This is a genomic window from Rhodococcus sp. NPDC056743 (genome assembly GCF_042790355.1).
Classification (GTDB): Bacteria; Actinomycetota; Actinomycetes; order Mycobacteriales; family Mycobacteriaceae; genus Rhodococcus_F.
Map to the genome: position 1 here is coordinate 281,869 of NZ_JBHTZI010000010.1, position 91,706 is coordinate 373,574.

Below are 91,706 nucleotides of genomic sequence, written 5' to 3' on the forward strand. Positions count from 1 at the left end.
ATTCCGAATTGATCGGTACTGCTGTTTTCGACGCCACGGGTGAGAAGTCGGCGATGCCGTCGTGGGACGAACTTGTCCGCCAACACGGCGACCGCGTATATCGGCTTGCCTACCGCCTGTCCGGCGACGCGCAGGACGCTGAAGATCTGACCCAGGACACGTTCATCCGCGTGTTCCGTTCTCTCTCCGACTACCAGCCCGGCACGTTCGAAGGCTGGCTGCACCGCATCACGACCAACCTGTTCCTCGACATGGTTCGCCGACGCAACCGCATCCGCATGGAAGCGCTTCCGGAGGACTACGACCGCGTACCGTCGGCCGGTCCGGACCCCGAGCAGATCTACCACGACGCCCGTCTCGACGCCGATCTTCAGGCCGCATTGGACTCTTTGGCACCGGATTTCCGTGCCGCTGTTGTGTTGTGTGACATCGAAGGTCTGTCGTACGAGGAAATCGGTGCCACACTGGGAGTCAAGCTCGGAACGGTTCGGAGCCGTATCCACCGTGGACGACAAGCGATTCGCGATCATCTGGCAGCAGCACAGCGCGCCGGTGATTCCGAACGTGTCGGCGTCTGACGGGGGAACGTTGGTCAATCATCTGGAGGGACGAATGACGGAGGCGCGGGCACCCCGCCAGTTCGGTTCGACCGAACACCTGGCAAGTGAGGCAATTGCCGCCTACGTCGACGGAGAACTTCGCATGCAGGCCTATCTCCGGGCCTCACACCACATCTCCCTGTGTGTTGAATGCACCGCTGCTGTCGATGCGCAGCAGCAGGCCCGTGGTGCGCTCCGACGGAGCGGTGAGATGACGATGCCGCTCTCGCTAGTCGGCCTGCTCAGCGCAATTCCGACCTGCACCACCAACACAGCCGACAACACGCCGGGATCCGACGCCGGGATCGGCGCGATCGGCAAACGTCTTTCACGCCGCTGGCGCAAATGACCTGTCCTTTCGGCCCAGTCAGCGACACCGTGTGTCCACCGATCAGTGATACTGGACGGCGTGACTGACGGACAGAGGGGGCACTCCGGCGTGGATACCGATACTTCGGCAAGCGGTTCGGTTGATCGACCGGCAGATGCGCCCGTTCTCGAACCGCGCCCGGTGTACCGGCCGCAGATCGATCCCGCGTCGCAGCGGGCGTTCAGTAGGCCGAGCGGCGTCGACGGTTCCTTCTCCCAGGCAGCGGCGCGCAGCGTCCCGACGCCCGGTGTTGTGGTCGGTTCGCCCGACCCGGTTCTCGCAGAAGCGTTCGGCCGCCCCGACGGTGCCACGGAATCCATCGGACGTGATCCCGAAGCCGCCGCGGAAGCCGAGCCCGAGGACGAAGTACCCGACGACCCGTGGCGTGATCCGGCGTCGTCGGTGGCTCTAGGCTCACCCGCACAGGAAACCGAACTCGAAACACTGCCTCCCGCACCGAAACTCGATGTCCGCGACGTGCTGTTCGGGCGTAAGGTCGCGCCGTCCGCGTTGGCTGCGCTTGCGGGAATGGCACTCGTGATCGCCCTGGTAGGTGGACTGCTGGCGACGGTCATCACCGCTGACCGAAGTTCACTCACCAGTTCACATGTCACGTTGGTTCAATCCGGCAGTGGTGAGCAGCCGCAATCCGACGTCGCGAAGGTCGCCGACGCGGTGCTGCCGTCCGTTGTCTCCATTCAGGTTGCCGTCGGCGATCAGGGAAGCACCGGTTCGGGCGTCGTCGTCGACGACCGCGGATACATCGTCACCAACAACCATGTGATCTCCTCGGCGGCACCGCCTGCCCAGAATGCCCGAATTCAGGTCATCTTTTCCGACGGAACCAAGACCGATGCTCAAATCGTCGGCCGTGACGTGAAGACGGACCTCGCGGTGCTGAAGGTGTCGGCGAGCAATCTGACGGTTGCACAACTCGGGAAATCCGAAGACGTCCAGGTGGGGGACGACGTCGTGGCTGTCGGTTCCCCCTTGGGGCTGAGCAAAACGGTGACCCGCGGAATCGTCAGCGCTCTGAATCGCCCGTTGCGGTTGTCCGGAGAGGGCACCGACACCAACGCGGTGATCGACGCCGTCCAGACGGACGCGGCCATCAACCACGGCAACTCCGGCGGCGCCTTGGTGGATGCGGAAGCCCGCGTGATCGGAATCAACACCGCGATGCTCAGCGAATCGGGCGGTTCGGTCGGTCTGGGTTTTGCGATCCCGATCGACACGGTCACCCAGGTTGCGCAGGCCATCATTCGTGACGGTTCGGTTCGTCACCCCGATATCGGCGTCAACGTTCGCACCGTCGTCAACGACGCCACCAGTGGTGCTGCGGTTGCCAATGTGCGCGACGGAAGCCCGGCACAACAGGCTGGAATCGTCGAGGGCGACGTCATCGTCAAGGTCGGCGACAGGCAAGTGACAAGCGCCGACGAATTTGTTGTTGCCGTCAATGCCGCGGCGATAGGTCAGCCGGTCGACGTCGCGTTGATCCGCGACGGACGCCAGGTAGACATATCGGTCACGCCGGTTTCGGACTGAGAGAACCTACGAGGTTGCTGTGAGGTTGATCCGGACCTGCGCGCAACAACCGGACACACAGTAGGCTTGCCCTGTGTTTGGCAACATCGGTTGGGGCGAGTTCATGATCCTCCTCGTAGCAGCTCTGGTCATTTTGGGACCTGAGCGGCTTCCTGGCGCGGTCTCCTGGGTTACACGATCACTGAGGCAGGTACGTGAATACGCTTCCGGAGCCCAGAATCAGCTCAAGGAAGAACTGGGCACCGACTTCGAGGATCTGCGTAAACCACTCGCAGATCTGAACAAGCTGCGCGGGATGACTCCGCGCGCGGTGATCACCCAGCACCTTCTCGACGGCGACGATTCCCTCTTCACCGGAGACTTCGACAAGAAGTCGCAGAGCAACGTGAAGCCGCAGAGCGGCAGCAGTGTGAAGCCGCAGAGCGGCGCTCAGGAACCGATGTCACTCACGAAGGACAAGCCCCTCGCAGCCGGTGAGCGTCCGCCGGTCGACTTCGACGCAACCTGAGCGCAGCCCGCTACATATTGCGCACGGTGTTGATACCGAGCGACATTCCGGCCAGTCCGCGCTGACGTACCGCCAACTTGTCCGCGATCTCCGTCAATGCCTTCGCGGCGGCGCTCTCGGGTGCACTCAACACGATCGGTGTGCCGGCGTCGCCAGCTTCACGAACCGACGGATCAAGTGGAATCTGGCCGAGCAGTGGAACTTTCGCGCCGACGGCCTTGGTGAGGCGATCGGATACCGTCTGGCCGCCGCCCGCTCCGAAGACGTCCATGCGGGTGCCGTCGGGGAGTTCGAGCCACGACATGTTCTCGACGACGCCGGCAACACGCTGACGGGTCTGTAGTGCGATGGCACCGGCGCGCTCGGCAACCTCGGCGGCGGCTTGCTGCGGCGTCGTGACCACCAGAATCTCGGCACTCGGGATCAGCTGGGCTACCGAGATGGCGATGTCACCCGTTCCGGGCGGCAGATCCAGCAGAAGGATGTCCAGATCGCCCCAGAAGACGTCGGCGAGGAACTGCTGCAGCGCGCGGTGCAGCATGGGGCCACGCCACACGACCGGGGTGTTGCCCTGAGTGAACTGGGCGATGGAAATCATCTTCACGTCATGCGCGACGGGCGGCATGATCATCTTCTCGACCTGCGTGGGCTTGGCGTCGGTGCCGAGCATACGAGGGATGGAATGACCGTAGATATCGGCGTCGAGAACGCCGACGGACAATCCGCGTGCTGCAAGCGCGGCCGCGAGATTGACTGTCACACTGGACTTTCCGACGCCACCCTTGCCGGAGGCGACAGCGTACACACGTGTGAGGGAGCCGGGCTGAGCGAAGGGGATCACCGGTTCGGCGGAGTCGCCGCGCAGTGACTTGCGAAGTTCGGTGCGCTGCGCGTCGTCCATCACGTCGAGTTCGACTCGAATGGCACCAACGCCGGCGACGTCGGCAACTGCCTTGGTGACGCGCTCGGTGATCTCGGTGCGCATCGGGCAGCCCGCGGTGGTGAGGTAGATCCCGATGTCGACGCTGTTGTCTTGCGCAAGCGTGATGTTTCTGACCATCCCCAATTCGGTGATGGGTTTGCGGATCTCAGGGTCGAGAACTCGCGCGAGCGCGGAGCGAACGTCGGACTCGGTCAGTGCGGACATGGCTCCATGGTAAGTGTCGGCGGGTCAGTGAATGCGAGGCAGGTCCGATGCGGCGGGAATGATGCCGGTGGAGTACCCGGCAGTCCAGGCCAGGACGTTGGCGACGTAGGCAGCCGAGTTGTTGTAGCGGTGGATTGCTTTGGCGGCCTGCGTGAGGTCCTGCATGTTCAGTCCGCCGTCGCACAGGTACTTTCCGGTGGTCAGTGCGGAGTCGAAGAGGTTCTGCGGATCGGAGATGCCGTCGCCGTTGCCGTCGCCGGCGTACTGCGTCCACGTGGACGGGATGAACTGCATCGGGCCGACTGCGCGGTCGTAGACGGTGTCGCCGTCGAGTGCGCCGCCGTCGGTGTCCATGATCACGGCCTGGCCGGGGAGGCTGCCGTTGAGGGGCAGTCCGATGACCGGCTCGAAGAGGTTGCCGAGTGCGTCGGCGTCCTTGCCGTCGTGAGCGTGGCCGGATTCGACGCGGCCGATACCGGCCAACATTGTCCACTGCATGTTGCAGGTGGGGTTCTCGACAGCGAGGATGCGCTCGGCGTTCTGATACGCCGCGACGCTCACGCTGGGAATGCCAAGGGCGCCTTCGGCCATCGATGCGGGCAGCGGCGGCGTGGCTTGGACCGGTGCGAGCGGAGCGGGCTCGGCTACTGCGGAGGCCAGGTCGGCGACGGGAAGGATCTGAGCTTGGGGTTCCTGCGTGGCCGGTGTCTCGAGCGGTGCCGCGGCGGTTTCGGCGCTGGCGGCGTTCACGAAAGTCATATCGGATACCGCTCCGGCGGAGTTCGCTGCTGTTACCAAACCGATAGGAATGAGGCCGGAGAGCGCGATGACCGAGTTGCGACGAATGTGCGAATCTGTCTTCTTGTTGTGCCGACCCACTGTTACTGCCTCCTGGACCCCGAAATCGGGGTTTTCCGTTCACTGACGGAATCGAGGCTACCTGATTTGTTGCATTTCCGTTACTCAACCGTGATCTAAGCGGGCAGAACTGTGCCGTCGGCGCAGTTCAATCGTGATTTTTCGGGCGTCGGCGTTATCGCTACGTGACCGTTATGCGACGGGCATAAACGGCAAACCGGGCAAAAGCGGAGCGGGTGCGGGCGGCGGTGCGGAAGCGGGTGTGGGCGCGACGGCTGCGGGTGCGGCGTCGGAAGTGGTCGCGGGGACGGAGGACGGAGTTGCGGTCGTGGCGTCCATGGTGGGGGCCGGTGCCCCAGCGGTCGGAATGGCGCAAGGCAGGAAGATTCCCGGTTGCAACTGTGCGAGCGCTACGGGATCGGGGAGGATCACGCACATGTCGTCGGGCCACGTCCAGCCGGTTGGCGTCAGAATCGGCCACACGAGGCCGCGCGACGTGAGCACGGGCAGGGGAATGATCGGTCCTGTCGGGGGTTGTGGTGCCGTGGCGGGCCCTGGTATCGACTGACCTGGAGTTGACTGGTTCGGCGTCGTGGGGAGGACTCCGGGTGGGATCAGAGCTTGCAGATCAGGTGAGAGTGCCGGCATGTCGGGCAGGCCGGGGAGTAGGGGCGCAGGGGTAGCTGCCGTCGTCGTCTGATCTGCGTCCTTCTTCTCGGCTGCCGGATCGACTGCCGCCGCCGCGGCGAGAATGGCTGCAGTGGACGTGGCGTCGGAGTTTCCGGCGTTGATGCTTCCGGTATTGATTCCGCCGGTGTAGGGCAGCGATCCGGACGGGAGGACGCCACTCTTGTACGCCGTCGACCACATGATGACGTTTGCAGCGTATGCCGCAGAATTGTTGTACCGGAGAACGGCTTTGGTCTCCTGATCGAGGTTGCGGAGATCGAGACCGCCGCTGCAGAGGTATTTGGCGGCCGACAGTGCCGCGTCGAACACGTTGTTGGGATCGGTAACGCCGTCGCCGTTGCCGTCGCTCGCGTAGTGCGCCCACGTCGACGGAATGAACTGCATGGGGCCGACAGCGCGGTCGTGTGTCGGGTCGCCGTCGATCAGGCCCTTGTCGGTGTCGGTGATGATCTGGTTTCCGGCGAGGCGGCCGTCGAGCACCGGACCGAAGATCGGTGTGACGGTGGTGCCGACGGAGGTGGTGCGCCCGCCGTTGGCATGCCCCGATTCGATTCGACCGATGCCGGCCAGGAGATGCCAGGGGACGCCGCAGCCGGGTGCCTCCGTCATCATGACCAGCTCTGCGGAGCGATAGGCGTTGAGGACGATCTCGGGTATGCCCAGCGAGGTCAGGACAACTGTTGCGGCTGCAGGGTCCAGCGCGGTGGTTGTGGCGGTAGTGCTCGGTGGTGCTGATCGTTGTGTTCGCACCGAGCGAGGTGTCGGAAGGAAATCGGGGTTCTCTGCTGCGTTCACAGCGTTACCTGCGAGCGCAATGGGTATCGGCGATCCCGTTGCAGGGGCACTACCTGCGGTGAGGGCTGCCGGTCCGGTGGCCGCGAGCAGGCCCCCCAGTAGCGTGGACGCTGCGATCAATCCTCGTACGCGCACGATTCCCCTTTGCTGGTAGCCCGGGTTCGGAGTACCCACCGATATATATAAGAGTCTGTGACTTACGTTACATATCGGTCTCGGGCTACGCAGCAAAACTCAGTAAACCCTCAGCTAAGAATCTCGGCTGTCGTGACTCTTTTTTGCCGAACCTGATTCACGCTGCTTCTTCTTGGGAGGTGGTTCGTGATCGGCAGCGAGCAGCACTTTGATCTCGTCGAGTTCGCGCCGCAGGTAGTCACGAGTGGCGACTTCGCCGAGGGAGATACGTAGAGCAGCGAGTTCCCGGGCGAGGAATTCCGTGTCGGCCTTGGTCTGTTCGGCGCGAATCCGGTCCTCTTCGAGCGAGACCTTGTCGCGGTTCTCCTGCCGATTCTGGGCCAGGAGAATCAACGGTGCCGCGTATGCAGCCTGCGTCGAGAATGCGAGATTGAGCAGGATGAACGGATAGGGATCCCACTGCAAGCTGACCGCAAAGACATTCAGTGCGATCCAGACGATGACGATGATCGTCTGAATCGCCAGGTAGCGGCCCGTACCCAGAAAACGGGCAATACGCTCGCTGACCCGGCCCACTGCCTCGACGTCGAAGTCGAAGTGGAACCGCCGACTCCCACGAGGAGTCTCGAGGCGCTGACGGGCGCTGGAAGACCGATCACTCATCGGACCAACCCCTCGTCGTCGGAATCGTCTTCGCGCCAGTCCTCGGGCAGAAGGTGATCGAGAACGTCGTCGACGGTGACCGCGCCGATCAGATGGTTCTCGTCGTCCACCACCGGTCCGCACACCAGGTTGTAAGTCGCGAAGTATCGCGTCACGACAGCGAGCGAATCGTCGGCGCCGAGGCTGGGGAGATCGCTGTCCAGGATTCCGCCGACCAGACTTGCCGGCGGTTCACGTAACAACTTCTGCAAATGAACGCACCCGAGGTAGCGTCCGGTCGGCGTGGCCGTCGGCGGGCGGACGACAAAAACCATGCTGGACAGCGCAGGCGTGACGTCGTAGTTGCGGGCCCGGGCGAGGGCCTCCGCCACCGTGGTCGACGCTGTCAGCACCACCGGTTCCGGCGTCATCAGACCACCAGCCGTATCGGGGGAGTGTTCGAGGAGTCGGCGCACCGGTTCCGAGTCCTGCGGATCCATCAACTGCAGCAGCGATTCCGCTTCGGTTTCGGGTAGCTCGCCCAAGAGGTCGGCGGCGTCGTCCGGGTCCATCGCCTCGAGGAGATCGGCCGCCCGTTCCACTTCGAGGTGCATGAGAAGGTCGGTCTGATCGTCGGCAGGCAGTTCCTGCACGACGTCGGCGAGACGCTCGTCGTCGAGAGCAACAGCTAGCTCGTGTCGACGCTTTTCCGGGAGTTCACGCATCGCATTGGCGACGTCGGCCGGTCGCATCCCCTCGTACTGCAGCAGCAGATGGGCGACGCCCTGCCCCGGAAGTGACAGATCGCTCTGGGTAAGTCCGGCAACGTGCTGCCAGTCGACAATGTGAATTGCGGCGCGACGTCCCAGGCGTCCGCGATGGCCACGGACCGCTACCTTCGAGACCACCCAGTCCCGGGTGCGTCGCGATTCGATACCGAGATCGACGACAACGGCGTCGACGCCGTGGAGTTCGGTCAACTCCGGGTCGTCTACTCGCACATGTGAATCGAGTACCTGCGCAAGAGCGAGAACTTCGCCGGGGCGCTGGGTGAATCGCCGGATACTGACGTTGCCCGTTGTCAGGGTGACGGCACTCGGTTCGATTGCGGTCACACGCAACATCGGTACGAAAATGCGTTTGCGCGTGAACATTTCGATCACCAAACCGAGCACCCGAGGTTGCTGGCGTCCGATGCGGACAGTGATCACGACATCGCGCACTCGCCCGATCGACTCACCGTCGGGTCCGAGGACAACCAGGCCGGCCAGCCTGGCTGCAAATACCTTGCCTGCTGCTGCCATGATTGCAAGGCTAATTCCTTGCGCGTCATTATCTGCAACTCGAGACACCGAAAACGTACGAGTCGATATCTGTGAAGGGCCCTCAAAGAGATGACATCACGTAACCGATCCCGCCGATCAGTCCTTGCCGTTCCCGGTAGCAGTCGCAAGATGATCGACAAGGCAAAGGGACTGCCCGCCGACGAGATCTTCCTCGACCTCGAAGACGCGGTCGCGCCGTTGGCGAAACAGGCCGCCCGCGAAGCCGTCGGCGACGCACTGGCCGAAGACGGGTGGGGCAAGCAGGTCAAGGTGGTTCGGGTGAACGACTGGACCACGGAATGGACGTACGCCGACGTCGTAGAGGTTGTCGGCCGGGCGGGCGCCCACCTCGACGCGATTCTGCTGCCGAAGGTTCCCGACGCGAGCCACGTGCAGGCGCTTGATCTGTTGTTGACCCAGGTGGAAAAGGCCAACGGCCTCGAGGTAGGACGAATCGGCATCGAACCCCAGATCGAGAACGCGATCGGCCTGACCAACATCGACGCGATTGCCACGGCCAGCCCGCGCGTCGAGGCGTTGGTCTTCGGACCGGCGGATTTCATGGCGAGTTTGAACATGCGCACCCTGGTGGTCGGAGAGCAGCCGGACGGCTACGACCGTGGTGACGCCTATCACCACATCCTGATGACCATTCTGATGGCTGCGCGGGCGCACGGGGTCCAGGCCATCGACGGTCCATACCTCCAGATCCGTGACGTGGAGGCGTTCACCCGCAGCGCTGCCCGCACCGCAGCACTGGGATTCGACGGCAAATGGGTGCTGCATCCGACCCAGATCGAGGCGGCCAACGAGGTGTTCAGCCCCAGACAATCCGATTACGATCGCGCGGAATTGATCTTGGACGCTTACGCATTCCACACCTCCGCGGCCGGCGGTGGGCGAGGAGCAGTGATGCTCGGTGACGAGATGATCGACGAGGCGAGCCGCAAAATGGCTCTGGTGATTTCTGCGAAGGGCCGGGCGGCTGGGATGGCCCGGACAACGGAATTCACTCCGCCAGAACACGCCTGATCAGCTGCGGTCGAAACAAATCGGGTAGGTAAAGGGCACAATAGGTCTGTAGGTCTCGCGTCGTTCGGCTACGGATGACGCGCCCGAAACGAGGAGCACGATCACCCATGTCCAATCCGCTCGCACAATCGCCGAATGGGTCGCGCCGTGGAGCGTTGCCGACACCACCTTCGGGCTGGCCGATCGGGTCATACCCCACCTATGCCGAGGCGCAGCGCGCCGTCGATTACCTGTCTGATCAGGAATTCTCGGTCCAGGACGTCACCATCGTCGGTGTCAATCTGATGCAGGTCGAACGTGTTCTCGGCCGGCTCACGTGGCCGAAGGTGATCGGTGGCGGCCTCGTGTCCGGTGCGTGGCTCGGCGTATTCTTCGGCCTTCTCCTGGGGCTGTTCACGACCAGCTTCATCGGGCCACTGATCACGGGCATCGTCGGTGGCATCATCTTCGGCGTGATCACCACAACCATCCCGTACGCGGCAACGCGTGGCCAGCGTGACTTCGCGTCGACCATGCAGTTGGTGGCCGGTCGTTACGACGTGTTGTGTGAGCCGAAGACCGCCGAGACTGCCCGCGATCTCCTCGCGAAGCTCGCAATCTGATCGGTTCAGTGCACACAGTGAGCGTTGCGGTGAGGGAATTGTGACGCGTGTCATGACTGATCGCGACCTCGGTCGAGCGACCCTCGCGCGTCAGCTCTTGCTCGAACGAGCTGACATCACTGCCCTCGAAGCCGTCGAGCATCTGGCCGGTCTACAGGCACAGGCGCAGACCCCGCCGTATCTCGCTCTGTGGGCACGTGTGAAAAACTTTGCGGCAGAAGAATTGTCGACTCTGATCGAGAGTCGGCAGGTGGTGCGGCTGGTTGCGATGCGGGGCACGGTGTTTGTGATGTCGGCCGCTGACGCCGCATCCTTCCGTGGCACGGTTCAATCGATCATGGATCGCGATCTCCACACCAACACCGCGCACCGCACGGCGCTGACCGGAATTGATCTGGGCGCTCTCGCGCAGGCCGGGCGCGAACTTGTTTCCGCGGGTCCACTTACTCAGATGCAGATGAGGCCGCTTCTGGCCGAACGCTTTCCAGGGCGCGACCCAGAAGGGCTCGCGCACGGGATCCGGGGGCTATTGCACATGGTGCAGGTTCCGCCGCGCGGGCTGTGGGGTAAATCGGGACCGCCGGCGTTGACCACGCTGGAAAGTTGGTTGGGGGCAGAACTGGATTCGACTCCGGTGCCGGACGCGATGGTGATGCGTTACCTAGCGGCCTTCGGTCCGGCGAGTGTGAAGGACGCCCAAGCGTGGTCGGGATTAACCAGGCTGGCTGAGGTTTTCGAGCGACTGCGTCCGCGCCTGATTACCTTCGTGAACCAGAAGGGAACGGAACTGTTCGACCTACCAGGTGCCCCACGCCCGGACGAGGGTACGCCGCCGGTTCGTATCCTGGCTCCCTTCGACAACATTCTGCTCTCCCACGCGGATCGCTCGCGAATCATGGATGAGCAGTACCGAACTCGAGTCTTCACGGTGAACGGAATCATCAAACCCGCCGTACTGGTGCGAGGGAAGGTCGTCGGATTCACAGCGGAATCCACGAAGGGTGATACGGCGCGGTTGACGGTCTCGCTGTTTTCACAGCAGTCGAAAACCGTCCTGTCGTCGATCGAGAGGGAAGCGCGTTCTTTGCTGCGATTCGTGCGTCCGGCGATCGCCCACCACGAGATATCCGTCGAAATTCTCACCTAACGGGCACTGGCGTTGTGAGGTGCTGAGCCTCTGCGCTGCGATCAGGGACGTGATGGTGCTTAGATGGACGCGTGTCTGACAGTGTTGTGTCCTCCGTCCGCGCGCACCTCGTTGCCAATATCGAGGGGCCGGAGCCGGCTGCCGCCTCGGTGACGTTCCTGGGTGTCGAGCCGCTGGACGTGCTCAGATTCGAATCTCCGGACGGAGTGGTGCACTACGCAACACTGGGGTGCTCGCGGCACCCCATGGGTGATCCGGGTGACTTGGTAGCCGATCCCACCCGCGGACCACGGGCAGAACTCGTGCTGTCGCTGCGCGGCGGCACCGGTGTGGCGTCGGGAATCGCGCGCACGTTGGCTGTTCTGGCGGCCGCCCCGTCGGTCGAGGGCATCGTGCTGCTCGGTGATGCGCTGCTCGACCTCGGGGAGCCCCTGTGGAAGGGCGCAGCCTTTACAGCAGTCCTGCTCAGTGACAGTGGGATTGACGATTTGGCGTTACCCGAGCCGATGGATCCGGTTCGGTTCCTCGCCGTGGTCCCGATTACCGGCACCGAAGCCGCCTGGGTCCGCTTGCGCGGCGCCGATGCACTGCGTGAAGCGTGGACCGAGGCGGGGATCGATGTCCGAGATCCGCACCGAGCGGCTGCGTCGCTCTGAATTTATTGTGCCGCTTCGTTGTCGAGAAGGTCGGCTAGATTCTCCAGGCTGGCCTGCTGCGATCGGCCGAATGCCTTGGTGACGAGCGGGTCTGCCATCCTGCCGAACACCCCGCCCAGGCCACTTTCGCTGTCGAGTCGGTAGGTGACGCGGGTACCCTTCTCGACTTCCTCGCATGTCGTGGTCAGAGTGAAAGCGACGGGGCTTTTTACGGACTTTGCCGAAGATCTCTTGGGCGCATCGTATTCCGTGAACTCGGCAGTCCAATCGATGCGCTTGCCGAGTATCCGGCTGGCTCCCTGCCAACGGGATCCCACTCCTGTCGGCCCATCCGTGATCTGCCGGGATTCGACAATCGAGTTGTCCCAGTTCGGCCAATTCTCAGCGGTGCTGAGGTACTGGAAGACTTCTGGAACCGGCCGCGAAACGATAACTGACTGCTCAACTGTAGGCATCGTAGCTCCTCCGAATTTGCTTGTGGCAAGTTATTTTTCGGGTGCGGTGATTTCGATGCGAGAGGCCCGCGGGTACACGTGATACGTGTTTGTACCCACAATCCATTGTCCACGTGCGCTGTGGCTAAGTACAGCTTCAGAGCCAGTTGTTTCGGCGGAACAGAAAGAACAGCCCGACACAGACCGACGCGATGAACACCATCACCATCGGATACCCGTACTGCGAGCCCAACTCCGGCATGTTCTCGAAATTCATGCCGTAGATACCGGCGATTCCGGTCGGTACCGCCGCGATAGCCACCCACGCCGAAATCTTGCGCATGTCGGTATTCTGTTGCACTGCGATCTTTGCCAGAGCGGCGTCCACCAGTGAACTCAGAACTTCGTCGTACTCGGAAATGCGTTCGGAGACGATGGTGTGATGGTCTCGGACGTCACGGAAATAGCGTCTGATTTCCTTGGGGACCAATCCACCTGCGGGTTGTGTCAGTTGCAGGAGCGGCATGCCGAGCGGGGTGACCGATCGTCGAAGTTCGACGATTTCTCGTTTCAGCAGGTAGATGTGCTCAACTGCCACGGTGTTGCGTGGGTTGAACACCAACTCTTCCATGCTGTCGACGTCCTGCTCCACCAGTTGGGTCACGGACAGGTACGTGTCGACGACGTGGTCGGTGATGGCATGGAGAACGGACCACGGTCCCATGGCGAGACGCTCGGGTAGCTGCTCGAGAGCTTTGCGGACACTCGCCAGTTCCGAATGGTCACCGTGTCGAACCGTGACGACAAAATCGGGACCGACGAACACCATGATCTCGCCGGTCTCCACGATTTCGTTTGCCGTCTCCACGGATTCGTGCGGAACGTAGACAACGGTTCGAAGGACGAGAAACATGACGTCGTCGTAGCGTTCGAGTTTGGGGCGCTCGTGGGCGTGGACCGCGTCCTCGACCATCAATTCGTGCAGACCGAAAGTCTGTGCCACGTACTGCATTTGGGATTCGTCCGGCGCGTGGATTCCGACCCAGACGAATCCGTTTCCGCGGCGGCGCACTTCGGCGAGCGCAGCGTTGTGAGTGAACTTTCCCGGGAGCCGCTTGCCGTCGACGTACACCGCGCAATCGACGATGGCACGAGCAGTGGGGACGGGAATCCGGGGTGCGGGCGTGGTTGCCGGAGCCGATTTGCCGTTCGACCAGTTCGGTAGTGACGGCACTGTTCAACTCCCTCCGCAGATAGGCGAAGCGCACTATTGCTGCTGCGTAATCGTACGTCAGGATCTCGGGCTTTCGACCGGAGCGAGATGGTGTTGCGGATTGCTGACAGACTGGAGAGGTGCGAATAGACCTTCACACCCACTCCAACGCATCCGACGGCACGGACACCCCTGCCGCCTTGGTGCGTGCCGCTGCTCACTCCGGACTCGACGTTGTCGCGCTCACCGATCACGACACCACCGCAGGCTGGGCGGAGGCGGAGCAAGCACTGCCGGCCGGACTCGGACTGGTCCGGGGCATGGAAATGTCGTGTGAAGGCCAAGGTGAGGACGGGTGGCCGGTCGCGGTGCACCTTCTGGCGTACCTGTTCGACCCGGACCACCCCGAGTTCGCGAAGGAACGCGAGCGGCTGCGCGGCGAGCGGGTCGAGAGAATCCGCACGATGGCGACTCTGATGGCCCGCGACGGGCTGCCGATCGATCCGGACGAGATCCTCGCTTCGGCCGGTCCTTCTGTGGGGCGCCCACACATCGCAGCGGCTCTTCTGCGGGCCGGAGTGGTCTCGAGCATCGGTGAGGCCTTCACAGACCTGCTGGCAACCCGAGGACGGTACGACGTCCCGAAATACGACACACCGATCGACTACGCAGTCGAACTGGTCGCAGCAGCCGGGGGAGTGACGGTGCTCGCTCACGGTCGTGCACGCACCCGTGGTCGTGTCCTTGCGCTGGGCCACATTCGCGATCTGGCCGCGTCCGGACTCGGCGGCCTCGAAGTCGACCACCCCGATCACGTAGCCGCAGACCGGACGTTACTTCGCAACCTTGCCGACGACCTCGGCCTTGCCGTCACCGGATCATCGGATTACCACGGAGACAACAAGACGATCGGCCTCGGCGACGAGCTCACCGACCCGAGCGACTTCGACGAGCTGATGTCCGCGGCAACCGGCGTCGAGGTGCTGAAACACTGATGCTGGATACGACGCTCTACCTCACGGTTTTCATCACACTTTTTGTCATCATGGACCCACCCGGAGTCATTCCGGTGTTCCTGTCCCTGGTCGGCCGCAAGGACCGTGCCGACCGTAACCGCGCGGCGTGGCAAGCCCCGGCAGTGTCGTTGGCCGTTATTTCCGTCTTCGCGGTCGGCGGGCAGGCAATCCTCAACTACCTGCACATCGGCATCCCCGCATTGCAAGGCGCCGGCGGTTTACTTCTCCTGCTGATCGCCCTCGAACTACTCACCGGCAAGACGTCCAATCGCCCTCAGGGCGCCGACGACGTCAACGTGGCCCTCGTGCCGCTGGGAACGCCCATGATGGCGGGCCCGGGCGCGATCGCCGCGGTCATCGTCTTTGTCGCCCAGGCCGACGGCGACGCGTCGTCGTACTTCGCGATTGCCTTGGCAATCATCTCGATTCACCTCGTACTGTTCATAGTGCTGCGATTCTCGACCGTTCTTATCCGTGTGCTCGGTGTCGGCGGAATTTCGCTGCTGGCCCGCATCGCAGGTTTGCTGCTTGCTGCCATCGCCGTTCAACTCATCGCGGAGTCCGTCCGCGGATTCATCACGGGAGCGTAGATCGTGACTTACGACAACAGCGGCTACGAAAACAGCGGCTACGACAACAACAGTTATGACGCGTACGACTCGTACCAGGACGACGATGCGTACGACTACGACGACCGGTACGACGATTACTACGACGCTCCAGTTGCCAAGCAGTGGGCATTGATTCGTGGTCTGCGCGCCCTCAGCGGAACCGTCGCTGCCGGAATTGTTGTGCTGACCGTCGTGGTGGTCGCGTCGGCCTATCTGGGCGGCAACCGAGGTTTCCCCGGACCGGGCACCACATCGATCACCGCGCATATCGTGGCGTCGGTGGTGGCGCTGGCCGCGCAGATCTTCTGCGACCGTCGGCGGGGCATAGCCGCCGTTGCCGCATCGGTGGTTGTGCTCGCGACCGCGGGCGTGCTGCTGGTGACGCAGTGGTGGGGGTAGAAGTCAAGGATTTGATTGTCGTCGCGATTTGGTGGCAAACTGGAGTTGCTTCGTAGGCGGCGCCACAGCCCGGCCACGAACAATTTGCATGGATCTGCCAGGGCTCACCCGCCCAACACCATGACGCTTCGGATGTATTGCGGCCAACTTCTCGCGCACGCCGAATGCTCTTCTTCTCTGTTGTTGTTCACGGAAGAAAAGACTCTGACCTTTGCTAACGTTCTTCTTCGGCGGTCAGATCACTACTTCCCAGTAACCCAGCCCCGAGTGCGGCTGGTCATATCAGGAGTGTCATTGTGTCCCTTGTGACTGAAGCCATCAACGTATCCAAGGTCGAGCTGACCGACGAAGAAATCTTTGCCGCTCACGTCGGTGGCAAACTGTCGGTCGAGACCACCGCGCCGCTCGATACGCAGCGCGCCCTGTCGATCGCGTACACGCCGGGTGTGGCTCAGGTGAGCCGCGCTATCGCTGCGGACGAGACTCTTGCCGACCGTTACACGTGGACCAACCGACTTGTTGTCGTTGTCAGTGACGGCACAGCGGTTCTCGGTCTGGGCGATATCGGACCCCGCGCGTCGCTGCCCGTCATGGAGGGCAAGTCCGCACTGTTCAAGAACTTCGCCGGACTCAATTCCATCCCGCTGGTGCTCGACACCACCGATCCCGACGAGATCGTCGAGACCTTGATCCGCCTGCGTCCGAGCTTCGGCGCGGTCAACCTCGAGGACATCTCGGCGCCGCGTTGCTTCGAGATCGAAAAGCGTGTCATCGAGGCACTGGACTGCCCGGTCATGCACGACGATCAGCACGGCACCGCGATCGTGGTTCTCGCTGCACTCAAGGGCGCTGTGAAGGTGCAGAGCCGCGACATCACCACGCTCAAGGTCGTCATCTCCGGCGCCGGCGCTGCGGGTGTCGCGTGCGCGAACATCCTGCTCGCCGCTGGTATCAGTGACGTCATCGTGCTGGACTCGAAGGGCATCATTTCCAGCGAGCGCGGCGATCTCAACGACATCAAGGCCGAGTTGGCGGCGCGCACCAACCCGCGCAGCATTCACGGTGGTGCTGTCGAGGCGCTGGCCGGGGCGGACGTCTTCCTCGGTGTCTCGGCCGGCAAGATCCCCGAGGAGCTCATCGCGTCGATGGCTCCGGAGTCGATCGTGTTTGCGCTCTCGAACCCGGACCCGGAGATTCACCCCGATACCGCGTCGAAGTACGCGGCGATCGTGGCTACGGGTCGTAGTGATTTTCCGAACCAGATCAACAATGTGCTTGCCTTCCCCGGTGTGTTCAAGGGTGCGCTCGACGCCGGTGCCCGTCGGATCACCGAAGGTATGAAGCTCGCTGCTGCCGAGGCAATCCTGTCGGTGGTCGGCGACGAGTTGGCCGCGGACAAGATCGTCCCCAGTCCACTCGACCCTCGCGTGGCGACCGCTGTTGCGGAAGCCGTCGCGGCCGCAGCGCATGCTGAGGGCGTGACCAGCTAAGAGGGACTCCTCGAAAGCCCCGATCGACACCCGCACACAAGGTTTCGGTCGGGGCTTTTGCATGGGGCAGCTACAAGCGTGCGAGGTTCGGTGTGCGTCGCAGTCTGCCGGTTCCCGGGACAGACGCCCAGACCACCAGTGCCAGTAGACCGTCCACGACAAGGGCGACCACCGCGACCAAGATTGCGCCGACAACAACGCGGTCGTACTTGTACAGCGCGATCCCGTCGAAGATGTACCGTCCGATGCCGCCCAGGTTGACGTAGGCGGCGACGGTCGCAGTCGCGATGACTTGCAGTGTGGCGTTTCGGAGTCCACCCAGAACGAGCGGAAGCGCATTGGGTACCTCGACGCGCAGCAGCACCTGGGTCTCGGTCATCCCCATTGCCCGCGCCGCGTCGACGACGTCACGATCGACACTGGCGATGCCGGCATACGTTCCCGCCAGTAACGGCGGGATACCGAGGATCACCAACGCGAGAATCGGGGGCATCACTCCCAGCCCCATCAGCAGGACGAGGAACGTCAGCAAACCGAGCGTGGGTAGCGAGCGCAGTGCGTTGACCAGACTGACGACCACGATCTGCCCGCGGCGCAGATGCCCGATGATCAGCCCGATCGGGACCGCGATGACCGCGGCCAGCGCGACTGCCAGCAGGCTGTACCAGAGGTGTTGCAGGATTCGGGTGCCAATTCCGGTGTCGCCGCCCCAGTTGTCGGGATTGGTGATGTACTCCCACGCGCCGGTGAAGATACTCATACCGGTTCACCTTCGGCCACGACGATCGCGGGCACCTTCGACGCGGACGGCGTTCTCGTCCACGGGGTCAGGAATCTACCCAGGAGGTACAGGATCAAGTCGAGGGCCAGCGCCAGGACCACGATGGCGATGATGCCGGCCACGATTTGATCGGGGTAGTTGCGGTCGTAGCCCTGTTTGAACAGAACTCCCAGACCCCCGATTCCGATCAGCGAACCCACGGACACCAGCGAAATATTGGTCACCGCAATCACTCTGACATTGGCGATCAGAACCGGAAGTGCCAGGGGCAGTTCGACGGTCAACGCCCGGCGCAGTGCGGTGAACCCGATGGCAGTGGAGGCGTCGATGACGTTGGCGGGCACCGAGTCCAACGCTTCGGGAACCGCTCGGATGAGCAGTGCGGTGGAGTACACACTGAGAGCGATGATGACATTGAGCGGATCGAGTGTCTTGAGTCCGAAGACCTGCGGGATGGTGACGAACAGCGCCAATGACGGAATCGTGAACGCAATGCTGGCCAGTGTCAACGTGATTCGGCGCAGCCATCGAATGTTCCGAATTGCCGTGCCGACGGGAAGGGCGATGACCAGACCCACCGCCAACGGCACCAGCGCGAGATACAGGTGTGTCCGCGTGTAGTCCAGAACCGTCGAGAAATTGTCGATCAGCCAGCGCACGTCGTTACACCCCGAATCCCTCGGTGAAGGCAAGTCGATTGCGCTCCTGGTCCTCGCGTCGGCGTTGCTCCGCCAATTTGGCCACGACCTCGGAGCCCAGAATGCCACCGATCACGGCGCCGTCGGCGCCGATGGCAACCCCGATTCCCGACGGCGACGAGATAGCCGCGTCGAGCGCCTGCCGGAGGTCACCGCCCGGACCGAAGAGGGAGCCGCCGGCCGACGTCGACTGTGCCAGAGTGTGTCCCGCTCGAATTCCCTCGACCCCGGCGACGTCGATCCAGCCTTGCGGTGCACCGGACTCGGTGACCACGAGTACCCATTCACCCAGTTCGAGTCGCAGGGATGTCAGTTCCAGTTCGGTGGCCGTGCGGATGGGGTGCATCGGCACCTCGTCTGCGCTGCGGAAGGACAGTCCTCGATATCCGCGATCACGGCCGACAAACCCGGCCACGAAATCCGTAGCCGGCGCTGCCAATACGTCGCGCGGCGCGGCCACCTGCTGCAGACGGCCACCCGGACCGAACACGGCGATGTGATCGCCCAGTTTGACGGCCTCGTCGATGTCGTGGGTAACAAAGACGATGGTCTTCTTCAATTCGCTTTGCAGTCGCAGCATTTCGGTTTGCAGGTCCTCGCGAACCACCGGATCGACGGCGCTGAAGGGTTCGTCCATCAACAGAATCGGCGGATCGGCCGCCAACGCGCGCGCCACGCCCACTCGCTGTTGCTGACCGCCGGACAACTGCGCGGGGTAACGCGTGGCCAACGACGGATCGAGACCCACGCGTTCGAGAACTCCCAAGGCGGCTTTACGTGCGGCGCGGCGGGATTCGCCCCGCAGCACCGGAACCGTGGCGACGTTGTCGACGACGGTCCGGTGCGGCAACAGCCCGGCATTCTGGATGACGTACCCGATGCCGAGGCGCAATGTCACCGCGTCGGTCTGGGAGATGTCACGACCGTCGACCCGGATTGTGCCGGACGTCGGTGTGATCATGCGGTTGATCATCCGCATCGAAGTGGTTTTGCCACACCCGGACGGACCGACAAACACTGTGAACGACTCGGCCTCGATGGTGAGATCGAGTCGATCGACAGCGGTGGTGCCGTCCGGGTACTGCTTGGTAACGCCCTCGAACGTGATCACGTGAGTTACGAGACCGGCTTGTCGAGGCCCTGCGCCGAGATCCACGCCTTGGCTGCTGCGGCCGGTTCTGTCTTGGCATCACCCGAAACGGCGACGTTGAGTTCGAGCAGTTCTTCGGTGGTCAGTTTTGCCGAGACCGCGTCGAGAACAGCGGCGAGCTTGTCGGACGATGCCGAGGCGCGTAGTACGGGTACGACGTTCTGGGCCGGGAAATTGTTCTTCGGGTCTTCGAGAACAACAAAGTTGTTGGCCGGAATCGACGCCGACGTCGTGAAAATGTTTGCGGCGGTGATGTCACCGGACGCCAGAGCCTTGACCGTAGCGGGGCCGCCGCCGTCCGCAATCGGGACGAAATTGGACGCCGAGATGTCGAGTCCGTAGTTAGCCTTCAACCCGGGCAGGCCAACCGGACGCTCCTGGAATTCGGCAGGCGCGCCGAATTTGACCTCGGCGGAATGCGGCGCCAGGTCGGCGATGGTCTTCAGGTTCCACTTGTCCGCGGTTTCCTTGGTGACGACAACGGCATCTTTGTCCTCCGCCGACGCGGGAGTGGTGATGGCCAGTTCGCTACCCAACGCGGCCGGCAGAGCGGCCAGGACGTCTTCGGAGCTTGTCGCGGTGGCAGCGGGGTCGAGATACTGCAGAAGATTGCCCGTGTAATCGGGAATGAGGGTGATCGAGCCGTCCTTCAGCGCCGGAATGTAGGCCTCACGGCTACCGATGTTGAACGACGTGGACACGTCGAAACCGTTGACACGGAGTGCTTCGGCGTAGATGTTGGCAATGATCTCCGACTCGGTGAAGTTTGCCGAACCCACCACGACGGTGTTGGGGTCCGAACTGCTGTCACTGCTACCGCACGCAGTGAGCGCGGCGAGTGAGAGGACTGTCGCCGCTGCTACGAGCAGACGGCTGGAACGAAATCGTGAGGTGCGCATGTGCGTCCTTCCGTGTTTCGGGCGTCGACAACCATTCCCGTCACCTGAGTGACACTCGAGCAGGACTGGTTACCGCGCATCGCCAGGCAAGTGTAACGATAGGTACCGACAAGGCACGGTATTCGATCAGTGAGAACGGAATGTGAGGGTTCGGTGGCAACTGCACGCGCAAGGTATTCGACAGTTGTTGCAGCAGTGCTGGTCCTGCCCGTTCTGGCCGGATGCACCAACAGTGATTCCGTGATAGGTAGCGACACCTCTGGCACAGCGGAACAGGTGGTCGTGGCGTCGGGGGAGTCGGTAGAGGGTTCGGTTCTGGCCGAAGTGTATGCAACCGTGCTGGCGTCGTCAGGCGTGCCCAGTCGCGTCGAGGAGCTCATCGGCGGACGGACGGACGCACTTGCTGCGCTCGACGCCGCGCGTGTGACGTTGGTGCCCGAGTTCACCGGTTCCCTACTTACCTACTACGAACCGGCGAATCCCGCCCGTACCGCCGACGACGTCTTCGAAGCGCTGAGTCGTTCTCTGCCCGAGGGTCTTTCGGTTGCGGACTACGCAACGGCAGAAGATCGGTCCGTCGTGGCGTTGGGACGCGATTCCGCGCAGGCGCGTACCCTCGAGGCGTTTGCACCCCGGTGCGCCGAGACTGTTGCCGTCGTATCACCACGATTCGTAGAAGACGGTGCGCTGGAACAGTTGGCGGCAGGCGCCGACTGCACGTTTGCGCGCGTCGAACAATCAGCAGTAGACATCTCGGATACTGCCGCGACGCAGCCCAGTGCAGTTGCAACTGCGACGGCCTTCGGAACTACGACGCTCTCGCCCCTGGCTCAATCCACCGCCGTTACAGTGCTGGCCGATCCCGATCACATCCTGGCCGCGCAGAACGTCGTTCCCCTGTTTCGGACCGGCGCGCTCAGTGATCCCGCTGTGAAAGCGCTCAGTGTTGTTGCGGGTGAACTGTCCACGACGGACCTGGCCGAAATGATCGACCAGGTCCGACGCGGGCAGGCAACACCGTCAGAGGTTGCGCGATCCTGGTGGGACACACGTCAATGACGGACCACATCGGCTGAATTGTCCGCGGCGCGGGCATCGTGCGATGTCAGGAATTGTCCCAGATCGGCCACGGCGTCGGCAGCTTCGGAGACAAGCGACGCCTGGGCGTGCGCGACATGCCACAACCGTGCGTATTCGATCAGCGACACGTCGACGCCGGCCGCGGTGAGTTTGTCCGCGAATTCCACGACCTGAGGGTAGAGGACTTCATCCGATCCGATGTGAATCCTTGTGGGCGGCAGAGTTTCGAGATTTCCGTGTATGGGGGCGTAGCCGGGATCTGTGCGATTGCCGTGTCCGAGGTAGGCGTCGGCGGCGTCGAACGACCAGCCGGTGTTGACGACCAGATCGGCTTTCTTCCCCGCACTGCGATCACCGGGGTCCACCCAGGGGGAGATCAGTGCCAGGGCCCCGGGTTGTACGCCGTGACGTTCGATGAGGCGAAGTGCCGTTGCGACCGCCAAACCGCCGCCGGCACTGTCGCCGGCAATCGCAACCTGCTCGGGTCTGTAGCCGAATTCGGTGATCAGTTGCATATAGGCTGCTGCGGCGTCGTCGAGCGCTGTGGGATAGGGGTTTTCCGGAGCGAGTCGGTAGTCCAATGTGAAGACAGCTCGGGAAGATTCGCGTGCCAGATGTGCGGCCAGGCTGCGGTGTGTGTTCAGCGACCCCAGTGTGTAGGCACCGCCGTGCAAGTACAGCACTGCCGTCGGGCGTTCGGTGGCTCCCACCGTGATTCGCTCGGCGGGTCGGCAGGCGAGTTCCAGCGGGCGCACTACGGCGCCCGCTGGAATCTGCTGCAAGGGGGCTCCTGCCTCGAGCAGCAAACGTTGAACCCGATACGGCAGCCGTGAGTTGAAGGCCAGACGGAAGTACGGCTTCAACAGAAAGGCGACCACGGGTAGTGGAAGGGTGAACGTGCTCACTTGGGCATCACACGGCCGGCGATGGTGGCCACGACGCGTTGGTACCCCGAACCGACAAGGCGAACCCACGCGTCGAGCGCGATGGCGTCCATTCCGATCAGGACGCGCGGCTTGCCTTTGCGAACCCCGTTCACGATGGTCTTGGCCGCATCCTCCGGAGTGGTGCGAGCCAACTTGCGATCGAAGAACTCGGAGAACGAGGCGAGGTCCTCACCCGGTCCGGCAGTGGCATTGCGCGCGATGGCCGTCTTGATGCCGCCAGGGTGCACGCACGTCACCTTCACCGGGTTCTTGGCGATCAGCATTTCCTGACGCAGCGACTCGGTGAAGCCGCGAACGGCGAACTTCGCCGAGTTGTATGCACTCTGACCGGGCATCGACAGTAACCCGAACAGGCTCGAGATGTTGATGATGTGACCGTCACCGGATGCGATGACGTGCGGCAGGAATGCCTTGGTGCCGTTGACAACACCCCAGAAATCGACATCCATGACACGTTCGAAGTCTTTGAATTCGGACTTCTCGAAACTGCCGTGGTACGCGATACCCGCATTGTTGTAGATCTGGTTGATCTTGCCGAAGTGAGCGGCCACCGCGTCGGCGTACTCGAGAACCGCTTCCCGCTGTGTGACGTCGAGGTGGTCCGATTTCACCTGGGCACCAAGAGCTTCCGCGAGGCGGGTGGTCTCGGCGAGACCGACTGTGTCGACGTCGGAGATCGCCAACTTCGCGCCCTGTCCGGCGAGGTTCAGTGCGAGCGCGCGGCCGATACCTGATCCCGCTCCGGTGATGACAACGACCTTGCCTGCAAAATCACTCATTGTGCTACTGCCTTCTCATCGTCGAGGTCGATCTGTGAAGTGGTCGCGGTGCCGACGGCGCCGAGATCCGACGTGGCGACGCTGCGGTACGCCGCGAGGTCGAAATGCTTGGTGGCATTGCGGAACTGGAAGGTGAAGCCCGGCCACAGGGTGGTGTTGTTGCCGTGCTTGTCCATGTACCAGCTGGCGCAGCCGCCGTTGTTCCAGACGCTCTTGGACATCGCTGACTGCAGGTCCTTGTTGTACTTCTCCTGCTTGTCGCTGCGCACCTCGATGGTGCCGATGTCGTACTTGTCGATGGTGGCGATCGCGTCGACCAGATAGTTGAGCTGAGATTCGATCATGAACACCATGGACGAGTGGCCGAGGCCGGTGTTGGGGCCGACGAGAAAGAACATATTGGGGAAGTTGGCAACTGCCGCACCCTTGTAGCCCTGCATGCCGGTCTCGTCGAAGACCTCGGCGAGCGAGCGTCCGTCCTTGCCGAAAATGCCTGCGAAGGTGGGGGAGTCGGTGACATGGAATCCGGTGGCGACAACTATCGCGTCGATCTCACGCGTGGTCCCGGTCTTCGACACGACGGCGGTGGCAGTGACTTCCTCGATACCTTCGGTCACCAGATCGACGTTGTCCTGAGCGAGGGTGGGGAAGTAGTTGTTGGAGATCAGCATGCGCTTGCAGCCGATCTGGAAGTTGGGTGTGACCTTCTTGCGAAGAGCCTTGTCCTTGATCTGAGCCTTGAGGTGCCGCTCGGCGGCAAACTGCAGGGGCTTCATGAAGATCGGTGCCTTGGCGAGGCCGACAACCTGGGTCTCACGCATCCAGTAGATACCGGTGCGGCACAGCTTCTGGAAGCCGGGGAGGTACTTGAACGCGAGGTGCTCGATTTTGGTGTATTCGCGATCTGCGCGGGGCAGGATCCACGGCGCGGTGCGCTGGTACACGTCCAGTTGTGACACCTTCTTGCCGATGGCGGGGACGATCTGAATGGCCGACGCTCCGGTGCCGATGACGGCGACGCGCTTGCCGGTCAGATCGGCGTCGTGGTTCCAGCGCGAGGAGTGGAAGATCTCGCCCTTGAAACCGTCGATGCCCTTGATGTCGGGGAGCGCGGGTTCGCACAGGGCGCCCACTGCCGACACGACGATCTTGGCAACGAACTCGCCCTTGGTGGTGGAGACCTTCCAATGAGCGCGGCTGTTGTCCCAGTGGGCGGAGAGGACGTCGCAGCCGAAGATGTGCTTGTCCAGTACCTTGTGGCGGTTTGCCACCGACTGGATGTACTTGTAGATCTCGGGCTGGGTGGAGAAGGAGCGCGTCCACTCGGGGTTGAGTGCAAACGAGTACGAGTACAAATGCGACGGCACGTCGCACGCGGCGCCGGGGTAGCTGTTGTCACGCCAGGTTCCGCCGACGTCGTTGCCTCGCTCGACAACTACGTAGTCGGTGATCCCGGCCTGCGCCAGTTTGATTGCAGCGCCGAGACCGGCAAAACCGCTGCCGATGATCAGCGTGTTCACGTAGCGCGTATCCGCGGCAGATGCTGAAGTATCTGTAACTGGGAGACTCATGTATGGAACGATATGCCGTTGTTGACGAACGGTCAATAGCTTATTGACGAATATTCAGTAGTCTGTCGATTATGGACGGAGCCAAGCGCACGCGACTGAGCCCGGACGAACGCCGTGCTCAACTGATCGACCTCGGCGCTCGCATGCTCGCCGAACGGCCACTCGAACAGATCTCGGTCGAAGACATTGCCGATCAAGCCGGTGTCTCCCGGGGCTTGCTGTTCCACTACTTCGCGTCGAAAAGCGAGTTTCACCTGGCGATCGTGCGGCACACCAGCCAACAGATGCTCGCCCGAACCGAACCCGACGACACCGACGATCCGATCGCGACATTACGGTCGGTTCTTGTATCGTACGTCGATTACGTCACCGATAACCGCACGACATATGTCTCGTTGCTGCGTGGAACCGCCAGTGGGGACCCCCAAATGCGAGAGGTGTTCGAACAGACCCGCGACATCATGGCGGCACGAACTCTGGATCAACTGCCCACAATCGGATTGCCGAGAACACCGCAGGTGGAGTTGGCCGTCCGTGGCTGGATCGCGTTTGTCGAGGAAGCGACCATCAGCTGGCTTCGAGCCCCGGCCATCACGCGCGAAGAACTCATCGAACTCACGGTCCACGCTCTGCCTGCCCTCGCATCGGCTGCCGCCGGGCTGACCGTCCTGCCGGGACTACTGCGATAACACCAGCGAACAGAGAAAAGGCCGGGCCTCACACTCCGTACGGAATGTGAGGCCCGGCCTCTACTTCAAGAGACTCAGTTGGTCGGCAGGAATGCCTCGTCGAGGATTTCCTGCTGTTCGACGGCGTGAACCTTGCTCGAACCCGAGGAAGGAGCAGACATCGAACGACGCGAAATGCGACGGATACCGCTCAACGTGTCCGGCAGGAGCTCCGGCAGAGCCAGGCCGAGGAACGGCCATGCGCCCTGGTTGGCCGGCTCTTCCTGGACCCAGCGGTACTCGGTTGCATTCGGGTACCGATCCAAGGTTTCCTGCAGGCGACGCTTCGGCACCGGGTACAGCTGCTCGACGCGCACGATGGCGACGTCGTTGCGGTTGTCCTTGTGCTTCTTGGCCAGCAGTTCCCAGTACAGCTTGCCGCTGACCAGCAGAACTCGCTTGACCTGATCGCGCGACTCTTCGCCGCTCTCGATGTTCGGCTCTTCGAAGACCGACCGGAACTTGCCGGTGGTGAAGTCTTCGATGTTGCTGACTGCAGCCTTGTTACGCAGCATCGACTTGGGCGTGAACACCACCAGCGGGCGGCGGATGCCGTCGAGGTGATGGCGACGCAGCAAGTGGAAGTAGCTTGCCGGCGTGGACGGAACGGCAACCGTCATCGAACCCTCGGCGCACAGCTGGAGGAAACGCTCGATCCGGCCGGACGTGTGGTCCGGGCCCTGGCCTTCGTGGCCGTGCGGCAGAAGCAGCACGACGTCGGAGAGCTGACCCCACTTGGCTTCACCCGAGCTGATGAACTCGTCGATGATGGTCTGCGCGCCGTTGACGAAGTCACCGAACTGCGCTTCCCAGAGCACGAGAGCGTCCGGGTTGCCCACCGAGTAGCCGTACTCGAAGCCCAGACCCGCGTACTCGGTGAGTGCGGAGTCGTAGACCATGAACTTGCCACCGTTGCCGGCATTGGCAGCGATCTCGGCGATCGGGCTGTACTCGTTGCCGGTCTTACGGTCGATGAGCACGGAGTGACGCTGCGTGAACGTTCCACGCTTGGAGTCCTGACCCGCAAGGCGAATCAGTGCGCCCTGCTCGGCCAGCGAACCGAATGCGAGCAACTCGGCGAATGCCCAGTCGACGTGACCCTCGCGGGCCATTTCGCGTCGCTTCTCCGCGACCGGCTTGACACGCGGGTGAGTGGTGAAGCCCTCCGGGACGTTGACAAACGCGTCGCCGATGCGCTCGAGAACATCGGGAGCAACAGCCGTCGTGAGGCGAGCCGGGGGAGTCTGGTCGAGTTCGACGGACTCCGACGGTTCGGGCTGGAACTTCTCGAGCTCACGGACTTCGTTGAAGACCCGTTCGAGCTGGCCCTGGTAGTCGCGAAGTGCGTCTTCGGCTTCCTTGAGCGAGATGTCACCGCGACCGATGAGGGACTCGGTGTAGCTCTTACGAACGCTGCGCTTGGTGTCGATGACGTCGTACATCGCCGGCTGGGTCATCGACGGGTCGTCGCCCTCGTTGTGACCGCGACGGCGGTAGCAGATGAGGTCGATGACAACGTCCTTGCCGAACTTCTCACGGAAGTCGACAGCGAGCTGAGCAACCCAGACACAGGCCTCGGGGTCGTCGCCGTTGACGTGGAAGACCGGTGCGGCGATCATCTTCGCGACGTCCGTGCAGTACTCGGACGAACGTGAATGTTCCGGTGCGGTGGTGAAACCGACCTGGTTGTTCACGACGATGTGGACGGTACCGCCGGTGCGGTATCCACGCAGCAGCGACAGGTTCAGCGTTTCCGCGACAACACCCTGACCGGCAAATGCCGCGTCACCGTGAAGCATGAGCGGGAGAACGGTGAAGCCCTCTTCGCCCTTGTCGAGGATGTCCTGCTTGGCGCGAACGAGGCCTTCGAGGACCGGGTCGACGGCTTCGAGGTGCGACGGGTTGGCTGTCAGGGACACGGCGATGTCGTTGTCACCGAACATCTGGATGTAGGTGCCCGAAGCACCGAGGTGGTACTTCACGTCGCCGGAGCCGTGAGCGGCTGCCGGGTTCATGTTGCCCTCGAACTCGGTGAAGATCTTCGAGTACGGCTTACCGACGATATTCGCCAGAACATTGAGGCGACCGCGGTGCGGCATGCCGATGACAACCTCGTCGAGCTGATGCTCAGCGGCCTGGTCGATGACGGCGTCCATCATCGGGATGACGGTCTCGGCGCCCTCGAGCGAGAAGCGCTTCTGGCCGACGTACTTGGTCTGCAGGAAGGTCTCGAAAGCCTCGGCAGCGTTGAGCTTGCTCAGGATGTACTTCTGCTGAGCAACCGTCGGCTTGGCGTGGTGGCCTTCGACGCGATCCTGGATCCACTGACGCTGATCCGTCTCGAGGATGTGGGTGTACTCGACACCGACGTGGCGGCAGTACGCGTCGCGCAGCACGCTGAGCACGTCGCGCAGCTTCATCTTCTCTTTGCCGTGGAAGCCGCCGACCTTGAACTCGCGGTCCAGGTCCCACAGCGTCAAGCCGTGGCTGATGACGTCGAGGTCGGGGTGGCTGTGGAACTTGTCCTTGACGAACTGCAACGGGTCCGTATCAGCCATGAGGTGGCCGCGGTCGCGGTAGGCAGCGATCAGTTCGAGAACACGGGTGTTCTTGTCGACAGCGCCTTCCGGCACGTCCTTGCGCCAGCGAACCGGCTCGTACGGGTTGCCGAGCGCGTGGAAGATCTCGTCGTAGAACTCGTCGCTGATCAGCAGGTTGTGGATCGTGCGCAGGAAATCGCCCGATTCGGCACCCTGGATGATGCGGTGGTCGTACGTCGACGTGAGCGTCATCAGCTTGCCGACGCCCATCTCGGCCAGCTTCTCGTCGCTGGCGCCCTGGAACTCTGCGGGGTACTCCATCGCGCCGGCGCCGATGATGGCGCCCTGGCCCTTCATCAGGCGGGGAACGGAGTGAACCGTGCCGATGCCGCCCGGGTTGGTCAGCGAGATGGTGACGCCGGTGAAGTCTTCGCCGGTGAGCTTGCCTTCACGAGCACGGCGGACGATGTCCTCGTACGCAGCGTGGAACTGGACGAAGTTCATCGCCTCGGTGTTCCGGATGGCGGCGACGACCAGTGAGCGGTTGCCGTCCTTACCGGGAAGGTCGATCGCCAGTCCGAGATTGGTGTGCTCGGGTGTGACCGCGTGCGGCTTGCCGTTGATTTCGGCGAAGTGCCGGTTCATGTTGGGGAACGCGTTGACGGCCTGGATGATGGCGTAACCCAGCAGGTGGGTGAACGAGATCTTGCCGCCGCGGGTGCGCGCGAGGTGGTTGTTGATGACGATGCGGTTGTCGAACATCAGCTTCGCGGGGATGGCGCGGACGCTGGTTGCGGTCGGGATCTCGAGGGAGGCCGACATGTTCTTGACGACTGCGGCTGCCGCGCCGCGGAGAACCTTCGTCTCTTCTGCGCCGCCGGCCGGAGCCGGCTTCGAGGGAGCGGCCTTTGCGGCCGGAGCCGGCTTTGCCGCAGGCGCTGCTACCGGCTTGGCTGCGGGCGCAGCGGGTGCTGCTGCCTTCGGGGGAGCCGGGGGTGCGGGCGGAGCGGCTTTTGGAGCAGCAGGCGGAGTGCGCACAGCGGCGGGGGCGGTTGCGTTGCCGTTGGTGGCAGTTCCATTTCCACCCCCCGTGTTCGCCGACTCCGGCGAGTAATCGGTCAAGAATTCGTGCCAACTGGGATCCACGGACGACGGGTCGTCCTGGAAGCGTTGGTACATCTCGTCAACCAGCCACTGGTTCTGTCCGAATTGGGATGTAGAACTGCTGCTCACGGCAGGTGTTCGCCTCGTTTCTATTTCGGTACCCGATCAGAGCGCCTATATACATGAGATTAGCCCGAGCGTGTGACGAGCAATTGTGCGGCACACAATTTGTGATCTGTCTCACGGCAGCGCGTAATCTTTCGATTTCGCGACACCACTCGGCGGTGTAAATCTGTCACTTCTGCCATGCGAGGGGGTTACCTTCGATGACAGTTCTCGCTGACAGATTATTCCCTTCGCGCGCCTGAGATGCATCCCAGAGTCTCGAGTAGTGACCATTGGCATACCGCAGGAGCGCGTGCGGGCCGCATTCAACGATACGTCCCCGGTCAACTACGACAATCAGGTCGGCACGTGCGGCCGTCGCGAGGCGGTGTGCAACGACGATCGAGGTCCTTTTCCGGGTGACCGACCGGCTTGCTTCAAGGACCATTTTCTCGGTCGCGGGATCGAGCGTCGCGGTCGCTTCGTCGAGCAGTAGGAGGTCGGGGTCGACCAACTCGGCGCGGGCCAGTGCGATGAGTTGTCGTTGTCCCGCGGACAGTCCTTGTCCTCGTTCTCCGACCGGGTGATTCATGCCGCCGCGCATGTCAGCTATCGCATGTAGCGCGCCGACCGACCGTGCCGCTCGCTCGATGTCGAGGTTCGACGCTTCGGGCCGCCCGAAGGCGATGTTCTCCGCGACGGTGCCGGTGAACAGGTGCGCTTCCTGCGGTACGACGCCCAGTCGGTGGCGGTACTGGGTGAGGTGGAAATCGCGAATGTCGGTACCGTCGACCTGCACTGATCCGCTGCTGGGATCGTAGAACCTGGCCAGAAGTTTGACCACTGTCGACTTCCCGGCGCCGGTCCGGCCGACCAGTGCCACGGTTGTCCCGGCCGGGATGTGCAGGTCGACATCGGTGAGGGCGTCGACGTCGGCGCCGGAGTACCGAAAGCCGACGTTGCGCAGGTGAACGTCGCCGTCCAGATGCCCGTCGAGCGCAATCAGGTCGGCGGAATCTGCTGTTTCGATGGAACTGGGCGTCCGCAGAAGATCTCCGATGCGCCCCAGCCCCACATTTGCCTGTTGGTAACCGTCGAAGACCTGGGAGAGCTGCTGAATCGGTCCGAACAGCAAGCCGAGGTACAGAACGAAGGCGATCAGAACACCCGCGGATGTCGAACCGTCGGACACCTGACGGGCGCCGACGAACACCACACCCGCCAGCGCGAGATCGGAGAGAAACGCGATGAACGGGAAATACAGCGAAATCGCCCGCTGTGAACGCATGCGTGACCGGCGGTAGCTTTCGGCGCGCTCGGCAAATCGGCGTGCTGCGCCCTCTTCCCGCCGGTATGCCTGAGCGGCCCGCAACCCGGTGATGTTCTCCTGGAAATCCGCGTTGACCACGGAGATCCGCTCGCGGGACTGGCTGTACGCCACTGCGGAGAACTTCCGGAAGATCAGGGTCGAGATGATGAGCGGTGGGATGACGGCAAGCGCCACCAACGCCAGTGTCACATCGGTGAGAAGGAGGGCGATCGCGATGCCGCCGATCGTCAGGACACTCACGATTGCCGTCGACATTCCGGTCTGGATGAACGACGAGAGTGCGTCGACGTCGGTGGTCATCCGGGTCATGATCCGCCCGGACAGTTCACGTTCGTAGTAGTCGAGACCAAGTCTCTGCAGGTGGGCGTAGCTGCGGATACGCAGACCGAACAGCACGCGCTCACCCGCTCGGGCGGTGAGGACCGTCATCACGGCGACTATCGCCCAGCCCGCCGCCACCAGTAGTGCGCCCAGTATCGCCGCGACGGTGAGCGTCCCGGAGTTATTGTCGACAACTCCGTGGTCGATGGCGTACCGGACCAGTGACGGGAAGGCAATGGTCGCAGCGGAATCAAGTGCCAGGCACACCACGACCGCCACCAGAATCCACCGAACCGGGCGAAGTATCCGCAGAAGTGAGAACCGAGGATCGGATTCGCGAAGGCGCGCGGTGTCGGTTGCCGGAGCCTCACGTAGCGGGGGCAATGCGTCAACCGCGGCCTGCAGCGACGGTGTGACGGCCAGCCCGCCGCCGGCACTCGCCGAATCGGACGGCGAGACTGCCGGCCACAGTTGCTCGGCAGTGGGTTCGGAGTAATCGGTCGACGCGGTGTCTGTAAATCCAGTGCCTGCAAACGCTGGGTCGATGTCTGCCGGCTCTTCGCTCGAGGTGGAGAACAGTGCCCGAAACAGTGGGCACCGAGATTCCAATTCGTCGACCGTGCCGGAGTCGATGATCCGCCCCTCGTCGAGGACGGCTACACGATCGGCCAAGGTCAGGGTTGACCGGCGGTGAGCCAGGATGAGTGTTGTCTGCTTACGTCTGGCTCGGAAAGCGTCGAAGATCGCGGCTTCGGTGGCAGCGTCGACGGCGGAGGTGGCGTCGTCGAGGATGAGGACGCGGGGGTTCACGAGGAGGGCGCGCGCGAGCGCAATCCGCTGACGTTGCCCGCCCGAGAGCGTCAAACCCCGTTCACCGACAACGGTGTCGTAACCGTCCGGAAGTGCCTCGATGAATTCGTCCGCGTGGGCCATCGCGGCCGCTGCGCGGATGTCGTCGTCGGATGCGTCGCTGCGGCCCAGGGCGATATTGACGGCGATGGTGTCGGAGAACAAGAAAGGTTCGTCGAAGGCGAGGCCGATCGCGGCGCGCAGTTGTTCGCCGCGAAGTTCACCGATCGGCACCGAGGCCCCGTCACCGTCGAGGCTGATGGTCCCGGACTCGGGCGCGTAGAAGCGAGGGAGCAGCAGCGACAGTGCTGTTTTTCCCGAACCAGCCGGCCCGACGACGGCAACGGTTTCGCCTGGTTCGATGTGCAGGTCGAGACCCGACAGGACACGGCGGTCGGAATCGAAACCGAACGTGACGTTCTCGAACGTGACCCCGAGGGGACCCTCGGGGAGATCGAGCGGGTGCTCGGGCTCGGCGATGTCCGGTCCCGCGCCGATGACGTCGTAGACCCGTTCGACGGCGGCGCGGGCGAGTTGCGCCATCACCACGACGGACGACAGTGTGCGCGTGACCACGGTCATGGTCACGATGTAGGTCGCGAACGCGAGGAAGGTGCCGATGGTGATCCGGTCGTGTAGTGCAAGGTAGCCACCGACGGCGATCACGGCGACCTGTCCCAGTTGAGGCAGTGCTGCCATCGTCGGCGTGAAGACGGAGTTGATTCGCGCGACACGCATCCGTTCGCCGTAGAGCGTCCGGCTGTGTTTCTCGAGTTGATCGATTGCTCGCTCTTCTTGCCCGAACCCCTTCACGACTCGAACTCCGGTGACGGTTTCCTCGACGTGCTGGGCGAGGTCGGCGGCGCGTTGCTGCGCCGACCAGGTGGCGGCGTACAGGGTCGGTCGCATCAGGAAGACCACAAGCCCGACAGCGGGGATGATCGCCAGCGCTATCACGGTGAGCAGAGGCGAGAGCCACGTCATGATGCCGATGGCCAGCACGAATTGCAGGAGCGCGCCGGCGGACATCGGGACCATCGCGAGCAGGCCCTGCACGAGTTGCAGATCGGAGATCGACCGCGAGACGACTTGCCCGGTGCGGATGTCGTCCTGTCCACGACCGTCGAGGCGTTGCAGCGATCCGAGCAGTGCGAGCCGCAAGTCGTGCTGGACGTCGAGTGAGAGTCGACCGGCCAGCATTCGCCGGCCGTACTGGCAGGCGAAGCGCACGATCGCCAGGCCGGCGATTGCGAGTGCGGTGAGTGTGATGACGGTGCCGGCGTTCTGCTCACCGGCCGCATCGAGGGCGTAGCGGGTGAGCAGTGGGAAGGAAATGTCGATGGTTGCGGCGACCACCGTCACGGTGAGCGCGCCGATCGCCAGCCGGCGGTGCAGCCAGCAGGCCTGGACCAGTCGGCGTATCCAACCCGGGTTGTCAGCGATCGTGTTCATCGCGATCCACGGTAGACCCGGGTGCAGACATCGCCGATCACTCAGGTGATGTCGCGCATCCTGGTGCGCAGCCAGCCGGCCCCGACCAGCGCGACGACCCAGGCGGCCAGGATCATCGCTGCACTCGGCCAGGAGCTCAACCAGTCGACGTCGATGGAGGGCGCAGCATTGACGAGTACGCCGAGTGTCGCCGATACCGGAAGCGCCCTGCCGATACCGTCGGCGCCGACGGCAAACGCCAGCGCTCGCAGGATCCATTCACCGAAAACGAACCAGCCGATCACGGACAGCGCGCCGATCATGTGCGAGCCGGCGAGCAGCGTGACACCGGCACCGATCAGTGCCCACAGAGCGCAGGTGACGATTCCGACTCCGCACATCGCGAACAGATCCGTCGTGAAGCTGAAGTCGCGGGTGAACAGAAGCATCGCGCCGACGGCAACGACCTGCACGGCGAGGGCGTATCCGACAGCAAACGCGGCAACAACACCCAGTTTGGCGGCGATCACCGCGTCGCGTCCGCGAGTGGTGAGGAACGTCGTGGTGATCGTGGAGTACGTGAATTCGTTTCCCGCCGCGTTTGCACCGAAGAGCGCCACAAAGACGAGAGCGACGGCGGTGGGTCCGCCGACCGCGACGGCAGTGGACACGAGGTTCACGTCGACAACGGCGTCGGCGCGCTCGGCAAGTGCCTCGACTACCGGACGGGTGAATGACGCGGTCACGAGCGCGACAACGACCGGTGCCACGGCGAGCGCCCACCAGTACCGCAGGGACAGGATCTTCTTGATTTCTGCTTGTGCGAGCGTTGTCACCGCTGGCCCCCTGACGGTCCGTAAGCGGTGGGACCGTAATAGCCCGACGGAGGACTGTAGTAGCCGGACGGTGGGCTGTACCGAGGAGGCGCGGCGCCGTAGTGCGGTGTGGTCATGGCGACGAACAGTTGCTCGAGGTCTGCGTGATCAGCTACGACGCTGAAGATCGTGACGCCGGAGGCTGAGGCAACCGGGGCAAGTGCGGCGGTGTCCGTGCCGCTGACAGCGAGTCGACCGTCCGGTGTGATCGTGGCCGCGGTGATTTCGCGGGCGGCCAGTGCCGTCGCGAAGAGTGCAGGATTGGAACACGAGACGAGCAGTCGACTCCGATGGGAGGCACGGAGCGACTCCACACTGCCGTCGTAAACCAGGGAACCGGCACTCAGAATCACCATGTTGTCCACCATGGGCTCTACCTCGTGCAGTGCGTGGCTCGAGATCAGGACTGTCCGTCCGGACGCGGCAAACGTCGTCAAGAACTGCGTCAACCAGGCCTTGCCTTCCGGGTCGAGTCCGTGGGTGGGTTCGTCGAGGACCAGGATTTCCGGGTCTCCGAGGAGCGCTGTGGCGAGGGCGAGTCGTTGCTGCATTCCCCGTGAGTAGAGTCCGATTCTGCGGTCGGCCGCCGAGCTGAGTCCGACTGTTCCGAGAACCTGTGTCGTGCGCTGTGCGGGCATGCCGATCGCGGCCGCGTAGATATCGAGGTGAGCGCGTGCCGTCCGCGCTGGATGGAGGCTGCGGGTATCGAGTACGGCGCCGACAGTCCGGGCGGGCGACGCCAATTTCGAGATGGGCAGACCGTGGATCGTCGAGGATCCTTCACTGGGTGACACCAGACCCAGCAGCATGCGCAGCGTGACGGTTTTTCCGGAGCCGGCGGGGCCGAGCAAGCCGGTGATCGAGCCGGCCTGGACATCGAAGCTCACGTCGTTGACCGCCCGTACCGCTTTGAACGTCTTGGTCAAACCGCGAATTTCGATGGGCGCGGAGACCCGCCCCGGTGCACTACTGGTCAAAGATGCTCCCGCGTCGACAGTCGATGTGTTGTGTCGAGCCTACGTTCTGGTCTGTTATCCGCGGAGTGCCCGCGTGGTGGCGGCGGGATCGGGTGCGTAGTCGTCCTCGGGCAGGATGATGAGGTGATCGGTCCAGCGCAGGGGCGCCGGCCCGAAAGCGTCGCGGGAGTTCTTGACGACGCCCTTGCCGATGACACGGTTGCCGGCGCCACCGATGACCGCACCGATTCCGGCGGGGATCAACTTGCCGAGTATGAGTGCGCTGCGTTTTGCGGCGTATTTCATCACGAACTTGCGGACCAGTGTGCTGTTCATTCCGCGCATCGTGGAACTCGGGATTTTGCTGGTGATCGCGGTGCCCCAGTTCTTGGCGGTGACTCCGGTGACCTTCTGGACGATTTCCATGCCGGATTCGCCGAGAGCGACAGCGAGGACCAGGGCGCGTCGTTGTTGGTGGTTGTCGATGGAGATTCCGTGGACCGACGCGACTGCCAGAGTGAGCAGCGCCGAGGCTTCGAGGAAGAATGCGGACTCCGCGCCGACGGCGGCGATCGATGCGACGGTTCCGACGCCGGGGATAGCGGCCGTGGCGCCGACCGCGCTGCCACTTCCTGTTACGGCCAGGAGAAACATCTTCTCCAGTCGATCGATGATTTGTGCAGGAGACTCGTCTGGATGCGAGCGCCTGACGTGGTCTACGTACTTGGCGACGGCCGGTGCCTGGAGGCGGCTGCCGTTGTCGAGTACCGAGATGAGGATTTTCTCGACCTGCCCGGCGTTGCTGCTGCTCGCGTTGTCGATCGACTTGGCCATCGTTCTGCCCCTCCGCACGTGTCCACTCGGCAATCGGTGAACCTCGCTGTCGAGGATAGGTGAAGTTTTACTGCGGAGCAGGCGGCGCGGGCCATAGGCTTGTGGTGTGTAGCGCTACGCGGAAGGGGACTGCTGTGGGAACCGTAGTGTGGCCGACGCTGGTATATGCCGATGCCCGGGCGGCTGTCGATTTTCTCGTGAAGGCCTTCGGTTTTGTGGAGAAGGCGCTCTACGCCGACGGGGATGCCGTTGCGCATGCTCAGCTCGATTGGCCTGGTGGTGGCGGGATCATGTTGGGTTCGCCCCGTGCCGATTCGTCGATTGCCGGTCTCCCGCCGGGGGTGGGCTCTGTGTATGTCGTCGTCGACGACGCCGACGCACTTCATGATCGGGCTGTTGCCGCCGGTGCCGTGATCACGCAGGGGCTTCGCGACGAAGACTACGGTTCGCGGGGTTTCACGTGTCGTGATCCTGAAGGTGTGTTCTGGAGTTTCGGTACCTACGGCGGGGAGTAATTCCTACAGTTGGTTACCGCGTTGCCCAATGTTCTTGCGGCACCACTTCGCTGGGGATCGGGGGATGGGGCGGTGTGCCGTCTCCGAACGGCCGGCCGCCCAGTTGTTCGCGGCCGTGCGGTTCGAGCCAGTGCGTCAATTCCGGGCCCTTGGGCACGATCTGGCTGGGATTGACGTCGGAATGCACTATGTAATAGTGCTGCTTTATCTGGGTGAAATCGATGGTGTCGCCGAACCCCGGGGTCTGGAAGAGGTCGCGGGCGTAGTCCCACAGCACGGACATCTCACTGAGTTTGCTTCTGTTGCACTTGAAATGGCCGTGGTAGACGGGGTCGAATCGGGCCAGCGTCGTGAACAGTCGAACGTCCGCTTCGGTGATGGTGTCGCCGAACAGGAAACGTTGCTGTGCAAGACGTTCCGTCAGCCAGTCCAGTCGCGCGAACAGTTGGTCGTAAGCCTTGTCGTAGGCTTCCTGGGATCCGGCAAAGCCGCAGCGATAAACACCGTTGTTGACGTCGCGGAATACCTGTTCTGCAACATCGTCGATTTCGGCGCGGAGGGCCTCGGGGTAGAGGTCGGGTGCCCCTTCGCGGTGGTACTTCTTCCACTCGGTGGACAGATCCAGTGTGATCTGTGGGAAGTTGTTGGTGACGACCTTGCCCGTTGAAATCTCCACCATTGCCGGCACCGTGATGCCGCGCGGGTAATTCGGGTCGCGGGCAAAGTATGCGTCCTGCAAGCGGGGGATCTTCAGAACCGGATCGACGCCGCCGGGATCGAGATCGAAAGTCCAACTGCGTTTGTCGTGGACCGGGCCGCAGATTCCCATCGACAGAACATCTTCCAGTCCGAGGAGTCGACGGACGATGATTGCGCGATTCGCCCATGGACAGGCTCGCGCGACGATCAACCGGTAGCGATTCGGTTCGACGGGAAATCCGTCGCGCCCGTCTTCGGTGATGCGTGTGGCGATGTAGTTGGTGTCGCGAGTGAATTCGCGGCCCTCTTCTACGAATGTTGCAGGGTTGTCCGCGTTCATGGAGATTCCTCTCGATCGCGTGTCCCTACACACTACGTGGTTGTACCGCCGCCGTGGAGTGTATTCCGAGGACGGTGAAGTCGAGTGCGCGTGCGATCGCCGCGCCGCCGAGGTGTCCGCTCGGGATCCGGAGTTGCGGTATCAGACCGGCGTCGAGAGCGTCTTCGGCGGCGAGAAAGACTGTTCCGCAAGCCAACCCGCGCAGCCTGTGTGCGGGTTCGGTGAGCGCGGTGAGATCGGCGACAAATCCTTGGAACTCGCGATAAGCCGCACAGGCGAGGGGTTGGTGATCGTCCCCGAGCGCAGTGAACCAATGGTCGCGGGCGCTCAGATCGGCGACTGTGGCGTCGTCGGGTGGGCAGGATCGAGCCACACTCAGGGCATCGGATCGCTCACGACTGATCAGAAGTTGTTCCGCGGGTGTGTGATCCGTGTAGTCGGCCAGGAATGCGAGTTGGGTATGCGAGGTGAGCCTGCCGCCGTGATCCTTGGTGAGTTCGAGAAGTCGTGTTGGTTCCAGCAGCGAGGTGGCGTCCTCGTTCGCGGTGCGTTCCGTGAACCAACGAGGTCCGACGACGGCAGCGGCTTCGGCAAGTTGCAGCACATGAATCAGTTCCGCGCCTTCCTCGGTGACGCGGGCAGTGTGCGTTGAACGTAGGGCGGAATCTCCGAGTCCGAGGTGACGGGCCCACGCGAGTCGAATGATGTCCAGGTGATGGTCGTCCACTCGCTACAGGCTAGTCCGGCTCGGCCGGGTTGATCGAGACGGCCTCGAGTCGTATATTCCATGTGGACTATTTCGCGTGGAATAGTCAAGAAATAGTCAATTACGGCTTGTCAGGAAGGGGACCTCATGGGTGACATATCGCTGACGCCCCTGGGCATCACCGTTCTGGGCCTGCTGTCCGAGCGTTCGATGCACCCGTACGAGATGTATCAACTTGCCTCGGTTCGACGGGGCGATCAGCTGGTGAAGATCAAGCCGGGATCGCTTTATCACACGGTGTCCCGGCTGGAGAAGCAGGAACTTCTTGCTTCGATCGGGACCGATCGCGAGGGCAACCGGCCTGAGCGCACGACGTACGAGATCACTGACCGAGGCCGTAGTGCCCTCGAGCATCAACTGCGCGAGATGTTGGCGGTTCCGGTGCGGGAGTACCCGCGGTTGCCGCTCGCGCTCGCCGAGATGCACAACCTCTCTGCATCGACCGCGTGCCAGATGCTTCGAATTCGTCTTGCGCATCTCGACAAGACGATTGCGAAATTCGAGGCCGACTACGAAGCGATGAAGGCCGCGGAAAAACCAAGAATCTTCACGGTGGGCGCGGACTATGCCCACGCACTGACCGTTGCCGAAAGAGAGTGGATCGGCGCATTGGTGACAGACATCGAGAGCGGCGAAATGCCCTGGCTCTCACAAGAACTTCTCGACCGGCTGGCCGGCTCCGCAGGCTCGTCCGCACAATCTAAGGACTGAAGATGGAAAAGCAGGTCAATCCCTGGCACGCGCTGTGGGCGCTGTGTATCGGGTTCTTCATGATTCTGGTGGACAGCACCATCGTCGCGGTCGCCAACCCCGCGATCATGGAGGACCTCGGCACCGACATCAACAAGGTCGTCTGGGTCACCAGCGCATACCTGCTGGCGTACGCGGTGCCGCTGCTCGTCACCGGCCGACTCGGTGACAGGTTCGGACCGAAGAACCTGTACATGATCGGCCTCGTACTGTTCACCGGTGCCTCACTGTGGTGTGGTCTGTCCGGCAGCGTCGAGATGCTCATCGTGGCAAGGGCTTTCCAGGGTCTGGGCGCTGCAATGATGACGCCCCAGACGATGGCGGTCATCACGCGCACCTTCGCGCCGAACAAGCGTGGCGCCGCGATGGGCCTGTGGGGCGCGGTTGCCGGTGTCGCGACGCTGGTCGGTCCGCTTGCCGGTGGTGTGCTGGTCGACAATCTCGGTTGGGAATGGATCTTCATCGTCAACGTCCCGATCGGCGTGATCGCCTTCCTGCTCGCCTGGAAGCTGGTCCCTTCGTTGCCGACCAGCGAGCACAAGTTCGACATTCCTGGCGTGATCCTCAGCGCCGCAGGCATGTTCCTGCTCGTGTTCGGAATCCAGGAAGGCAGTTCGTACGACTGGAACGGATTTGTCTGGAGCCTGATCGGCGCCGGCGTGCTGCTGCTCGCGGTGTTCGTGTTCTATCAGTCGCGCAACAAGAACGAACCGTTGCTTCCCTTGGAACTCTTCAAGGATCGCAACTTCTCGCTCGCGAACGTCGCCATCACCGCGATGGGCTTTGCCATTACGTCGATGGTGCTCCCGTTGATGTTCTACACCCAGGCGGTTCGCGGACTCTCCCCGACGCAGTCGGCGTTGCTCCTCGTTCCCATGGCTGTGCTGACCGGTATTTTTGCCCCGATCATCGGAAAGCTCGTAGACAAGACGCATCCGCGCTACATCGCCGGTACCGGCTTCCTGCTGTTCGCGATCGCCTTGGGCTGGCTGGCACTGGTGATGTCGCCCGACGTCGCGATCTGGGAACTGCTCTTGCCGATCGGTCTGATCGGCTTTGCCAACGCATGCATCTGGTCGCCGCTTGCAGCGACCGCGACGCACAATCTGCCTCCGATGCAGGCCGGCGCCGGCGCCGGCGTCTACAACACCACCCGCCAGGTGGGTGCGGTTCTCGGTAGTGCGGCTATCGGCGCCCTGATCACTGCGCGACTGTCGGCGCAGGGGCTGACCAGCGGTAGTTCCGAAGCCGGCGTGGGCCATCTGCCCGAATTCGTTCGTGAACCGTTCAGCACGGCAATGTCGGAGTCGATCTGGCTACCGGCAGGTGTGCTGCTGATCGGCTTCGTCGCGTCGGTGTGCTTCGCTCGGCCTCTGCGCGGAGACGCGCACGACGACGCTATGGCTGTCACTGCCGCAGCGAGTCGGGAAACATCACTGCGCGATTGAGGAAGTCATCCGGGTCGAAGGCTCGCTTGATCGCCCACATTGCGTCGATGTCCTCCGGTGTGAGCGCCATGTCGAGGTAATTGCGTTTGAGCGAGCCGACTCCGTGTTCGGAACTGATATTTCCGCCGTAGTGGCGTACCAGCTCGAGAATGCGGAGGTACACGGCGTCGGCGTCCGGACAATTCAGGACGTTCAGATGGATGTTTCCTTCGGCCACGTGGCCGAACAGGATCGGGATCGCGTCCGGTGCGTACTCTGCGACAACGCCGACCGCAGCGTCCGCGAATGCCGCCAGGGTGTCCAGGGGGAGGGCCGCGTCGAACTTGAGGGGTGGGCCGAACAATCCGACGACTTCTGCGAAACATTCACGTGCAGTCCATAATCGGGCGGAACCTGCCACGTCGAGTGCTACGGCGGGCGCCTCCGGTGGATTGATCAGATCTATCGTCGAGCTCACCTCTTCGGAGGGGTCGTGTGCCCCGGACACCTCGGCCAGCAGGTACCACCGGCGTCCCGTCGGAACGCCCGCGCCCAATCTGCTCGCCGCAAGTTCCAGACCATGGCCGTCGAGTAGTTCAAGCGCGTCGACGCCGCCGACGGTACGCAGTATGCGTCCGGCATCGACAACGGCGCCGAGTGAATCGAACCCGATGAGTGTGGTGACCCGGTGCTTCGGGACGGGATGAAGTGCCAGGTCGACGCGGGTGATCACCCCAAGAGTTCCCTCGCTTCCCACCCAGAGCGTCGGCAGGTTGTAGCCGGAATTGTCGGACAGCACGTTCGGTGAGCGGCGCACTGTCGTACCGTCGGGAAGCACCACCTCGAGTCCAACTACCTGCTCGGCCATGTTGCCGTATCGAACCGTGTGCAGCCCACCGGCATTGGTGGCGGTCATACCGCCGATTGTCGCCGTATCACGCGACGCGATATCGACGCCGAACTTCAATCCGGCGTGAGCCGCCGCGGAATGTACCTGTGCGAGTGTCACTCCCGCACCGACGGTGATCCTCCCCATTGCGGCGTCGACATCGCCGATCGTCGTGAGGCGCTCGGTGGAGAGCAGAACGTCGTCGTGTTCGGGCACGGTTCCGGCAACAAGTCCGGTGCGTCCGCCCTGCACGGTGACGGGCGCGCCGAATTGCCGGCAGACATTCAGCGCGGCGGCCACTTCCGCGGTATCGGCCGGGCGAATCAGGGCCTGAGCGTGTCCGCTGTATCTGCCGGTGTGATCGACCGAGCGGGAGCGTAGAACATCGGGATCGTCGGTGACGAACCGTTGCCCCACAGCGTCGGCAAGCGCTTTTCTCAGACCGTCCACTCCGTGATCGTATGCCGCCGTCGGCTGTGGCAAGGTGACGGCCATGACTGCTTCCGATCCGCATCCCACTCGTCTCGAGCGAATCCGCACCGATGGCGGCGCCGAGGTTGCCGTGCTGACCTTTGCTCACGGACCGCTCAATCTGTTCGATCAGGCGATGTTCGATGCCGTGATCGCGGATATCGCGGCGTTGACTGCAGCGCCGCCTCGCGCGGTGTTGCTGCGAGCGGAGGGCAAGGTCAACTCGGCCGGCGTCGACGTCCATGTTTTCGACGGCTTGACCGCCGAGCAGGGCGCCGAGTTGTGGCGCGATCTTTTTGCGCAGATCTGTCACCCACTCGAGGCTCTGCCGTGCCCCGTGGTCTACGCCGCGCATGGATTGACGCTGACGGCGGCATTCGAGATTTCTCTGGCCTGCGACATCATTCTCGCCGCACCCAAGGCGAAGTTCGGACTGGTCGAGACGGTGGTCGGGCTGACGCCGTCGATGGGTGGCCCACAACGCCTGGCCGAGCGTGCGGGTTCGGGCCGTGCTCGTGAACTGGTGATGACGGGCGATCTGTACGACGCAGCGACACTGGCAGCGTGGGGCGTGGTCAACGCCGTCCACGACGACGTCGACACGGCCGCACGGGCGCTGGCGGCGCAGTTGGCCGACGGGCCGACGCGGGCGCATGCTGCGACCAAGCAGATCGTGGCGGCGTGGCGGTCCGGCGGAATCGCTCATGCCGATGCGGTGACACCGACTGTGTCGGGAGCGTTGTTCGAGACCGACGACCTTCGCGGCGCCGTGCGTAGCTTCCTCGATGTCGGTCCCGGAAAGGCCGTCTATACAGGCAAGTAAGTACACGGGTATCGCCAGAGTGCTCCACTACGTGTGACTCACGTCATATAGTCGAATGACCGGGTGTGGGTTTGTCACGGTCTGTGGAGGTACCGATGCGGTCGAGGCTTGTGGAGTATCACTGTTCGAATGGGCTGCTCACGGATACACGCGTCAGTCGGGCAACGGACGGTCTGCTGCGCTACCGGCAGCTGGAGCCGTCACTGTCGGAGTTACTCGATGTTGCGGTACACCGGTTTGCCGGGCGAACGGCCGTCGAGGAAGTGCATGGGGAGCAGATCACCTTTGCCGAACTGTGGGCCGAATCGTCTCGGGTGGCCGGCGGGTTGAAGTCGCGGGGAATCGAGATCGGCGATCGGGTGGCCATTCGGTTTGCGGCCGGCGTTCGGTGGTTGGAGGCGTGTCTCGGTGTCATCTTGGCCGGTGGGGTTCCGGTGTCCCTCGGTGCGCAGTGGGGCGACGCGGAGGTTTCCGCCGTGATCGCGGACAGTGGGTCGGTGCTGGTGCTCGACGGGGAACTGCCGCACGGGGTTCCGTTCATCGACGACGGTGCTGCGCCGGAAGAGTTGGCGGTTCTCGCGTATACGGCAGATCCGTCCGGTGCGATGTTGGGCGTCGAATTGAGCAACGAGAATGTGCTCTCGACCATCGAGGCGCTACTGCATTCGCGTGACTACGGCGTCGAAGGTGTGCGAAATCTTCTGGTTGACAGTGATTTTCGATCAGTCCGGCAGTTGGTTCATGTGCTCGCCACGTTGGTGGTCGGCGGTACCGTCGTCGTTGCGGGTGATTTCTGGCGTGAGTGCACCCATACCGTCGACATTGTCACCGGGCGCCCCGAGGATCTCCTCGAACCACGACTGCTGTCGGTGGGTCCGGCGGCGCGGGCCGGTTCACGATCCGTGAAGTGGGTGGACTGCAGTGGGTCTCCGGTGACGGCGGAGGAGGAAGAGAAGCTACTGGCGGCATTTCCGGCTGCGCAGCATGTGATCGGTTGGGGAAAGACCGAGACGTGTGGCGGGGGACTGATCTTGCCGATCGAATCGGCTTCGACACATTTGGGGAGTGTGGGAATCGCTTTCGGCGGAATGGAAGTCGCGTTGTACGGACCCGACGCGCCGGGCGGTTACGGCGAACTGTGGTGCCGGGGGCCGAGTGTCGCGCGCCGGTACTGGAATTCGCCGGAAGTGACGTCGTCTCGTTTCACACGGGGCTGGTTCTGCACTCATGACACCGCACAGATCGATGCGGAAGGCTTCGTCCGTATTGTCGAACGAAACGTCGCGTGATCGAGTGCGCGGCGTCGTAAGACTACGAGAGGGAGCCAGATGGCAGACGAGGTACTCACCGAGCGGCGCGGGCGGACGCTGATCATCACGATCAACCGGCCTGAGGCACGAAACGCGATCAATGCGGCGGTCAGTCACGGATTGGCGGCTGCTGTGGAAGAACTCGACGGTGACGACGAGCTGTCATTGGCAGTGCTGACCGGCGCGGGCGGCAATTTCTGTGCCGGGATGGATCTCAAGGCATTTGTGACCGGCGAGAACGTCCTGGTGCCGGGTCGAGGACTCGGATTCACGGAGGGGCCGCCGCGCAAGCCGATTATTTCGGCGGTCGAGGGCTTTGCGTTGGCCGGCGGCACCGAGTTGGTGCTGGCCACCGATCTGGTGGTTGCCTCACGCGAAGCCAAGTTCGGTATTCCCGAAGTCAAGCGCGGCTTGGCCGCTGGCGCCGGCGGATTGTTCCGTCTGCCCAAGCGCATTCCGTATCAGAAGGCCCTGGAATATGCCCTGACCGGTGATGCTTTCACGGCGGAGGAAGCGCATTCGTACGGTTTTGTGAACACCCTGACCGAACCGGGTCAGGCGTTGGAGGGTGCATTGGATCTCGCTGACCGCATCAGTCGTAACGGCCCGCTGGCCGTCGCGGTCACCAAAGAGATCATGGTCAAGGCCGCTGGATGGTCGGACGACGAGGCTTTTGCCAACCAGTTGCAGTTGCTGGCACCGGTTTTCGGATCCGAGGATGCTCGAGAAGGTGCGACGGCTTTTGCCGAGAAGCGCCCGCCCGTATGGAAGGGTCGGTAACACGACATGGCTACACCAGTTGCCGAACTGCACATGCACATCGAGGGTTCGCTCGAGCCCGAGCAGATTTATCGCCTCGCGGAGCGAAATCGAATGGACTTGCCGTACAAGGACATCGACGACCTGAAGTCCCGCTACGAGTTCTCGGATCTGCAGTCGTTCCTCGATCTGTACTTTGCCAACATGGCAGTTCTGCGCACAGCCGAGGATTTTGCAGACCTCACGCGGGCGTACTTCCGTCGTGCTGCCGCTGCAGGTGTCTCGCACGCCGAGTTCTTTTTCAACCCGCAAGCTCACGTCGTCCGGGGTGTTCCGTTGGCCGAGGTGCTCGACGGAATCATGGACGCCGTTGCATCCAGTGAGCGGGAGTTCGGACTCAGCAGTAGCGCCATTGCCGCAATTCTGCGTGATCAACCGGTCAGGGATGCCGAGGAGATCTTCTCGGAGATCATCCGGTTGCAGGCCCCAATTGTCGGTCTGGGCCTCGATTCTGCAGAGGTGGGTAACCCGCCGTCGCTCTTCGAGGACGTGTTCGCGCGGGCTCGCGCCGAGGGGCTTCACGTGGTTGCCCACGCCGGTGAGGAAGGCCCGCCGGAGTATATCTGGCAGGCCCTCGACATCCTCGGTGCAGAACGCATCGACCACGGCGTCCGCGCTCTCGAAGACCCTGCGCTGGTGGAGCGCTTGGTGGACGAGGAGATCCCGCTGACTGTCTGCCCGTTGTCGAACGTTCGTCTTCGCGTATTCGACAAGCTCGAGGATCACCCTTTGCGGACGATGCTCGACCTCGGGCTCGTCGTCACAGTCAATTCCGACGACCCCGCATACTTCGGCGGGTACGTCGACGACAACTTCGCCGAACTCGGTCGAGCAATCGGCTTGACCGAGTCCGAACGTGAGACGTTGGCCCGCAATTCGATCAAGGCGTCGTTTGCCAGTGAATCGCGGAAAGCGGAATTGCTGCGTTAGAGAAGCGAACTCACTCGCCGAGAACTTGGCGCAGGTAGTCGTTGTCGAATACGCGGTCCGCATCGTACTTGTCTCGGACGGCAATGAAGTTGTCGAGTTTTGCGTACGTGGGGCGTAAGTCGTCGACGGACCGGTTGTGCATCTTTCCCCAGTGCGGCCGGCCGTCGACGGCCTTTGCCATCGCCTCGACTGCGGCAAAGTAGTCGGCTTCGGACCGGCGGTGATACTGGTGTACCGCAACGTATGCCGTATCGCGGCCGTTGGCAGTGGAGAGCCACACGTCGTCGGCTGCGGCAAAGCGGACCTCGACGGGGAACGCCACGTTGGTTCCGGTTCTTTCCAGCCACTGGTTGATCTCGTGGAGTAGGTCTTTGACGTGTTCCGCTGGGACGGCATATTCCATTTCGCGGAATATCACACGCCGTGGCGATGCAAATACCCGATAGCTGCGGTCGGTGTATTCGCGTGCGCCGAGCAGGCGTGACGAGATCTGGTTGATGGTGGGGATGGCGGCCGGCGCGAGTGTGGCGATGCGGTTGACGCCCTCGAAGAGCGTGTTCGACATGAAGTCGTCCTCGACAAAGCTTCTGATCGCGCCGACCGGGTTCAACGGTGTGTCGCCGGGGAGGCGGGTGTTCCGTTTGGTGAGGACTCGATCAGTGTGGGGGAACCAGTAGAACTCGAAGTGGTCGACGCCGCGGCACTCGTCTTCCAGAGTGTCCAAGATGTGGGACAGCGTGTCGGGTTTTTCCACTGCGTGCAACGTGAATCGAGGTGAACACGAGAGCGTGACCTTGGTGATGATGCCGATCGCGCCCAGGCCGATTCGGGCAGCTTCGAACAGTTCCGGATTTTGATCCGCGGAGGCGGTGACAATTGCTCCGTCGGCTGTCACGATTTCGAGGCCGTGAATCTGCGTCGACAGTCCACCGAATGCGGCGCCGGTCCCATGTGTTCCGGTGCCGAGGGCTCCCGCAAGAGATTGGGCGTCGATGTCGCCGAGGTTGGTCATCGCGTAACCGCGTTCCCATAACGCCTCGTTGAGGGCACGCAGGCGGGTGCCCGCGAGGACTGTGACCAGTGCCCCGTCATCGGTAGGTGTGATCGATTCGATCCCGGAGAAGTTGTCGAGGCTGACAAGAACTCCGTCGGTGACGGCAGCCCCGGTAAAGGAATGTCCGGCCCCGACTGCTTTCACGCGCCACCCGCGAGTTGCGGCTTCGGCAACAAGTGTGGCGAGTTCGCGCGTGTTTCTCGGGGTTGCGAATTGACGCGGTGAGGCGCGTTGAGTGCCTGCCCAGTTCTGCCAAGTATCTGAAGCCATTCGACAATCATGTACTTGGACGCTCGTCCAAGCAAGCATTGCGCCTAGTTTTTCCGCTCTCCGTTCTACGATCATGGGATGCTGAACAGGCTTCCGGCGGACGAGCGCCGCACACAACTGATCGAATCCGCCATATCCATCGCCGAGCAACGCGGCGTGAGTTCAGTGACGGTTCGTGCCGTAGCCGAAGAGGCGGGCGTATCGCTGGGCGTGGTTCATTACTGTTTCGAGAGCAAAGAGGAGCTCATCGCCGCGATGGGCGAGACGCTGATCGTTCAGCTCAGTGAATCGTTGCAGCATGCCTTCGGGCAGGTGCGCCACGCACCTGATCTGACGGGAATCCAAGGGCTGAAGGAACTGCTGCACATCGGGTTGACGGGAATGTGGCCGCTTATCGAGGCGACGCCTGACCGGCAGTTGCTGACCTACGAGATCACGGCTCAGGCTCTGCGCAGTCGTAACCTCGGGGCCGAGCGCGCGGGGGCCGTCGCCCATGACCAGTACCGAATCATGGACGAGCATGCCATCGCTTTTCTCGAAGAGTGCGCGAAGATTTCCGGAACTGTCTGGACCGAGTCCTTGCAAGCGTTGGCGCGATGGAGTCTGGCGATGATTGACGGCCTGGTGCTGCGCTGGCTTGTCGATCGCGACTCCGACGCAACCATCGCGGAATTCGGCGAAATGGTTCAGGTCATTGCCGGAAAGGCGATCGAGGCGCCACACTGATCTAACATGGACATGCGTCCAATTCAGGTGTTGACTTAGCCGCAACGCCGCGAAGATAGGACACACGTGAGAACAACATTGGATCGACTTACCGCCGCTACTGCTGATGTCGACCCGCCCCTGGCTGCTCTCGACCTGACGACCCTGCGCAGCAATGCCGCCGATCTGGTTCGCCGCGCCGGGGGAACTCCGGTGCGGGTTGCGAGTAAGTCGGTCCGGTGCCGCGCCGTGCTCGAGGAAACTCTGGGCAGTGGGCTCACCGAGCAGGGCGGATTTCGTGGAATCATGGCCTACTCACTTCGCGAAGCATTGTGGTTGGTCGGCCTTGGTGCACGCGACATCCTGATGGGATATCCCACCGTGGATCGTGGAGCGCTGGCCGAACTCGCCGGCGATCCTGTTGCGATAGCGGCGATCACGCTCATGATCGACGACGACGCTCAACTCGACGTCATCAGATCCGCTGCCTCCGGAACTGTGCCGATTCGTGTGTGCCTCGACGTGGACGCGTCCTTGCGGATCGGGCCGATTCACCTGGGCGTCCGACGCTCTCCGCTTCGCGAACCGAATGATGTTGCCGCACTGGCTTTGCGCGCGCGGTCGCGCGGATTTGCCGTTGTCGGGGTCATGTTCTACGAAGCACAGATCGCCGGGTTGCCCGACACCAGCGCGCCGATCGGCTGGGTCAAGAAGGCATCGGCCCGGGAATTGTCGCATCGACGAGGGGCCGTTGTTTCTGCGGTCACGGATGCGGTGGGCACCCTCGAGATCGTGAACAGTGGTGGCACCGGGTCACTCGAAGTCAGTTCCGCCGATCCGGTGGTCACCGAAGTAACGGCGGGTTCGGGACTGTACGTACCGACGCTCTTCGACAGGTACCGCGCCTTCCGGCCGGACCCCGCTCTGTTCTTTGCGCTCTCCGCGGTTCGTAAACCGACACCGAAGGTCACCACACTCTTCGGTGGTGGGTACATCGCTTCCGGTCCGGCAGGCGCAGCGCGGGTTCCGAAACCGATGCGCCCACTGGGCCTGACATTGCTCCGCAACGAAGGCGCAGGCGAGGTGCAGACGCCGGTCACCGGACGGGTTGCCGGCGACATCGCGATCGGTGACCGCGTGTGGTTCCGTCACGCGAAGGCCGGTGAATTGTGCGAGCGGTTCGATCACGTGCATCTGGTTGATGCCGACGGCACCACCACCGCGGTACCCACGTATCGCGGCGACGGTCAGTGCTTCGGCTAACCGGCCGTCAGGCGCATGAATGCGCCGAGTTCCACCAACCCGGCGGGAGTAGTCGGCATGTACTGCGTCAGTGCATACGACCGGACGATTATGGCGCACCATTTTCCGCGTGAGACAGCAACATTGAGACGGTTGCGAGAGAGCAGAAACGACATTCCGCGTGGAACGTCCTCGATTGCGGACGCCGCCATCGACACGATCGCGACTGCCGCCTCACGTCCCTGGAATTTGTCGACGGTGCCCACCTCGACGTCGGTGAACCCAGCCTCGGTGAGGTCACGCTCGATGGTGCCCACCTGAGCGTTGTACGGCGCGACCACCAGAATGTCAGCCTCGGTCAGGGGACGGGTGCCGTCGAACTCGCTGGGATCGGTCCACGGAGTTCCGAGGAGTTCGCGGATCTGCGTGACGATCACGGCAGACTCTTCGGGTGAATACGTCGAGTTACCGGAATGGTCGACGTACACCGTGTGTACGCCTGCTGCAAGACCGTCGAGTTTCCGTGCGGCACTTACCGACTCTTGTGACAGGAGCTTGCCCTCGTAGGACAGAGCCGAGACCGGCGCGCACAGGTCGGGGTGCATCCGCCAGGTCTTTTCGAGGAAGTACCCCAACTCCGGCGGTAGGGCGCCGTGCCCCTCGGCGAGCCAACCGAGCGCGGACTCGTCAACAGGTTCGGGATGAGTTCCCTGACTGACCTGCGGCAGTTGTTGGGGATCGCCGAGTAGCAGCAGATTCCGGGCGGAGACGGCAACGGCAATGGTGTTGGCCAGCGCAAATTGGCCGGCTTCGTCTACGACGAGGAGATCGAGGCTCTCCGGGGGTACCCGATCGGTGTTGGCAAAATCCCACGCAGTGCCACCGATGACGCATCCCGTGGATTCCGCGTCGGACAGGAAGCGGGGGAACTGCTGGGCCGTGATGTCGGTCCACTCCGCAGTTCGGCTCCGGCTGCCCTTCTTCGCCACCAGAGCCGGATCGAGGCCGGCTTTGACGATGCCGCCCAGCATGTTCTCCACCACCGAATGCGATTGCGCAACAACACCGATGCGCCACTGATGCTGCTCCACCAGAGCCTTCACCACTCGCGCCCCGGTATACGTCTTGCCGGTGCCGGGCGGACCCTGAACGGCAACGTAGGAGTTGTCCAGATCGAGAACGGCAGCTGTGATCGCGGACGCGTAGTCGTTGCCTTGGCCGACAGGCGGTAGTGCTTCGCCGGAAATGGTTCGAGGCGTAAGTCGACGGAGAATGTCGACCGCGGCGCGGGTCGGCAATGCAGGCAATCCGTCGCAAGCTTCGGATGCCGCTGCAGCGATGGACTTTTCCATCGGCACCGTCGAGATCGGGCGTCCGGGAGCCAAAGCAACGGGGGTCTCGGAGAATTCGTCACCGCGGAGAAGTTCCTCGATGGTGACAACGTCGAGATTGCCGGATTTCGCGACCGAGACGATCTTTACACCGTTGGTACCTCGCTGCGCCGGATTGTCACCGGCAACGGCGTCGGGGGAGGGAACGTCGTACAGCGCATACATGTCGGTGCCGGGACTCAATGTCGTGCCGGTGCCCAGGGTGCCGGTCAACTGGATGTGCCGGCGCGGTTTCTGTCTGGCAGTGTTCTTGTGCCAGTCTGCTTGAATGTCAGGCACGTCGACCACCATCACGTCACGGACGTCGAGGAGATCTTCGATGGGTGCCGACAAGCGATCGAAGTGCGCCCACCAGTGCGGCTTCTTCTCCCGGCTGTGGTACCCGACGGCTGCTGCGAGCAGGGCCGCGGCGTGTTGCTCGGCAGTACGCGCCGAACCGGCTTTGTACCCGGCGAATTCGCGTAGTTCGATTTCGGTTTCCGTCAGATCTTCCACCGGCAGTGGGATCTGCCCCGTCGGCTGGCGCAGGGTGATGTCGTGTTCGATCGCGCGATCGACCAACCAGTTGCGCAGTCGGAGCGTCGATTCGCAGTCGTACTCGTTGTAGTCGGAAATGCCTTGCAGCAGTTCACTGGCCTCGTCGTCTTTGCCGCGCTCGTGTAGTTCGCAGTAGTCGGAATACGCAACCACGGACGCGGCGGCATTGACGACATCACCGTCGCGGCCGTGTTCTCCCATGTACAACGGTTCGAGTTTCTTGATGCTGTACGAGCGGGCCCCGATCCGCAGCGCCGATCGAACCAGCGGATACAGATCCACGAGCACGTTTTCGCGGAGCAGTGTGTCCACGACCTGCTCGCCCACTCCGTGGCGTGCGGCGAGTCGCAAGAGCGCGGACTTCTCGTAGGCGGCGTAGTGATAGACGTGCATCCCCGGATAAGCCTCGCGCCGCGCGGTCACATAGTCGAGAAAGTCGACGAGCGCCTGGCGTTCACCGGCGCGGTCATGCGCCCAGAACGGCTTGAACACGTAGTTCTCCGCCGGACCTTCGACGACGCCGAACAGGTACTCGAGCCCCCAGTCGGTGGAACCGTCCTCCGCCCACAGAGGATCACCCTCGAAGTCGAAGAAGATGTCTCCGTCGTCCGGAACCGGCAGGCCCCCGAGTACGGACGCGTTGTAGATGTGGAACTCGGCTTCGCCGGATTGTTCCTGGCGCAACTGCAGCGCAGCTTGCGCGCGCAACTTCTCCAGAGTGTCGCGGCGGATACCGTCGACGGTTCCGGTGCTGGCGGCCAACTGATCGATCGAACCGATGCCGGCGGCAATCAACTGCAGACGCTGATTGCCCCGGAGACCAGCTACCAGGAGCAGATCGCGATGGTTCTCGACTTCCACGCTGCACGTATCGCACCGTCCGCAGCGCAGGTATCGGCCGTCGAGCCACTGCGCGGGTGTTCCCTCGGCGTGATGTTCGTCGAGAACCTGCTCGAGCTTGGCTCGGCTTGCCGAGAACACCGGCGCGATGTCACCGATGTCATGAGACGATGTGCTGCCGTCGCCGAGCATCAGGTGTACCTGGTCGGAGGCGGCGATGGCGTTGCGGCCCAGCGCGTCCGCATAGGCGGCCAATTGCAGCAGTGCCGACACCTTTGCGTGCCGCGACAGTTTGCTGTCGTACACCGCATACCGATCACCCTCGCGCACCAGGAAATCGCAGAATCCCAGGAACCGGCCGTCGAAGAACGTTCCCTGGTAGATGACGGGGGCGCCGGAGCGCAGAGCCTCGACCGTGGCGAGTGCCGCTTCGGTGAGCCCGGCGCGTGTGTGCTCTGGCCGTTCCATGACAACCACACCGTCACCGTGTTCGGCGATGAACCGCTCCAACTGTTCGCGCTCGTGGTGCTGACCGAGCGCTGACGTTCGCTCCAGCATCGGATCGGAGTCGACGCCCTCCGTCTTGATCAGCCCGGTCCGCGCGTCGAGTCGCCGCAGTAGGCCGAATTCGCACGTTGCGGCCGCGGAGAGGTCACTGGCGCTGTAGATGATCTGATCATCGAGGAGGAACACAGGGGCGATTGTGCCAGCAGTGTCCGGCAAAACAGCACGTTGGGAATTCAAGGCACGTCGTAAAGACCGCGAGCCGGGCAGAATGTCCACCATGCCCTTTTTTGACGGTCGACGCGGTCAGGTCCATTTTCGGCGGTGGCCTGCTTCCGGGGACGACACTCCGGTGATGTCGCTGGTGTTCCTCCACGGGTTGGGGCAACACAGCGGTCAGTACCACCGATTTGCCGGCGCTCTGACGTCTTCCGGTATCGAGGTCTGGGCGATCGACCACACGGGGCACGGACTGTCCGAAGGTGAACCGGGTGTGGGTGCGCCGTTGTCGGATCTTGCCGCTGATGCCGCGACGTTGGCGGATATCGCCCGTGAAGCGCTACCCGGTGTCCCGCAGGCGGTCATGGGGCATTCTCTCGGCGCCGTGACAGCGTTGTCGATGCTGACGCATCAGGATCATCATTTTGTGTCGGCCGTTTTGTGTGGAATCCCGCGCAACGCGGTTGCCCAGGCCGGGTGGACGGACTTGGCGGACTCCGGGATTCCGGTCCTGGTGGTGCACGGCGTCGACGACCGGATGGCACCGATCGAGCCGGTGCGCACCTGGGCGTCGACGCTCCCGAATGTGGAGATGCGCGAATTCGAGGACGCAGGCCACGACCTGTTGCACGAGAAGGTTCACGCCAGCGTGAGCGCCGTGAGCCGTGATTTCCTTCTCGCGCACAGTCGTTGATTCACACAGTCGTCGAGTCAGGCGAGCGCCTCGAGCACGTCCTTGGACGTCACAGGATGTGAGAACATCGGGTAGTCGTAGGTGATGGCGTTCTCATGTTCTGCTACTGAGGTTCCCGCGACGCAGTCGGTGAGAGTGATGACGCGGTAACCGTTTTCGTAACCGGTGCGCATGGTGGACTCGACACAGCAGTTGGTCAGGAATCCGCCGAGGATGATCGTGCGGATTCCCTTGCTGCGCAGGATGAAATCGAGGTTGGTGCTCGCGAACGTGTCGAGACCGCGCTTGCCTTCGACGAGAATGTCGCCGTCCTGAGGGGTCAATTCGTCGACTATCGCCGCACCCCAGGTGCCTTTGACGAACGCCTTTCCGTCCACGACTCCCTTGAGGATTCCGTAGGGGTGCGAGGTGATCTCGTTGTAACCCTCGGCGAAGGTGATCGGCGCATGCATGACTGTGACACCGGCCCCGCGAGCAGCCTCGACCAGCGCCGTGGTGTTTGCCAGGAGTCCGGTCGATTCCATGACGGGGGCAACGGCGTCGTGCAGGACGCCGCCCTCGGTGGTGAAGTCGTTTTGGTATTCGATGAGCACGACTGCGGTGGTTGCGGGATCCAACTCGAGCTTTTCGGTCATGTCGACACCTTTGGTTGTGAGTTTCGGGTCGTTGTGGTTCCGGTCACGAATCACTTCTATTAAACAGTTTGTCTGACAAGCAGGCAAGAGGTAGCGTCGGCAGCATGGACACAACTCCGCTCTCGCGTATCCCGCTGAGCCTTGCGGTGTCGGGCAGGCTCCGCGACGCGATTCTCGACGGCTCCTTGGCGGTCGGTGAGTCCTTGCCGACGGAACAGGAGCTGGCGCAGACTTTTTCGGTGGGGCGCTCCACTGTTCGCGAAGCGCTGCGCGTACTCCAGGCGCAAGGGTTGGTGACCGGCGCCGATACCGTGTCGACAGCTCGCCCCAAGGTCACGCACGATAACACGGCCGATTCTGCGGCCACGGCATTGAGCACGGCTGTGCAGGTAGGCGCCGTTCCGCTTCCGGACCTGGTCGAATTGCGGGTTCTCCTCGAATCTGCCGCTCTGCGGGGCGTCCACGAAGTTCCGGGTGCTGCACGTGTTGCCATCGAAGAAATGCGCCGGGCCACGGCAGACAACAACGCGTCCGCGTTCCACGACGCGGATGTCGACTTTCACGTCGCCTTGGCGGGTGCCGGCGGAAACCGGGCCTTTGCGTTGGTGATGACGGTTCTGCGCGAGAGTATCGCCGGCTATCTGATGAGCGAACTCGAGGCGATCGAGGACTCGGCGGCCACGCTCGGTGTTCTGCTCGCAGAGCACGAAGCCATCGCCGACGCGATAACAGCCGGTGAATCCGATTATGCGGCACAGCTTGTCGAGAAGCATGTGCGAGGTTTCTACGAAGGACACACGAAATGACGACAACGGTGGACGTGCTGGGCGATCGACTGCGGGAAGTACTGGGGGAGAAGGCGACCACGGATCCCGATCGAATGGGCGCCTATACCCGCGACCAATCCTTGCTGACCGCCGCCGGGGTTCCCGCGGCTCTGGTCAAAGCAACATCCGTCGACGACGTAGCCGCGACGATGACAGTTGCCCACGAACTCTCCATTCCAGTCGTAACCCGCGGCGCGGGAACCGGTTTGGCTGGTGCTGCCAACGCACTCGACAGTTGCATCGTGCTCAGCGTCGCGGGGATGAATCGTATTCTCGAGATCGATACCGCGGCCCGCACGGCAACGGTGGAGCCGGGTGTGATCAACGGTGATCTCGCGGATGCCGCTCGCGCGCAGGGTCTTTGGTACGTCCCGGATCCGGGTAGTCGGGCAATCTCGAGCATCGGCGGTAACCTGGCCACCAATGCCGGTGGTATCTGTTGCGCAAAATACGGGGTCACCGGCGATCATGTTGCGGCGCTCACCGCAGTGCTCGCAGACGGCCGCGTGATTCACACCGGAGCAAAAACTCGCAAGAATGTGGCAGGGCTGGACCTGACCCATCTCCTGGTCGGTTCCGAGGGGACGCTTGCCGTCATCGTCGAAGCCACGATGCGGTTGCGGACCGCACCCACCGCTGCAACCACGGTTGTTGCGTTCTTCGACTCGGCGGAGAAAGCGATCGAGGCGGTCCTGGCCGTCGCCGCGGTTGCCGAACCGTGCCAGATGGAGTTGATGGACGCAGTGACCATCGACGCTGTAAACCGCTTCACGAGAATGGGTCTCGACGAATCTGCGGGGGCGATGCTTCTCATTCAGTGCGACGGCAGGTCTGCCGCGCAGGAAGCGGCAGATTGCGCGGCGGCCTGCACGCGCGTCGGCGCAACCGAGGTGTTCCACACCGACGATCCCGAGGAAGGGGACGCGTTCACCGCCGCGCGGCGCATGGCGTTGCCGGCGCTGGAGGCGATGGGAACTGTGTTACTCGACGACGTCGCCGTACCGGTGCCTGCCTTGCCGCACATGCTCGAACGTATTCAGGAAGCTGCCGAGCGGCACTCGGTAACCATCGGAACCTTCGGTCATGCCGCAGACGGAAATCTCCATCCCACCATCGTGTTCGACGCCACGGAAGTGGGCGCGCAGGATCGTGCCCGTGGGGCCTTCGACGATATCGTGAATGCGGCCCTCGCTCTGGACGGCACGATCAGCGGTGAGCACGGCATCGGAGTTCTCAAGGCGCCGTACATGTCCGACATGATCGGTCCGGTTGAACGTGAGTTGATGCTCGCGGTGAAAGCTGCCTTCGATCCGAAGAACATTCTCAACCCGGGGCGCGGCATCTGACCTGGCGCAGCGGTGTGGCCCGGTACGGCAACGACGTGATCATTGCCGAACCGGGCCACAGGCTTGCCGAGATGTCAGGCGTACAGGTCGGTGATCGCGCCCTTGTGTGCTTCGTGAATGATGTTGCGCTTGAGCTTGAGCGTCGGGGTCAGTTCGCCGGTTTCCTGAGTGAAGTCGACCTCGAGGATCGTGTACTTCTTGATCTGCTCGGGGTTCGAGACCTTCTTGTTCGCGTCCGCGACCGCTGAGTCGATTTCGGCGATGAGATCGGCATTCTTGATCAGATCGGCGATGGGACTTCCGGCAGGCAGGCCGTTACGCTCGACCCAACCTGGCAGGGTTTCGAGGTCGAGTGTGATCAGCGCACCGATGAACGGTTGACCGTCACCGACCACGAGGCACTGGCTGATCAGGGCGTGCGCGCGGAGTGAATCCTCGAGACCGGCCGGAGCGACGTTCTTTCCGCCTGCAGTGACGATGATTTCCTTCTTGCGCCCGGTGATCGAGACGTAACCTTCGTTGTCGATCGATCCGAGGTCGCCAGTGTGGAACCAGCCGTCGATGATGGACTCCGCGGTGGCTTTCTCGTTGTGCCAGTAGCCGGCAAAGACCACCGGGCCCTGCAGCAGGAGTTCACCGTCGTCTGCGATGCGAGCGGCGTGACCGTTGATCGGCTTGCCCACGGTGCCGACGCGCTGCGCGGCCGAGGTGTTGACCGTGATGGCGGCGCTGGTCTCGGTGAGTCCGTAGCCCTCGTAGATCGGGATGCCGACGCCACGGAAGAAGTGACCCAGCCGCGCTCCGAGCGCCGCACCGCCGGAGACCGCGCGTTCGCAGTCGCCGCCGAGAGCAGCACGCAGCTTCGAGTACACAAGCTTGTCGAAGACGGCGTGCTTGAGCTTGAGCGCGATTCCGGGGCCGTTCTTTTCGAGGGCTTCGCTGTACTCGATGGCTGTGGCCGCTGCCTTGTCGAAGATGCTGCCCTTGCCGCCGTCGACTGCCTTCTGGCGTGCCGAGTTGTAGACCTTCTCGAATACTCGTGGAACGGAGAGGATGAAGGTCGGCTTGAACACGGCAAATTGCTCGAGGAGTGTCGTGAGATCCGACGTGTGGCCGACGGTGACCTTGGAGTCGAAGGCGCCGAAGGAGATTGCCCGCGCGAAGACGTGAGCAAGCGGCAGGAACATCAAGGTCTTCTTGCCCGGAACCATGGATTCCGGCATAGCCAAGCGGCACGCTGCGGACTCCGCGTAGAAGTTTGAGTGCGTCAGCTGGACGCCCTTGGGACGACCAGTGGTGCCGGAGGTGTAGATCAATGTCGCGGGCGATGCGGCGGTGACCTGGTGGCGACGGGTGTCGAGCTCTTCGTCGGTGATCGCGGCGCCGCGGCTCGTCAAGTCTTCGAGAGCGCCCGATTCGATGACGAGAACCTCACGAAGAGCCGGGGCGGCCTCGGTGACTTCCTTGATGTTCGCGGCGTGATCGGCAGTCTCGACGAGAAGCAACGACGTCGCGGAGTCCTCGAGGATCCACTGGGCCTGATCCGGGGACGAGGTTTCGTAAATCGCGACGGTGCAGCCGCCGGCCGTCCAGATCGCGTAGTCCGTGACAACCCATTCGTACCGAGTTGCCGAGAGGATAGCGACGCGGTCGCCGAGTTCGACTCCGGACGCGATCAGACCCTTGGCTACAGCTGAGACCTGCTTGGCGAATTCGGCTGCCGTGACGTCGACCCAGGCGCCGTTGACGAGGCGCTGGAACGGTACGAATGTGGGGTCTTCGCTGGCGTGCCGGAATACGGAATCCGCCATAGATGCGTTCTCCGGAATTGTGAACGTCTGTGGAACTGAAAACTCACGCACTTTGACCCCTCCAGTGACTACCGATAACTTCGATGTGCATTGCATCACATTAGTCGGTATTTTGCACTGTCGTTACTATTCGGTAGATCCAATTGAGTCCCGACCTGGGAATTAGTGTTACCGAACGTAGCGGGTTACTTATGCGGCGCGCTCGAGTGACCGTCCGTGAATCGACAGCCAGCGCCTGATTGCGTAGTCCAATCTGTCTGAATCGACACCTAATTGCTCGGCGGTTGCTGCCAGGATCGCGGCCGCGTCCGTCGGGGGCTGCGTCGTACCGAGTGTTGTGCTGATGAACGTGTCGGCGGCGGTGCCCAGATCGGTGTGGGGGATACCCGCCAGCATCAGCAGATGCGCCCACGTGACTTCGGCGTCGTCGCCGCATGCTTCAGTCCAGGCTTCCCGGACGGCGTCGAGTGCATGATCGGAATCGGCCGCTGCGAGCAGATCCTCGACAGAATTGATGTGTAGGCGATGCAGGCGTTCGGCGACCTGCTGGATGTGCTGTGCCTCGATCGGAACGCCGGTCGCTGTGTAGCGACGCTTGTACGAGCCGATCTTGCCTGCCCACTGGTCGGAACTGCCGGCTTCCTCGAAGGTGCGGAGTAGTTCACGTGCGCCGTCGGTCACGGGCGAGGTTTCCCGTGCTTGACGGTAGGCGAGGTATCGGTCGACGACGGCAACTTCACTGTGCCCACAACTGGACTGCACGGATTCGATGATGCACAGGGCCAGGCTCGCGCGATAGGCGTCCGAAGCCACCCAGGCGGAAGGGTCACCCAGTCGGTCGCGGCAGGCTGCTGCGACTACGTCGACGGTATCGGTCGAGATGCTCACGATGTCCTCCAGAAAAACTTCTGCGCTTGTGTCGTTTCTGCTCCATCCGGCCTATCGGCACCGGGGCGCAAAATGTTGCACACATCACAAAGTTTTTCTGAAATGTAAAGAAGCTCAGCTTTTGAGCAGGTCAACGACCTCGGCGTCGGTCAGTTGATGGAAGTCGTCGAAGGCGGCGCCGACCCCGCCGAGTATCGCTGGAACGAAGGGACAGACGACGCGGTCGGCCGAATCGGCGAGGAGGCGGATCGATTCGGGTGATGCGACGGGGACGGCAACGACCACTCCTGTCGCGCCCTGCGCGCGGGCACACGCCGACGCAACAGCGGCACTCGCTCCCGTGGCCATTCCGTCGTCGACGATGACGGCCGTTCGCCCGCTGAGTGGAACTGCCGGGCGTCCGGCACGGAGGACGTGTGCTCGACGCTCGAGTTCTGCGCGCTCCGACTCTTCCACTCGGGCCAGTGCTTGCGGTGATACGCGCTCGGCGGCAATCACGTCGTGATTGAGAACCCGCGTGTCACCTTCGCCGATGGCGCCGAGAGCCAGTTCGGGATTCCGGGGGGAACCGAGTTTGCGTACGACAAGGATGTCGAGTGGTGCATCCAGTGCCCACGCGACCTCGACCGCGACGGGGATGCCGCCGCGCGGCAATCCGAGAACGACGGGGTCGTGGAGTCGCGCAGAGTCCAGTGACCGGGCAAACATCGCGGCAAGGGCCCGGCCTGCGGCAAATCGGTCTCGGTACTGTGCCATAGCTGTCCTGATTGAGGTTCGACCTCGATGCTTCTGACGCTACTCGGTTCTCCCGTCACCGTTCGGTAACTGTGAACCGTCGCAGCGAAAGCGCGGGATTCTTTTCGCGGACCTCGTCGATCCGGCTTCTACTGACCTGTGCGGTCGCGACCCCGACCTGCTCGCCGAGAGAGCACAGCACGACACCCATGGGGTCGACGATCATGCTGGCACCGGCGCCGCCGCGCGCGCTTTGATCTGCTGCGGCGATGTACATGGTGTTCTCGATCGCGCGTGCCCGGATCAGCGTCGTCCAGTGGTCTTCCTTCAAAGGGCCGGGAACCCACTGCGCCGGCAGGAGCAGCACGTCTGCACCGGCGTCGACGATCCTTCGGGTGACTTCGGGGAACCGGAGGTCGTAGCAGGTCTGGAGGCCGAAGGTGAAGCCGTCGCACCGGAAGGTCTGGGGTTCTTCGATCTCGCCGGGTGCGATTACTGCGGACTCGAGATACCCGAACGCGTCGTAGAGATGAAGTTTGCGATAGGTGGCAACCAATTCGCCGTGCGGGTCCATTGCCACCAGCGTGTTGGAGATTCTGCTCACGTTGGGCAGGCGCTCGTTCATGCCGGCGACGACGAAGATCCCGAACTCCGCGGCGATGGCAGCCAGTCCGATTCCGAAGGCGCCGCCCAGGTCCTCGGCCGACTCGATCAGTCTCTCGTCGCTGCGCGGCGGGGTGAACATCGAGTATTCCGGAGCGACCAGCACTTTTGCGCCCTGACCTGCGGCGTCAGCCGCTAGGGTGCGTAGTGACTTCAGGTTCGCCTCCTTGTTCATGTCGGGGGCGAACTGTGCAACGGCAACGACGGTCCGAGTGGGGCTGTTGGCGGTGTCTTCGGTCATGCTTCTTACGCTAGGCGAAACGCCCGGTGAACGCGGATACGCCGGAATAGTTCAGCAGGTCGGTTCTCGTGTCTATACTCCTTCGGCTAAACTGCTGGTCAAATGAGTGATATTGAGCGTGACCCCGAACCCCCAACATTTGCCGACCTCGACATCGATGATCGGGTACTGAAGGCACTGTCTGACGTGGGCTACGAGTCGCCCTCGCCGATCCAGGCTGCCACCATTCCGCCGCTGCTCGAAGGCAAGGACGTCGTCGGACTTGCCCAGACCGGTACCGGTAAGACGGCTGCTTTCGCGGTTCCCGTCCTGTCGCGGATCGACACGTCGATCAAGCAGACGCAGGCGCTGGTGCTGGCTCCCACCCGTGAGCTTGCGCTGCAGGTTGCCGAGGCATTCGGCAAGTACTCCGCGCACATCCCCGGCCTCAACGTGCTGCCGATCTACGGCGGCCAGAGCTACGGCGTCCAGCTGTCCGGCCTGCGCCGCGGCGCGCACGTTGTCGTCGGAACGCCCGGTCGTGTCATCGACCACCTCGAAAAGGGCACCCTCGACCTGACCAATCTCAAGTACCTCGTCCTCGACGAGGCCGACGAGATGCTGAAGATGGGTTTCCAGGAGGACGTCGAGCGCATCCTCCGCGACACACCCGGCGAGAAGCAGGTCGCCCTGTTCTCCGCGACGATGCCCGGTTCCATCCGTCGTATCTCCAAGCAGTACCTGAACAACCCGGTCGAGATCACGGTCAAGTCCAAGACCTCGACGGCGTCGAACATCACGCAGCGATACATCCAGGTCGCGCACCAGCGCAAGCTCGACGCGTTGACCCGTGTCCTCGAAGTCGAGGACTTCGAGGCGATGATCATCTTCGTCCGTACCAAGCAGGCCACCGAAGAACTGGCAGAAAAGCTGCGCGCTCGCGGACATTCCGCTGCCGCCATCAACGGTGACATCGTGCAGACGCAGCGTGAGCGGACCATCGGTCAACTCAAGAACGGTGCGCTCGACATCCTCGTTGCCACCGACGTCGCTGCACGTGGTCTGGACGTCGACCGCATCTCGCACGTCGTGAACTACGACATCCCGCACGACACCGAGTCCTACGTCCACCGCATCGGCCGTACGGGTCGCGCTGGACGCCAGGGTGACGCGCTGCTGTTCGTCGCTCCGCGCGAGCGTCATCTGCTCAAGTCCATCGAGAAGGCAACCCGCCAGCCGCTGGCCGAGATGCAGCTGCCCAGCGTCGACGACGTCAACGCGCAGCGTGTTGCCAAGTTCGGTGACTCCATCACCGAGAGCCTGGCATCCGAGAACCTGGCGCTGTTCCGCAAGATGATCGAGGACTACGACCAGGAACATGATGTTCCGCTCATCGACATTGCTGCCGCCTTGGCAGTGCAGTCGCGTGACGGTGACGCCTTCCTGCTCGCTCCCGAGCCGCCGGCACCGCCGCGCCGTGAGCGTGAGCCGCGCGAACCGCGTCCGCCGCGCCGGTTCGACGACGGTCCGGCTCCACGTTCGCGTGGACCCGAGGGCCAGGAGTTGGCGGCGTACCGCATCGCGGTCGGTAAGCGTCATCGCGTTGTGCCGGGTGCCATTGTCGGTGCCATTGCCAACGAGGGTGGATTGCGTCGTAGCGACTTCGGGCACATCAGCATTCGTCCCGATCACTCCATCGTGGAGTTGCCGGCCGATCTGTCCAACGAGACCCTCGAGGCTCTGCGACGGACACGTATTTCCGGCGTCCTGATTCAGCTGCAGCCCGATTTCGGCCCGCCGCAGGGACGCCCGAGCGGACGCGGCGGTCGTGATGACCGTGGTGGACGTGACGATCGTGGTGGACGCGACAGCCGTGGTGGCGGACGCGATCGCTACGACAGCTGATCTTCTTTTCGTAAACTGACAGGCGCTGCTCCCCGATTCGGGGAGCAGCGCCTGTTTTGTATCAGAGGGTGCTGGGCTTCAGAGGGTGCTGGGCTCGAGATCGTGGGAATCTTTACTGCCGGTGTTGAACTGGGTGCGGTACAGCTCCGCGTATCGACCGCTGTGCTCAAGCAATTCGGTGTGGGTTCCGCGTTCGATGATGCGGCCGCCTTCGACAACCAGGATGAGATCGGCTGCGCGAATGGTCGACAGGCGGTGTGCGATCACGACTGCCGTCCGACCGGCAAGAGCCTCGCCGAGTGCTTCCTGGACAGCAGCTTCGGATGTCGAATCCAGATGGGCGGTGGCTTCGTCGAGGATGACAACGCGAGGTTGGGCGAGCAGCAACCGTGCGATGGTCAGGCGTTGACGCTCACCACCGGACAGTCGGTAGCCGCGCTCGCCGACAACCGTGTCGAGTCCCTCTGGCAGTGAGGCGACCAGAGCGGTGAGGCGGGCGCGCTCGAGGACTTCGCGGAGTTCGGTTTCGGATGCATCCGGCCGTGCGAGCAGCAGGTTGGATCGCAAACTCTCGTGGAACAGGTGCCCGTCCTGGGTGACCATGCCGACGGTTTCGCGGATGGAGTCGGCGCTGAGGTCGCGGACGTCGACGCCGGCGAGTTCGACTGAGCCCGAATCCACGTCGTAGAGGCGCGGAATCATCTGGGCGATGGTGGATTTACCGGCGCCGGACGTTCCGACGAGCGCAACCATCTGGCCGGCTTCGGTGCGGAAGGACAGATCATGGAGCACGTTCTCGCCGCCGCGGCTGTCGAGGATCGCCACTTCCTCGAGGGACGCGAGGGACACTTTGTCCGCCGACGGATAGGCGAACTTCACGTTTTTGAACTCGACGGATACCGGTCCGTCCGGTACCGAAACGGCATTGGGCTTCTCGGTGATGAGTGGCGCGAGATCGAGTATTTCGAAGACCCGCTCAAAACTGACGAGGGCGCTCATGACGTCCATTCTGGCGCTCGCGAGAGCCGTCAGCGGCGAGTACAGCCGAGTCAGCAGCAATGCCATCGAGACGACGGCACCGGCGTCCAACTGCCCGCGCAAGGCGTAGTAGCCGCCGAGGCCGTAGACAAGCGCCAAGGCCAAGGCCGAGACAAGCGTCAGAGCGGTGACAAAAACGGATTGAAGCATGGCCGTCCGGACACCGATGTTGCGTACGCGTCGGGCGCGCACCGCGAACTCGACTGACTCTTGTGATGGCCGTCCGAACAGCTTGACCAGCGTTGCGCCCGGCGCCGAGAAACGTTCGGTCATCTGGGTGCTCATCACCGAATTGTGGTTGGCGGCTTCACGATTGAGGGCCGCCAGCTTGGCACCCATGCGTCTGGCCGGGATCACGAAGATCGGCAGAAGCAGTAGCGCGAGGATTGTGATCTGCCAGGAGATTCCGAGCATGACGATCAGCGTGATGATCAGGGTGACCAGATTGCTGACCACACCGGAGAGAGTGTCACTGAACGCGCGCTGGGCGCCGATGACATCGTTGTTGAGGCGACTGACCAAAGCGCCCGTGCGCGTCCGAGTGAAGAATGCGATAGGCATTTTCTGGACGTGGTCGAACACCGTGGTCCGCAGAAGCAGGATCAGGTCTTCGCCGATACTCGCGGAGAGCCAGCGCGTCAACAGTCCGAGTGCGGCTTCCAGAATCGCCACAACCGCGATCAGCACGGCCAGGATCACAACAACCTTGACGGCGTCGCCGCCGACTATCGCGTTGACCACCCGGCCTGCCAAAACCGGTGTTGCGACGGCGAGCGCCGCCGTCACCACGCTCAGCAGGAGGTACCAGCTGAGGTTGCGTTTCTGCGGTATCGCGAACGTCGCGATTCTCTTGAGCGTCGCCTTCGAAAAAGGCCGCTTGTCGTCCTGCGCGTGCATCGCGTTGTACATCGCGTTCCACGCGGTGACTTCCATACTCATGTGTCAGGCCCTTCGGTCGCCGGCCACGAAGAGTACGCGGCCGGTACGACACGAAGGTAAAACCTCGAGTGTGCTTGAGGTCAAGCCCACTACTTGGCTACCCCACTACTTAGCTACGTCTACCACCACACGAGTCGGGTCCGACAGCAGCGTCACCGAGAAGGGTTGCTTTTCCGTTACACCGATGAATGACTGTGTGACCCCTTCGAAGACCGAGGATCCGTTGACTTCGGTGACAACTCCACCGGCAATTCCGGGGACGGGGTTGGGGCCGGAGTACTGTTCCACGCCGCTGTCGAACGGGTAGCCGGAACCGTCGATCAGCACCTGGATGATCGCGCCGCCGGCGACGTCCATGGGCTTGCCGCTACCTTCTTGAACAGCCGCGTCAACGTACTTGACGCGCCAGCCGGGGGTACCGGTTCCACCCATTTCGTACACGACGCGGTCGAAGTTCTCATGCGAGCCGATCCGGACGTCGGTGACGGTCAACTTCGATTCGGCGACTGCTGCAGCGGTTTTGTCCGAGCTGTCGGTTGGCGCCGGTTCAGCGGCGGCGCTCGTGGTCGCGGAGACCGAGGTGGTGACTGCTGTCGGTGTGGTTTCTGCGGTCTGTGAGCACGCGGTCAGGCTCGCCCCCACGATGATGGCAGCGATGGCGGCAACTGATTTCGTCCGGTTCGTTGTCATGCTTCGATCGTAGGTCTCTCGGTTCATGGCCCTGCGACGGCGTGCGCGGAGTTACCTAACCGATATCGCCGTCGACGTAGAGCCAACGCCCGTCGATTCGAGCAAATCTGCTGCGCTCGTGGAGGTTTCCGCGTTCATTCCCGTAAACGTAGTGCGCGCGGAATTCGACCGTTCCTTCGGAATCGAACAGACTGCCGCGCTCGGTGGCAAGAATCTCGAGCCGAGTCCATCGTTGCTGTGGGTCCAAGTCGAGCGCGGCGGGCCGGTGGTCGGGATGCCAGGTCTGCTGCAGATAGTCGGCATTCATGAGCGCAAATGCCGTGTATCTCGAGCGCATGAGAGTTTCAGCGGTCGGTGCGGTTGCTACGGCGTCGAGATACTTTCCGCAGCATTCGTCGACGGTATTGCCGGTGCCGCACGGGCAGAGTTGGGCGGTAATGGGGCGGCGTGAGGTCACCACCCCATTACAACACGCGAGCTCAGACCAGCTTGCTGTCGTGGTTCTCCCAGTACGGCTTCCGGAGATCTCGTTTGAGGATCTTGCCCGTCGGATTTCTCGGGAGAATCTCGACAACGTCGATGCTTGTCGGGCACTTGAACTTTGCGAGGCGCCCCTGGGTGTATGTGATCAGTTCGAGTTCGGTGATCTGGGCGTCGGTGGTGAGAACTACGACGGCTTTGACGGTTTCGCCCCAACGGTTGTCCGGTACACCGATGACCGCGACTTCGGCAACGGCCGGATGTTCGACGAGAACCCGTTCGATTTCGGGTGAGTAGACGTTTTCCCCGCCCGTGATGATCATGTCCTTGAGGCGGTCTTCGATGAAGACAAAGCCTTGGGAATCCGCGCGGCCCATGTCGCCGCTGCGAAGCCATCCGTCCGGTGTGATTGTTTCTGCGGTTGCGTCGGGTTTGTTGAGATATCCCGGAGTGCATTGCGCCGATCGCCACCAGAGTTCTCCGATGTTCCCCACCGTGACGTCTTCGAGAGTGACGGGGTCGACGATGCGCATCTCGACTCCCGGAATGGCGGTGCCCGCCGACGCCATTCGCTCGACTTGTGATTCGTCGCGGTGGACGTCGGGCATGAGAGCTGTGACAACACCGGCCATTTCGGTCATTCCGTAGACCTGGACGAACTCGGTGTTCGGCCAGGCCGCCAGGGCTCCTCGCAGCAAGGGGAGGGGCATGGGGGCTGCGCCGTAGGTGATGCGTGTGAAGGCGCGGAAGGCTGCGACGGCCTGATCGCCTGCCGCCAGGACGCCGGCGATGACGGGTGGCACGAGGAAGGCGATGTTGGCCCCGGCGGCAAGCCCGGCGAAGATCGACGGTCCGTCGGCTTCGCGGGTGAAGTAACAGCGTCCGCCTGCGTGAATTGCCATGATGGCGTAGCAGGTTCCGCCGACGTGAAACATCGGCATGGCGACCAGGAACATGTCGTCGTCGCGTTTCGGTAGGAGTTCGAGGACATTGTTGCTGTGCGCGAACAGATTTCGGTGAGTGAGCTGAACTCCCTTGGGGCGTCCCGTCGTTCCGGAGCTGTAGAGGATCAGGGCCGTGCTGTCGGGCGTGACGATCGGACGAAATGCCAACGGCGCGGCTTCGTCGAGCCACGGTTCGAATTCGTCGTTCTCGCTACCGACGGCGATAATCAGTTCGACGGCGGTGAGGCGATCGCGCAAGGCAACGACCTGGGGGAGGAGTTCGTTGCCGACAAAAAGGATGCGTGCCCCGCAGTCGGCAAGGATGTAGTCAAGTTCCTCGCCGGCGAGCCGCCAGTTCGGAATGGCATTCGCGGCTCCGAGTAATGAAGCGGCATAAGTGATTTCGAGGCAAGAGAGATGGTTCTTGTCGAGGAAGGCGACGGTGTCTCCCGGGCCGATTCCGGATTCGGCGAGTGCGCCCGCGATGCGCAGGATGCGGTTGTGCCACTGCGCCCACGTGTAGGTGGTTTCCTGGAACGTCACGGCTGGTTCTTCGGGTTTGACGCTCGCCCAGTGTTCGAGTTGATCGAAGATGATTGCAGGGGCGGCGTCGGACATCGGACCACCTTTCTCGAGTGATGTGTGTCACAAGGCTAGTGGGCGGCCGTCGTCAGCATGTGTGTTTTCCGTTGACAACTCAGGGAAGCCTCGACGGAAATCAGGGTGGTCCCTGATGGCGGTGGCGCGGAGTAGACGACAGGATGGAGCAGTGCCCGTTGGCGCTCGCATGCTGTGGGGTGCTCGATCCACCGAAGAAGTCCCACCGAAGAAGTCCCACCATAGAAGATCCACCGAAGTGAAGACGAAAGGCGATCATGAGTTCGCACGCCCAAGATGTGGCGGCCCGCGCTGTCGGCCTGTCCAAGACGTACGGCACCGGGGATACCCAGGTGCACGCACTCAGCGCTGTATCCGCAGATTTTGCTCGGGGTGAGTTCACGGCGATCATGGGGCCGTCGGGTTCGGGGAAGTCGACGTTGATGCATTGCCTGGCCGGTCTGGATTCGGCGAGTTCCGGTTCGGTGCTCATCGGGGACACCGAATTGACCGGGTTGTCTGATAAACAGATGACGGCGCTCCGACGCGATCGCATCGGGTTCGTTTTCCAGGCGTTCAATCTGGTGCCGACACTGACGGCACTAGAGAACATCACGTTGCCGCTCGATATCGCGGGTCGCAAGGCCGATCCGGCGTGGTTGGACAATGTGCTGACGAAGCTCGGTTTGAAGGATCGCCTGGATCACCGGCCGGGTGAGCTGTCTGGCGGGCAGCAACAGCGTGTTGCGTGTGCGCGGGCGCTGGCCGGTCAGCCCGAGATCATTTTCGGCGACGAGCCCACCGGCAATCTCGATTCGCGCTCGTCCGGCGAGGTCCTGTCGATTCTGCGGTCAGCGGTGGACGAGTTCGGTCAGACCGTGGTGATCGTGACGCACGATCCGCGCGCTGCTGCGTATGCGGATCGCGTCGTATTTCTGGCGGACGGCAAGATCGTCGACGAACTGCGTGAGCCGACGGCCGATTCCGTTCTCGATCGGATGAAGCGTCTGGATGCTCCGCAGGTTCCGGTCAACGTAGAAGCCGGAGCTTGACGATATGGCTTCGGTAACCAATTCGCCGATGCGCAAGGTGTCCTTGCGTAACTTGGCGGCGCACAAGGTGCGGTTGGCGCTCACCGTGTTGTCGGTGGTGCTCGGTACGGCGTTCGTCGCCGGATCGTTTGTGTTCACGGATACGTTGCAGAAGACGTTCGACTCGATTTTCGAGAACACTGCTCAGGGCGTCGACGTCCGGGTATCGATGCCCGATCGCAACACCAGCGGTGTTCCGATCGAGGATGTCGACAAGCTGGCTGCCATCGACGGAGTCCGCGCCGTGGCGCCGGCCGTGAGTGGACAGATCGTTCTGATCAATGCCGACGGCGGTGCCGTCCAGACTGGTGGCGCACCGAGTATCGGTACGTCGTATCTGCCGGCGGATCAGGCGATCACACCGCCCGATCCGTATTCGGCAGGCGGGCCGCCCACGGCTGACGGAGATATTGCGCTGAACGTGAGTGCGGCGGAGCGTGCGGGTTTGTCGGTCGGTGACCAGGCTCGAGTTCTGGTGCCGGCGCGGGGAATCGTAGATGTGACGTTGTCCGGCATTTACACCAGCTCCGGCAGTGACACCGGTGGTTTCATCGGCGCGTTGTTCACCGATGATCAGGCTCGCAGCCTGTTCACGGACGGTAAGCATGTCGACTACATCGACGTTGCCGGCACCGGACTGTCGCAGACCGACATGCAGCAACGGGTGGAGCAGGTCTTCCCGGACTTGAAGGTGCAGACCGGAGACGAGGTCCGCGAGGAGACCAAGGCCGAGGTCGACACCGCACTGAGTTTCATCAACTACTTCCTGCTGGCATTCGGCGCTATTGCTCTGCTGGTCGGCACGTTCATCATCTACAACACCTTCTCGATGATCGTGGCGCAGCGCTTGCGTGAATTGGCGTTGCTTCGGGCAGTGGGAGCGAGCCGGGCTCAGGTCGGTCGATCCGTCGTCACCGAAGCGTTGATCGTCGGATTGATCGGCAGCGTCATCGGATTGCTGGCCGGTATCGGACTGGCTTACGGCCTGCGCGGGTTGCTCAATGCCTTCGACGTGGGGCTACCGGAGGGGTCGTTGCAGGTCAGCCCGCGGACGGTCGTTGTCGCGTTGGTTGTCGGCGTTGTCGTGACGACGCTCAGTGCTTATGCGCCGGCGCGTCGGGCGTCCAAGGTTCCGCCGGTCGCGGCGATGCGCGAGGAGTTCGCCTCCACCGGTGACTCGCTGCGTGTCCGGACGCTTGTCGGCGCCATCCTTGGTGTTCTCGGTGTTGTCCTGGTGGTCGCCGGTTCGCGGGGAACCGGTGAAGGTGCCGCTCTGACTGTCGGCGGCGGAGCGTTTGCGTTGATCATCGCGGTTCTGCTCGGCTCTCCCGCTCTGTCTCAGCCCATCGTGGGCGCACTCGGTGTGGTGTTCGCCAAACCGTTCGGTGCTGTGGGTCGTCTGGCACGCACCAATGCGGTCCGCAATCCGCGCCGTACCGCGGCCACGGCTTTTGCCTTGACGTTGGGCCTGATGTTGGTGACGGTCATCGGTGTGTTCGGTTCCTCGGCCAAGGCGAGTATCAATGCGCTGGTCGACGTGGGTGTCACTGCGGATTACATCCTGTCCGGTCCCAATTCGATCGGTGTGCCGCGAGGCGCAGCCGACGCAGTGCGCGCGCTCCCGGATGTGCAGAGTGCGACGTCCTTGCACGGGGTGCGTGCCACCGTGAACGGAGAGGACGAGCAGGGTGCGTCGTTGGACGGACCCATCGACGGAGTCCTCGACTACAACATCGTCGAGGGGACCGCAGATCTGTCGGGCAACAACATGATGGTGTCGCAGACAACGTCGACGGACAACGGTTGGACCGTCGGATCGACCCAGACGTTGACGGGCGCGGACGGGACCCAGTACCCGGTTGTTGTTGCGGGAGTGTTAGAGGACAACCAGTTGATCGGATCGTGGATCGTCTCGGACGAGGCGTACCAGGCCTTGATGCCGGCAACCAGCCTGCCTGATTTTGCCGTTCTGGTGAAGGCGAAGCCGGGTACCGATCTGAGCGCCTTGCGCGGCGAACTCGAGAAGGCCACGGAAAAATATGTGGTTGTTCAGGTTCAGGATCGTGAGGAGTTCAAGGGAACCCAAGGGCAGCAGATCAATACGTTGCTCGCGATCTTGTACGGGCTCCTCGCACTGGCAGTCGTGATCGCGATCCTGGGCATCATCAACACCTTGGCGCTCTCGGTCGTGGAACGCCGACGCGAGATCGGAATGCTGCGGGCAGTCGGTATGCAGCGCGCGCAGATGCGGCGCACGATCTACCTCGAATCCGTTCTCATCGCGGTCTACGGTGCGGCCGTCGGTGTGGTGCTCGGCATCGGTTTCGGTTGGGGATTCGTGAGCACGCTTCGGGACCAGGGATTGGGTGAGATCACGATTCCGTGGGGTCAGGTTGCGTTGATGCTGGTCGGTTCCGGAATCGTCGGTGTACTCGCGGCACTGTGGCCGGCTAATCGAGCGGCCAAGACCAAGCCGCTGGAGGCGATCGCGGACCTGTAGGGCTTACGGCTGTCACATTCACGCGACCGGTACCGTGCGCACTTTTGGCTGTTCACGCAGCGGAAAGTGCGCACGGTACCGTTTCCTCATGAGCACTCTTCAAGAAGTCGGCGATCGTGAATCCTGGCGTTGCTGGCTGTGTGACGAGCCCGTCGATCCCGACATGTCGGTTAACGATCCGCGCGGCCCGAGTATCGACAGCATCAACACCGCCAAGAAGGGCGGCAAATCCAAGGGTGGTGTCGAGCGACTCGCACACCGCGCGTGCAATACCAAGAAAGGCGCCGTCAAGCCTGTTGTGGAGTGGCCGGATCGGCTGTTCGTGGTTGATCCGGCGCCGATCATCGGTGTTGTGGAGCAGCTCGAACGTAAGGGTGGCCGGGTCGCGGTTGCACGTTGCCCCGGCAAGGACGACGCCCAGGAAGCGTCGGAGTGGTTGCTTGATCGGCTCTCGCGGTTGGCCCCGGATCTGAACGTCGATACGAGTATCGACCCTGCTGGTGGTGGGTTCCTTCTGGTTGTGAAAACCGTGTAGTCGGATTCGGTCCGCCTTTTCTTCGGGTGTCCTAGCCTTGTCGTGAGCGATCGGGGTACGGTCGAGTCGAACATGAATCCGGTTTCGAGTGCGAAGGAATCACGATGAATCTGGCGTTGACCGACGAGGAACTGGCGTTCCGGGACGAAATGCGGACTTTCTTCCGCACGCAGATTCCTGAATCGACCAGGAACGCGTACGCCCACGGGGAAGAGTTGGGGCGCGACCGAATGGTCGAGTCGCAACAGATTCTCAACGCCAACGGCCTGGCCGTGCCGCACTGGCCGGTCGAGTGGGGCGGTAAGGATTGGACTCCGGTTCAGCACAACATCTGGCTCGACGAGCTGCAGTTGGCGTCTGTTCCGGAGCCCCTTGCGTTCAACGCGAACATGGTCGGACCGGTCATCGCGGCTTTCGGTTCGCAAGAACAGAAAGAAAAGTTCCTCCCGGCGACGGCAAACCTGGATATCTGGTGGTGCCAGGGCTTTTCGGAGCCGGAGGCGGGCTCCGACCTCGCATCGCTCAAGACCCGCGCTGTCCGGGACGGCAACGACTGGGTGATCAACGGCCAGAAAACCTGGACCACACTCGGCCAGCACGCAGACTGGATCTTCTGTCTCGTTCGCACCAACCCCGATGCGCCCAAGCGGCAGGCGGGTATCTCGTTCATCCTGGTCGATCTGAAGACACCGGGCGTGACGGTCCGTCCGATCAAACTGATCGACGGTGGCTACGAGGTCAACGAGGTCTTCTTCGAGGACGTCCGCGTTCCGGATGAGAATCTGGTCGGTGAAGAGAACCAGGGCTGGGGCTACGCCAAGTTCCTGCTCGGCAACGAGCGCACCGGCGTCACGCGGGTCGGTTTCTCCAAAGTGCGTGTGGCTCAGGCAAAAGCGCATGCAGCACAGGTCAAGGTCGGGAACGGGACGCTTCTCGAAGATCCCCTGTTCGCCGCTCGCCTGGCCGAGATCGAGAACGAGTTACTTGCGCTGGAGCTCACTCAACTCCGGGTTGTTGCCGGGTCCGCGGACGGTAAGCCGAACCCGGCCTCGTCGTTGCTGAAGTTGCGTGGCTCCGAATTGCAGCAGGCGAGTACCGAGTTGCTGATGGACGTTGCCGGCCCCGATTCGTTGCCGTTCGACGCGGGCACCGACATCGCGTCGGCGAGCTGGGCGCAGCACTCTGCCCCGGCCTACCTGAACTACCGCAAGGTATCCATCTACAGCGGATCGAGCGAAGTGCAGCGCAGCATCATCGCCTCCTCGATCCTCGGATTGTGAGGCGTGGCATGGACTTCGAACTCAATGACGAACAGAAGCTTCTCCGTGACACCACCAAGGATCTTCTCGCACGCAGCTACGACGCGGAAAAGCGAAATGCAATCATCGACGCAGACCCCGGGTGGAGTCCGCAGGTGTGGAAGCAGTTGGCAGAGGTCGGTCTCCTTGGTCTGACGTTCTCCGAGGACGACGGCGGGATGGACGCCGGCCCCGTCGAGATCGGTGCTGTCATGACCGAGATCGGCCGACGCCTCGCGCCGGAGCCCGTTCTGGATGCAGTGGTGACGCCGGGCGGACTGATTACCGAAGGCGGTAGCGCCGAGCAGCGATCATCCATCCTTCCTGGAGTTGCCGAGGGCGTCACGTTCCTGGCGTTCGCCGATCAGGAACCTGGAATTCGTTGGCCTGCAACGCAACGGGCAACGGCCGCAGTGCGCGCAGGTGACGGCTGGAGCATTACCGGCATCAAGAATCCGGTCGGCCACGGCGCCGCTGCGGACATCCTGGTTGTCAGCGCTTCGCTGCCGGACGGCGGAGTAGGGCTGTTCCTGGTCAAGAGTGACGCATCGGGTCTGGTGCGCAAGTCGTACGCAACCCACGACGGTTTGCGGGGTGCGCAGGTCGAGTTCACCGATACTCCTGCCGAGGCGCTCGGTGCGGGTGGTGACGCGTCGGCGTTGATCGTGGCCGCGCAGATTCGGGAGCAGGCCGCTTTGTGTGCCGAGGCTGTCGGTGCGATGGAAGAGGCACTGCGCCTGACGACGGAGTACCTCAAGACCCGCAAGCAGTTCGGGGTTCCACTGGCCAAGTTCCAGACGCTGACCCATCGGGCAGCCGACCTGTACGTGTCACTCGAGTTGGCGCGCAGCATGAGCTTGTACGCGACCATGTCGCTGGCGGACGGTGTGGTCGATCCGGTCATCGCGTCCCGGGTCAAGTTGCAGATCGGGCGATCGGCGCGGCTGATCGGTCAGGAAGCAATTCAGATGCACGGCGGCATCGGCATGACGGCGGAGTATCCGGTGGGCCATTACGTCAGCAGGCTTGTTGCCATCGAGCACACGCTCGGCAGCACCGAGGATCACCTGCGTGTATTGGCTGCCGGCGTTGCCGACCATGAAATGGTCAGCGCGGTCTGATCTTTCGCGAGGGCCGATCGGGGTCGCATTCCGCAGTCGCGGGGTGCGGCCCCGATTTTGTCAGTGCCCGCTTCGCAGTACGTCCAATCGGATTCGGCGCGCTTCGATGTGTTCGGCGGTCTCGGTCAAAGCCCGCTGCCAGTCGGTGGACGCCGTTCGGTCGGCCGCGTCCAGCAGCAATGCACCAGCCTCGAGGGGGAACCGGGCTTGGGCGCTCCGCAGCGTCGAGTAGTGGCTGTGGCGCGAGTGGATGCCGAGTTCTTCACCGGAGGCAACGTGTTTGGCGGCTTCGCCTTCGAGTGCGCTGACAAGTTTCTGTGCAATGGGCAGTGGCCAGGGTCGGTCGATGCCGTCCAGCAGTGCGCTGCCGTCGACGCCGAGGAGGTAACTGTCGGCATGGCCCGCGAGGATGTACGCGATCCGTTCGCGCGGACGCGCGATCGCGACGACGCGGCGATCGGTGTTCCGGCCGTCCCGAGCGAGTAATGCCGATGCCCAGGCGGGGTTCTTCTGTAGAACTGTTGCGGCGGTCCATGATTCGGTCATCACATCGCGCCATTGTTTCTCGATGGGAATGCGAAGTGCATCGTGGGGTGAACCGATCATCGATTCCCACAACGTCAGGGGCGTCGCCGTGACAACTTGGCGCAGCCACCACTTGCCGATTCCCTTGTACTGGGCCCCGACGTCTTCGATGCCGTCGCGTGGGGCTTTGTCGTCGAGTGAACCGGGTAATCGGATGACGAGGCGAGGTCGCAGGGGCTTGGTCTCGAGTCGCACCCAGGTGTGGGCCCGGGTAGCCATCCGTTCGGCAAACGGGGATTCGGGAAGTTGGCGGAGTAGTTGGATCGAGCGTTCGCGGACCGGCGGCGACGGATCGTCGAGCCCGCGCTCGAGAATGTCGTAGTCGTGCTCGCCCAACCCGACGCTCAGCCGGTCCAGGAACTGGCGTCGCAACCCCGCGGGTTCGTTGTCCCACGCAATGTCGAGTTCTTCTGTCGCGAGTGCCGGGTCGACCGTTCGGATGTAGTCGAACCAGGCGAGGCGGTCGTCCGGGTCGGGGGAGAGCCACAGTTCGTCGCGGCGTGACCCGACACGACGCAGCTGTGCCCAAGCCGGATTGTGGTCTGCCAGATATTGCCCGCGCGGACCGGCAAGGCGAAGCAGTGCCTCGCGGTGTTCGAGGTACGTGCGGGCCGCTTCCATGAGCGCAGGAACAGTCGGTGCGGGGGCAACGTATCGGTAGGTCTCGGCAACCTCGAACCACTCGGGCAACGACGGTGACCGCGTCTCGAGTAGTGACGTCACGTGTGCGATCGCCGACGCGGGGAGCGTCGGACGCCCTACCGTTATGTCGGTTCGCAGCGAGGTCACTTGCCTACGGTAAGGCAGAGGTGTGTCAACTTTCACTCGGGGTAGCGGCGCGGATGTCGAGATTCTGGGAGAGTGGACAGCGGCACCTGGGAGGCTTGACATGGCAGAAATTCATGGCGTCACCGTGGGCAATGGAACCAATGGGGCGGAAGTTAACAGTGGTGCGGATGTGTCGGTAACCGAACGTCGTGCACTGATTTCCAGCCATGTCCTCTCCTGGTGCGAAGCAGGAATCGTCGAATCGAATCGCCCCGAGCTGTCCACCGAGGTTGCGCTGTTGTTGGCCGGCGGTTACGTCGACGACGAGACCCGGGCGATCATGGCCGAACGCCGCGCGGTGGGACGGTCGTTCCCCGACATCGGTAGTTGGTCCGAACTGAGGTACCTCACGGACGAGTACACGAGAACGTGTCGGCGGCTCAGTGCTGCCCGAATCGGACCGGTGCAGGTTGTCCTGGAACGACGTGTTCAGGCCTTGGAGAAACGCGTCCAGGCCGCGCGCTCGGCGGTTGTGCGATCCAACCGGCACTTCGCGAGCAGTGTCCGCGCTATCCGCAAGGACCGGCGCGACGGGCTGCATCTCGACGTGGAGCAGCGCGAAGCCCTGTTCGTCGGACTCACCCGCACGCCGGTCCCGGCGAAGTCGACCACCGGCCTGGGCGCCGTTGCCGGTAGCGGAAGCGCGGCACTCGACAAACTCGCCGGACGGCTCGCAAGCCTCGAGGGCTCCGGGGTCCTCGCCGACGCGGGCCGTCGTATGGCCGAGGTACTCGACGGCTTGGCACCGCACGACGACGACGGCGTGAGCGGGAAATACGACGCGCTGCTCTACCTCGCCGGCAACGTGTACGACCGCATCGAGTCCTCGAATGCCTGGCATTCCGATCATTTTGTCGTCCAACGCAATCAACTTGATCTTGCCGACGAGATCACCCAGATATCCGTGGATACGGTTGCCTTGCGGTCGATCCTCGCCGAACTCGACGAAGCCGCAAACCTGGCGCGCGACGAGGCGACCCGAGCGTCGATCGACTCGAGAACGCGAGCCCTCGGCGCGGTGTGGGATCAATTGGTCGAGCGAGTTGCGGCGTTGGCGCGGATCGGTGACCTGGTCTCGCGGGCTGAGGAACAGCTCAGTTCTCAACGTGCCGTCGAGCACGCGGCGAGCTTGGACAGCCGCATCGACGATCTGCTCGCGCGGTCCGGATCGCGTGAGCTCTCGGCCGCCAACACGCACTACGTCGGCGATCAATTCGACGGCGTCGACGAGTTGATGTTGGCGCACCGCGCGGCACTGTACGGCGACATCGCACTTCTGACCTCCGGGAATGAGCGGCCCGCACCTTAGGTACTCGAGCGAGGGCGCGGTAAGGTCGAGGTAACTAGCCGGCCGTGAGCCGGATTCGCCGGGCGTCGGCCGCGACACTTGTTCGCTGACGCCCCACCCGCAGGCCGATCTGGCGATACCGGGCGCAACAGCTTCAAGAAGGTCGACCATGGAAGACACCGCAAGTCGTGGCATCAACGCGTTCATTTCCGAAGTAACCCAGCGTGGGGGTCACGCCGTGCGGTTGACGCATTCGCGCCGCAACCCGGTGCAGGTGACGGGCAATGACGGCAGTACCCGCATCGTCCGCGTCCGGTCCAAGCTTGACGGCGACTGGCAGGCCAGGCGCCAGGACGAGTCCCTCGAGAGCGACGACACCCGCTCGGAGTTCTGGGTTTTTGTCGATCTTGCGGTCACACCTCATCAGTTCTTCATGCTGCCGTCGGTGGAAGTGGCGGACGATATTCGGTCCGAGGTCGATCTGTGGATGATGGACACTCCCGGGCGCACTCGGACGGGCCATCACGCGATTGCGCGTGGACGGGTTGCCCACGGGCACGACCGTTGGGACGTTTTGGGCGTCGCTGCGGTCAAGGATCCGAGCATTCACGTGGCAGCGCCGGTGGCCCCGAAGCCCGCGAAGACTGCGGTTGTCGCCAAGAAGCGTCGTGCCAGCGCCGCCGATAACGAGATTCCGGTGATCGATCTGCGCGTCGAGGTGAGTGCCGATTGCCACGGTTATCGCTGGATCGGTCGATTCGACGAAACGAGCGGCGTACTCGAAATCATGCGTGGCCCGATGGAGGGACGCAGGTTCCCCAATCCGACGGCTGCCGCGAATGCTGTTACCGGACATATTTCCGGCGATATCGAGAGCTACGACGGTTGGGTGTTCTGGACTGTCGACGGCGCCGCGTTGGGTGCGCGGCACCGCCGTAGCGCTTAGGCGTCCAGCGCTATAGCGCCTAGGCTCCGACTGCGGCGGACACCCGTTCGAGCAGGTCGAGTTCACTTGACGTGAGCACCAGATCCGGTGCGTCGAGTAGGGCCGGAAGCTGCTCTACTCGGCTGACACTGGCAATCGGCGCGGTGATGCCGGGCCTGGTCAGCAGCCAGGCCAAGGCGATGGTCGACATTTCGCAGGTGTGATTTTCGGCGATTTCGGCGATCGCGTCGACCACTGCGAGGCCGGCGTCATTGAAGTAACTTGCCGTGATGCGTTCGCGGGGGCTTCCGTCGATATCTGCGCGGGTTCGGTACTTTCCGGTGAGGAAACCCGAGGCGAGTGCAAAGTAGGGGAAGACGCTGATGTTGTTGTCGGTGGCGATCTTCGCGAGTTCCGGTTCGTATGATTTCCGGTGTACCAGGTTGTAGTGAGGCTGCAGTGCGATGGGACGCGCATACCCGTTCTCTTCGGTGATTCGCAACCATTCGCGAACGCGATCGGGAGTGTAGTTCGAGATTCCGAGGTATCGAACCTTGCCGCTCTCGACCAGTGCGTTAAGCGCCTCGAGAGTTTCCTCGAGCGGTGTACTCGGATCGTCGAAGTGTGCGTAGTACAGATCGATGCGGTCGGCTTGGAGGCGGCGTAGTGACGCGTCCGCTGCCGCGGCGATGTTGTCTGCCTTCAAACCCTTGAAATCGGGGTGGCTGCCAACCTTCGTGGCGACGACGATGTCCTCCCGAAGTCCGCGATCGGCAATCCACTTTCCGATGATGGTTTCGGATTCTCCGCCGGAATTACCCGGGACCGAGGCGGTGTAGGAGTCGGCGGTGTCGATGAAGTTCGCGCCGGATTCGGCAAAGGCGTCGAGTATCTCGAAGGACGTTGCCTCGTCAGCGGTCCACCCGAAGGGGTTGCCGCCCAAGGACAACCGAAAGATGTCGATATCCGAGCTGCCGATTTTCGCCACTGCGCAGTACTCCCGTCGATGCAACGTCGACGCCATTCGCCGACGTCCGAACCGTACCGTGTTGCATCCCGATAGGGGGTGTGGAGTCCGGGGAGCGCGCCGAAATCGTTGCTGTTCGTGATTGCCGCGTGCGGTGTGGGGTATGGCCACTGGGTAATGATCTCTGTTCGACGGACTGTGAGAAGGAGAGTCCGATGTCGATGGTCAGTGAAGCGACCCGGGTGGTCACGGGTGCGGCGAGCGTGACCACCAGTGCGGTGGGTGCCGTAGGTGGCGGCGTTGTCGGAGGAGTGAACGGTGGCATCCGCGGCGCGGTCGGCGGTGTGCGTGACGGAATGCGAGCGGGAAGCAAGTCGACGCCGACGGCTGTTCTCACACTCGCGGCGATGGGTGCTGCCGGTTTGGTCGAGTGGCCGATTCTGCTGGGAGTCGGCGGCGCTGCCGTCGTACTACGGCAATTGGCAGGAGCCGACACACCGGAGAAATCCGTGACAAAACCGGGACCGGTGGCATGAATCTATTCCCAGCGGGACTGATCGGGCTTCTGTCCACACCGTTTCGATCCACGGCCGAGCGGCAACTGATCGGGCGGACCTTCAGCGTAGCCGTCGCGGCAGCGGGAATTGTTCCGGCACTTGCCGGTTCGGTGTCACGGGTACCGACTATTCCGGGATCGTCGTTGCTCGCGGCCGGGGTCTCGGTTCTGCATCATCAACCCGCTCTGCGTCAGCAGTTGGAACGCATGCTCGGGCGCGAGTTGACCGATCTGGTCCTCGAATCGGCCAAGTCGGTGACGGACGTGGTGACACAGGCTCCTGCGGCGTTGACGGTCGATCTCGGCATGCGCTCGCTACTGCTCGGGGAGGCCTGGAGCTTGCGTACTGCATCCCAGCGGTGGGGTGTTGCCGTGTCGTCGGAGGTGCCGGACGACGAAAGCCGTGGGCCAGGTGAGCACCACGCGGAGCGCGTAGCGCTGGCTCAGCTGGCAAGTGGTGCTGTGATGGGTGCTGTCACACAGAATTCCGAGCTTGCATCGACTGCGGTGCGTGTTGCGGCGCCGCGGGCGTTGCGGATTTCCCGAGAGGCGTTTGCCGCAGTGCTGACGAGGGGGCTGTGGCAGCGCGAGGGATCGCTGGTTGTCGATCCGGGTGCAGCCCGGCGGCTCGACCGCGTGGACACAGTTCTGATCGATCCGCGGGTACTCCTCACCGAGGAGCTTCGGGTATCGGATATCCGGGGCGTCGCGGATTCGGATCGGGTTCATATTTGGGATCGCGCGCGCCGAAAACTGGGAGACGGCAAACTCGCTGTCGGGTGGCACCGGATCGGCGGTGCCGACGTGCTCGTGCGTCCGACCCGAAAACCGTTGGCGCAAGCCGTAGTAGCGGAACTGCGCGCCGCTGGGGTGCGGGCAGTCAGCCTCGATGTTGACACTCTCGGGTCGCTGCGCGGCGGCTTCGACGAACTCCTCGAGGCCCCCGGCAGCAGCGACCGAGACATCGACCAGGCGTTGGAATCCGCACTGACCACGTTGTCGGAAGCCGGTGCGCGTGTCGGCGTTGTCAGTTCGTTCCATCCGGCCGGGCCGGCGGAGCTCCGGATCGGTGTTGCCGAGCCTGATCGGGCGCCGCCGTCGGCGGATATCCTCGAACATGACCTTGCCGGGGTGTGGCGGGTGCTGCATGCGCTGCCGTCGGCACGGGCAGCGACGCGGCGGGGCGTCGAATTATCCAGCGGTGCTTCAGTCCTGGGTGCCTTGGTCATGCTTCCCGGTGTGCGTGGACGCGGGCCGGGTCCGATCACCATCGGTGCGGGGGCCGCATTATGGACCGGCTTTCGGTTGGCGCACTCCGCGGTCGGTGAAGACGTTCCCGAGGGTTCCGCGCGCAACGACTGGCATGAACTGGGCACAGACGAAGTGCTACGCGAACTCCCGTCACCCGACGAGAAGGCCGTGGCTGCAACTCGATTCAGGACGTTGTCGCGCTTTGCTGCGCCGGTCCGGGTGGGCCGCGACGTTCTTGACGCAGTCAGATCAGAGTTGTCGGATCCCTTGACGCCGGTTCTGGCGACAGGATCGGCTGCCAGTGCGATTCTGGGCTCGCCGATCGACGCGTTCCTGGTGGGTTCCGTGTTGACCGGCAATGCCACTTTGTCGGCGATTCAGAGACTGCACTCGGAACATGTTGTCCGTGAGCTTCTTCGGGTGCAGGAGCCATTGGCTCGACGGGTATCGACGCGACGGGTATCGAACGGGTCAGACCCCGAGCGGGTTCCGGCGGACGAATTGCAGATCGGCGACATCCTGGTTCTCGAGTCCGGAGATGTGGTGCCTTCCGACGCTCGGCTTCTCGACGTCGATTCGCTCGAGGTCGACGAATCTTCCTTGACCGGCGAATCCATGCCGGTCGAGAAGCAGACCGACCCCACTCCCGGAGTGCCGGTGGCTGAGCGAAGCTGCATGATCTACGCCGCCACAACCGTCGTTGCCGGTGAGGCCCGTGCAGTGGTGACCGCCGTGGGATCGCAGACCGAAGCCCGCAAGGTCGATGTGCGGGCACCACAGCGTGGCCCCGAAGTGGGCCTGACGCACAGACTCCGAGATCTCACCCGAAAAACGCTCCCCGTCAGTCTCGGCGGCGGGGCATTGGTTACCGCGGTGGGACTGCTTCGGGGCACAGCGCTGCGACAGGCAGTGACCGGTGGTGTCGCGGTTGCCGTTGCCGCTGTGCCGGAGGGACTACCGTTGGTCGCCACTTTGGCGCAGCAGGCCGCCGCGCGCAGACTGACATCGGTGGGAGCGCTGGTCCGTTCGCCGCGCTCGATCGAGGCGCTGGGGCGTGTGGATGTGGTGTGTTTCGACAAAACCGGAACGCTGAGCGAGAACCATCTGCACGTCGCGGCAGTCGAGCGGGTCGACGGGTGGCGGGGAAATCGGATCTTGGAAGTTGCCGCACGAAGCGCCTTGAGTAACAGTGGGGATCAGGTCTTTCACTCGACAGACGCGGCTGTTGTCAGCGCCGCCGACGACGTGTTGGCCCATCCACTGGTGTTCGAGGATGCAGAAGCCTCGGCGATGGTGCCGTTCCGTTCGGGCCGGCCGTATTCTGCCGCGTTGATCGGGCATCGGATTGCCCTCAAAGGTTCACCCGAGTTCGTGTCACACGCAGCCGTATCGAAAAAGCGTGTGTCCTCAGGGCATGTCAAGAAGATGGCAAAGCGTGGACTCCGGGTCATCGCGGTGGCTCAACGTGAGCTGTCCGAGTCGGCCGCCCGACGTGCTGCCCAGGATCCCGAGTTCCTGGAAGAGTGCTGCGCGCATGATCTGGAGCCGGTCGGGTTGCTCGGGCTCTCCGACACTCTGCGCTCCGATGCCGGACAACTCGTCGCGGAACTTCGCGATCGGGGGCTGGGCGTTCGGGTCCTCACCGGCGATCATCCACTGACTGCGGCAGCTGTTGCGGGGGAGTTGGGTTTGGACGTCAAGCCCGGCGACGTGCTCACCGGTTCGGAGTGGGAGAACATGTCCCACGCCGAGAAGGAGGCCGCGGTTGCGGAACGAACCGTGTTCGCACGCATGACGCCCGAACACAAAGTACAGGTTGTGCATGCCTTGGAGTCGAGTGGCTCGGTCTGCGCGATGGTGGGTGACGGCGCCAACGACGCGGCCGCGATCCGTGCTGCCAGTGTAGGGATCGGAGTTGCGTCCACCGGCAGTGACCCCGCCAGGGGCGCTGCGGACATCGTCTTACTGGAAGGGCGGGTCAGTGGGTTGATCGACGCTCTCGACGAGGGCGCGCAATTGTGGCAACGGGTGCGTTCCGCGGTGGGTGTCCTGCTCGGCGGCAACGCGGGTGAAGTGGCATTCGCGTTGATGGGCAGTGCATTGTCCGGAATATCTCCACTCAATGCGCGACAGATGCTGTTGGTCAATCTCATGACTGATGCATTGCCCGCCGCAGCCCTGGCGGTGAGTACGCCGACGGCCGAAGGTCGTAGCGATACGCCGGCGACGGACGCGGACGCGTTGTGGCGCACCATTAGCGTCCGCGGCGGCGCAACTGCGGCCGGGGCTCTGTCCGCCTGGATACTTGCCCGGATGACCGGTCGACGGCGACGTGCGTCGACCGTGGCTCTGGTGGCTTTGGTAGGTACCCAACTCGGGCAAACCTTGATCGAATCGCGGAGCCCCCTGGTGGTGGTGACGGCTGTGGGGTCAGTCGGGGTGCTCAGCGTTCTTGTCAGTACACCAGTAGTGAGCCAGTTCCTGGGCTGCACTCCGCTCGGTCCGATTGCGTGGGCACAGGCAATCGGATGTGCTTGCGGCGCAACCACTCTTGCAGCGGTTGCCGCGCCAGTCATCGAGCGGTTGGTGATGCCCGAGAACGGGGGTTGATACAGAGGTGGCCCCCGCCGGAGTTATCCGACGGGGGCCACGTGTCTGCTCAGTGATTACTACTACGCGAGCGAGCGCTTCATGCCGCGCTCGACGGCCGCGATGATCTGCGGACGCAGTTCGGCGGCAGGCACGATCGCATCGACCGAGCCGACCTCACGGGCACGCTGGATGTTGTGGATAGCCTCGAACTCCGATGCCACCTCACCGAGCTTGTCGGAGCGCACGGCGATGCGCTGAGCGTTCAGTTCGACTCGCAGGCGTGCCTTTTCGGTGTCGTCCTTCGCCGCGGCGAGATCCGATTCCAGTTGCTGCACCTTCGGGTCCTTGTTGGTGCGGGTGTTCACGTCGCGAGTGAATACCACCGCTGCGGCGGGTGCGCCGCCGAGGACGGACGCAAACGATCCTTCCACGGCCAGAACTTCCATGTTGTCGTTGAGCGCTCCGGAGAACACGACGAACGCGCCACCGTGGTAGCGGGAGACGACGCAGAACACGATCGGGCCGTCGAAGTTGACGATGGCCCGGCCGATCTCGGCGCCGTATTCCAACTGAATGTTGCGCAGCGACTCGGGGGAGCCGTCGAAGCCGGACAGGTTGGCCAGCACCACGATCGGACGGTTGCCACTTGCAGCGTTGATGGCGCGCGCCGTCTTCTTCGACGAGTTCGGGAACAGCGTTCCCGACGTCCAGGTGTCCGGTCCGTCTGCGGGGAAGTGACCCTTACGCGGAATTGCGCGAGATTCGATGCCGACGACGGTGACCGGGTATCCCGATAGGTGTGCGTCGATCACCACGGAGGTGTCGGCGCCGGCCATGTCGGCCCACCGCTCGAGTACGGAGTGGTCCTGGTCGACCACTGAACGCATGACCGTCCGAATGTCGAAGGGCTTCTTACGATCCGGGTTCTTGACGGACGAGAAGACGTCGCCGACGGTCTCGAAGTCGCTCGACGGGTGGGTGTGCGGGAAGCTCCGTACGTCACGGTCGATCGGGTCAGCCGTGTTCGCCCGGCGCGGGAAGCGTTCTCCGGGAGCGAGGTACGAGTGCGCGTAGTGACGGAACAGGATTTCGCACGCGGCCGTGAGGTCGGGTGCCCAGTACTGCGCCTGGCCGTTGGGACCCATGACGCGGTCGTAGCCGCCGATGCCGAAGTTGTCCTCGGCCGAGACACCACCGGAGTAGTCCAGTGACTGCTTGCCGGTCAGCACCATCGCGCTGTCCGGGGTCATCACCAGAATGCCCTTGGTGTGCATGAGCATCGTGGCTTCGGCGTTCCAGTACGGCTGCGCGCCGACGTTGATGCCGGTGACAACGATGTTGATCTCGCCGCCGTTCTGGGTGAACGTGATGATCCGACGCAGTCCGCGTGAGACCCAGTCCATGTTCTCGGTGCCGCTGTCCATGGAGATGGTGGCACCGGAAGACAAGGCAAACCACTCGACGGGCACGTTCAGCTTTTCAGCCAGGTCGATGGCAGCGACAACGCGGGAGCACTCGGCCTCGGCAACCGTTCCCAGTGCCTTGGTGGGATCACCGAACAGTGCGACGCGTGTCATGCCCTCGGGGTAACGAGGCGTCGGCGTGTTGACAAGTCCGACAACAATTCCGGCCTTGTTGAGGCCGAACGGGCGGTCGACGGGAGCCAGAACTCCGGCGTCGTCGAAATCGTGCTCGACGAATGTGCCCTTGTTGCCGGTCAGCAGCGGCACCAATTCGTACGGGTAGACGGTGCCGCGAGCACGTGAGCTCTGCACCTTCTGGGCGTACGCGTCGAGGGGGAGCAGCGGTTCGGTGGGAGGAGTGGTCTTGTTGATGACGACTCCGGCGCCCGCGCGGTACGAGAAGCGCAACGCAACTTCCTCAGGCGCTCCACCCTTGGGATCCTTGAGACGCGTGATCAGGGTGATCTCTTCGATTCCGGCGCCGACGGTGAGGCGGGCGGCGTTCTGAGCGATTACGGAGAATCGATCAGCGGGAACGTCGGCAAGCGGCCACACGTAGAGAACAACCCGGTTGGCGGCAAGACGACGCTTGTCACCACGCTGGCTCTGGGCGCGGCGGATACCGTCGAGGCAGGCCGCGAGTGTGCGTTCGATTGCGGGAAGCGCAACCATCCGGCCTTCGTCGTCGAGTTGTGGTGTCACGTCGCGAATTTCGGCCAGCGCGATCAGACGCTCGTCCGACGGGTTCTCCTTGGCGGAGAGGTGGAACAGGTAGGTGTTCTCCGGGGCCGGAAGGCGCTTGCCGTTGAAGTTCTTCAGACGCCACATGTCGAGACGCTGACCGGTCAACGGGTGCATGTCGCGAATGATCTGGTCCTCGACCAGTTCTCCGTCGACGGGACGGAACGTGACCCAGCGGACCGGATCACCATTCGGGTTGCAGACGATGACCGTCACACGGCGTGAGCGGTTGACGGTCTCGTTGCGAGAGAGCGCAGTCCGCAGTGTCTCGACGAGGGTGTCGCCGTCGGCAGGCTGGTTCGGCCAGTCGAGGTAGATGTCGATCACCAGACCGCGGCCGACCGGGGCGTCCTGTGCGATCGTGGTGACGTCGTCGAGAGCTGTTCCGAGAGCATCGAATTCGGCCACGGTGGAGACCAGGTGGAGGCCGTCGCCCTTGAGATCGAAGTTACCGGTGACAAATCGGCGATCGACGTGCTCGAAGGCACGCACGTCCTCGAAGGAGTGAATCTTGTAGTACCGACGCGTTATGACCTCGACCAGCGGTCCGCCGTCACGACTACCCAGACCGATTTTGCGACCCAACAGATCGAGCAGCGGTTCCGGTGTTGCCACGAGGTTCGCGATCCGCTTGTCGAAGTCCGCAGCGTCCGGCTGTTCCTCGAGGTACGCAATGTTTCCGCGCACACCGTCGTACACGTCTTCGCGAACCTTGCGGATGCGCGGTTCGTCGAAGTATCGGAACCGAAGGTTGCGGGCGACGTCGCCGATGACCGGGAAGCGCACCTGCGTTGCCACGATCAGTCGGTCGAGGACCTCGTTCAGTTCCTGGGCCGAGCAGCCGGGTGCCTTGTCACCTGCGAGCCAGCCTTCGAGAAGTGCTGCGATGACCGGGATCTGGGCTTCCATACGCTGCAAAGCGAGGAAGAGTCGGTAGACAGCTTCTTCGACAGCGGTGCGATCGTCGAGATCGGTGACGTCGTAGTGGCGCAGGGCGCGCTCGAGGCGCGTGCGGAACGACGCCGGGACACCCTCTCGTTCGACGTCCAGCGAATGCAGGAACGTGTGGAAATGCTCGCGCGGGCTGTGGACGGATTCGTCCTTCTCCGTCTCGCCCGACGTGGGCTTGTTGCGGGAGAGTTCGCAGATGTCGGCAAACGTGGTCAGAACGGCAAGTTCTGCCTGCACCAGTTCACGATCTTCCGATTCGAGCGCGCCGCGCAGTGCGTCGTACTCGGCGAGAACGGCATTGGCATGCTTGCCGCTGACGTCGTAACCACTGATCATCGCAGTCAGGGCTTCGAGCTGGGCCAGCGCGTCGGTGCGAGTGTCGGAACCGGAAACCGAAGCCGATAGATCGAATTCGACGCGCGGAGCCTTCTCGGTGACAGCTTCGTCGCCAACCTGATCGACGCGCAGCAGCGGTGCGCCCGCGTCGACCTGTGAGTTGACCGTCGCCAGGACCTCGCGAACCTTGCCGGCATACGGCGCGCGAACCGCAGTTTCCATCTTCATGGATTCGAGAACCACGAGGGTGGAACCGGCTTCGACGTCGTCACCGACGGCTACCGGCACTGCGACAACGACCGCAGGAGCGGGCGCGCGGACCACGCCGGCGTCGTCCTGGCTGATCTGGTGGCTGATGCCGTCGACCTCGACGAGGTAGCGCGACGGGCTTGCGACGGAAACGATGTGAAAGCGTCGATCGCCGATGACGAGGCGTGACTCGAAGTCGCCGAGCCGATCGACGTCTACCTCGACGTCACCGGCATCACCGTCGACGCGATAACTGTGCGGGCCGGTGCGGCCGACGGTCAGCTTGTAGGCCTGACCCTGGTAGTTCAGTTCGACCGTGCGGCCGATGGCGTGGTTGGCGCGGGGGCGGCCACCGCGGGCCGACGCCAGGAACGCTGCGCGCTCGAGCGATTCTTCGGCGTCGTAGGCGTCGATCGCGGTGGCGATGAGGGCGACGTCTGCGCGACGCGTCGTGGAATCCAGAGCACCGGTGCGGTCCAGCCAGCCGGTGTCGGCGGATGCCGAGATGACCTCGTCACGATCGAGGAGATCGAGGAGGAACGACTTGGTGGTGGTGCCGCCGTCGAGTACGACGGTGGTTTCCCGCAAGGCCGTGCGCAGGCGTGCGAGGGCTTCCGGACGGGTGCGTCCCCAGGCGATGACCTTGGCGACCATCGAGTCGTAGTCGGGAGGAATGACGTCGCCTGCCGCGATTCCGGTGTCGACGCGGATACCCGAGCCGAGGGGGAACTTCAGCAGTTGGACGGTGCCGGGTGCCGGAGCAAAATCGTTGTCGGCGTCTTCGGCGTTGAGGCGGGCCTCGACGGCGTGACCGAATGCAGGCGGGCAATCGCCCACCAGTTCTTCTCCGCTGGCAACAAGAATCTGCAGCTTGACCAGGTCGATGCCGGTGGTGACCTCGGTGATGGGGTGCTCGACCTGAAGGCGCGTGTTGACCTCGAGGAACGTGAACAGCTTGTTCTCGGGCTGGTAGAGGTACTCGACCGTGCCGGCGCCCTGGTATCCGGCAGCCTTGACGAGTTCCGCGGAGACCTTCTTGAGGTGGTCCGACTGCTCCTCGGTGAGGACGGGGGAGGCAGATTCCTCGATGACCTTCTGGTTGCGACGCTGGATCGAGCAGTCGCGGACGCCCGGAGCCCAGACATTGCCGTGATTGTCGGCGATGATCTGCACCTCGACGTGGCGTGCGTCGGTGACCAGGCGTTCGAGGAAGACGACAGGGTCGCCGAAGGAACGCTCGGCCTCACCCTGGGTGCGCTCCAGTGCAACTTCGAGTTCGTCCTCGGCCCAGACCTTGCGAATTCCGCGTCCGCCGCCGCCACTGCGAGCCTTGATGATCAGCGGGTAGCCGATGGCCTGCGCGTGACGACGAGCATCGGCGCGCGTGTCGACCGGTCCGCCGCTCCACGGCGCGACGGGGACGCCGACCTTCTCGGCGAGGATTTTCGCGGCAACCTTGTCGCCGAGCAGTCTCATGGCGTCGGCGCTGGGGCCGATGAACGTGATGCCCAGCTTTGCGACGATTTCCGCGAACGCCGGATCTTCGGCGACGAAGCCCCAGCCGACCCAGACCGCGTCGGCCTTTGCGGCCAACAATGCCCGTTCGAGTTCGACGTAGTCGAGGTACGGGCTGCCCGTGCCGGTGCTGCGGAGAGTGACACCTTCGTCGGCCTGGCGAACGAACATGGCCCGACGCTCGGCCTCTGTGTGCAGTGCAATGACGCGAATGCCGTAGTCGTGTTCAGCATTCAGTTCGCGTACTGCCCTGATCAGGCGGACCGCGGCCTCACCTCGATTGACCACTGCGATTCGTTTGAACATTGTCACTGCCACCGTCCTTGATGAGATTCATACGTCGCGTACGACGCGATATGGGCTGATCGTGCGTCACATACCGTCATGCTGTGGTTCTGACCCGCTCCGGGCTGTGGGCACTGCTGCTGTGACAAAACTGCGGTGATGCGGATTGCTTGCCCCCGGTATACGCATCTGCAGGTGTTTGCCAGGTGGGTTCGTGAGTCCGGTAACGCCGAGTGCACGCGTCACGCCTGTGGCATGGACTCAGAACCGCTCCAATCACGAAATAGCAACATAGTGTTTCTGCCTCCAGGGAGTCCCTGGTTTATCTAAGGATGCAGCATGGGCGCCCACATGTCACCTGGGCGAATTGAAGAATATTAGTCAACGTGAACTGCGGTAACGCTTATCGTTTAATCTGCTGCGCCACAGACCTTTTCGTTGCTGTGACACGGATCACGGAGCGTTCCGATGAGCTCGAAATTGAATACTCATGGGTAACAAATTCGATTCTGGCGCAGCAGTTTTGAATCTGTCGAATGCTACCGACCAGTGTTACTCGCCAGTACTACTGGTGGGTACGTTGACGCTCCGCAAATGTGGCGGCAATGAAATTGTGTCTCTCCGGTCGGGGTGGATCAGCGCCGAAGCGGTGGCGTGTGACTCACGGTGAGCGACACACCCCTGCTTCTCGGGGTGTTTCACCAGTTACGTTGCTGTAGAACTGCTTTCAATGTTTTCGGAGCCAAAGTCCTCGGCTGGAAGACGGGCCTCCAGTTCGTCGAGATGGCGAGCTATGTCGTCGAGTCCGGACTGGGGCAGGTTCAACCGGTCGCCGAGTGTGCTTGCCGCCGTGCGGAAATCCTCGACCAGAGGTGCGTACTTGGCGGACAGCCTTGTTCGGGTCGGTTCGTCGAGATGCTTCACACTGCCCGCGTTGTCGACGAAATCGCTGAATTTGACGAGGAATACGCCAGGATCCTCGATAACCGAGACAACATGGTCGCGATAGCTGACGGCATTTCCACCGCGGCTGTCGCTGATCGGATTAGTTACGGCTGCAACGATATTCGACACCCGATGCCCGAAGGTGTCGGAGATTGCGAGTGACGCCGACTGCCTGAGTAAGGATTCGTCCTCGTCGAGCGTCGGGTGGCCGGACAACAGTTCGATAACGGCACGCGGTTGATCTTCTACCGTGTCGTGGAGAGCCGTGGCTGCCAGAACGTCGGCATCGACGCATCCGTATCGGAGAAGCCTGAGAACATTGCGCAGAGGGTGGACGATATACGGATCCTCGGGGTTCTTGATTCCGTTCTTGCGGTTCTGGTCGATGTGAGCGAGCGCGGCTACATTCATTGCTTGCCGCAAAACTCCGCCGGAAAGGGACGCCCGCTCCGCTGCTTCCAAGACTGCGAGTGCGAGGAGGGCTGGGTCCATCTCCTTGAGAGCGATGGCGTCGAAGGTGCGACTCATCGAAGTGGTGTTGTACATAGGAATCCTCTCGATTGCGGGGCAGGAAAATGGCAGGCGTTGTTGCCTCGAGTCCTCCTGTGTATCTCGGCTTCGGCCACTAGTCTGAGGAAATGACAGTCGATCAGGCGTTGGACAGCGATTTTCTGACACTTGCCGATCCGTATCGGCGGGAGCTTCTAGCGCACTGCTATCGCATGATGGGTTCGATCCATGATGCCGAGGACCAGGTCCAGGAAACATTCATCCGGGCGTGGCGGGGATTCGATGGTTTCCGCGGCCAATCGTCATTTCGGACCTGGCTTTATCGTATCGCGACGAACACGTGTTTGACGGCATTGGAAGGGCGCGCCAAGCGCCCACTTCCGACAGGCTTGGGCGCGCCCAGTTCCGACCCTTCCGACGAGTTGGTCGAGCGCAGCGAGATCCCCTGGCTGGAGCCTATTGCCGACTCGTCCTTGGGTGACGTGAACGATCCGGCCGTCATGGTTGTACAGCGAGATTCCGTGCGACTGGCATTGATCGCCGCGCTGCAGCATCTCTCGGCGAGGCAGCGAGCGGTACTGGTGTTGCGTGACGTGCTGCAGTGGAAAGCCGCTGAGGTAGCCGAAGCTCTCGATACCACCACAACCGCGGTCAACAGTGTTCTACAACGAGCGCGCGCACAGATCACCAGCATCGCTCCTACCGAAGAGACACTGATCGAACCCAGTTCCGGGGAAGCGCGAACAATGCTGCGTGAATACGTCCGAAGCTTCGAGAGCTACGACGTCGACGCCATTGTCGCTTTGTTCACGCGCGACGCCGTCTGGGAAATGCCACCGTTCGAGGGGTGGTACCGCGGCCCCGAGGCGATCGGCCAGCTCATCGGGAACAAATGCCCGGCCGACGGGCCAGGAGCAATGCGTCTATTGCCGACATCTGCCAACGGTCAGCCGGCGTTCGGACTCTACATGCGTCAGGCGGACGGCATTCACCATGCATTTCAGCTGCATGTTCTCGACGTCACAGAATCGGGGATATCGCATGTGACCTGCTTCTTCGATCTGAGCCTGTTCCCCAGATTCGGTTTACCGGCAGAGCTGTAAACAGGTCAGGGGTTGAACGCGCACTCGCGCACAACCCCTGACGGTCGCAGTTCTACCGGGGATTCATCTCTACTGGGGAACCGTCGCCGCCGGGTCCATCCACATGACCTCCCAGACGTGATTGTCGAGGTCGCGGAAGGCGCGACCATACATGAAGCCGTGGTCCTGAGGTTCCATCCACTTGGTGCCGCCGGCCGCGATCGCCGCATCGACAAAGCTGTCCACCTCTTCTCTGCTCTCTGCAGAGATACACATGAGGGCTTCGCGGGCTTTCGACGTGTCGCAGATGTCGTCGGCGATGAAGTCGCCGAATCGGGGCTCGTTCAGGAACATGACAGTCGCCGCGTCGCTGACGATCATCGACACAGTGTTCTCGTCGCTGAACATGTCGTTGAACTCGAAGCCGAGCCCGGCAAAGAAAGAGCGTGTGGCGGAAACATCCTTCACAGGCATGTTGACGAAGAGCAGACGGGACATCGGGTACTCCTTGCTGTCGGGTGGAACCGCTGATGTTTGGTTCCTTTCGCACATACAGACCGTCCGAGAAGCAGAAAATCATCGGGGGAGTGTGGATTTTGTCGAGTAAGTGCAGCTGTTAACTATTCGCAGCGCTGTGACCTGGCGATTTGGTGTTGTGTTGATCTTCGCGTAACTTATTCCAAGTCAGAGCGACACGGACACCGACTCCCGCTTCACAGCGAGTGACACGAGGTTGTACGAAGTGCCTGGCCAAATTTCGAAGTAGTTTCCATCATGTATGGTTGTGCTTCACCTCCAGTTCTTCTTCAAGATGTTCCGGTTTGCGCCGGTGACTTCGATGGGATAGGCTGGAAAAGTTGCCCCGGAGCGGCGGCCAGAGGGTCGTAGTGATGGTGTGCGCGTGTTCTTTGAGAACTCAACAGTGTGTCGATGAATGTCAGTGCCAAAATTATTTTGGTACTTCACATGTCGAATGATGTTCCG

At 62.8% G+C, this 91,706-nt stretch carries 75 protein-coding genes (1 of these 75 running past the window's edge); 37 read left to right on the forward strand and 38 right to left on the reverse strand.

The window, feature by feature from the left end; all coding sequences use genetic code 11:
* From sigE to tatB, 4 genes are all read left to right on the forward strand, one after another.
* Nucleotides 1-578 carry the 3' portion of an RNA polymerase sigma factor SigE gene (sigE, locus tag ACFRFQ_RS23925; protein WP_033234434.1) on the forward strand. It extends 22 nt beyond the left edge of the window, so 578 of the gene's 600 nt are visible here — the last part of the coding sequence; its start codon lies beyond the left edge, outside the window; it ends in the stop codon at nucleotides 576-578.
* A gap of 34 nt (nucleotides 579-612) precedes the next feature.
* Entirely contained in the window at nucleotides 613-948 is a 336-nt protein-coding gene (locus tag ACFRFQ_RS23930) for an RNA polymerase subunit sigma-70 (protein ID WP_378663141.1), read from the forward strand.
* A 90-nt stretch (nucleotides 949-1,038) separates the two neighbouring features.
* Complete coding sequence (locus ACFRFQ_RS23935) at nucleotides 1,039-2,517, forward strand: S1C family serine protease (RefSeq protein WP_378663355.1); 1,479 nt, start codon at nucleotides 1,039-1,041, stop codon at nucleotides 2,515-2,517.
* A 73-nt stretch (nucleotides 2,518-2,590) separates the two neighbouring features.
* Entirely contained in the window at nucleotides 2,591-3,025 is a 435-nt protein-coding gene (gene tatB, locus ACFRFQ_RS23940; RefSeq protein ID WP_378663144.1) for a Sec-independent protein translocase protein TatB, read from the forward strand.
* A gap of 10 nt (nucleotides 3,026-3,035) precedes the next feature.
* On the opposite strand, the gene ACFRFQ_RS23945 is transcribed toward tatB, so the two are convergent.
* From ACFRFQ_RS23945 to ACFRFQ_RS23965, 5 genes are all read right to left on the reverse strand, one after another.
* Nucleotides 3,036-4,172 (reverse strand): Mrp/NBP35 family ATP-binding protein, encoded by a 1,137-nt coding sequence (locus ACFRFQ_RS23945; RefSeq protein ID WP_378663147.1) that lies wholly within the window; start codon nucleotides 4,170-4,172, stop codon nucleotides 3,036-3,038.
* Between the two features lie 24 nt (nucleotides 4,173-4,196).
* A complete protein-coding gene (locus ACFRFQ_RS23950) occupies nucleotides 4,197-5,051 on the reverse strand; it encodes a lytic transglycosylase domain-containing protein (protein WP_378663150.1) in 855 nt (284 codons plus the stop codon).
* A 171-nt stretch (nucleotides 5,052-5,222) separates the two neighbouring features.
* Nucleotides 5,223-6,689 carry a lytic transglycosylase domain-containing protein gene (locus ACFRFQ_RS23955; RefSeq protein WP_378663153.1) on the reverse strand — a complete coding sequence of 489 codons (1,467 nt, stop codon included), beginning with the start codon at nucleotides 6,687-6,689 and terminating at the stop codon, nucleotides 5,223-5,225.
* Between the two features lie 75 nt (nucleotides 6,690-6,764).
* Nucleotides 6,765-7,313, reverse strand: a complete 549-nt coding sequence (locus ACFRFQ_RS23960) for a DUF1003 domain-containing protein (RefSeq protein WP_378663156.1) — start codon at nucleotides 7,311-7,313, stop codon at nucleotides 6,765-6,767.
* Nucleotides 7,310-8,596, reverse strand: a complete 1,287-nt coding sequence (locus ACFRFQ_RS23965) for a magnesium transporter MgtE N-terminal domain-containing protein (protein WP_033234428.1) — start codon at nucleotides 8,594-8,596, stop codon at nucleotides 7,310-7,312. Before ACFRFQ_RS23965 ends, ACFRFQ_RS23960 begins: the two co-directional genes overlap by 4 nt.
* Nucleotides 8,597-8,686: 90 nt before the next feature.
* Between ACFRFQ_RS23965 and ACFRFQ_RS23970 the strand changes: the two genes are divergently transcribed.
* From ACFRFQ_RS23970 to ACFRFQ_RS23985, 4 genes are all read left to right on the forward strand, one after another.
* On the forward strand, nucleotides 8,687-9,649 hold the full coding sequence (locus ACFRFQ_RS23970; protein WP_033234427.1) for a CoA ester lyase: 963 nt from the start codon (nucleotides 8,687-8,689) through the stop codon (nucleotides 9,647-9,649).
* A gap of 107 nt (nucleotides 9,650-9,756) precedes the next feature.
* The gene (locus ACFRFQ_RS23975; protein WP_138872567.1) at nucleotides 9,757-10,251 is read left to right on the forward strand and encodes a general stress protein; all 495 of its coding nucleotides are present in this window, start codon (nucleotides 9,757-9,759) and stop codon (nucleotides 10,249-10,251) included.
* Nucleotides 10,252-10,303: 52 nt separating this feature from the next.
* Nucleotides 10,304-11,398, forward strand: coding sequence for a winged helix DNA-binding domain-containing protein (locus tag ACFRFQ_RS23980; RefSeq protein WP_378663161.1), 1,095 nt, complete (start codon nucleotides 10,304-10,306; stop codon nucleotides 11,396-11,398).
* A gap of 71 nt (nucleotides 11,399-11,469) precedes the next feature.
* Nucleotides 11,470-12,054, forward strand: a complete 585-nt coding sequence (locus ACFRFQ_RS23985; RefSeq protein WP_378663164.1) for a suppressor of fused domain protein — start codon at nucleotides 11,470-11,472, stop codon at nucleotides 12,052-12,054.
* A 2-nt stretch (nucleotides 12,055-12,056) separates the two neighbouring features.
* On the opposite strand, the gene ACFRFQ_RS23990 is transcribed toward ACFRFQ_RS23985, so the two are convergent.
* Entirely contained in the window at nucleotides 12,057-12,509 is a 453-nt protein-coding gene (locus ACFRFQ_RS23990) for an SRPBCC family protein (protein ID WP_378663167.1), read from the reverse strand.
* A gap of 136 nt (nucleotides 12,510-12,645) precedes the next feature.
* On the reverse strand, nucleotides 12,646-13,722 hold the full coding sequence (locus ACFRFQ_RS23995) for a magnesium and cobalt transport protein CorA (RefSeq protein ID WP_378663169.1): 1,077 nt from the start codon (nucleotides 13,720-13,722) through the stop codon (nucleotides 12,646-12,648).
* Nucleotides 13,723-13,841: 119 nt separating this feature from the next.
* Between ACFRFQ_RS23995 and ACFRFQ_RS24000 the strand changes: the two genes are divergently transcribed.
* The 4 genes from ACFRFQ_RS24000 (at nucleotide 13,842) to ACFRFQ_RS24015 (ending at nucleotide 17,217) form a co-directional block, all read left to right on the forward strand.
* Nucleotides 13,842-14,696 carry a PHP domain-containing protein gene (locus ACFRFQ_RS24000; RefSeq protein WP_378663172.1) on the forward strand — a complete coding sequence of 285 codons (855 nt, stop codon included), beginning with the start codon at nucleotides 13,842-13,844 and terminating at the stop codon, nucleotides 14,694-14,696.
* Complete coding sequence (locus tag ACFRFQ_RS24005) at nucleotides 14,696-15,307, forward strand: MarC family protein (protein WP_378663175.1); 612 nt, start codon at nucleotides 14,696-14,698, stop codon at nucleotides 15,305-15,307. The genes ACFRFQ_RS24000 and ACFRFQ_RS24005 overlap by 1 nt, the downstream gene beginning before the upstream one ends.
* Before the next feature lie 3 nt (nucleotides 15,308-15,310).
* Complete coding sequence (locus tag ACFRFQ_RS24010) at nucleotides 15,311-15,727, forward strand: hypothetical protein (RefSeq protein WP_378663177.1); 417 nt, start codon at nucleotides 15,311-15,313, stop codon at nucleotides 15,725-15,727.
* 296 nt (nucleotides 15,728-16,023) lie between these two features.
* On the forward strand, nucleotides 16,024-17,217 hold the full coding sequence (locus tag ACFRFQ_RS24015; protein WP_378663179.1) for an NADP-dependent malic enzyme: 1,194 nt from the start codon (nucleotides 16,024-16,026) through the stop codon (nucleotides 17,215-17,217).
* 70 nt (nucleotides 17,218-17,287) lie between these two features.
* On the opposite strand, the gene ACFRFQ_RS24020 is transcribed toward ACFRFQ_RS24015, so the two are convergent.
* Genes ACFRFQ_RS24020 through ACFRFQ_RS24035 form a run of 4 tightly spaced genes read right to left on the reverse strand, consistent with a single transcriptional unit; the run spans nucleotide 17,288 to nucleotide 20,745 of the window.
* Nucleotides 17,288-17,977, reverse strand: coding sequence for an ABC transporter permease (locus ACFRFQ_RS24020; RefSeq protein WP_378663181.1), 690 nt, complete (start codon nucleotides 17,975-17,977; stop codon nucleotides 17,288-17,290).
* The gene (locus ACFRFQ_RS24025; RefSeq protein WP_378663183.1) at nucleotides 17,974-18,657 is read right to left on the reverse strand and encodes an ABC transporter permease; all 684 of its coding nucleotides are present in this window, start codon (nucleotides 18,655-18,657) and stop codon (nucleotides 17,974-17,976) included. Before ACFRFQ_RS24025 ends, ACFRFQ_RS24020 begins: the two co-directional genes overlap by 4 nt.
* 4 nt (nucleotides 18,658-18,661) lie before the next feature.
* On the reverse strand, nucleotides 18,662-19,807 hold the full coding sequence (locus ACFRFQ_RS24030; RefSeq protein WP_378663185.1) for an ABC transporter ATP-binding protein: 1,146 nt from the start codon (nucleotides 19,805-19,807) through the stop codon (nucleotides 18,662-18,664).
* A 5-nt stretch (nucleotides 19,808-19,812) separates the two neighbouring features.
* Complete coding sequence (locus tag ACFRFQ_RS24035) at nucleotides 19,813-20,745, reverse strand: ABC transporter substrate-binding protein (RefSeq protein ID WP_378663187.1); 933 nt, start codon at nucleotides 20,743-20,745, stop codon at nucleotides 19,813-19,815.
* A gap of 153 nt (nucleotides 20,746-20,898) precedes the next feature.
* On the opposite strand from ACFRFQ_RS24035, the gene ACFRFQ_RS24040 reads away from it, so the two are divergent.
* Entirely contained in the window at nucleotides 20,899-21,804 is a 906-nt protein-coding gene (locus ACFRFQ_RS24040) for a glycine betaine ABC transporter substrate-binding protein (RefSeq protein ID WP_378663189.1), read from the forward strand.
* Here the strand turns inward: ACFRFQ_RS24040 and ACFRFQ_RS24045 are convergent.
* The 3 genes from ACFRFQ_RS24045 to ACFRFQ_RS24055 are packed head-to-tail and all read right to left on the reverse strand — an operon-like array spanning nucleotide 21,798 to nucleotide 25,122.
* Nucleotides 21,798-22,730, reverse strand: a complete 933-nt coding sequence (locus ACFRFQ_RS24045) for an alpha/beta hydrolase (RefSeq protein ID WP_378663191.1) — start codon at nucleotides 22,728-22,730, stop codon at nucleotides 21,798-21,800. The two genes, ACFRFQ_RS24040 and ACFRFQ_RS24045, sit on opposite strands and share 7 nt — an antisense overlap.
* Nucleotides 22,727-23,551, reverse strand: a complete 825-nt coding sequence (locus tag ACFRFQ_RS24050) for an SDR family NAD(P)-dependent oxidoreductase (RefSeq protein ID WP_378663194.1) — start codon at nucleotides 23,549-23,551, stop codon at nucleotides 22,727-22,729. Before ACFRFQ_RS24050 ends, ACFRFQ_RS24045 begins: the two co-directional genes overlap by 4 nt.
* Nucleotides 23,548-25,122: a flavin-containing monooxygenase gene (locus ACFRFQ_RS24055; protein ID WP_378663196.1), complete on the reverse strand. Its 1,575-nt coding sequence runs from the start codon at nucleotides 25,120-25,122 to the stop codon at nucleotides 23,548-23,550. Before ACFRFQ_RS24055 ends, ACFRFQ_RS24050 begins: the two co-directional genes overlap by 4 nt.
* Nucleotides 25,123-25,193: 71 nt before the next feature.
* On the opposite strand from ACFRFQ_RS24055, the gene ACFRFQ_RS24060 reads away from it, so the two are divergent.
* The gene (locus tag ACFRFQ_RS24060; RefSeq protein WP_378663199.1) at nucleotides 25,194-25,811 is read left to right on the forward strand and encodes a TetR/AcrR family transcriptional regulator; all 618 of its coding nucleotides are present in this window, start codon (nucleotides 25,194-25,196) and stop codon (nucleotides 25,809-25,811) included.
* 74 nt (nucleotides 25,812-25,885) lie between these two features.
* Here ACFRFQ_RS24060 and ACFRFQ_RS24065 read toward each other — a convergent pair whose 3' ends face one another.
* From ACFRFQ_RS24065 to ACFRFQ_RS24085, 5 genes are all read right to left on the reverse strand, one after another.
* Nucleotides 25,886-29,623, reverse strand: coding sequence for a multifunctional oxoglutarate decarboxylase/oxoglutarate dehydrogenase thiamine pyrophosphate-binding subunit/dihydrolipoyllysine-residue succinyltransferase subunit (locus ACFRFQ_RS24065; protein WP_378663202.1), 3,738 nt, complete (start codon nucleotides 29,621-29,623; stop codon nucleotides 25,886-25,888).
* Nucleotides 29,624-29,789: 166 nt separating this feature from the next.
* Nucleotides 29,790-33,551: an ABC transporter ATP-binding protein gene (locus tag ACFRFQ_RS24070; RefSeq protein ID WP_378663207.1), complete on the reverse strand. Its 3,762-nt coding sequence runs from the start codon at nucleotides 33,549-33,551 to the stop codon at nucleotides 29,790-29,792.
* A 41-nt stretch (nucleotides 33,552-33,592) separates the two neighbouring features.
* Complete coding sequence (locus ACFRFQ_RS24075; protein ID WP_378663209.1) at nucleotides 33,593-34,366, reverse strand: ABC transporter permease; 774 nt, start codon at nucleotides 34,364-34,366, stop codon at nucleotides 33,593-33,595.
* Nucleotides 34,363-35,382 carry an ABC transporter ATP-binding protein gene (locus ACFRFQ_RS24080; RefSeq protein ID WP_378663212.1) on the reverse strand — a complete coding sequence of 340 codons (1,020 nt, stop codon included), beginning with the start codon at nucleotides 35,380-35,382 and terminating at the stop codon, nucleotides 34,363-34,365. Before ACFRFQ_RS24080 ends, ACFRFQ_RS24075 begins: the two co-directional genes overlap by 4 nt.
* A gap of 54 nt (nucleotides 35,383-35,436) precedes the next feature.
* Nucleotides 35,437-36,195, reverse strand: coding sequence for a hypothetical protein (locus ACFRFQ_RS24085; RefSeq protein ID WP_378663214.1), 759 nt, complete (start codon nucleotides 36,193-36,195; stop codon nucleotides 35,437-35,439).
* A gap of 146 nt (nucleotides 36,196-36,341) precedes the next feature.
* Between ACFRFQ_RS24085 and ACFRFQ_RS24090 the strand changes: the two genes are divergently transcribed.
* Complete coding sequence (locus ACFRFQ_RS24090) at nucleotides 36,342-36,710, forward strand: VOC family protein (protein WP_378663358.1); 369 nt, start codon at nucleotides 36,342-36,344, stop codon at nucleotides 36,708-36,710.
* A gap of 13 nt (nucleotides 36,711-36,723) precedes the next feature.
* On the opposite strand, the gene ACFRFQ_RS24095 is transcribed toward ACFRFQ_RS24090, so the two are convergent.
* Both ACFRFQ_RS24095 and ACFRFQ_RS24100 read right to left on the reverse strand, forming a co-directional pair.
* On the reverse strand, nucleotides 36,724-37,749 hold the full coding sequence (locus ACFRFQ_RS24095) for a glutathione S-transferase family protein (protein ID WP_378663217.1): 1,026 nt from the start codon (nucleotides 37,747-37,749) through the stop codon (nucleotides 36,724-36,726).
* Nucleotides 37,750-37,774: 25 nt separating this feature from the next.
* The gene (locus tag ACFRFQ_RS24100; protein WP_378663219.1) at nucleotides 37,775-38,476 is read right to left on the reverse strand and encodes a GNAT family acetyltransferase; all 702 of its coding nucleotides are present in this window, start codon (nucleotides 38,474-38,476) and stop codon (nucleotides 37,775-37,777) included.
* A 126-nt stretch (nucleotides 38,477-38,602) separates the two neighbouring features.
* Between ACFRFQ_RS24100 and ACFRFQ_RS24105 the strand changes: the two genes are divergently transcribed.
* Together ACFRFQ_RS24105 and ACFRFQ_RS24110 are read left to right on the forward strand one after the other, a co-directional pair.
* Nucleotides 38,603-39,226, forward strand: a complete 624-nt coding sequence (locus tag ACFRFQ_RS24105) for a PadR family transcriptional regulator (RefSeq protein WP_378663222.1) — start codon at nucleotides 38,603-38,605, stop codon at nucleotides 39,224-39,226.
* Nucleotides 39,227-39,228: 2 nt separating this feature from the next.
* Nucleotides 39,229-40,713 carry a DHA2 family efflux MFS transporter permease subunit gene (locus tag ACFRFQ_RS24110; protein WP_378663224.1) on the forward strand — a complete coding sequence of 495 codons (1,485 nt, stop codon included), beginning with the start codon at nucleotides 39,229-39,231 and terminating at the stop codon, nucleotides 40,711-40,713.
* Here the strand turns inward: ACFRFQ_RS24110 and ACFRFQ_RS24115 are convergent.
* Nucleotides 40,673-42,076 (reverse strand): FAD-binding oxidoreductase, encoded by a 1,404-nt coding sequence (locus tag ACFRFQ_RS24115; protein ID WP_378663227.1) that lies wholly within the window; start codon nucleotides 42,074-42,076, stop codon nucleotides 40,673-40,675. The genes ACFRFQ_RS24110 and ACFRFQ_RS24115 overlap by 41 nt on opposite strands.
* On the opposite strand from ACFRFQ_RS24115, the gene ACFRFQ_RS24120 reads away from it, so the two are divergent.
* The 4 genes from ACFRFQ_RS24120 (at nucleotide 42,075) to ACFRFQ_RS24135 (ending at nucleotide 45,934) form a co-directional block, all read left to right on the forward strand.
* Complete coding sequence (locus ACFRFQ_RS24120; RefSeq protein WP_378663230.1) at nucleotides 42,075-42,875, forward strand: enoyl-CoA hydratase/isomerase family protein; 801 nt, start codon at nucleotides 42,075-42,077, stop codon at nucleotides 42,873-42,875. The two genes, ACFRFQ_RS24115 and ACFRFQ_RS24120, sit on opposite strands and share 2 nt — an antisense overlap.
* A gap of 95 nt (nucleotides 42,876-42,970) precedes the next feature.
* Entirely contained in the window at nucleotides 42,971-44,164 is a 1,194-nt protein-coding gene (locus tag ACFRFQ_RS24125; protein ID WP_378663233.1) for a class I adenylate-forming enzyme family protein, read from the forward strand.
* A gap of 39 nt (nucleotides 44,165-44,203) precedes the next feature.
* A complete protein-coding gene (locus tag ACFRFQ_RS24130) occupies nucleotides 44,204-44,965 on the forward strand; it encodes a crotonase/enoyl-CoA hydratase family protein (RefSeq protein ID WP_378663236.1) in 762 nt (253 codons plus the stop codon).
* A gap of 6 nt (nucleotides 44,966-44,971) precedes the next feature.
* A complete protein-coding gene (locus ACFRFQ_RS24135; RefSeq protein ID WP_378663238.1) occupies nucleotides 44,972-45,934 on the forward strand; it encodes an adenosine deaminase in 963 nt (320 codons plus the stop codon).
* Nucleotides 45,935-45,944: 10 nt separating this feature from the next.
* On the opposite strand, the gene ACFRFQ_RS24140 is transcribed toward ACFRFQ_RS24135, so the two are convergent.
* Complete coding sequence (locus ACFRFQ_RS24140) at nucleotides 45,945-47,258, reverse strand: D-arabinono-1,4-lactone oxidase (RefSeq protein ID WP_378663241.1); 1,314 nt, start codon at nucleotides 47,256-47,258, stop codon at nucleotides 45,945-45,947.
* Between the two features lie 78 nt (nucleotides 47,259-47,336).
* On the opposite strand from ACFRFQ_RS24140, the gene ACFRFQ_RS24145 reads away from it, so the two are divergent.
* Together ACFRFQ_RS24145 and ACFRFQ_RS24150 are read left to right on the forward strand one after the other, a co-directional pair.
* Nucleotides 47,337-47,984: a TetR/AcrR family transcriptional regulator gene (locus ACFRFQ_RS24145; protein ID WP_378663244.1), complete on the forward strand. Its 648-nt coding sequence runs from the start codon at nucleotides 47,337-47,339 to the stop codon at nucleotides 47,982-47,984.
* 66 nt (nucleotides 47,985-48,050) lie between these two features.
* Nucleotides 48,051-49,226: an amino acid deaminase/aldolase gene (locus ACFRFQ_RS24150; protein ID WP_378663246.1), complete on the forward strand. Its 1,176-nt coding sequence runs from the start codon at nucleotides 48,051-48,053 to the stop codon at nucleotides 49,224-49,226.
* On the opposite strand, the gene ACFRFQ_RS24155 is transcribed toward ACFRFQ_RS24150, so the two are convergent.
* Nucleotides 49,223-52,666, reverse strand: a complete 3,444-nt coding sequence (locus ACFRFQ_RS24155) for a TM0106 family RecB-like putative nuclease (RefSeq protein WP_378663249.1) — start codon at nucleotides 52,664-52,666, stop codon at nucleotides 49,223-49,225. The two genes, ACFRFQ_RS24150 and ACFRFQ_RS24155, sit on opposite strands and share 4 nt — an antisense overlap.
* A gap of 82 nt (nucleotides 52,667-52,748) precedes the next feature.
* On the opposite strand from ACFRFQ_RS24155, the gene ACFRFQ_RS24160 reads away from it, so the two are divergent.
* Nucleotides 52,749-53,390 carry an alpha/beta hydrolase gene (locus ACFRFQ_RS24160; protein WP_378663361.1) on the forward strand — a complete coding sequence of 214 codons (642 nt, stop codon included), beginning with the start codon at nucleotides 52,749-52,751 and terminating at the stop codon, nucleotides 53,388-53,390.
* 17 nt (nucleotides 53,391-53,407) lie between these two features.
* On the opposite strand, the gene ACFRFQ_RS24165 is transcribed toward ACFRFQ_RS24160, so the two are convergent.
* Nucleotides 53,408-54,025 (reverse strand): cysteine hydrolase family protein, encoded by a 618-nt coding sequence (locus ACFRFQ_RS24165; protein WP_378663252.1) that lies wholly within the window; start codon nucleotides 54,023-54,025, stop codon nucleotides 53,408-53,410.
* Nucleotides 54,026-54,129: 104 nt separating this feature from the next.
* Between ACFRFQ_RS24165 and ACFRFQ_RS24170 the strand changes: the two genes are divergently transcribed.
* Nucleotides 54,130-54,831: a FadR/GntR family transcriptional regulator gene (locus tag ACFRFQ_RS24170; protein WP_378663255.1), complete on the forward strand. Its 702-nt coding sequence runs from the start codon at nucleotides 54,130-54,132 to the stop codon at nucleotides 54,829-54,831.
* Complete coding sequence (locus tag ACFRFQ_RS24175; RefSeq protein ID WP_378663258.1) at nucleotides 54,828-56,198, forward strand: FAD-binding oxidoreductase; 1,371 nt, start codon at nucleotides 54,828-54,830, stop codon at nucleotides 56,196-56,198. Before ACFRFQ_RS24170 ends, ACFRFQ_RS24175 begins: the two co-directional genes overlap by 4 nt.
* A 74-nt stretch (nucleotides 56,199-56,272) precedes the next feature.
* Here ACFRFQ_RS24175 and ACFRFQ_RS24180 read toward each other — a convergent pair whose 3' ends face one another.
* The 4 genes from ACFRFQ_RS24180 to ACFRFQ_RS24195 form a co-directional block, all read right to left on the reverse strand.
* On the reverse strand, nucleotides 56,273-58,060 hold the full coding sequence (locus tag ACFRFQ_RS24180; protein WP_378663260.1) for an AMP-dependent synthetase/ligase: 1,788 nt from the start codon (nucleotides 58,058-58,060) through the stop codon (nucleotides 56,273-56,275).
* Nucleotides 58,061-58,198: 138 nt separating this feature from the next.
* Nucleotides 58,199-58,897, reverse strand: a complete 699-nt coding sequence (locus tag ACFRFQ_RS24185; RefSeq protein ID WP_378663263.1) for a heme peroxidase — start codon at nucleotides 58,895-58,897, stop codon at nucleotides 58,199-58,201.
* A 114-nt stretch (nucleotides 58,898-59,011) separates the two neighbouring features.
* Nucleotides 59,012-59,653 (reverse strand): phosphoribosyltransferase, encoded by a 642-nt coding sequence (locus ACFRFQ_RS24190; protein ID WP_378663266.1) that lies wholly within the window; start codon nucleotides 59,651-59,653, stop codon nucleotides 59,012-59,014.
* Between the two features lie 55 nt (nucleotides 59,654-59,708).
* Entirely contained in the window at nucleotides 59,709-60,536 is an 828-nt protein-coding gene (locus ACFRFQ_RS24195) for a carbon-nitrogen hydrolase family protein (RefSeq protein WP_378663269.1), read from the reverse strand.
* 102 nt (nucleotides 60,537-60,638) lie between these two features.
* Between ACFRFQ_RS24195 and ACFRFQ_RS24200 the strand changes: the two genes are divergently transcribed.
* Nucleotides 60,639-62,420, forward strand: a complete 1,782-nt coding sequence (locus ACFRFQ_RS24200) for a DEAD/DEAH box helicase (RefSeq protein WP_378663271.1) — start codon at nucleotides 60,639-60,641, stop codon at nucleotides 62,418-62,420.
* Between the two features lie 78 nt (nucleotides 62,421-62,498).
* Here ACFRFQ_RS24200 and ACFRFQ_RS24205 read toward each other — a convergent pair whose 3' ends face one another.
* The 4 genes from ACFRFQ_RS24205 to ACFRFQ_RS24220 form a co-directional block, all read right to left on the reverse strand.
* Complete coding sequence (locus ACFRFQ_RS24205; RefSeq protein WP_378663274.1) at nucleotides 62,499-64,397, reverse strand: ABC transporter ATP-binding protein; 1,899 nt, start codon at nucleotides 64,395-64,397, stop codon at nucleotides 62,499-62,501.
* 105 nt (nucleotides 64,398-64,502) lie between these two features.
* On the reverse strand, nucleotides 64,503-65,087 hold the full coding sequence (locus ACFRFQ_RS24210; protein WP_138872613.1) for a hypothetical protein: 585 nt from the start codon (nucleotides 65,085-65,087) through the stop codon (nucleotides 64,503-64,505).
* A gap of 55 nt (nucleotides 65,088-65,142) precedes the next feature.
* Nucleotides 65,143-65,544: a YchJ family protein gene (locus tag ACFRFQ_RS24215; protein ID WP_378663278.1), complete on the reverse strand. Its 402-nt coding sequence runs from the start codon at nucleotides 65,542-65,544 to the stop codon at nucleotides 65,143-65,145.
* Between the two features lie 22 nt (nucleotides 65,545-65,566).
* Nucleotides 65,567-67,129: a long-chain-fatty-acid--CoA ligase gene (locus ACFRFQ_RS24220; RefSeq protein WP_378663281.1), complete on the reverse strand. Its 1,563-nt coding sequence runs from the start codon at nucleotides 67,127-67,129 to the stop codon at nucleotides 65,567-65,569.
* A 257-nt stretch (nucleotides 67,130-67,386) separates the two neighbouring features.
* Here ACFRFQ_RS24220 and ACFRFQ_RS24225 point away from each other — a divergent pair, with 257 nt between their 5' ends.
* From ACFRFQ_RS24225 to ACFRFQ_RS24245, 5 genes are all read left to right on the forward strand, one after another.
* Nucleotides 67,387-68,160 (forward strand): ABC transporter ATP-binding protein, encoded by a 774-nt coding sequence (locus ACFRFQ_RS24225; RefSeq protein ID WP_033236733.1) that lies wholly within the window; start codon nucleotides 67,387-67,389, stop codon nucleotides 68,158-68,160.
* A gap of 4 nt (nucleotides 68,161-68,164) precedes the next feature.
* A complete protein-coding gene (locus ACFRFQ_RS24230) occupies nucleotides 68,165-70,699 on the forward strand; it encodes an ABC transporter permease (protein ID WP_378663283.1) in 2,535 nt (844 codons plus the stop codon).
* An 88-nt stretch (nucleotides 70,700-70,787) separates the two neighbouring features.
* Nucleotides 70,788-71,234 (forward strand): hypothetical protein, encoded by a 447-nt coding sequence (locus ACFRFQ_RS24235; protein WP_378663286.1) that lies wholly within the window; start codon nucleotides 70,788-70,790, stop codon nucleotides 71,232-71,234.
* A gap of 104 nt (nucleotides 71,235-71,338) precedes the next feature.
* A complete protein-coding gene (locus ACFRFQ_RS24240; RefSeq protein WP_378663289.1) occupies nucleotides 71,339-72,514 on the forward strand; it encodes an acyl-CoA dehydrogenase family protein in 1,176 nt (391 codons plus the stop codon).
* Between the two features lie 8 nt (nucleotides 72,515-72,522).
* Complete coding sequence (locus tag ACFRFQ_RS24245; protein ID WP_378663291.1) at nucleotides 72,523-73,653, forward strand: acyl-CoA dehydrogenase family protein; 1,131 nt, start codon at nucleotides 72,523-72,525, stop codon at nucleotides 73,651-73,653.
* 60 nt (nucleotides 73,654-73,713) lie between these two features.
* Here ACFRFQ_RS24245 and ACFRFQ_RS24250 read toward each other — a convergent pair whose 3' ends face one another.
* Nucleotides 73,714-75,027, reverse strand: a complete 1,314-nt coding sequence (locus ACFRFQ_RS24250; RefSeq protein WP_378663293.1) for a DUF5691 domain-containing protein — start codon at nucleotides 75,025-75,027, stop codon at nucleotides 73,714-73,716.
* Nucleotides 75,028-75,127: 100 nt separating this feature from the next.
* Here ACFRFQ_RS24250 and ACFRFQ_RS24255 point away from each other — a divergent pair, with 100 nt between their 5' ends.
* Nucleotides 75,128-76,375, forward strand: coding sequence for a hypothetical protein (locus tag ACFRFQ_RS24255; RefSeq protein WP_378663296.1), 1,248 nt, complete (start codon nucleotides 75,128-75,130; stop codon nucleotides 76,373-76,375).
* A 148-nt stretch (nucleotides 76,376-76,523) separates the two neighbouring features.
* Nucleotides 76,524-77,300, forward strand: a complete 777-nt coding sequence (locus tag ACFRFQ_RS24260; RefSeq protein ID WP_378663299.1) for a hypothetical protein — start codon at nucleotides 76,524-76,526, stop codon at nucleotides 77,298-77,300.
* Nucleotides 77,301-77,319: 19 nt separating this feature from the next.
* Here ACFRFQ_RS24260 and ACFRFQ_RS24265 read toward each other — a convergent pair whose 3' ends face one another.
* Nucleotides 77,320-78,267 carry an aldo/keto reductase gene (locus ACFRFQ_RS24265; protein ID WP_378663363.1) on the reverse strand — a complete coding sequence of 316 codons (948 nt, stop codon included), beginning with the start codon at nucleotides 78,265-78,267 and terminating at the stop codon, nucleotides 77,320-77,322.
* Between the two features lie 194 nt (nucleotides 78,268-78,461).
* On the opposite strand from ACFRFQ_RS24265, the gene ACFRFQ_RS24270 reads away from it, so the two are divergent.
* Nucleotides 78,462-78,782 carry a hypothetical protein gene (locus ACFRFQ_RS24270; protein WP_378663301.1) on the forward strand — a complete coding sequence of 107 codons (321 nt, stop codon included), beginning with the start codon at nucleotides 78,462-78,464 and terminating at the stop codon, nucleotides 78,780-78,782.
* Nucleotides 78,779-82,663 (forward strand): cation-translocating P-type ATPase, encoded by a 3,885-nt coding sequence (locus tag ACFRFQ_RS24275; RefSeq protein WP_378663304.1) that lies wholly within the window; start codon nucleotides 78,779-78,781, stop codon nucleotides 82,661-82,663. Before ACFRFQ_RS24270 ends, ACFRFQ_RS24275 begins: the two co-directional genes overlap by 4 nt.
* Before the next feature lie 62 nt (nucleotides 82,664-82,725).
* Here the strand turns inward: ACFRFQ_RS24275 and ACFRFQ_RS24280 are convergent, their stop codons facing one another.
* A complete protein-coding gene (locus tag ACFRFQ_RS24280; RefSeq protein WP_378663366.1) occupies nucleotides 82,726-88,206 on the reverse strand; it encodes a carboxyl transferase domain-containing protein in 5,481 nt (1,826 codons plus the stop codon).
* A gap of 684 nt (nucleotides 88,207-88,890) precedes the next feature.
* Nucleotides 88,891-89,676 carry a hypothetical protein gene (locus tag ACFRFQ_RS24285; protein WP_378663306.1) on the reverse strand — a complete coding sequence of 262 codons (786 nt, stop codon included), beginning with the start codon at nucleotides 89,674-89,676 and terminating at the stop codon, nucleotides 88,891-88,893.
* Between the two features lie 92 nt (nucleotides 89,677-89,768).
* Between ACFRFQ_RS24285 and ACFRFQ_RS24290 the strand changes: the two genes are divergently transcribed.
* The gene (locus ACFRFQ_RS24290) at nucleotides 89,769-90,743 is read left to right on the forward strand and encodes a sigma-70 family RNA polymerase sigma factor (protein ID WP_378663308.1); all 975 of its coding nucleotides are present in this window, start codon (nucleotides 89,769-89,771) and stop codon (nucleotides 90,741-90,743) included.
* 69 nt (nucleotides 90,744-90,812) lie between these two features.
* On the opposite strand, the gene ACFRFQ_RS24295 is transcribed toward ACFRFQ_RS24290, so the two are convergent.
* Nucleotides 90,813-91,220 carry a VOC family protein gene (locus ACFRFQ_RS24295; protein WP_138872624.1) on the reverse strand — a complete coding sequence of 136 codons (408 nt, stop codon included), beginning with the start codon at nucleotides 91,218-91,220 and terminating at the stop codon, nucleotides 90,813-90,815.
* Nucleotides 91,221-91,706 lie beyond the last annotated feature (486 nt).

What these genes read in the sequence shown, in the direction of transcription:
- ACFRFQ_RS23930 (WP_378663141.1), top strand. Translation starts at nt 613, where the DNA reads ATGACGGAGGCGCGGGCACCCCGCCAGTTCGGTTCGACCGAACACCTG.
- ACFRFQ_RS23945 (WP_378663147.1), bottom strand. Translation starts at nt 4,172, where the DNA reads ATGTCCGCACTGACCGAGTCCGACGTTCGCTCCGCGCTCGCGCGAGTT.
- ACFRFQ_RS23960 (WP_378663156.1), bottom strand. Translation starts at nt 7,313, where the DNA reads ATGAGTGATCGGTCTTCCAGCGCCCGTCAGCGCCTCGAGACTCCTCGT.
- ACFRFQ_RS23965 (WP_033234428.1), bottom strand. Translation starts at nt 8,596, where the DNA reads ATGGCAGCAGCAGGCAAGGTATTTGCAGCCAGGCTGGCCGGCCTGGTT.
- ACFRFQ_RS23970 (WP_033234427.1), top strand. Translation starts at nt 8,687, where the DNA reads ATGACATCACGTAACCGATCCCGCCGATCAGTCCTTGCCGTTCCCGGT.
- ACFRFQ_RS23975 (WP_138872567.1), top strand. Translation starts at nt 9,757, where the DNA reads ATGTCCAATCCGCTCGCACAATCGCCGAATGGGTCGCGCCGTGGAGCG.
- ACFRFQ_RS23980 (WP_378663161.1), top strand. Translation starts at nt 10,304, where the DNA reads ATGACTGATCGCGACCTCGGTCGAGCGACCCTCGCGCGTCAGCTCTTG.
- ACFRFQ_RS23990 (WP_378663167.1), bottom strand. Translation starts at nt 12,509, where the DNA reads ATGCCTACAGTTGAGCAGTCAGTTATCGTTTCGCGGCCGGTTCCAGAA.
- ACFRFQ_RS24005 (WP_378663175.1), top strand. Translation starts at nt 14,696, where the DNA reads ATGCTGGATACGACGCTCTACCTCACGGTTTTCATCACACTTTTTGTC.
- ACFRFQ_RS24020 (WP_378663181.1), bottom strand. Translation starts at nt 17,977, where the DNA reads ATGAGTATCTTCACCGGCGCGTGGGAGTACATCACCAATCCCGACAAC.
- ACFRFQ_RS24035 (WP_378663187.1), bottom strand. Translation starts at nt 20,745, where the DNA reads ATGCGCACCTCACGATTTCGTTCCAGCCGTCTGCTCGTAGCAGCGGCG.
- ACFRFQ_RS24050 (WP_378663194.1), bottom strand. Translation starts at nt 23,551, where the DNA reads ATGAGTGATTTTGCAGGCAAGGTCGTTGTCATCACCGGAGCGGGATCA.
- ACFRFQ_RS24055 (WP_378663196.1), bottom strand. Translation starts at nt 25,122, where the DNA reads ATGAGTCTCCCAGTTACAGATACTTCAGCATCTGCCGCGGATACGCGC.
- ACFRFQ_RS24060 (WP_378663199.1), top strand. Translation starts at nt 25,194, where the DNA reads ATGGACGGAGCCAAGCGCACGCGACTGAGCCCGGACGAACGCCGTGCT.
- ACFRFQ_RS24070 (WP_378663207.1), bottom strand. Translation starts at nt 33,551, where the DNA reads ATGAACACGATCGCTGACAACCCGGGTTGGATACGCCGACTGGTCCAG.
- ACFRFQ_RS24085 (WP_378663214.1), bottom strand. Translation starts at nt 36,195, where the DNA reads ATGGCCAAGTCGATCGACAACGCGAGCAGCAGCAACGCCGGGCAGGTC.
- ACFRFQ_RS24095 (WP_378663217.1), bottom strand. Translation starts at nt 37,749, where the DNA reads ATGAACGCGGACAACCCTGCAACATTCGTAGAAGAGGGCCGCGAATTC.
- ACFRFQ_RS24105 (WP_378663222.1), top strand. Translation starts at nt 38,603, where the DNA reads ATGGGTGACATATCGCTGACGCCCCTGGGCATCACCGTTCTGGGCCTG.
- ACFRFQ_RS24110 (WP_378663224.1), top strand. Translation starts at nt 39,229, where the DNA reads ATGGAAAAGCAGGTCAATCCCTGGCACGCGCTGTGGGCGCTGTGTATC.
- ACFRFQ_RS24120 (WP_378663230.1), top strand. Translation starts at nt 42,075, where the DNA reads ATGACTGCTTCCGATCCGCATCCCACTCGTCTCGAGCGAATCCGCACC.
- ACFRFQ_RS24115 (WP_378663227.1), bottom strand. Translation starts at nt 42,076, where the DNA reads ATGGCCGTCACCTTGCCACAGCCGACGGCGGCATACGATCACGGAGTG.
- ACFRFQ_RS24125 (WP_378663233.1), top strand. Translation starts at nt 42,971, where the DNA reads ATGCGGTCGAGGCTTGTGGAGTATCACTGTTCGAATGGGCTGCTCACG.
- ACFRFQ_RS24130 (WP_378663236.1), top strand. Translation starts at nt 44,204, where the DNA reads ATGGCAGACGAGGTACTCACCGAGCGGCGCGGGCGGACGCTGATCATC.
- ACFRFQ_RS24135 (WP_378663238.1), top strand. Translation starts at nt 44,972, where the DNA reads ATGGCTACACCAGTTGCCGAACTGCACATGCACATCGAGGGTTCGCTC.
- ACFRFQ_RS24140 (WP_378663241.1), bottom strand. Translation starts at nt 47,258, where the DNA reads ATGGCTTCAGATACTTGGCAGAACTGGGCAGGCACTCAACGCGCCTCA.
- ACFRFQ_RS24145 (WP_378663244.1), top strand. Translation starts at nt 47,337, where the DNA reads ATGCTGAACAGGCTTCCGGCGGACGAGCGCCGCACACAACTGATCGAA.
- ACFRFQ_RS24160 (WP_378663361.1), top strand. Translation starts at nt 52,749, where the DNA reads ATGTCCACCATGCCCTTTTTTGACGGTCGACGCGGTCAGGTCCATTTT.
- ACFRFQ_RS24165 (WP_378663252.1), bottom strand. Translation starts at nt 54,025, where the DNA reads ATGACCGAAAAGCTCGAGTTGGATCCCGCAACCACCGCAGTCGTGCTC.
- ACFRFQ_RS24170 (WP_378663255.1), top strand. Translation starts at nt 54,130, where the DNA reads ATGGACACAACTCCGCTCTCGCGTATCCCGCTGAGCCTTGCGGTGTCG.
- ACFRFQ_RS24175 (WP_378663258.1), top strand. Translation starts at nt 54,828, where the DNA reads ATGACGACAACGGTGGACGTGCTGGGCGATCGACTGCGGGAAGTACTG.
- ACFRFQ_RS24190 (WP_378663266.1), bottom strand. Translation starts at nt 59,653, where the DNA reads ATGGCACAGTACCGAGACCGATTTGCCGCAGGCCGGGCCCTTGCCGCG.
- ACFRFQ_RS24195 (WP_378663269.1), bottom strand. Translation starts at nt 60,536, where the DNA reads ATGACCGAAGACACCGCCAACAGCCCCACTCGGACCGTCGTTGCCGTT.
- ACFRFQ_RS24200 (WP_378663271.1), top strand. Translation starts at nt 60,639, where the DNA reads ATGAGTGATATTGAGCGTGACCCCGAACCCCCAACATTTGCCGACCTC.
- ACFRFQ_RS24205 (WP_378663274.1), bottom strand. Translation starts at nt 64,397, where the DNA reads ATGAGTATGGAAGTCACCGCGTGGAACGCGATGTACAACGCGATGCAC.
- ACFRFQ_RS24210 (WP_138872613.1), bottom strand. Translation starts at nt 65,087, where the DNA reads ATGACAACGAACCGGACGAAATCAGTTGCCGCCATCGCTGCCATCATC.
- ACFRFQ_RS24220 (WP_378663281.1), bottom strand. Translation starts at nt 67,129, where the DNA reads ATGTCCGACGCCGCCCCTGCAATCATCTTCGATCAACTCGAACACTGG.
- ACFRFQ_RS24225 (WP_033236733.1), top strand. Translation starts at nt 67,387, where the DNA reads ATGAGTTCGCACGCCCAAGATGTGGCGGCCCGCGCTGTCGGCCTGTCC.
- ACFRFQ_RS24230 (WP_378663283.1), top strand. Translation starts at nt 68,165, where the DNA reads ATGGCTTCGGTAACCAATTCGCCGATGCGCAAGGTGTCCTTGCGTAAC.
- ACFRFQ_RS24235 (WP_378663286.1), top strand. Translation starts at nt 70,788, where the DNA reads ATGAGCACTCTTCAAGAAGTCGGCGATCGTGAATCCTGGCGTTGCTGG.
- ACFRFQ_RS24240 (WP_378663289.1), top strand. Translation starts at nt 71,339, where the DNA reads ATGAATCTGGCGTTGACCGACGAGGAACTGGCGTTCCGGGACGAAATG.
- ACFRFQ_RS24245 (WP_378663291.1), top strand. Translation starts at nt 72,523, where the DNA reads ATGGACTTCGAACTCAATGACGAACAGAAGCTTCTCCGTGACACCACC.
- ACFRFQ_RS24255 (WP_378663296.1), top strand. Translation starts at nt 75,128, where the DNA reads ATGGCAGAAATTCATGGCGTCACCGTGGGCAATGGAACCAATGGGGCG.
- ACFRFQ_RS24260 (WP_378663299.1), top strand. Translation starts at nt 76,524, where the DNA reads ATGGAAGACACCGCAAGTCGTGGCATCAACGCGTTCATTTCCGAAGTA.
- ACFRFQ_RS24270 (WP_378663301.1), top strand. Translation starts at nt 78,462, where the DNA reads ATGTCGATGGTCAGTGAAGCGACCCGGGTGGTCACGGGTGCGGCGAGC.
- ACFRFQ_RS24275 (WP_378663304.1), top strand. Translation starts at nt 78,779, where the DNA reads ATGAATCTATTCCCAGCGGGACTGATCGGGCTTCTGTCCACACCGTTT.
- ACFRFQ_RS24280 (WP_378663366.1), bottom strand. Translation starts at nt 88,206, where the DNA reads ATGTTCAAACGAATCGCAGTGGTCAATCGAGGTGAGGCCGCGGTCCGC.
- ACFRFQ_RS24285 (WP_378663306.1), bottom strand. Translation starts at nt 89,676, where the DNA reads ATGTACAACACCACTTCGATGAGTCGCACCTTCGACGCCATCGCTCTC.
- ACFRFQ_RS24290 (WP_378663308.1), top strand. Translation starts at nt 89,769, where the DNA reads ATGACAGTCGATCAGGCGTTGGACAGCGATTTTCTGACACTTGCCGAT.
- ACFRFQ_RS24295 (WP_138872624.1), bottom strand. Translation starts at nt 91,220, where the DNA reads ATGTCCCGTCTGCTCTTCGTCAACATGCCTGTGAAGGATGTTTCCGCC.